At 67.4% G+C, this 113966-nt stretch carries 101 protein-coding genes and 9 tRNA genes (2 of these 110 running past the window's edge); 51 read left to right on the forward strand and 59 right to left on the reverse strand.

The features are described from left to right. From OSC30_RS00720 to OSC30_RS00730, 3 genes are all read right to left on the reverse strand, one after another. A protein-coding gene (locus OSC30_RS00720) for a sugar porter family MFS transporter (protein ID WP_267169917.1) crosses the window boundary here: on the reverse strand, window positions 1-591 show its 5' portion. 813 nt of this gene lie to the left of the window's left edge; the window shows 591 of its 1404 coding nt (coding positions 1-591); its start codon is at window positions 589-591; its stop codon lies beyond the left edge, outside the window. Beyond that, complete coding sequence (locus OSC30_RS00725; RefSeq protein WP_267169918.1) at window positions 588-3080, reverse strand: glycoside hydrolase family 3 protein; 2493 nt, start codon at window positions 3078-3080, stop codon at window positions 588-590. Before OSC30_RS00725 ends, OSC30_RS00720 begins: the two co-directional genes overlap by 4 nt. Window positions 3081-3464: 384 nt before the next feature. Next, on the reverse strand, window positions 3465-4478 hold the full coding sequence (locus OSC30_RS00730) for a LacI family DNA-binding transcriptional regulator (RefSeq protein ID WP_267169919.1): 1014 nt from the start codon (window positions 4476-4478) through the stop codon (window positions 3465-3467). 297 nt (window positions 4479-4775) lie between these two features. Here OSC30_RS00730 and OSC30_RS00735 point away from each other — a divergent pair, with 297 nt between their 5' ends. From OSC30_RS00735 to OSC30_RS00750, 4 genes are all read left to right on the forward strand, one after another. Then, on the forward strand, window positions 4776-6935 hold the full coding sequence (locus tag OSC30_RS00735) for an alpha-L-rhamnosidase-related protein (RefSeq protein WP_425474721.1): 2160 nt from the start codon (window positions 4776-4778) through the stop codon (window positions 6933-6935). After that, window positions 6932-8425: an MFS transporter gene (locus tag OSC30_RS00740; protein WP_267169920.1), complete on the forward strand. Its 1494-nt coding sequence runs from the start codon at window positions 6932-6934 to the stop codon at window positions 8423-8425. The genes OSC30_RS00735 and OSC30_RS00740 overlap by 4 nt, the downstream gene beginning before the upstream one ends. 89 nt (window positions 8426-8514) lie before the next feature. Next, on the forward strand, window positions 8515-10197 hold the full coding sequence (locus OSC30_RS00745) for an alpha-amylase family glycosyl hydrolase (RefSeq protein ID WP_267169921.1): 1683 nt from the start codon (window positions 8515-8517) through the stop codon (window positions 10195-10197). 136 nt (window positions 10198-10333) lie between these two features. Next, a complete protein-coding gene (locus OSC30_RS00750; RefSeq protein ID WP_267169922.1) occupies window positions 10334-11203 on the forward strand; it encodes an alpha/beta hydrolase in 870 nt (289 codons plus the stop codon). 147 nt (window positions 11204-11350) lie between these two features. Here the strand turns inward: OSC30_RS00750 and OSC30_RS00755 are convergent, their stop codons facing one another. From OSC30_RS00755 to OSC30_RS00765, 3 genes are all read right to left on the reverse strand, one after another. Next, the gene (locus tag OSC30_RS00755) at window positions 11351-12382 is read right to left on the reverse strand and encodes a LacI family DNA-binding transcriptional regulator (RefSeq protein WP_267169923.1); all 1032 of its coding nucleotides are present in this window, start codon (window positions 12380-12382) and stop codon (window positions 11351-11353) included. Window positions 12383-12528: 146 nt separating this feature from the next. Beyond that, window positions 12529-15021 carry a membrane-bound PQQ-dependent dehydrogenase, glucose/quinate/shikimate family gene (locus OSC30_RS00760; protein WP_267169924.1) on the reverse strand — a complete coding sequence of 831 codons (2493 nt, stop codon included), beginning with the start codon at window positions 15019-15021 and terminating at the stop codon, window positions 12529-12531. Between the two features lie 270 nt (window positions 15022-15291). After that, window positions 15292-15368 (reverse strand) — tRNA-Arg (locus OSC30_RS00765). 262 nt (window positions 15369-15630) lie between these two features. Between OSC30_RS00765 and amaB the strand changes: the two genes are divergently transcribed. The 5 genes from amaB to murB all read left to right on the forward strand — a co-directional run bounded on the left by amaB (window position 15631) and on the right by murB (window position 20541). Continuing rightward, window positions 15631-17166, forward strand: coding sequence for an L-piperidine-6-carboxylate dehydrogenase (gene amaB, locus OSC30_RS00770; RefSeq protein ID WP_267169925.1), 1536 nt, complete (start codon window positions 15631-15633; stop codon window positions 17164-17166). Window positions 17167-17401: 235 nt separating this feature from the next. Then, complete coding sequence (locus tag OSC30_RS00775) at window positions 17402-17704, forward strand: DUF4190 domain-containing protein (protein WP_267169926.1); 303 nt, start codon at window positions 17402-17404, stop codon at window positions 17702-17704. A gap of 1 nt (window position 17705) precedes the next feature. Continuing rightward, window positions 17706-18470, forward strand: coding sequence for an SDR family NAD(P)-dependent oxidoreductase (locus OSC30_RS00780; protein ID WP_267169927.1), 765 nt, complete (start codon window positions 17706-17708; stop codon window positions 18468-18470). Between the two features lie 3 nt (window positions 18471-18473). Continuing rightward, a complete protein-coding gene (locus OSC30_RS00785) occupies window positions 18474-19511 on the forward strand; it encodes a quinone-dependent dihydroorotate dehydrogenase (protein WP_267169928.1) in 1038 nt (345 codons plus the stop codon). A gap of 10 nt (window positions 19512-19521) precedes the next feature. Then, window positions 19522-20541 carry a UDP-N-acetylmuramate dehydrogenase gene (gene murB / locus OSC30_RS00790; RefSeq protein WP_267170133.1) on the forward strand — a complete coding sequence of 340 codons (1020 nt, stop codon included), beginning with the start codon at window positions 19522-19524 and terminating at the stop codon, window positions 20539-20541. A 118-nt stretch (window positions 20542-20659) separates the two neighbouring features. On the opposite strand, the gene OSC30_RS00795 is transcribed toward murB, so the two are convergent. From OSC30_RS00795 to OSC30_RS00805, 3 genes are all read right to left on the reverse strand, one after another. Then, a complete protein-coding gene (locus OSC30_RS00795; RefSeq protein ID WP_267169929.1) occupies window positions 20660-21415 on the reverse strand; it encodes a Bax inhibitor-1/YccA family protein in 756 nt (251 codons plus the stop codon). 49 nt (window positions 21416-21464) lie between these two features. Further along, window positions 21465-22700: an MFS transporter gene (locus tag OSC30_RS00800; protein ID WP_267169930.1), complete on the reverse strand. Its 1236-nt coding sequence runs from the start codon at window positions 22698-22700 to the stop codon at window positions 21465-21467. Window positions 22701-22849: 149 nt separating this feature from the next. Beyond that, window positions 22850-23152, reverse strand: a complete 303-nt coding sequence (locus tag OSC30_RS00805; RefSeq protein ID WP_267169931.1) for a hypothetical protein — start codon at window positions 23150-23152, stop codon at window positions 22850-22852. A 150-nt stretch (window positions 23153-23302) separates the two neighbouring features. Between OSC30_RS00805 and OSC30_RS00810 the strand changes: the two genes are divergently transcribed. The 3 genes from OSC30_RS00810 to OSC30_RS00820 are packed head-to-tail and all read left to right on the forward strand — an operon-like array spanning window position 23303 to window position 27009. Next, the gene (locus tag OSC30_RS00810; protein WP_267169932.1) at window positions 23303-25690 is read left to right on the forward strand and encodes a DUF3772 domain-containing protein; all 2388 of its coding nucleotides are present in this window, start codon (window positions 23303-23305) and stop codon (window positions 25688-25690) included. 16 nt (window positions 25691-25706) lie between these two features. Next, window positions 25707-26522 (forward strand): helix-turn-helix domain-containing protein, encoded by an 816-nt coding sequence (locus tag OSC30_RS00815; protein WP_267169933.1) that lies wholly within the window; start codon window positions 25707-25709, stop codon window positions 26520-26522. A 46-nt stretch (window positions 26523-26568) separates the two neighbouring features. Continuing rightward, window positions 26569-27009, forward strand: a complete 441-nt coding sequence (locus OSC30_RS00820) for a VOC family protein (RefSeq protein WP_267169934.1) — start codon at window positions 26569-26571, stop codon at window positions 27007-27009. A gap of 182 nt (window positions 27010-27191) precedes the next feature. Here the strand turns inward: OSC30_RS00820 and OSC30_RS00825 are convergent, their stop codons facing one another. Together OSC30_RS00825 and OSC30_RS00830 are read right to left on the reverse strand one after the other, a co-directional pair. Beyond that, entirely contained in the window at window positions 27192-28823 is a 1632-nt protein-coding gene (locus OSC30_RS00825) for an alpha/beta hydrolase (protein ID WP_267169935.1), read from the reverse strand. Between the two features lie 131 nt (window positions 28824-28954). Beyond that, a complete protein-coding gene (locus OSC30_RS00830) occupies window positions 28955-30628 on the reverse strand; it encodes a serine hydrolase (RefSeq protein WP_267169936.1) in 1674 nt (557 codons plus the stop codon). A 381-nt stretch (window positions 30629-31009) separates the two neighbouring features. Here OSC30_RS00830 and OSC30_RS00835 point away from each other — a divergent pair, with 381 nt between their 5' ends. From OSC30_RS00835 to OSC30_RS00865, 7 genes are all read left to right on the forward strand, one after another. Continuing rightward, complete coding sequence (locus OSC30_RS00835) at window positions 31010-31855, forward strand: DUF72 domain-containing protein (RefSeq protein ID WP_267169937.1); 846 nt, start codon at window positions 31010-31012, stop codon at window positions 31853-31855. 101 nt (window positions 31856-31956) lie between these two features. Beyond that, window positions 31957-32343: a PRC-barrel domain-containing protein gene (locus OSC30_RS00840; RefSeq protein ID WP_267169938.1), complete on the forward strand. Its 387-nt coding sequence runs from the start codon at window positions 31957-31959 to the stop codon at window positions 32341-32343. 100 nt (window positions 32344-32443) lie between these two features. Further along, a complete protein-coding gene (locus tag OSC30_RS00845) occupies window positions 32444-32656 on the forward strand; it encodes an RNA-binding S4 domain-containing protein (protein ID WP_267169939.1) in 213 nt (70 codons plus the stop codon). A 153-nt stretch (window positions 32657-32809) separates the two neighbouring features. After that, window positions 32810-33508: a peptide-methionine (S)-S-oxide reductase MsrA gene (gene msrA, locus OSC30_RS00850; protein ID WP_267169940.1), complete on the forward strand. Its 699-nt coding sequence runs from the start codon at window positions 32810-32812 to the stop codon at window positions 33506-33508. A 174-nt stretch (window positions 33509-33682) separates the two neighbouring features. Then, a complete protein-coding gene (locus OSC30_RS00855) occupies window positions 33683-34030 on the forward strand; it encodes a PadR family transcriptional regulator (protein WP_267169941.1) in 348 nt (115 codons plus the stop codon). After that, entirely contained in the window at window positions 34027-34938 is a 912-nt protein-coding gene (locus OSC30_RS00860; RefSeq protein ID WP_267169942.1) for a hypothetical protein, read from the forward strand. Before OSC30_RS00855 ends, OSC30_RS00860 begins: the two co-directional genes overlap by 4 nt. A gap of 54 nt (window positions 34939-34992) precedes the next feature. After that, window positions 34993-35949: an alpha/beta fold hydrolase gene (locus tag OSC30_RS00865; RefSeq protein WP_267169943.1), complete on the forward strand. Its 957-nt coding sequence runs from the start codon at window positions 34993-34995 to the stop codon at window positions 35947-35949. 87 nt (window positions 35950-36036) lie between these two features. Here the strand turns inward: OSC30_RS00865 and OSC30_RS00870 are convergent, their stop codons facing one another. The 3 genes from OSC30_RS00870 to OSC30_RS00880 all read right to left on the reverse strand — a co-directional run bounded on the left by OSC30_RS00870 (window position 36037) and on the right by OSC30_RS00880 (window position 41458). Beyond that, window positions 36037-38784, reverse strand: coding sequence for a putative bifunctional diguanylate cyclase/phosphodiesterase (locus tag OSC30_RS00870; RefSeq protein WP_267169944.1), 2748 nt, complete (start codon window positions 38782-38784; stop codon window positions 36037-36039). 65 nt (window positions 38785-38849) lie between these two features. Beyond that, on the reverse strand, window positions 38850-39626 hold the full coding sequence (locus tag OSC30_RS00875; protein ID WP_267169945.1) for an iron-containing redox enzyme family protein: 777 nt from the start codon (window positions 39624-39626) through the stop codon (window positions 38850-38852). Between the two features lie 269 nt (window positions 39627-39895). Then, window positions 39896-41458 carry an MFS transporter gene (locus tag OSC30_RS00880; protein ID WP_267169946.1) on the reverse strand — a complete coding sequence of 521 codons (1563 nt, stop codon included), beginning with the start codon at window positions 41456-41458 and terminating at the stop codon, window positions 39896-39898. A 110-nt stretch (window positions 41459-41568) separates the two neighbouring features. Between OSC30_RS00880 and OSC30_RS00885 the strand changes: the two genes are divergently transcribed. Continuing rightward, window positions 41569-42855 carry a multidrug effflux MFS transporter gene (locus tag OSC30_RS00885; protein ID WP_267169947.1) on the forward strand — a complete coding sequence of 429 codons (1287 nt, stop codon included), beginning with the start codon at window positions 41569-41571 and terminating at the stop codon, window positions 42853-42855. Here the strand turns inward: OSC30_RS00885 and OSC30_RS00890 are convergent. Next, a complete protein-coding gene (locus tag OSC30_RS00890; RefSeq protein WP_267169948.1) occupies window positions 42852-43280 on the reverse strand; it encodes a VOC family protein in 429 nt (142 codons plus the stop codon). The genes OSC30_RS00885 and OSC30_RS00890 overlap by 4 nt on opposite strands. A 114-nt stretch (window positions 43281-43394) precedes the next feature. Next, a complete protein-coding gene (locus OSC30_RS00895) occupies window positions 43395-44201 on the reverse strand; it encodes an N-acetylmuramoyl-L-alanine amidase (RefSeq protein ID WP_425474722.1) in 807 nt (268 codons plus the stop codon). 101 nt (window positions 44202-44302) lie between these two features. On the opposite strand from OSC30_RS00895, the gene dbpA reads away from it, so the two are divergent. The 4 genes from dbpA to OSC30_RS00915 all read left to right on the forward strand — a co-directional run bounded on the left by dbpA (window position 44303) and on the right by OSC30_RS00915 (window position 49888). Beyond that, window positions 44303-45682 carry an ATP-dependent RNA helicase DbpA gene (gene dbpA, locus OSC30_RS00900; protein WP_267169949.1) on the forward strand — a complete coding sequence of 460 codons (1380 nt, stop codon included), beginning with the start codon at window positions 44303-44305 and terminating at the stop codon, window positions 45680-45682. A gap of 322 nt (window positions 45683-46004) precedes the next feature. Continuing rightward, complete coding sequence (locus OSC30_RS00905) at window positions 46005-48182, forward strand: penicillin acylase family protein (protein ID WP_267170135.1); 2178 nt, start codon at window positions 46005-46007, stop codon at window positions 48180-48182. Window positions 48183-48314: 132 nt separating this feature from the next. Further along, the gene (locus OSC30_RS00910) at window positions 48315-48974 is read left to right on the forward strand and encodes a DsbA family oxidoreductase (RefSeq protein WP_267169950.1); all 660 of its coding nucleotides are present in this window, start codon (window positions 48315-48317) and stop codon (window positions 48972-48974) included. 140 nt (window positions 48975-49114) lie between these two features. After that, on the forward strand, window positions 49115-49888 hold the full coding sequence (locus tag OSC30_RS00915) for an alpha/beta hydrolase (protein ID WP_267169951.1): 774 nt from the start codon (window positions 49115-49117) through the stop codon (window positions 49886-49888). Between the two features lie 3 nt (window positions 49889-49891). On the opposite strand, the gene OSC30_RS00920 is transcribed toward OSC30_RS00915, so the two are convergent. Beyond that, window positions 49892-50596, reverse strand: coding sequence for a glutathione S-transferase N-terminal domain-containing protein (locus OSC30_RS00920; protein WP_267169952.1), 705 nt, complete (start codon window positions 50594-50596; stop codon window positions 49892-49894). A 120-nt stretch (window positions 50597-50716) separates the two neighbouring features. Between OSC30_RS00920 and OSC30_RS00925 the strand changes: the two genes are divergently transcribed. Further along, on the forward strand, window positions 50717-51088 hold the full coding sequence (locus tag OSC30_RS00925; RefSeq protein WP_267169953.1) for a VOC family protein: 372 nt from the start codon (window positions 50717-50719) through the stop codon (window positions 51086-51088). 55 nt (window positions 51089-51143) lie between these two features. Here the strand turns inward: OSC30_RS00925 and OSC30_RS00930 are convergent, their stop codons facing one another. From OSC30_RS00930 to OSC30_RS00940, 3 genes are all read right to left on the reverse strand, one after another. After that, window positions 51144-52094 (reverse strand): PLP-dependent cysteine synthase family protein, encoded by a 951-nt coding sequence (locus OSC30_RS00930; protein ID WP_267169954.1) that lies wholly within the window; start codon window positions 52092-52094, stop codon window positions 51144-51146. A gap of 11 nt (window positions 52095-52105) precedes the next feature. Further along, window positions 52106-52456, reverse strand: a complete 351-nt coding sequence (locus OSC30_RS00935) for a carboxymuconolactone decarboxylase family protein (RefSeq protein WP_267169955.1) — start codon at window positions 52454-52456, stop codon at window positions 52106-52108. Window positions 52457-52819: 363 nt separating this feature from the next. Further along, window positions 52820-53536 (reverse strand): hypothetical protein, encoded by a 717-nt coding sequence (locus tag OSC30_RS00940; RefSeq protein WP_267169956.1) that lies wholly within the window; start codon window positions 53534-53536, stop codon window positions 52820-52822. A gap of 219 nt (window positions 53537-53755) precedes the next feature. Between OSC30_RS00940 and OSC30_RS00945 the strand changes: the two genes are divergently transcribed. Next, a complete protein-coding gene (locus OSC30_RS00945; RefSeq protein WP_267169957.1) occupies window positions 53756-54538 on the forward strand; it encodes an enoyl-ACP reductase FabI in 783 nt (260 codons plus the stop codon). 424 nt (window positions 54539-54962) lie between these two features. Here OSC30_RS00945 and OSC30_RS00950 read toward each other — a convergent pair whose 3' ends face one another. The 16 genes from OSC30_RS00950 to rlmE form a co-directional block, all read right to left on the reverse strand. Further along, complete coding sequence (locus OSC30_RS00950; protein WP_267169958.1) at window positions 54963-56873, reverse strand: SurA N-terminal domain-containing protein; 1911 nt, start codon at window positions 56871-56873, stop codon at window positions 54963-54965. An 81-nt stretch (window positions 56874-56954) separates the two neighbouring features. After that, window positions 56955-57031: transfer RNA gene (locus tag OSC30_RS00955), tRNA-Asp, on the reverse strand. 7 nt (window positions 57032-57038) lie between these two features. Next, window positions 57039-57113: transfer RNA gene (locus OSC30_RS00960), tRNA-Val, on the reverse strand. Window positions 57114-57134: 21 nt separating this feature from the next. Next, on the reverse strand, window positions 57135-57407 hold the full coding sequence (locus OSC30_RS00965; protein ID WP_091336270.1) for an HU family DNA-binding protein: 273 nt from the start codon (window positions 57405-57407) through the stop codon (window positions 57135-57137). A 334-nt stretch (window positions 57408-57741) separates the two neighbouring features. Then, window positions 57742-60261 (reverse strand): endopeptidase La, encoded by a 2520-nt coding sequence (gene lon, locus OSC30_RS00970; protein WP_267169959.1) that lies wholly within the window; start codon window positions 60259-60261, stop codon window positions 57742-57744. Between the two features lie 295 nt (window positions 60262-60556). Then, window positions 60557-61852, reverse strand: a complete 1296-nt coding sequence (gene clpX, locus OSC30_RS00975) for an ATP-dependent Clp protease ATP-binding subunit ClpX (RefSeq protein ID WP_267169960.1) — start codon at window positions 61850-61852, stop codon at window positions 60557-60559. 135 nt (window positions 61853-61987) lie between these two features. Further along, window positions 61988-62617 carry an ATP-dependent Clp endopeptidase proteolytic subunit ClpP gene (gene clpP, locus OSC30_RS00980; protein WP_267169961.1) on the reverse strand — a complete coding sequence of 210 codons (630 nt, stop codon included), beginning with the start codon at window positions 62615-62617 and terminating at the stop codon, window positions 61988-61990. A 67-nt stretch (window positions 62618-62684) separates the two neighbouring features. Further along, on the reverse strand, window positions 62685-63977 hold the full coding sequence (tig, locus tag OSC30_RS00985; RefSeq protein ID WP_267169962.1) for a trigger factor: 1293 nt from the start codon (window positions 63975-63977) through the stop codon (window positions 62685-62687). 70 nt (window positions 63978-64047) lie between these two features. Next, window positions 64048-64133, reverse strand: a tRNA-Leu gene (locus OSC30_RS00990). A gap of 358 nt (window positions 64134-64491) precedes the next feature. Continuing rightward, a tRNA-Lys gene (locus OSC30_RS00995) sits at window positions 64492-64567 on the reverse strand. Between the two features lie 15 nt (window positions 64568-64582). Then, a tRNA-His gene (locus OSC30_RS01000) sits at window positions 64583-64659 on the reverse strand. A 16-nt stretch (window positions 64660-64675) separates the two neighbouring features. Then, a tRNA-Arg gene (locus OSC30_RS01005) sits at window positions 64676-64752 on the reverse strand. Window positions 64753-64774: 22 nt separating this feature from the next. Continuing rightward, window positions 64775-64851, reverse strand: a tRNA-Pro gene (locus OSC30_RS01010). Between the two features lie 168 nt (window positions 64852-65019). Then, a tRNA-Arg gene (locus tag OSC30_RS01015) sits at window positions 65020-65096 on the reverse strand. A gap of 240 nt (window positions 65097-65336) precedes the next feature. Beyond that, window positions 65337-67280: an ATP-dependent zinc metalloprotease FtsH gene (ftsH, locus tag OSC30_RS01020; RefSeq protein WP_267169963.1), complete on the reverse strand. Its 1944-nt coding sequence runs from the start codon at window positions 67278-67280 to the stop codon at window positions 65337-65339. Then, a complete protein-coding gene (gene rlmE / locus OSC30_RS01025; RefSeq protein ID WP_267169964.1) occupies window positions 67277-67927 on the reverse strand; it encodes a 23S rRNA (uridine(2552)-2'-O)-methyltransferase RlmE in 651 nt (216 codons plus the stop codon). The genes ftsH and rlmE overlap by 4 nt, the downstream gene beginning before the upstream one ends. Window positions 67928-68009: 82 nt before the next feature. On the opposite strand from rlmE, the gene yhbY reads away from it, so the two are divergent. Both yhbY and OSC30_RS01035 read left to right on the forward strand, forming a co-directional pair. Next, window positions 68010-68306 carry a ribosome assembly RNA-binding protein YhbY gene (gene yhbY, locus OSC30_RS01030; protein WP_267169965.1) on the forward strand — a complete coding sequence of 99 codons (297 nt, stop codon included), beginning with the start codon at window positions 68010-68012 and terminating at the stop codon, window positions 68304-68306. Beyond that, a complete protein-coding gene (locus OSC30_RS01035; protein WP_267169966.1) occupies window positions 68306-68695 on the forward strand; it encodes an Mth938-like domain-containing protein in 390 nt (129 codons plus the stop codon). Before yhbY ends, OSC30_RS01035 begins: the two co-directional genes overlap by 1 nt. 38 nt (window positions 68696-68733) lie before the next feature. On the opposite strand, the gene OSC30_RS01040 is transcribed toward OSC30_RS01035, so the two are convergent. The 4 genes from OSC30_RS01040 to surE all read right to left on the reverse strand — a co-directional run bounded on the left by OSC30_RS01040 (window position 68734) and on the right by surE (window position 71767). Continuing rightward, window positions 68734-69585, reverse strand: coding sequence for a peptidoglycan DD-metalloendopeptidase family protein (locus tag OSC30_RS01040; protein ID WP_267169967.1), 852 nt, complete (start codon window positions 69583-69585; stop codon window positions 68734-68736). Window positions 69586-69647: 62 nt separating this feature from the next. Continuing rightward, the gene (locus OSC30_RS01045) at window positions 69648-70256 is read right to left on the reverse strand and encodes a YqaA family protein (RefSeq protein ID WP_267169968.1); all 609 of its coding nucleotides are present in this window, start codon (window positions 70254-70256) and stop codon (window positions 69648-69650) included. A 32-nt stretch (window positions 70257-70288) separates the two neighbouring features. Beyond that, entirely contained in the window at window positions 70289-70978 is a 690-nt protein-coding gene (locus tag OSC30_RS01050) for a protein-L-isoaspartate(D-aspartate) O-methyltransferase (protein ID WP_267170136.1), read from the reverse strand. A gap of 9 nt (window positions 70979-70987) precedes the next feature. Next, the gene (gene surE, locus OSC30_RS01055) at window positions 70988-71767 is read right to left on the reverse strand and encodes a 5'/3'-nucleotidase SurE (protein ID WP_267169969.1); all 780 of its coding nucleotides are present in this window, start codon (window positions 71765-71767) and stop codon (window positions 70988-70990) included. Window positions 71768-71962: 195 nt separating this feature from the next. Between surE and OSC30_RS01060 the strand changes: the two genes are divergently transcribed. Beyond that, window positions 71963-72514, forward strand: a complete 552-nt coding sequence (locus OSC30_RS01060; RefSeq protein ID WP_267169970.1) for a Smr/MutS family protein — start codon at window positions 71963-71965, stop codon at window positions 72512-72514. Window positions 72515-72548: 34 nt separating this feature from the next. Here OSC30_RS01060 and truD read toward each other — a convergent pair whose 3' ends face one another. From truD to pyrG, 8 genes are all read right to left on the reverse strand, one after another. Continuing rightward, on the reverse strand, window positions 72549-73556 hold the full coding sequence (gene truD, locus OSC30_RS01065; RefSeq protein ID WP_267169971.1) for a tRNA pseudouridine(13) synthase TruD: 1008 nt from the start codon (window positions 73554-73556) through the stop codon (window positions 72549-72551). A gap of 105 nt (window positions 73557-73661) precedes the next feature. Further along, complete coding sequence (gene mgtE / locus OSC30_RS01070) at window positions 73662-75047, reverse strand: magnesium transporter (protein WP_267169972.1); 1386 nt, start codon at window positions 75045-75047, stop codon at window positions 73662-73664. Next, the gene (gene ispF / locus OSC30_RS01075; protein ID WP_267169973.1) at window positions 75044-75517 is read right to left on the reverse strand and encodes a 2-C-methyl-D-erythritol 2,4-cyclodiphosphate synthase; all 474 of its coding nucleotides are present in this window, start codon (window positions 75515-75517) and stop codon (window positions 75044-75046) included. The genes mgtE and ispF overlap by 4 nt, the downstream gene beginning before the upstream one ends. An 88-nt stretch (window positions 75518-75605) precedes the next feature. Beyond that, window positions 75606-76295 (reverse strand): 2-C-methyl-D-erythritol 4-phosphate cytidylyltransferase, encoded by a 690-nt coding sequence (gene ispD / locus OSC30_RS01080; RefSeq protein ID WP_267169974.1) that lies wholly within the window; start codon window positions 76293-76295, stop codon window positions 75606-75608. Window position 76296: 1 nt separating this feature from the next. After that, window positions 76297-76620: a cell division protein FtsB gene (gene ftsB / locus OSC30_RS01085; RefSeq protein WP_267169975.1), complete on the reverse strand. Its 324-nt coding sequence runs from the start codon at window positions 76618-76620 to the stop codon at window positions 76297-76299. Window positions 76621-76641: 21 nt separating this feature from the next. Next, window positions 76642-77940 carry a phosphopyruvate hydratase gene (gene eno / locus OSC30_RS01090; RefSeq protein WP_267169976.1) on the reverse strand — a complete coding sequence of 433 codons (1299 nt, stop codon included), beginning with the start codon at window positions 77938-77940 and terminating at the stop codon, window positions 76642-76644. Between the two features lie 116 nt (window positions 77941-78056). After that, on the reverse strand, window positions 78057-78890 hold the full coding sequence (gene kdsA, locus OSC30_RS01095; protein ID WP_267169977.1) for a 3-deoxy-8-phosphooctulonate synthase: 834 nt from the start codon (window positions 78888-78890) through the stop codon (window positions 78057-78059). Window positions 78891-79080: 190 nt separating this feature from the next. Further along, window positions 79081-80754, reverse strand: a complete 1674-nt coding sequence (gene pyrG, locus OSC30_RS01100) for a CTP synthase (RefSeq protein ID WP_267169978.1) — start codon at window positions 80752-80754, stop codon at window positions 79081-79083. Between the two features lie 370 nt (window positions 80755-81124). On the opposite strand from pyrG, the gene OSC30_RS01105 reads away from it, so the two are divergent. The 3 genes from OSC30_RS01105 to OSC30_RS01115 all read left to right on the forward strand — a co-directional run bounded on the left by OSC30_RS01105 (window position 81125) and on the right by OSC30_RS01115 (window position 85562). Then, complete coding sequence (locus OSC30_RS01105; protein WP_267169979.1) at window positions 81125-82924, forward strand: aminopeptidase P family protein; 1800 nt, start codon at window positions 81125-81127, stop codon at window positions 82922-82924. A gap of 97 nt (window positions 82925-83021) precedes the next feature. After that, the gene (gene parE / locus OSC30_RS01110; RefSeq protein ID WP_267169980.1) at window positions 83022-84911 is read left to right on the forward strand and encodes a DNA topoisomerase IV subunit B; all 1890 of its coding nucleotides are present in this window, start codon (window positions 83022-83024) and stop codon (window positions 84909-84911) included. A gap of 120 nt (window positions 84912-85031) precedes the next feature. Then, a complete protein-coding gene (locus OSC30_RS01115; RefSeq protein WP_267169981.1) occupies window positions 85032-85562 on the forward strand; it encodes a 3-hydroxyanthranilate 3,4-dioxygenase in 531 nt (176 codons plus the stop codon). 57 nt (window positions 85563-85619) lie between these two features. On the opposite strand, the gene OSC30_RS01120 is transcribed toward OSC30_RS01115, so the two are convergent. Next, the gene (locus OSC30_RS01120) at window positions 85620-86174 is read right to left on the reverse strand and encodes an NUDIX hydrolase (RefSeq protein ID WP_267169982.1); all 555 of its coding nucleotides are present in this window, start codon (window positions 86172-86174) and stop codon (window positions 85620-85622) included. Window positions 86175-86345: 171 nt separating this feature from the next. Here OSC30_RS01120 and OSC30_RS01125 point away from each other — a divergent pair, with 171 nt between their 5' ends. Together OSC30_RS01125 and OSC30_RS01130 are read left to right on the forward strand one after the other, a co-directional pair. Next, entirely contained in the window at window positions 86346-87857 is a 1512-nt protein-coding gene (locus OSC30_RS01125; RefSeq protein ID WP_267169983.1) for an amino acid permease, read from the forward strand. 75 nt (window positions 87858-87932) lie between these two features. Beyond that, the gene (locus OSC30_RS01130) at window positions 87933-89375 is read left to right on the forward strand and encodes an amino acid permease (RefSeq protein ID WP_267169984.1); all 1443 of its coding nucleotides are present in this window, start codon (window positions 87933-87935) and stop codon (window positions 89373-89375) included. A gap of 472 nt (window positions 89376-89847) precedes the next feature. Here the strand turns inward: OSC30_RS01130 and OSC30_RS01135 are convergent, their stop codons facing one another. Then, complete coding sequence (locus OSC30_RS01135) at window positions 89848-90183, reverse strand: high-potential iron-sulfur protein (protein ID WP_267169985.1); 336 nt, start codon at window positions 90181-90183, stop codon at window positions 89848-89850. 164 nt (window positions 90184-90347) lie between these two features. Between OSC30_RS01135 and OSC30_RS01140 the strand changes: the two genes are divergently transcribed. From OSC30_RS01140 to OSC30_RS01155, 4 genes are all read left to right on the forward strand, one after another. After that, window positions 90348-90992, forward strand: coding sequence for a methylthioribulose 1-phosphate dehydratase (locus OSC30_RS01140; protein WP_267169986.1), 645 nt, complete (start codon window positions 90348-90350; stop codon window positions 90990-90992). Beyond that, on the forward strand, window positions 90989-91546 hold the full coding sequence (locus OSC30_RS01145) for a 1,2-dihydroxy-3-keto-5-methylthiopentene dioxygenase (RefSeq protein ID WP_267169987.1): 558 nt from the start codon (window positions 90989-90991) through the stop codon (window positions 91544-91546). The genes OSC30_RS01140 and OSC30_RS01145 overlap by 4 nt, the downstream gene beginning before the upstream one ends. A gap of 101 nt (window positions 91547-91647) precedes the next feature. Further along, a complete protein-coding gene (gene mtnC / locus OSC30_RS01150) occupies window positions 91648-92334 on the forward strand; it encodes an acireductone synthase (RefSeq protein ID WP_267169988.1) in 687 nt (228 codons plus the stop codon). Window positions 92335-92341: 7 nt separating this feature from the next. Next, window positions 92342-93358 (forward strand): C13 family peptidase, encoded by a 1017-nt coding sequence (locus OSC30_RS01155; RefSeq protein WP_267169989.1) that lies wholly within the window; start codon window positions 92342-92344, stop codon window positions 93356-93358. A 92-nt stretch (window positions 93359-93450) separates the two neighbouring features. On the opposite strand, the gene hisIE is transcribed toward OSC30_RS01155, so the two are convergent. From hisIE to OSC30_RS01200, 9 genes are all read right to left on the reverse strand, one after another. Further along, window positions 93451-94062, reverse strand: coding sequence for a bifunctional phosphoribosyl-AMP cyclohydrolase/phosphoribosyl-ATP diphosphatase HisIE (gene hisIE, locus OSC30_RS01160; RefSeq protein ID WP_267169990.1), 612 nt, complete (start codon window positions 94060-94062; stop codon window positions 93451-93453). Beyond that, window positions 94059-94859, reverse strand: coding sequence for an imidazole glycerol phosphate synthase subunit HisF (hisF, locus tag OSC30_RS01165; protein ID WP_267169991.1), 801 nt, complete (start codon window positions 94857-94859; stop codon window positions 94059-94061). The genes hisIE and hisF overlap by 4 nt, the downstream gene beginning before the upstream one ends. Further along, window positions 94853-95581: a 1-(5-phosphoribosyl)-5-[(5-phosphoribosylamino)methylideneamino]imidazole-4-carboxamide isomerase gene (hisA, locus tag OSC30_RS01170; RefSeq protein WP_267169992.1), complete on the reverse strand. Its 729-nt coding sequence runs from the start codon at window positions 95579-95581 to the stop codon at window positions 94853-94855. Before hisA ends, hisF begins: the two co-directional genes overlap by 7 nt. Continuing rightward, window positions 95578-96222 carry an imidazole glycerol phosphate synthase subunit HisH gene (gene hisH, locus OSC30_RS01175; RefSeq protein ID WP_267169993.1) on the reverse strand — a complete coding sequence of 215 codons (645 nt, stop codon included), beginning with the start codon at window positions 96220-96222 and terminating at the stop codon, window positions 95578-95580. Before hisH ends, hisA begins: the two co-directional genes overlap by 4 nt. Before the next feature lie 2 nt (window positions 96223-96224). Continuing rightward, window positions 96225-97289 (reverse strand): bifunctional histidinol-phosphatase/imidazoleglycerol-phosphate dehydratase HisB, encoded by a 1065-nt coding sequence (gene hisB, locus OSC30_RS01180; RefSeq protein ID WP_267169994.1) that lies wholly within the window; start codon window positions 97287-97289, stop codon window positions 96225-96227. Between the two features lie 103 nt (window positions 97290-97392). After that, entirely contained in the window at window positions 97393-98451 is a 1059-nt protein-coding gene (gene hisC / locus OSC30_RS01185; RefSeq protein ID WP_267169995.1) for a histidinol-phosphate transaminase, read from the reverse strand. Further along, a complete protein-coding gene (hisD, locus tag OSC30_RS01190; RefSeq protein WP_267169996.1) occupies window positions 98448-99770 on the reverse strand; it encodes a histidinol dehydrogenase in 1323 nt (440 codons plus the stop codon). The genes hisC and hisD overlap by 4 nt, the downstream gene beginning before the upstream one ends. Further along, window positions 99767-100663: an ATP phosphoribosyltransferase gene (gene hisG, locus OSC30_RS01195; protein ID WP_267169997.1), complete on the reverse strand. Its 897-nt coding sequence runs from the start codon at window positions 100661-100663 to the stop codon at window positions 99767-99769. Before hisG ends, hisD begins: the two co-directional genes overlap by 4 nt. Next, entirely contained in the window at window positions 100660-100992 is a 333-nt protein-coding gene (locus OSC30_RS01200; RefSeq protein WP_267169998.1) for a YerC/YecD family TrpR-related protein, read from the reverse strand. Before OSC30_RS01200 ends, hisG begins: the two co-directional genes overlap by 4 nt. A 594-nt stretch (window positions 100993-101586) precedes the next feature. On the opposite strand from OSC30_RS01200, the gene OSC30_RS01205 reads away from it, so the two are divergent. From OSC30_RS01205 to OSC30_RS01265, 13 genes are all read left to right on the forward strand, one after another. Further along, a complete protein-coding gene (locus OSC30_RS01205) occupies window positions 101587-102087 on the forward strand; it encodes a TcpQ domain-containing protein (protein ID WP_267169999.1) in 501 nt (166 codons plus the stop codon). After that, entirely contained in the window at window positions 102087-102947 is an 861-nt protein-coding gene (locus tag OSC30_RS01210) for a VirB8 family type IV secretion system protein (protein ID WP_267170000.1), read from the forward strand. The genes OSC30_RS01205 and OSC30_RS01210 overlap by 1 nt, the downstream gene beginning before the upstream one ends. A 26-nt stretch (window positions 102948-102973) precedes the next feature. After that, complete coding sequence (locus tag OSC30_RS01215) at window positions 102974-103711, forward strand: TrbG/VirB9 family P-type conjugative transfer protein (RefSeq protein WP_267170137.1); 738 nt, start codon at window positions 102974-102976, stop codon at window positions 103709-103711. Further along, entirely contained in the window at window positions 103708-104898 is a 1191-nt protein-coding gene (locus tag OSC30_RS01220) for a TrbI/VirB10 family protein (RefSeq protein WP_267170001.1), read from the forward strand. The genes OSC30_RS01215 and OSC30_RS01220 overlap by 4 nt, the downstream gene beginning before the upstream one ends. Window positions 104899-104906: 8 nt before the next feature. Continuing rightward, window positions 104907-105956 (forward strand): P-type DNA transfer ATPase VirB11, encoded by a 1050-nt coding sequence (gene virB11 / locus OSC30_RS01225; RefSeq protein ID WP_267170002.1) that lies wholly within the window; start codon window positions 104907-104909, stop codon window positions 105954-105956. 18 nt (window positions 105957-105974) lie between these two features. Beyond that, complete coding sequence (locus OSC30_RS01230) at window positions 105975-106787, forward strand: lytic transglycosylase domain-containing protein (protein ID WP_267170003.1); 813 nt, start codon at window positions 105975-105977, stop codon at window positions 106785-106787. Window positions 106788-106908: 121 nt separating this feature from the next. Further along, complete coding sequence (locus OSC30_RS01235) at window positions 106909-107316, forward strand: TrbC/VirB2 family protein (protein ID WP_267170004.1); 408 nt, start codon at window positions 106909-106911, stop codon at window positions 107314-107316. Beyond that, complete coding sequence (locus OSC30_RS01240) at window positions 107309-107617, forward strand: VirB3 family type IV secretion system protein (RefSeq protein WP_267170005.1); 309 nt, start codon at window positions 107309-107311, stop codon at window positions 107615-107617. The genes OSC30_RS01235 and OSC30_RS01240 overlap by 8 nt, the downstream gene beginning before the upstream one ends. A 50-nt stretch (window positions 107618-107667) precedes the next feature. Then, window positions 107668-110148: a VirB4 family type IV secretion/conjugal transfer ATPase gene (locus tag OSC30_RS01245; RefSeq protein WP_267170006.1), complete on the forward strand. Its 2481-nt coding sequence runs from the start codon at window positions 107668-107670 to the stop codon at window positions 110146-110148. Window positions 110149-110180: 32 nt separating this feature from the next. Beyond that, on the forward strand, window positions 110181-110954 hold the full coding sequence (locus OSC30_RS01250; protein WP_267170007.1) for a hypothetical protein: 774 nt from the start codon (window positions 110181-110183) through the stop codon (window positions 110952-110954). 67 nt (window positions 110955-111021) lie between these two features. After that, complete coding sequence (locus tag OSC30_RS01255) at window positions 111022-112146, forward strand: TrbL/VirB6 family protein (protein ID WP_267170008.1); 1125 nt, start codon at window positions 111022-111024, stop codon at window positions 112144-112146. A 52-nt stretch (window positions 112147-112198) separates the two neighbouring features. Continuing rightward, window positions 112199-112525, forward strand: a complete 327-nt coding sequence (locus OSC30_RS01260; RefSeq protein WP_267170009.1) for a hypothetical protein — start codon at window positions 112199-112201, stop codon at window positions 112523-112525. A 39-nt stretch (window positions 112526-112564) separates the two neighbouring features. Beyond that, window positions 112565-113966 carry the 5' portion of a type IV secretory system conjugative DNA transfer family protein gene (locus OSC30_RS01265; RefSeq protein WP_267170010.1) on the forward strand. 323 nt of this gene lie beyond the right edge of the window, so the window shows 1402 of its 1725 coding nt (coding positions 1-1402); the start codon lies at window positions 112565-112567; the stop codon falls past the right edge of the window.

Consider the following 113966-nt stretch of genomic DNA (forward strand, 5'->3'; position numbering starts at 1 on the left):
CGGGCTCTCCGGCAGCACCAGCATGCCCAGCAGGAACAGCGCGCCGGGAATCGCGATGATGCCGAGCATCCAGCGCCAGGCGCCGGTGTAGCTGAAGGCCAGGTCGGACAGGAAGGCGACGAAGATGCCGAGGGTGATCATCAGCTGGTAGGTGCCGATCATCGCGCCGCGGATGTGCTCCGGCGCCACTTCGGCCAGGTACATCGGCGCGGTGAACGTGGCCACGCCGATGGCCAGGCCCAGCGCCAGCCGCGCGCCGACCAGCGCGGCCGGCGACCAGGCCAGGCCGCACAGCAGCGAACCGGCCACGAACAACGCGGCGCTCAGCACCAGCGAGCGTTTGCGGCCCAGCGCCGCCGACAGCCAGCCGGCACCGGCCGCGCCCAGCGCCGCGCCCAGCATCATGGCGCTGACGATCCACTCGATGGTGCGGTCGTCGATGGCGAATTCGGCCTGGACGAAGGCGGTGGCACCGGAGATCACGCCGATGTCCAGCCCGAACATCAGTCCGGCCAGTGCGGCCAGCGCGCAGGTCAGCAGGGTGGTCGCACGTGCGCGGGCGGCGGCGGGCGCAAGGGCGATCGCGTTCATGGCGTGGTCTCCGGGCCGTCGCAGGTGAGCGTCTGGTCCGCCACCGTGCCGAGCGAGACTTCGGTGATGTCGATCCGCTCACCGGGGTGGCCGGTCCACACGAACGGGCGGTCCAGCCGCGCCATGTCGGCGCCGGCATCGCGGAAGCATTTCAGCGGGACGCCCACGCGCAGCCACTGGTCGTGCGGCAGCGCCGACAACTGCTCGCCCACCGGCACGTCCGCACCGCAGCGCTCGCCACAGGTGACGCCGATCGCCGCGCCCTGCGGCGGCAACGCGTCGATGCGCAGCGTGGTCACCAGCAACACGTCGCCGTTGGTCTGGCGTTCCAGGTCCAGCGGCCCGGGCGCGACCAGCGCCGCGCGCGCGCTGCCGTGGCCGGCCCAGTCGAGCCGGCGCGCGTCTTCCTGCGCCCGGCGGTCGAACGCGCTGACGCGCAGGCTGCCGTCGGCGGTGGCGGCCGGCGTGGCGGTGACGTCCGCGGCCGCGCCGTCGGCGCCGGTCAGGCGCAGCGTGAAACCGTGGGCTGGCTTGCCATGGCTGAAATAGATGCCGGCGCGGGCGCGGCTCAGGTCCACGCCGGCGACCTCGGGCAGCGGGGCGGATACGTCGTGGTCGGCGTAGGTCAGGCCGAAGCCGTACGGGTACTGCGGCGCCTCGCCACGCGCAGCGGCGGCCACGGGAATCCGCGCCGCCGTGCGTGGCCAGGCGTAGGCCAGCTTGCCGTGGAAGTCGTGGGCGATACGCCCGTCCGCGGTGCGCAGCAGTACGTCGGCGACGCCCTCCCCTTCACTGCCCGGCAGCCAGGCCACCACGAAGGCGTCGGACGCATTGATCTCCCGGTTCATCCATAGCGGCCGGCCGGTGAGGAACACCGCCACCACCGGCACGCCCTGCCCGCGCAGGCGGCGCAGCAGTTCCAGGTCGTGGTCGTCGCCGGGGCGGTAGGCCAGGTTGGGCAGGTCGCCCTGGAACTCGGCGTAGGGATCCTCGCCGAACACCACGATGGCGACGTCCGGCTTGTGTTCGTAGTGGCCGTCGACCGCCAGCTCGGCGCTGCCGCCGGCGGCCTGCACCTGCTGGCGGATGCCCTGCCAGATCGAGGTGGCGCCGGGGAAATCGGCGTTGGTCAGGCCCGTGCCCTGCCAGGTCAGCGTCCAGCCGCCGTTCTGTTTGGAAATGTCGTCGGCGCCGTCGCCGGTGACCAGCACGCGCTTGAGCGGATCGATCGGCAGCACGCCGCCCTGGTTCTTCAGCAGCACCAGCGATTCGCGCACCGCGCGACGCGCCAGTTCGCGGTGCGCGGGGTTGCCGATCACCGTGGCCGAGCGCGCCACCAGCGGATTGGCCGAGGGTGGGCCGGCCTCGAACATGCCCAGCCGCAGCTTCACCCGCAGGATGCGGCGGACGGCGTCGTCCACGCGGGCCATCGGGATTACCCCCGCCTTCACCTCGGCCAAGGTGTTGACGTACAGACCCTTCCAGGAATCGGGCGCCTCCAGCATGTCCAGCCCGGCGTTGTAGGCCACCGGGCAGTCCTCGTTGGTGCAGCCGGGCACCTGGCCGTGCGCGTTCCAGTCGCCGAGCACGATGCCGTCGAAGCCCATGCGCCCCTTCAGCACGTCGATGACCAGGCCCTTGTTGCCGGCCATCTTGACGCCGTTCCAGCTGGAGAAGGAAATCATCACCACCTGCACGCCCGCCTCGATCGCCGGCGGATAGCCGGCGGCGTGGACGTCGCGCAGCACGGTCTCGGGCACCTGCGCGTCGCCCTGGTCCTTGCCGCCCTGCGTGCCGCCGTCGCCGACGAAGTGCTTGGCGGTGGCGATCACGTGGCTGGCATCGAGGAACTGCGGCGTGCCGGGGCGGCCTTCGAGCCCCGCCACCACCGCGCCGGCGTAGCGGGCGACCAACGCCGGGTCCTGCGAATAGCCCTCGTAGGCGCGGCCCCAGCGCTCGTCCTGCGGCACCGTGAGGGTGGGCGCGAAGGTCCAGTTGATGCCGCTGGCGCGCAGTTCCAGCGCGGTGACCTTGCCGATCTCGTGGATCAGCTGCGGGTCGCGCGTGGCGCCCAGGCCCACGTTCTGCGGAAACAGCGTGCTGCCGACCAGGTTGTTGTGCCCGTGCACCGCATCGATGCCGAACAGCACCGGGATCGCCAGGCGCCCGCCGGTGGTGTCCATCGAAGCCTCGTAGAACGCGTCGGCCAGCTTCTGCCACTGCGCCGCGGTGCCGTACTGGCCGCCGTCCGGGCCGGAATTGCCACCGGCCAGGATCGAGCCAAGGCGGTAGGTGCGCACGTCCTCCGGCGTCACGTGTTTGATATCGGCCTGGATCATCTGGCCGACCTTGTCCTCCACCGACATCTTCGCCATCAGCGCGTCGATGCGGGCCTCGAGCGCGGGGTCCGGCGGCAGCGGCGAGCGCACCCGGGGCCAGATCTCGGGATGGATGGTGGCGTCGGCCGCCAGCACGGGAGCAAGGGTCATGGGCAGCACGCCAAGGAGTGGGACGGCCAGCAGGAGGCGATGCAGAAACGATGGTGGAGGCGGCGAAGGCACGGCGGGGAAGCTCCCGGGCGGGCGTGTCGTGGCACGCGTGACAAACCGCATAGTGACAGGAATGACAGCGCTGTCAATTCGCTGTGCAGCAGATTGGCTGGCGCCGGGTCAACCTGATAAAGGCCGGGCGTTGGGGGGGAGCAGCGGTGCGGCGGTCGCAGGCATGCCGGTGGCGATGACGCCGGAGTCGTTTAGGAGTGCACCTGTGCGCGCCGGTATGGCCTCGACATGGCATGGCGGTCGCGCACAAGTGCGCTCCTGCAATGGAGCCGTTGTGGCGGTCTCGCGATTGCGCGATGCGATCGACGTTGCTCAGGGCGCCGCGGCAGTCGACTCGCGGATCTGCAGCGCGAACGGAATCTGCACCAGCCGCCCGCCGCCCTGCCCGCGCAGCACGTTCAGCAGTTGCTGTGCGGCGATCTTGCCCATTTCGCGGCTGGGCTGGCGCACGGTGGTCAGCGCCGGCCACAGCTGGCACGCCAGCGGCGAATCGTCGAAGCCGCAGACGGACAGATCGTGCGGGACCTTCATGCCGTATTCGCCGGCGGCCCACATCACGCCGGTAGCCATGTCGTCGTTGGCGGCGAACACCGCCGTGGGCCGCTCCTTCAGCGCGAACAGCTCGTGCGCGGCGGCCACCCCGGAACTGAAGGTGAAGGCGCCCTGCACCACCAGTGCCGGATCTTCCCCGATACCGGCGTCAGCGATCGCCTCGCGGTAGCCGGCAAGGCGCCAGCGGCTGGCGCCGTGGTCGGCGATGCCGACCACGTGGGCGATGCGCCGGTGCCCCAACTGCAGCAGGTGCCCGACGATCGCCCGCGCCGCCTCCTGCTCGTCCATGGCTACGCCGATCGCCCCGTCGTGCTGCAGCGGCGACACGCTCGCGTAGGGCAGGTTGCGCTCCTTCAGGCGACGCAGCAGCGGTTCGTAGTCGGTGATCGGCGGGGTGAGCACCACGCCTTCCGGGTGGTGGTCGGAGATCAGCGCGTCCAGGCGGCGCACGAACTCGTCGCCGCGCATGCGCAACGGTCGCACCATCATGCTGTAGCGGTGCTCGTCGCAGGCCTCGAGCACGCCGTCCTGGATCTCGGCCAGGTAGGTCGAGGCGGGGTTGTCGTTGTTGTCGTAGAGCATCGCCACGACGAACGAGCGATTGCCGGCCAGGCTGCGCGCCGAGGGCAGCGGGCGATAGTCCATCGCCTCCATTGCCGCGCGCACGCGCTGGCGCGTGGATTCGCTGACGTTCGCCTCGTCGTTGAGCACGCGGGAAACCGTCTTGGGCGATACCCCCGCCTTACGCGCCACATCTTCAAGGCGGACCCGCATGGAAGCTCCCGCTGCCGTTGTCCAACGTCGATCGACTATGCCGCCATCGCCCCGCGCTTTACAAGGCGCGGCGCCTTCCGCGCGGGCGCATGAATACGTATGCAACCACTGGTCGCCGCCGCGCGGGGCTGCCTACCATGCCCGGAGCCTTCGGCCGCGCGGCCGCGGGCATGTTGCGACCGCAGCATGCGCAATGCGCCGGGGCGTGACATAACAGCCGCATCCTGGGGATCCCAAGCCTATGACCCGCGTCCCTTCCCGTCCGGCCCGCCCGTGCTGAGCCTGCTGCTCGTGGCGATGGCCGCCACCACCCCGCCCGCCTGGCACGACGGCCTGCGCTGGCACGGCACCGACGTCGCCATGCAGCGCGGCGCGCAGGGCAGCTACACCCTGGCGTGGCCCACCGGGCAGCGCACGATCACGGCGCAGCCGTTGCGCAGCGACACCGCCAGCGCCCTGTTCGACGGGCTCTTTGCGATGGCGCAGGACGACCTTGCGCAGGACTCGGTCGAACAGATCCGCGACGGCGCGTTTGCCCACGGCCAGCCCATCCCCTGCCACTGTTTCGAGACCGGCCTGAAGTGGCCCTACGTGTGGACGCGCGACCTGTCCTACGCGGTCGACCTGGGCCTGTGGCGATTGGATCCGGCGCGTTCGCGCAACGGGCTCCAGTTCAAGCTTTCGGACACGCGCATGGCCGGCGTGCCGCCGGGCCCGTACCCGATGGAGGACACCGGTTCGGGCGGCAGCTGGCCGGTCAGCACCGACCGCGTGGTGTGGTTCCTAGCCGCGCGCCACCTGCTCGACGACAAGGCGTTCGCCGGCCGGGTCTACGCGGCGCTGCGCGCCACCCTGGCGCAGGACCGGCAATACGCCTTTGACGCGGACTTCGGGCTGTACCGCGGCGAGACCTCGTTCCTGGACTGGCGCGAGCAGACCTACCCGGCCTGGACCGCGCAGCGGGTGACCTTCATCGCGCAGTCCTTCGCGCTGTCGACCAACGTGCTGCATTACCAGGTGCTGCAACTGGCCGCGCAGCTGGCCGACGAGCGCCGCGACACCGATGCCGCGGACGGCTACCGCGCCGGAGCGCAGGCTTTGAAGGCGGCGATCAACGCCCGCTTCTGGCGTGCCGACCGCGGCCTGTACATGAGCTACCTCGGCGGCGACGGCGCGCCGTTCGACACTTACGACCTGCTCGGCACCGCGCTGGCGATCGAGAGCGGCGTGGCCGAGGGCGAGCGCGCCCGCCAGGCGCTGGCCAACTACCCCACCTGGCCGGCCGGCAGCCCGGTGATCTGGCCGGAGCGCTCCGACCAGCCGGTCTATCACAACCGCGCGATCTGGCCGTTCGTCAGCGCCTATGCGCTGCGCGCCGCGCGCACGACCCGCCTGCCGGCGCACATCGCGCACGAGATCGCATCGGTGATGCGCGGCGCCGCGCTGCACGGTTCGAACATGGAAAACTACGAGCTGCTCACCCAGGCCGAGCACGTCGACGAAGGCCCGCTCAGCGGGCCGGTGGTCAACTCGCCGCGCCAGTTGTGGTCGGTGGCCGGCTACCTGGCGATGGTGACCGAAGGCGTGTTCGGGCTTACCGGCGACGGCCGCGTCGAGCCGCTGCTGCCCACGTCGCTGGTGCCGATGCTGTTCGGCGAGCGGCACGCGATCTCGTTGCAGCTGAAGGATCGCCGCGTCACGCTGGAACGTCCCGCGACGATCGAGGGCAACCTGCTCGTCGCCGACCGCACGACCACGCAGGGCGCGACCACCACGGTGACGCTCAAGGCCGTGCAGGTCGCCGATCCGCCGTTGCGCATGGATGCCCCGCTGTACGCGCCAGTCGCCCCGCCGGCGCCGCGCGTGGAGGCTTCCGGCGACGGCTGGCGGATCGAGGTGGACAGCCGCCAGCGGCTCTACATCGACGGTCGGCTGCACGGCGACATCGACGGCACCGCGCAGTTGCCGCGCCAGCCCGGCCGGGTCTGCCTTACCACCACGCGCGTCGGTGCCGCCGGACTCGAATCGCTGCATTCGCCCACCGCTTGCGTGGGCGACCTGGCCAGGGTTTCCGGCGACTGGCCGCGCGCCTGGACGGCGCCGGCCACCGGCAGCTATCGCGTGGCGCTCGACTACGCCAACGGCCACGGCCCGATCAACACCGGCATCACCGCGGCGGTGAAGACGCTGGTGGTCCGTTGCGAGGGGGCGGCCGACCAGCGCCTGCCGCTGGTGATGCCGCACAGCACCGGCGTGCAGTCTTCCACCTGGGGCCGCCTCGACGCCCGCGCCGGCGCCCGCTGCCGCTTCAGCCTGGAGGACGGCTTCAACATGAGCTATCTGGCGCACTTCGCGCAGTACACCGGTGGCAGCGGCGGCAGCGCCGGGCCGTTGAACGAAGCGACACTGCATGATCTGCTGATCGCCCCGCTCGCCACCGGCCACGGCGCCCCATGAAGGACGAACGTCCCGCGATCAGCAAGCCGGCGCTGTCGTTCTGGCAGATCTGGAACATGTGCTTCGGCTTCCTCGGCCTGCAGTTCGGCTTCGCCCTGCAGAACGCCAACGTCAGCCGCATCTTCCAGACGCTGGGCGCCGACGTGAACGACATCCCTGCGCTGTGGATCGCCGCGCCGCTGACCGGGCTGATCGTGCAGCCGATCATCGGCCATTTCTCCGATCGCACCTGGAACCGGCTGGGGCGGCGGCGGCCGTACTTCCTGATCGGTGCGGTGTTCGCTTCGCTGGCGCTGCTGTGGATGCCCAATGCGCCGGCGCTGTGGATCGCGGCCGGGTTGCTGTGGATCCTGGACGCTTCGATCAATGTGTCGATGGAGCCCTTCCGCGCCTTCGTCGGCGACCAGTTGCCGACGCAGCAACGCCCGGCCGGCTACGCGATGCAGAGCTTCTTCATCGGCGTGGGCGCGGTGATCGCCTCGATGCTGCCGTGGGCGCTGGCGCACCTGGGCGTGGCCAACGTGGCGCCGGACGGCGGTATCCCCGACACGGTCCGTTACGCCTTCTACGCCGGCGGCGCGGTGCTGCTGGGCGCGGTGCTGTGGACGATCCTGAGCACGCGCGAATACCCGCCCGAGCAGTTGCGCGCGTTCGCCGACAACGTGGCACCGGACACGCGCACGGACACCTCGCGCGCCTGGCGGCCGGGCCTGGTGCTGTTGCTGGTCGGCGTCGGGGTGCTCTACGCGATCGGCCACTTCGCGCTGGAAAAGGAAGTCTACCTGCTGGGCGGCGGGCTGATCGTCGCAGGCCTGCTGTTCGTGTGGCTGAGCGCCACCCGCAGCGACGGCATGCTGCGTGAGGTGATGGGCGATCTCTACGGCATGCCGGTGTCGATGCGGCGGCTGGCGTGGGTGCAGCTGTTCTCCTGGTTCGCGCTGTTCGCCATGTGGATCTACACCACCGCCGGCGTCACCCAGACCATCTACGGCACCACCGACGTCGGTTCGGCGCTCTACAACGAGGGTGCCAACTGGGTCGGCCTGTTGTTTGCCGCGTACAACGGCTTCGCCGCGCTGGCCGCCGTGGTGATCCCGCTGATGGTGCGCCGCCTCGGCCTGCGCATCAGCCATCTGGTCAACCTGTGCCTGGGCGGCGCGGGGCTGCTCTCGTTCCTGCTGATCCGCGACCCGCGCTGGCTGCTGGCCTCGATGGTGGGCGTGGGATTCGCCTGGGCCTCGATCCTGTCGCTGCCCTACGCGCTGCTGTCGGACCATCTGCCGGCAGCGAAGATGGGCGTGTACATGGGCATCTTCAACTTCTTCATCGTGATCCCGCAGCTGCTCGCCGCCAGCGTGCTGGGGCTGCTGCTGCGCCTGTGCTTCGGCAACCAGCCGATCTGGGCGCTGGCGCTGGGCGGCGCCTGCCTGCTGGTGGCCGGGCTGTTCACGCTGCGCGTGCACGAGCCCGCCCCGGCCGCCGCGGCGTAGGAAGCGGCCGGTCCCCGCGCCGTCATCCCGCAGAACTGCGAAACACGGCCGGCGGGGCCGGCTCTCCCATATCGTTCCAAGGACGCAACATGAAGCTCAAGATCGGCACCCTGTGCCTGACATGTACGCTCGGCCTGGGCACCGCCCACGCGGACACAGCGCCCCGCGAGTTCTACGGCACCACCGCGCCGTTCGCCGCCAACGCCATCTATTTCGTGATGACCGATCGCTTCGTCAACGGCGATCCTTCCAACGACCACCGCGACCAGGGCGGCGCGCATCCCACGTTCGACATTCCGGTGCCGGGTGCGCCCAAGGGCGAGAGCGCGAACATCGGCTACCTGGGTGGCGACTTCAGGGGCGTGCTGGACAATGCCGGCTACATCCGCGGCATGGGCTTCGGCGCCGTATGGATCACGCCCATCGTGGACAACCCCGACCAGGCGTTCACCGGCGGCGACCCGGTGTACTGGGGCTCGAAGTTCTCCGACCGCGGCAAGACCGGCTTCCACGGCTACTGGGGCATCAACTTCTACAAGCTGGACGAACACCTGCCGAGCAAGGGCCTGGACTTCGCGCAGTTCACCGCCGGCATGCACGAGGCGGGACTGAAAGTGGTGCAGGACATCGTGCTCAACCACGGCTCGCCCGCGTTCACCATGCCGGTGCGCCAGCCGCAGTTCGGACAGATCTTCGATGCGCACGGCAAGCTCGTCGCCGACCAGCAGAACCTGCCGCCATGGCAGCTCGATCCCCGGCACAACCCGCTGCACCGCTTCTACCACGCCTACGAGGACCTGGCGCAGCTGTCCAACAACGACGAGGCCAACCCGGCCGTGCTGGACTACTTCACCGGCGCGTACCTGCAATGGATCGGCCAGGGCGCGGACGGCTTCCGGATCGACACCATCAGCCACCTGTCCACTGCGTTCTGGCGCCAGTTCTCCGCGCGCATTCGCGCGAAGCACCCGGGCTTCTTCATGTACGGCGAGGCGTTCGACTACAGCCCGGACAACATCGGCAAATTCACCTGGCCGAAGAACGGCGGCATCAGCCTGCTCGACTTTCCCCAGCAGGGCGCGATCAAGGCGGTGTTCGAGCACCCGGGCAGCGACTACGCGCAGCTTCAGTCGAAGCTCTACCTGACCAACGGGCCGTACGAGAACCCGTACGAGCTGGTCACCTTCTACGACAACCACGACATGGCGCGCATGGACGCCAGCGACAGCGGTTTCATCGACGCCAACAACTGGCTGTTCACCACGCGCGGCATCCCGGCGGTCTACTACGGCTCGGAAACCGGCTTCGAACGCGGCCGCGCGGAGCATCAGGGCAACCGCAACTATTACGGCCAGGCGCGCATCGATGCGGCAGGCAATAGCCCGATCTATCGCCAGCTCAAGCGCATCGCCAACCTGCGTACCAGAACACCCGCACTGCAGCGCGGGCTGATGCTCGTCGAGCACATGGGCGGCGACCAGGCCGCGTTCTATCGCGTGTACCAGAAAGGCGGCGCGCACCAGATCGCACTGGTGCTGCTCAACAAGGGTGACAAGGCCGCCCGGTTCCATGTGACGAAGTACCTGCAACCGGGCCACTGGCAGGCTGCGCTGGGCGGCAAGGACGTCGACGTGGCGGAGGGTGGTGCGCTGGAAGCCGGCGTGGGACCGCACGACGTGGCGGTGTACCTGCTCGACGCGCCGGCCACCCGCACCGACCTGGTGACCGAACTTACCCGGCTGATGCGCGACAAGAGCCACCCGGATGACTGACCGCTTTGCAGGGTGGGCTTCAGCCCACCGCCCGTCGCCGTGCCGTGCATGGTGGGCTGAAGCCCACCCTGCGCGGCTCCTGGCCGGTTGGTGGTTCGCCCTGCTCGTGCTGCTTCCCTGCCCGGCTCGCGCGCAGGTGCAGAAACTCGACCTCGATGCCCCCGTCTTCGCGCCCGAGCGCATCCACGTCACGGTCTACCTCCCGCCCGGGTACGCGGATTCGACTGCCCACTACCCGGTGCTGTATGCCAACGACGGCCAGGACATGCTGGCGGTCGGCCTGCAGGCGACGCTGGCCCATCTGTCTGGCGAGCAGGTCATCGAGCCCATCATCGTGGTCGCCATCGACATGCTGCACGACCGCGCCAGCGGCTACGGGCTTTCCGATCGCAAGCGCGGGCAGAGCGTGGTCGGCGGCTCGAGGATCGGCGCCATCGGCCTGCGGGCCGCGGACTACTCGGCCTGGGTGGCCACGACCCTGGTGCCTTACATCGATGCGCACTACCGCACCCGAGCCGATGCCCGCGAGTGCGCGGTAATGGGCTGGTCCCTGGGCGCGCTCAACGCGTTCAACCTGGGCTGGCAGTACCCGGACGTGTTCGGCAAGGTCGGCGCCCTGTCACCCTCGTTCTGGCTGGCGGGCGACCGCAGCACGGCGGACTCGGTGCAGCGCAGCCGGCTGGCACAGTCGCTGGTCGATCGGGGACCGAAACGCGAAGGGCTGAAGTTCTGGTTCGCCGGCGGCACCGATGAGGAAACCAACGACCGTGACCACGACGGCGTGATCGACGTGATCGACGACCTGCAAGACCTAGTGGGCGGTTACCGCGGCGGCGACGTGCAGCGTCGGGGCCTGCGCCAGCTTGGTTACACGACCCTCGGCAGCAACCCGGACGTGACCGTGTTTCTGCTCCCTGGCGGGCATCACCAGCAGGCGTCGTGGGCGCAGATGCTGCCGGTGTTCCTGCGCTGGGCGTTTCCGCCACGACCGTCACCTTCCCTGTAGGAGACCTCGAATCGCCTGCTCGGCTCTTGTAGGGCCCACTACGAATGCGTCGCGCGAGAAAAGGTGTTCGAGAATTTGTAGGAGCGCACTTGGGCGCGACCGGAATGTCCAAGTCGCGCCCAAGGGCACTACCTACGGGAATGCGTGCTACCGGGACCGCGCGCTCGACTGTCGCACCATCAGCTTCACCGGCAGCATCTGGCTCTGTGCCGGCTCGCCGCGGATCATCTTCAGCAGGTTGTCCACCAGTACCTCGCCGGCGCTGCGGGTGTCCTGCAGCACGGTGGTGAGTGGCGGATGGGCGAAGCGCGCCATGGGAATATCGTCGAAGCCGGCGACGGGCACGTCCGTAGGCACCTTGTAGCCCTGCTCGGCCAGCGCGCGCATGGCGCCGATGGCGATCAGGTCGCTGGCGGCGAATACGGCATCGAAGGCGACGCCGCGGGCAATCAGTTCGGACATCGCCTGGTCGCCACTCATCTGCGTGCTCTCGGCGTCCACCTGCAGCGCCTCGTCGACATCGAGGCCGGCCTGTCGCAGCGCTTCGGCATAGCCGCGGTAGCGTTCGAAGAATTCGGGATAGTGGCTGGACGCGTCACCGAGGAAGGCGATCCGCCGGCAGCCCTGTTCGATGAAGTGCCGCGCCACCGCCTGGCCGCCGCTGAAGTTGTCGCAGCCGACCGACACACCGGGCTGGCCTGGCTGCACCGCGCCCCAACGCACGAAGCGGGTGCCGATGGCCACCAGTTGCTCCAGCCGCGCACGGTAGGCGTGGTAGTCGCCGTAGCCGAGCAGGATGATGCCGTCGGCCTTCTTGCTGTCGGCGTAGTCGGCGTGCCAGTCGGTGGAGAACTGCTGGAACGACACCAGCAGGTCGAACCCCTGCTGCGCGCAGGCGCGGGTGATCGAGCCCAGCATCGACAGGAAGAACGGGTTGATGTTGGAGCCGTCGGTGGTCGGATCCTCGAACAGCAGCAGCGCCAGCGTGCCCGAATGCTGCAGGCGCAGGTTGGAGGCGTTCTTGTCGACCTTGTAGCGCAGCTGCTCGGCGGCGGCGCGGATGCGTTCGCGGGTTTCCTCGCTGACCAGCGGGCTGCCGCGCAGGGCGCGCGAAACCGTCGCCTGGGAAACCCCCGCCAGGTGGGCGATGTCGATCGACGTCGCTTTGGCCTTGCTCACTGCTGCGGAAACCTCTGGTACGCCGGCTGGACAACCTTACCATCGGCCGACGGCGGTGTGCCGATGGCGGCAAGGGCCGGGAAGCGCTGAGCTGAAGCCCAGCCTGCGGACCGTAGGGTGGGCTTCAGCCCCCCGCCCTCCTCCCTCTACTTGGCGGATGGTTTCGGCAGCGCATAGGCGATCAGCGCATCGCCGATCTTCGTGCCCAGCGACCGGTGTCCGCCGGCCATCACCACCACGTACTGCCGGCCGGTCCGTTCGGAGACGTACGTCATCGGCGTCGCCTGCCCACCGGCCGGCAAGCGCGCCTGCCACAGCTTGTCGCCGGTACGCATGTCGTAGGCGCGCAGGTAGGCATCCAGCGTGCCGCTCAGGAACGCCACGCCACCGGCGGTGACCATCGGCCCGCCCAGGCTGGGTACGCCCAGCGGGAGCGGGATGCCGAACGGCGCCTGGTCCTCGATGGTGCCGTTCTTGTACATCCACACCTTCTGCATGGTGGTCAGGTCCACTGCCGCCAGGTAGCCCCACGGCGGCGCCTGGCATGGCACGCCGAAGGGCGACAACAAGGGACTGAGGTCGACCGCGAACGGCGTGCCCTTCATCGGCTGCAGCCCGTGCTCGCTACCGTCGCCCTTCATGTCCCTGGCCTCCTCGCGCGGATACAACCTCGACACGAAGGCCATGTAACTGGGATTGAGGATCGCCACCTGGCGCACCGGGTCGATCGCGATGCCGCCCCAGTCGAAAATGCCGTAGTCGCCCGGGTAGACCAGCGAGCCCTGCACCGAGGGCGGCGTGAAAATGCCCTGGTAGCGCAGCCGCTTGAACGCAATGCGGCAGACCAGTTGGTCGTAGGGCGTGGTGCCCCACATGTCGGCCTCGCGCAGCGCTCGTTCGGGCGCGAAGCTGAGCGCGGAGAACGGCTGGGTCGGCGAAACGTGATCGCCCCTGGCGGCGCCCTGCGGCACCGGCCGTTCGGGTGCGGGCACCAGCAGGTGGCCATCGCGCCGGTCCAGCACGTAGATGTCGCCGCGCTTGGTCGAGGTGACCAGCGCCGGCACCCTGCCCTGCGGCATGTCGAGGTCGACCAGCGTCGGCTGGCCGCCGATATCCATGTCCCACAGGTCGTGGTGCACGGTCTGGTAGACCCAGCGCACCTGGCCGGTGGCGATGTCCAGCGCCACGATCGCGCTGCTGTATTGCTCGCCCTGCGGGTCGCGCCGACCACCCCAGATGTCGGGCGTCTGGTTGCCCATCGGCAGGTAGACCAGGCCCAGCTTCTCGTCGACGCTGAACACGCTCCAGGCGTTGGGCGAATTGCGGATGTAGGTCTGCCCCGGCGGCAGCGGCCGGGTCTGGTCAGGCTCGGAGGGATCCCAGTTCCACCGCAGCCGGCCGGTGTCGATGTCATAGCCGCGGATCACGCCGGAGGGCTCGTCGGTGGAGGCGTTGTCGGTAACGCTGGCTCCCACGATCAGCACGTGGCGGGTGACCGTCGGCGGCGAGGTCGGGTTGAGGTAGCCCGGCTTCTTCATCGGCTGGTCGTGGTACAGCCCGATACTGCCGTTGTCGCCGAAGTCGCGGCAGGGTTGTCCGTTGTCGGCATTGATCGCCACGATGGTGGCATCGGCGGTGGGCGCGAAGATGCGTCGCGGGCAGGTGTCGACCTTGATCGCCGTGGGCGCGACCGCGCCCGCCGGCGTGGGCGCCGAGGCCGCGGCGGCCAGCGCGCGATCGGCCGGGAGCCCCATGGCCGCGGCCTGAGCGGCGTAGGCGCCGGAGTCATAATAGGCCACGCCGCGGCAGATCATGTGCTGATAGCCCTTGGCATCGCGATTGATGCGCGGGTCGAAGCGCCAGATCTCGCGACCCGTGTCCGGATTCAACGCGATCACGATGTTGTGCGGCGTGCACAGGTACAGCATGCCGTTGGCCTTGAGCGGCGTGACCTCGTTGGCGATCTCCCTGGGGTCGGCCGGGCCTGGCAAGTCGCCGGTGTGGAAGGTCCAGGCCACTGTTAACTTATCGACGTTCTGCGGCGTGATCTGGCGGGCGGGCGAATAACGGTCGCCGTAACCGGAATGGCCGTAGGCGGTCCAGTCCCCTGGCCGGGTCAATGGCGCCGCCGTCTCGCCGGTGGCGTTCATCCGCGCATCGGAGACCTGGCCCGGACGATCGTGCGGCGAGCGTACCAGCGAGACCAGCCCGACCAGCAATGCGATCGCCACGGTGATCCCGATCGCCCAGCGCCCGCCACGCAACGAACCATCCGGTACGGCGCGGTGCGCAGCGTCGACCGCGCCCAGCCGGCGGTTGACGAACGGCAGCCACAGCCACAGCGCCAGCACGAACCACACATCCAGCCGCGGCAGCAGTTGCCACCAGTCCAGCCGGACCTCGTAAAGCGCCCACCCCGTGCTGCCCAGCAGCACCAGCGCATACAGCCACAACGCCAGCGTGCGTCCTGATCCCAGCAGCACGCCCGTGGCCACCAGGCCCAGCCCCGCGATCAGGTAGTACCCGGAGCCGCCCAACGCCAGCAGCCAGATGCCGCCGATAAGGAGAGCAAGGCCGAGCAGCACGAAGACGATGCCGGTAATGAACAGCAACGGGCCGGAACGCGACAGGCGGGCCAAGGCTTTTCTCCCGGTAGCGCGGCGGGGCCGCAACGGAAGCGCCGGTATAGCACCGGCTCCGCCCAGGCTGTGTTGATTGGGGTCGGTCGGGCGGAGATCAGCGAGAGGGCTTATCGGGCGGAATGTTGCAGGAGCCCACTTGTGGGCGATGCACTTTTGGTGGCACCAGAGCCAGGCATCGCCCACAAGTGGGCTCTACAGGGTCTCGGCGCGGCCGGTATGGCTCGTACCGGACACGATAAAAAAAGGCCGGCGATGCCGGCCTTCGAATGGTGCCCCCGATACGATTCGAACGTACGACCTGCCCCTTAGGAGGGGGCCGCTCTATCCAACTGAGCTACGGGGGCGCGGCGCGGATTCTGGCATGGATGGGCGCCCGGCGCGATTCCTGCCGGCGCGGAACCCTTGCGGGAGTGCCTTCGGGCGCGACCGGGCATGGTGGCCGCGTCCCCCTGCAGGAGCGCACCTGTGCGTTACCGGGATGCATGGCGGTGCGCACAGCTGCGCTCCTGCAGGGAGCCACGGGGAAGCAGCCGGAACCACCCTGCTAGAATGGCCGTTTCGCAATAGTCCGGCACGTCCAATGTGCCCGATCCAAAGGAGTCACGCATGTCCCACGATATTCTCAAGGCGCTCGGCCTGGGCGATACGCAGTCCGGCACCTATCTCGGCAACGGCGAGTGGTCCAAGACCACCGACGCCGGCACGCTCAAGCCGGTGAACCCGGCCACGGGCGAGGTGATCGCCACCGTGCACGCCTCCAGCGCGGCCGACTACGAGACCATCGTCAAGCGCGCGCAGGAAGCCTTCAAGGTCTGGCGCACCACCCCGGCGCCGCAGCGTGGCGAAGCCGTGCGCCTGTGCGGCGAAGCGCTGCGCAAGCACAAGGACGCGCTGGGCTCGCTGGTCGCGCTGGAGATGGGCAAGATCAAGCCCGAGGGCGACGGCGAAGTGCAGGAGATGATCGACATCGCCGATTTCGCGGTCGGCCAGAGCCGCATGCTGCACGGTTACACCATGCATTCGGAGCGCCCCGGCCACCGCATGTACGAGCAGTACCAGCCGCTGGGTCTGGTCGGCATCATCAGCGCGTTCAACTTCCCGGTCGCCGTGTGGGCCTGGAACGCGATGCTGGCCGCCGCCTGCGGCGACATCTGCATCTGGAAGCCCTCGCCCAAGGCCTCGCTGTCGGCGATCGCCACCATGAAGATCTGCAACGAGGCCCTCAAGGATGCCGGCTTCCCGGACATCTTCTTCCTGTTCAACGATGCCGGCACGGAGCTGTCGCAGGCGTTCGTCGACGACAAGCGCATCCCGCTGATCAGCTTCACCGGTTCGACCAAGGTCGGCCGCATGGTCGGCGAGCGGGTGGCGCGCCGTCTGGGCCGTTCGCTGCTCGAGCTGGGCGGCAACAACGCGATCATCCTGGACGACACGGCGGACCTGAAGCTCGCCATCCCCGGCATCGTGTTCGGCTCCGTCGGCACCGCCGGCCAGCGTTGCACCAGCACGCGCCGGCTGTTCATCCATGAATCGATCTTCGACAACGTGCTCGACACGCTGGTGCAGGCCTACAAGCAGGTCGAAGGCAAGATCGGCGACCCGACCCAGGCCACCACGCTGATGGGCCCGCTCAACAGCCCCGAGGCCGTGCAGGGTTACCTGGCCGCCATCGAAAAGGCCAAGGCCGCCGGCGGCACCGTGCGCACCGGCGGTGCGGCGCTGACCGACCGCAAGGGCAACTTCGTGCTGCCGACCATCATCACCGGGGTGAAGAATTCCGACGACGTGGTGCAGACCGAGACGTTCGCGCCGATCCTGTACGTGATGCCGTTCAAGACGCTCGATGAGGCCATCGAGATGCAGAACGACGTGCCGCAGGGCCTGTCCTCGGCCATCTTCACCAACAACCTGCGCGCGGGCGAGCAGTTCCTTTCGTCGGCCGGTTCGGACTGCGGCATCGCCAACGTCAACATCGGCACTTCCGGCGCCGAGATCGGCGGCGCCTTCGGCGGCGAGAAGGAAACCGGCGGCGGCCGCGAGTCGGGCTCCGACGCGTGGAAGGCGTACATGCGCCGCCAGACCAACACCATCAACTACTCCGACGCGCTGCCGCTGGCGCAGGGCATCAAGTTCACGGTGTAAAAGCGCGCTCTCCCCCGGCCTGCCGGGGGAGAGCGTTTCAGGGACAGGGGGAGACCCTTCGTCCCGCAGGCATGACCCCTCTGCCCCTGCGGCGGCCCGTCCGAAGGAGCGGTCACCCTCCATCGTGCGCGCGCTGGTGCCAGAATCAGCATCGGTTCCCGCTTTTTTTCGGGAATTCCGTCCAGGCAGTTTCGTCTTTCCCGGCAGCAGGCAGATCCTCGCGAGGACCGACGCCATGAACGCAACGCCTCCCGTCCATCGCACCACCAGCGCCATGGCCGTGGTCAGCCTGGTTTTCGGCATTGCCACCTGGAGCATCATTCCAGTGGTCGGCGCCATCGTGGCAATTGTTTGCGGCCATATCGCACGCGGTGAGATCCGCCGCTCGCAAGGCCAGCAGGAAGGCGACGGTCTGGCAGTCGCGGGCCTGGTGCTGGGCTACGTGCAGCTCGCCTTCGGGTTGATCGCGTTGCTGTTCGTCATCGCCGCCATCGTGCTGGGCCTGTCGATCGGCTTCGGCTCTTCGTTCTTCCACTGACATGCCCGGTAACGCCTTCGACTTCAGCGGCTACCGCGTGCTGGTCGCCGGCGGCAGCAAGGGCATCGGCCGCAGCATCGCGCTGGCCTTCGCTCAGGCCGGCGCCGCGGTTTCGATCTGCGCCCGCGGCGAAGAGGCGCTGGAAGCCACGCGGCAGGAACTGGCCGCCTTCGGCCATCCGGTGCACGCGGCCCGCTGCGACCTGGCCGACCCGCAAGCCATCACGACATACGTCGCCAGTGCCGTCGACGCGCTGAATGGCCTCGATGTGCTGGTCAACAATGCCAGCGGCTACGGCTTCAGCGACGACGACGAAGGCTGGACCCGCGGGTTCGAGGTGGACCTGATGGCCGCCGTGCGCGCCTCACGCGCCGCCCTGCCTTATCTCAAGACCTCGCCGCATGCGTCCATCCTGCACACCAGTTCCATCGCGGCCCTCCATCCCCGCCGCCACGGTGCGCCCTACGCGGCAGTGAAGGCCGCTCTCAGCCAATACACCACCTCGCAGGCGCTGGCCCTTGCCGAAGACCGCATCCGCGTCAACGCCATCGCACCCGGCTCCATCGAATTCCCCGACGGCCTGTGGGACCGCCGTAGCCGCGAGGCGCCGACGCTCTACCAGGCCACGCTGGCCAGGATTCCGTTCGGCCGCTTCGGTGCGCCGGAGGAAATCGCCCACGCCGCCCTGTTCCTCGCCTCGCCTTACGCCGCCTGGATCACCGGGCAGACGCTGTGCGTCGACGGTGGACAGAGCCTCAACGGATAAGCCATGTACGACCGCCTCCGCCCACTGCTGTTCGCCCTCGACGCCGAGGCCGCGCACCGGCTCACCCTGTATGCGCTGGGCGTGGCCCATCGCAGCCACCTCGGCCGCTTCGTCGCCACGCCGCCGCAGGACCTGCCGGTCACGGCCTTCGGCATCCGCTTTCCCAATCCGGTCGGCCTGGCCGCCGGGCTGGACAAGAACGCCGCGCACATCGACGAGCTCGGCGCGCTGGGCTTCGGCTACATCGAGGTGGGCACAGTGACGCCGCGCCCGCAGCCGGGCAACCCCAGGCCGCGTATGTTCCGCCTGCGCGACCACGAGGCGATCATCAACCGGCTGGGCTTCAACAACGAGGGCGTCGACGCGCTGGTTCGCAACGTCGAGGCGTCGAGCTATCGCGGCGTGCTCGGCATCAACATCGGCAAGAACAAGGACACGCCCAACGAACGCGCGGTCGACGACTACCTGTTCTGCCTGGAGCGCGTCTACCGCCACGCCAGCTACGTCACGGTCAACATCTCCTCGCCCAACACCCAGGGCCTGCGCGACCTGCAGCAGGAGGCCACGTTGCGGCGCTTCATCGACACGCTGCGCGAGGCGCAGGAGCGGCTGGGCTGCCAGGCCGGCGCGCGCAAGCCGATGCTGCTGAAGATCGCGCCGGACCTGGCCGAGGCCGAGCTCGACGGCATCGCCGAGGTGCTGCGCAGCACCGGCATCGATGGCGTGATCTGTACCAATACCACGATCGACCACCGTGCCGTGACCAGCGATCCGCACGGCCATGAGGCCGGCGGGCTTTCCGGCAAGCCGCTGTTCGCACGCTCCACCGAAGTGCTTCGCGGCATGCGCGCGCGGCTGGGACCGCAGGTGCCGATCATCGGCGTGGGCGGCATCCTCGACGGCAGCGATGCGATGGAGAAACTGGGCGCCGGCGCCGACCTGCTGCAACTCTACTCCGGCCTGATCTATCGCGGGCCTGCGCTTGTCGCCGAGTGCGTCAACGAGATCCGCCGCCAGCATGGAGCGACCGATGCAGCCTGAGCGCATCGACATGGGCGGCTACACGTTGATCGAGAACGCACCGCTGGCCGCCCGCAATACCCTGCGCGTGGCCGCCCGCGCCAGTCTGCTGGCCGAGATCCGCGAGGCCGCCAAGCTGCCGGAGCTGCTCGACTTCCCCGCCGTGCGCGATCGTCCGCTGCTGGTGCTGGGCGAAGGCAGCAACCTGCTGCTCACCGGCGATTTCGACGGCACGGTGGTGGCGATGGCCACCCGCGGCGTGCAGGTCGAGCAGGATGGCGACATCGCGCGCATCGCCGTGGCCGCCGGCGAGCGCTGGGACGATTTCGTGCGCTGGACGCTGGGCCAGGGCTTCGCCGGCCTGGAAAACCTGATCCTGATTCCGGGCACCGTGGGCGCCGCGCCGATCCAGAACATCGGTGCCTACGGCACGGAAGTGGCCGAGTTCGTCGAAAGCGTGGAAGCCTGGGACCGGCTCGAGCGCCGCGTGGTCTCGCTCGACAACGCCGCCTGCGCGTTCGCCTACCGCTATTCGCTGTTCAAGCGCGAGCCGGGCCGCTACGTCGTCACCGCCGTGCGCTTCGCCCTGCCCCGCCAGCGCGAACTGCGCACCGGCTATGCCGGCATCGCCGAGGAACTGGCACGCATGGGCGTGGACAAGCCCGCGCCGTTCCACGTCGCCGAGGCGGTGGTGCACCTGCGCACCCGCAAGCTTCCGGATCCGGCGGTGATCGGCAACGCCGGCAGCTTCTTCAAGAACCCGATCGTCGCGGCGGCGCTCGGCGAATCGCTCAGGCGCGAGCATCCGCAACTGGTTGCCTGGCCGGGCAGCGACGGCCGCTGGAAACTCTCGGCCGCCTGGCTGATCGAAGCGGCGGGCTTCAAGGGCCATCGCGAGGGCGACGCCGGCATGTCCAATCGCCACGCCCTGGTGCTGGTCAACCACGGCCATGCCAGCGGCGCCGAACTGTGGGCGCTGGCGCAGAAAGTCATCGCGGGGGTCGAGGCGAAATTCGGCGTGCGGCTGGAGCCGGAGCCGGTCGTCGTCTGAGCGGCATGCGCCTTCGCAGGCGTGCGAGATTTGCGCAGGCGACGTAGGGTGGGCTTCAGCCCACCACCGATCTTGCCGGCAACACCCACGGTGGACTGAAGCCCGCCCTACAGGTCGCTCAGCGGCGAGCTTTCGACAGCAGCCGCAGGATCTCCATATACAGCCACACCAGCGTGACCATCAGCGCGAATGCGCCGTACCACTCCATGTACTTCGGCGCACCGGCCTGCGTGCCGCGCTCGATCAGGTCGAAGTCCAGCGCCAGGTTGAGCGCCGCCAGGCCGACCACCAGCAGGCTGAAGCCGATGCCCAGCAGGCCGGACTCGTGGATGAAGGGCACCTGGATGCTGGTGAACGCGCGCAGCCCGATGTCCACCAGGTAAAGCAGCATGATCGCGCCCGTGGCGGCAACCACGCCGGTGCGGAACTTGTCGGTGACCTTGATCACCCGCGTGCGATAGAGCACCAGCATGATCGCCAGCACGCCGGCGGTAAGCATGATCGCCTGCAGCACGATGCCGTGGTAGCGCAGTTCCATGAAGGCCGAAATGCCGCCCAGCGCAAAGCCTTCGGCGATCGCATACAACGGCGCCGTGATGCCCGACCACTGGCGCAGGAAGGCGCTGGCCAGCGCCAGCACGAAGCCCACGATCAGGCCGCCCCACATGAAGGGGGAGATGGCGGCGAAGGCGCCCGCCACGTCGCCGGCGGCCACCAGCGTGTCGAAGCGGTGCCAGGTCCAGCCGCCGGTGACCACAGCCAGCAGGAGCAGCAGGCCGGTCTTGGCCACGGTGCCGTTCACCGTCATCCGGTCGCCTTCGGCGAACAGGCCCTGGAAAGTGTTCTCGCGCAGTACCGGGTTGCTCGAACGCATGGATTCCCTCTTTGGTGTCGTGCCGCGCCACGCGCGGATCAAGGCCATGCTAGCGCGTTGGCAGGCTCGCGGCGGATCGCGGCCGATCCAGTTCGGGCAGGAACACGGTGATCAGCCCCATCAGCGGCAGGTACGCGCACAAGCGGTAGACATATTCGATCCCGTGCACGTCGGCGAGCTGGCCGAGCACCGCCGCGCCGATGCCGCCCATGCCGAAGGCAAAGCCGAAGAACAGCCCCGAGACCATGCCCACGCGCCCGGGCAGCAGCTCCTGTGCGTAGACCAGGATGGCCGAGAACGCCGAGGACAGCACCAGGCCGATCACCACGCTCAGCGCGCCGGTCCAGAACAGGCTGGCGTGCGGCAGCAGCAGCGCGAACGGCGCCACGCCCAGGATGGAAATCCAGATCACCAGCTTGCGCCCGATCCGGTCGCCCACCGGCCCGCCGATCAGCGAGCCTGCGGCTACCGCGGCCAGGAACACGAACAGGTGCGTCTGCGCGCTCTGCACGGACACGCCGAACCGGTCGATCAGATAGAACGTGTAATAGCTGGAAAGGCTCGCCAGATAGAAATACTTGGAGAAGATCAGCAGGCCCAGGATCAGCAGCGAGAGCAGCACGCGGTTGCGCGTCAGCGTCACCTGCGCGTGGTGCCGTCGGACCGCGCCACGGCTGGCGTGGTGAGCGCGGTACCAGCCGCTCACGCGCAGCAGCACGACGATCGCCAGCAACGCCGCCAGCGAGAACCAGGCCACGCTGCCGCGCCCGTGCGGCACGATGACCCAGGCCGCCAGCAGCGGCCCCAGCGAAGAGCCCGTGTTGCCGCCGACCTGGAACAGCGATTGCGCCAGGCCGTGCCGGCCGCCGGATGCCATCCGCGCCACCCGCGAAGACTCCGGATGGAACACCGACGAGCCCGTGCCGACCAGCGCCGCGGCGACCAGCAGCACCGGGAAGTTCGGCGCCACCGCCAGCAGCAGCAGGCCGCACAGGGTGAAACCCATGCCCACCGGCAGCGAGTACGGCATCGGTCGCCGGTCGGTCGCCACGCCCACCAGCGGCTGTAACAGCGAGGCGGTGAGCTGGTAGGTCAGGGTGATCAGGCCGACCTGGGCGAAGCTCAACGCGAAGCCGCTCTTGAGCAGCGGATAGATCGCCACGATCAGCGACTGGATCATGTCGTTGAGCAGGTGCGAGAAGCTGATCGCACCGAGCACGGCAAAGGCGGTGCGCGGCTCCGCGGGCAACGCGGGGGCAGCGACGGGTTCGACGCGGGTTTGCATGGGGCGGTGATCCGGGGGACGGGCGCGGCCTGCAGGTCGCGGTGCGCACTCTAGAGCCTGAACGGCTCCGGCGAAACCTCCCTCCCCCCCGTGGATGCCATGGACACGATCCCGGATCGACCATGCAGGGCCGCCCGCACAAGCGGTTCCTATCGGCGCAACCCGAACTCCTCCGCTGCGCGGCAGGCGCGCAGGCGTGCCGCGCGGATCGCGGCGGCCATGCGTCCTCCCAGGCTCGGTGCGCGCCGGCCGCGCTTGGCCTTGCGCCGGGCCGGCTCCCTGCCCTCCACGCGCGCCGCGTTGCGCCTGGCCGAGGCACGCATCGTCGGCAACGCACCGCCGGCACGCCGCTCGCCTGTCCGGCCGTTCGCCACCCGCGGCGCACCTATCGTGTCGTTGGCGGCAACCCGCACCGGGTTGCCTGCGCGCCTGGAAACCGCCTTTGCCGACATGCGTTCGCCCCCTTCTCCGGATGGATCGACATGCTGCTCAGGGCGGCGTGAAACGGCGGGCAAGGCATCGTTCGGCAACCATTCGCCATTCGCCTGAACCGTTCAGGCGCGGCGATTGACCGTCCGCGGGCTCGCCCGGATGATGCCCGGATGCCCATCCTGCGACGCCTTCTGCTGTGCCTGCTGCTGGCCGCCATTCCCGTGCTGCACGCGCAGGACGTGCCGGCCGGCTCCGCCCCACCCAAGGTTTCGCCCGCGCACGTGCTGGACGATTTGCGCGACCAGCTGGACACGATCAAGCGCGAGCTCAAGGACAAGCCGGACGACCGCACGCTGGCCGGCCTGCGCACCACCGCGCAGGCGGTGCAGGACCAGGCCGAGCAGCTCGCCGCCACGCTGGCGCCGCAGATGGAAAGCCTGGATGCGCGCCTGGCGGTGCTGGGCCCGGCCCCGGCCGAAAGCGCCCCGCCGGAGGCGGCGGAAGTGGCGGCGCAGCGCCGGCAACTGGACAAGGCCAAGGCCGGCCTCGATGCACAGATCAAGCAGGCGCAACTGCTTGGCGAGGAAGGCATGCAACTGGCCGCGCAGGTCTATGCCACCCGCCGCGACCAGTTCCAGACCCAACTGGCCTCGCGCACGGCGTCGCCGCTCGGCGGGTCGTTCTGGACCGAACCGGCGCGCGCGCTGCCCGACGATCTGGCCCGGTTGAAGCGGCTCCGGGCGCGTGGCGCCGACGCCTGGCACGATGCCTGGCAGCCGCCCAACCGCCTGCCGCTGCTGCTCTGCCTGGGGACTGCGCTGCTGGCGTTGGTCGCCGGGCGCCTGTTGCTGGAACGCGCGCTGCTGTTCTTCGCCACCCGCGTGATGCCGGACAACCACCTGCGCCGCAGCACCATGGCAGTGGGCGTGGCCCTGGGCGCCGTGGTCGTGTTCGGCACTGCCGCCCAGCTCGTGCGCCTGGGACTGGACTGGCACGACACGCTCGAGCCGGGCCTGGACGAACTGGCCGGCTCGCTGGTGCGCAGGGTGTGTTTCGCGGCATTCGTGGTCGGGCTTGGCCGGGCGCTGCTTTCGGTAGCGCATCCGTCGTGGCGCCTGCCCACCCTCTCCAATGCCGCAGCGCGGCGCCTGCACCTGTTCCCGGGCCTGCTGGCGGTCGCCACCTTGCTGCTGGGCGTGGTCGAGCGGGTCAACAGCACCATCGGCGCCAGCCTGCCGGCCACGGTCGCCACGCGCGGATTGATCGCGCTGGTGATCAGCGGCCTGATAGGCGCGGCCCTGCTGCGCCTGGGCCAGGCACGGCGCGCCCTGCTCGCCGCAGGCCGCGAGCCGGCGCAGCGGCCACTGTGGGTCGGGTTGCTGGCCGGGGCGGCGGCGCTGGGCGTGGTGCTGAGCTTGCTCGCCGTGGCGCTGGGCTACATTGCGCTGGCGTTCTTCATCGCCAGCCGCATGCTGTGGATCGGCGTGCTGGTCGGCGCGCTCTATCTGCTGCTGCACCTGGTGCACGACCTGATCGCCACCCTGCTCGCACCCAACGGCCGCAGCGGGCAACGACTGCAGACAGCGTTCGCGCTGCCGCCGCGCACGCTGGAGCAGGCCGCCACCGTACTCTCGGGCATCAGTCGCGTGCTGATCCTGCTGCTGGCGGTCGCGGCGCTGGCCGCGCCCTTCGGCACCGACCCGCGGGAGCTCGTCGCGCGGATGGGCCAGCTGTTCGGCAATCTCACGCTGGGCCAGCTCACCATCAATCCGGGCACGGTGTTCGACGCCATCGTGGTGTTCGTGCTGGGCCTGATCGCCGTGCGCGTGCTCAAGCGCTGGCTGGGCGAACAGTTGTTGCCCAGGACCACGCTCGAACCGGGTATGCAGAGCTCGGTGGTCACGCTGCTCGGCTACGTCGGCGGCGTGCTGGTGTTCGCGCTGGCGCTGGCCGCGCTCAACGTGAGCCTGCAGAGCATCGCCTGGATCGCCAGCGCGCTGTCGGTGGGCATCGGCTTCGGCCTGCAGGCGATCGTGCAGAACTTCATCTCGGGCCTGATCCTGCTGGCCGAGCGGCCGGTGAAGGTCGGCGACTGGGTGAGCCTGGCGGATGTCGAGGGCGATATCCGCCGCATCAACGTACGCGCCACCGAGATCCAGCTCTGGGACCGTTCCACGGTGATCGTGCCGAACTCGCACCTGATCACGCAAAACGTGCGCAACGTGACCCTCGCCAATGCGCAGGGCCGCGTCCAGATCAAGCTGCCGATGCCGCTGGATACCGATGCCGGACGCGCGCGCCAGATCATCCTGGAGGCGTACATGGACCATCCACAAGTACAGGAGATGCCCGAGCCGAACGTGCAACTGGAGCATGTCGACACGCTCGGCATCCACTTCGTCGGTACCGGCTACGTACCCAGCCCGCGCGAGGTCGGCGGCGTGCGCAGCGACCTGTTGCTGGCGATCCTGGCGCGGTTGCGCAGCGAGGGCCTGTCGCTGATCCGTCCGCAGGACATGCGCATCCACCGCCTGCCCGATCCGGGCGAGACCAGCTGAGCGGACGGCGGCTGCCGTGGCTTTCCATCAACGCCGGCCCGCCCCGCCGCTGGATGCCCTGGTCGAAACGCTGTGGGACTGGGACATGCCGCCGGCCCCGCAGCAGTACGAGCGCGTGCTGCCGCAGCCCGGCGCGCAACTCATCATCAACCTGTACGAGGATCAGACGCGCACCTACACCGACGACGCCGAGCGTCGCTGCCTGCGCGCCTCCGGCAGCGTGCTGGGCGGGCCGCAACGGTGCAGCCAGATCATCGATACCGCCGAGCAGATCCGCGTGATGGGTGCGGTATTCCGGCCCGGCGGCGCGGGCGCGTTGACTGGCGAGGACATGGGGGCACTGGATGGCCGCGACGTGGACCTGGCCGGGTTGTTCGGCCATCACGCCACCGAATTGCGCCAGCGCCTGCTGGAGACGCCGCGGCCGGGCCACCGGCTGGCACTGCTGGAACGCTGGCTGCAGGCACGCGTGCGCCTGCCTCGGCTCGAACCATGCGTGGCCCACGCGCTGGCCTGGCTGGAGCGGTCACCGCAGGCGGTACGCATCGGCTGGCTCGTGCGCGAGACGGGCGTCTCCGAGCGCAGGCTGGGACGGTTGTTCCGCCGGCAGGTTGGCTACGGTCCCAAGCCATACGCGCGGTTGCTACGCTTCCGCGCCGTGGTCGCCCAGGCGCACGGCCGGCCGCAAGTGGACTGGGCGGGCCTGGCGGCAGACGGAGGCTACTGCGACCAGGCGCACCTGGCTCATGAGTTCCGTCGCTTCGCCGGCATCACGCCCGGCACATTCATGACGCAGCAGGGCCCCCACCTGAACCACCTGGCGCTCGACTGACCGACGGAAATCTACAAGACCACGCTCCGCCCGCTGCCGTAGATTCATGGCTCCCGACCAGGAGAACGCGATGAACCGTGGACCCAGCACCATCATCCCCTGCCTGCGCTACCGCGATGCCCACGCCATGATTGGTTGGCTGTGTGGCGCATTCGGCTTCGAGAAGCAGGCTGTCTACGACGACGACCAGGGCGGCGTGGCACATGCCCAGCTGGTGTACGGAGGCGGCATGCTGATGCTCGGCAGCGTGCGCGAGGACGGTTTCGGACGCTTGCTGGGACAGCCTGATGCGTTCGATGGGCGCGAGACGCAGTGTGCCTGCGTGACGGTGCGCGATTGCCGGGCGCATTACGAGCGGGCGAAGGCGGCCGGGGCGGAGATCGTCGATGAATATGCGGAAAAGGAATACGGCGGAGCTGGCTACGGCTGTCGCGACCCGGAGGGGCACCTGTGGTGGTTTGGCAGCTATGACCCCTGGGCCGGATGAGCCTGCTCCCTCTCCCCGGAGGGGAGAGGATTGCGGTGAGGGGCCGGGGCTCGCCGGAAGCTCTCACCTGGCCCTACCGGCAGGCAAAGTGACAAGCGATCACCCGCACGCCCGCACCTTCGTGCAAGCCTTGCCCCCTCACCCCAGCCCTCTCCCCGGAGGGGAGAGGGAGCAAAAGCTTGCTAAGGCGTTACTGCGATGCGCTTGAGCTGCGACTGAGGCCGCGCCACCGCGTACATCTCCCACGCCATCTGCTTGAACAAGCCCTGGCGGTCCTCGCCTTGCACATACAGGTCGCCATGCGTGCGGTCGGGCAGGAAGCGGAAATCCGACTTCGCGCCCAGGCCGTCAAGCACCGCCTTCAGCTTGTGCGCCGCACCGTCCAGGTAGAACGTGTCCGCCGTGCCCACCACCAGGTGGATCTTGCCGTCCAGGTCCGGCTTCAGTTCCGGCCAGTGTCGTTGCAGGCGATGGGCGATATCGTAGTGCTCGCGCCAGTACGCGATCACCGCCGGATCGACCTCGCCGGTATCGCGGTCGAACATCGGCAGCGGGCGGCCATCGGTGCCGCGCGGCGAGAACACCCATTCGAACGAGGCCATCTGTCCGCCGTAGGGGCCGAGCACGCGCTCCATCCGCGCGAAGTCCTCGAACGTGGCGATGACCTTGCCCTTGGCGCGCACCAGCGGGTACGGCGTGCCATCGGCGCGGTGGTAGACGTTGGCGCCAGGCGCGTACAGGTCCACGCCGGTGAAGTCGTGGAAATCGCTCGGGTCGGGCGAGGTCGACCAGGTGCCGCCGAACACCTTCGGATAGCGCGTCTGCAACCACAACGTGGCCCAGCCGCCGGAGGAATGGCCAGTGAGGAAGCGGCCGGACGGGCGCGCATCCATGCGGTATTGGCGTTCCAGCGCGGGGATCAGCTCGGTGGTGAGCGCCCTGCCCCACGGCCCGTTGTTCACCGAGTCGGCAAACTCGTGGGTGCCGGTGGGGCTGGACTCGTCCAGCACCACCCAGATCATCGGCGGCAACTGCTTCTCGGCCATCGCGCCGAAGACCATCGCCGCGGTGCCCACTTGCGTGGACAGGTCGCCGCCGTAACCGTGGGTCTGGAACACGGTGGGATAGGTCGTGTCGCCGTGCGGGTCGTAACCCGGCGGCAGCACCACCCAGCCGCGCATGTGGATGGGGCGTCCCCAGAAGGCGCTCAATGCGGGGCTGACGACATCGATCGGCTGCACCTGCTCGCGCGCCTGCGCGACATGCTTGCGGGTGGTCTGGCTCATGTAGCGCGTGGGGATGTCCCACAGCTTGCGCTCGGGCAACGTCCGGGTCAGCGCCAGCGACGGCGCCGCGTCGCCTGGCAGGTGCACCGCGACCACTTCGCTGACCAGGTCGCCACCGTTGCGGCCGTGGTAGTTGTAGTCGTGCTGGGGATCGAGCACCGCCTGCACCAGGTAGTCGCCCGGCGGCAGCCGGGAGAAGGCGGTCGGGAAGGCCAGGTCGTCGGCATCCAGCAACAGTTTGTGTCCAGGTGCCAGTCGTGCCACCTCGCGTGCGGCCACCGCGGTCTGCTTCGGCGCGAAGGGGCTGCTGTCCACTTCGGCGACCTTGCCGTCCCCGGCAGCGGCCTTCGCCGCCTTCGCCTCCGTGGCGAACACCAGCAGCCGCCCGGCGGCCGGCGCGTCAGCCGATGCCGGCAGGCTGACCTGAAAGAGCTGATGCGCGGTCGATGCCGCCTCGCGCGCGCAGGCGCCGGAGGCAAGCAGGCCGGTGAAAAGCAGCGCCAACGCGCCGCGAGTGGGTTTCAACATGGCAAGCGCTCCTGAAAAAAATCGGTACTCGCAAGTCGGCGAAAAAACAGGTATCCCGCCGCGCCATCAACCAGGTTCCGCGTCGACCCACCGCGAACCGGAAGGGGCCGGTCGCCCGGCCCCTGTGAGGATCAGTCGGCCGACTCGTCCGTCTTCACCGGCGCCAGCCGCAGGTCCTGGAAATCGAAGCTGAAGTCGGTCAGCGGCGAGATCGGCTCCATGCGCGCCTCGCGCACGTGGCCGTCCTCGTCCAGGGCGAACGTGACGAAGGCATCGGCGTTGAGCGTGCGGTCGTCCCAGCGCACGGTGAAGGTGTCGTGCTGCCACGGCGTCATGGTGCCGACCAGTTGCGGCGTGTGGCTGAAGCGCAGGCGCAGCTTGCCGCCTTCGCGGCTGACGATGACGTTGCCGTACCACGGGTCGCGGTAGGTACCGGCGTAGCCTTCCAGCGGCAGCGAAGGCTTGCTGTCCTTGTCACGCGCGGCCTCGTGCGTGGCCATGCTGTCGTCGGCCTTGGCCTGGGCGTGCTTGACGGCCTTGTCGTATACGGCGACCCAGTCGGTTTTCTTGCCCGGGTTGAGGTAGGCGTCGAGCGCGCGATAGGTGATCGCGTTGAAGGCCGCGCCCGACTCGGCGTTGGTCAGCACCACCACGCCCAGCTTGAGCTCCGGCACCAGGGTCACGCGCGACACCATGCCCGGCCAGCCTCCGGTATGCCACACCAGCTTCTTGCCGCGGTAGTCGGACAGGAACCAGCTTTCGCCGTAGCCGAAGAAGTCGGGGGTCAGTGGCGCCAGTTCCGGCACCTGCGGCTTGTTGATGCCGATGGGCGTGAGCATCGACCACATCTCGTGCTGGCTCTTTTCCGAGAACAACCGCCTGGCCTTGCCATCGGCGCCGGTGGCCGGCAGCTTGCCGCCGGCCAGCTGGACGTTCATCCACTTGGCCATGTCGTGCACGCTGGAATAGATGCCGCCGGCGCCCGGATCGTTGAGCCAGGCCATCGGCGGCACGGGCCGCAGATCCTTGAAGTCGGCCTTGGCATGGCCGGTGGCCACGTCCATGCCGCCCTTCAGGTAGGTCTTGTCGATCAACGACTCGTCCATGCCGACCGGCTCGAAAATGTGCGTGCGCACGTAATCGGCGTAGCTCTGGCCGGAGGCCTGTTCGATCACCAGCGTCGCCACCGCGAACAGGATGTTGTCGTAGGCGTAGCCGGCGCGGAAGCTGTTCTTGATCGGCACCTTCGCCAGGCGCTCGACCACGTCCTTCGTGGTGTAGTCGGTCGGCGGCCAGTACAGCAGGTCGCCAGCGCCCAGCGACAGGCCGCTGCGGTGCGCCAGCAGGTCGCGGATGCGCATCTCGTGGGTCACGTACGCGTCGGACATGCGGAACCACGGCAGGTGATCGATCACCCGGTCGTCCATGTCCAGCTTGCCCTGCTCCTGCAGCTGTTGCAGCGCGGCGGCGGTAAAGGCCTTGGTATTGGAGGCGATCGCGAACAGCGTGCCTGCATCGACCTTGTCCTTCTTGCCCAGCTCGCGCAGGCCCCAGCCCTGCTCCATCACCACGCGGCCGTCCTTGACGATGGCCACGGCGATGCCGGGCACGTCGAAGGTCTTGCGCGCGCTGTCGACGTAGGCGCCGAAGTCGGCCAGTTGCGCCGGCAGCGGCCGGGCGGTGTCGCCGGTGGATACCGGCGGCGGCAATGGCCGCTGCGCGGGCGTCTGCGCCAGCGCGCCGGTGGTGGCGAACAACAGGGCGCAGGCGGCGGCCAGGCGCATGGAAAAGACTGGCTGGGTCATGAACGGAACTCCCACTGATGAGAACGGCCCACTATCGCGTCAAACGGACAGCAAGGCCAGAGGCCGGCCGGCACGCGCGCGTCGACAGGGAGCATCAAAGGCCGATTGATCGCGACCACGACCGGGTGCCGGGAACCCTGCAAGCTGGAGCGCAAGCCGCACAGCGACTTGCAGTTCGCGAGGATCGCGCCGTTGCCAAGCTGGTTCGCGGCCCGCGGCGCCCACTGGCGTCGATGCTTTATCGAAGTACGGCGAAGAGCATCGCCCACCAGTGAGCTCCTACAGGGACCTCGAGAGCGTGCAGCGCCGGCAAAATGCAGCTGTTCGAGGTCCCCGCTCGACGGTGGCAAGATGGGATCTTCCCTCCCCCGGAGCGATCCCATGGCTGGCACGCCCGATCTTTTCGCCACCCCGGCCGCAAGTCCCATCCGCGTCGGCATCGGCGGCTGGACCTTCGCGCCCTGGCGCAAGAACTTCTACCCGGCCGGCCTGGTGCAGCGGCGCGAGCTCGAATACGCGAGCCGGCAACTGCGCGCGATCGAGATCAACGGCACCTTCTACGGCGCACAGAAGCCGGCCACCTACGGCAAATGGGCCGGCGAAACGCCGGAGGGTTTCGTGTTCGCGCTGAAGGCGCCGCGCTACGTGGTCGAAAGCAAGCGCCTGGCGGGCGCCGGCAAGGGCATCGATGCGTTCGTGTTCGGCGGGCTGGAGGAAATGGGCGACCGGCTGGGGCCGATCAACTGGCAACTCGCTCCTTCGCGACCGTTCGACGCGGACGACATCGCCGGCTTCCTCGATGCGCTTCCGCGCGAATTGAACGGACGGCCGCTGCGCCACGTGCTGGAAGTGCGCCACCCGAGCTTCGCCAGCGAACGCTACGTCGAGCTGGCTCGCAACCACGGCGTGCCTACGGTGTTCACCGACGCCGACCGCTATCCGTCCTTCGCCGATGCCACCGGCGACTTCGTCTACGCGCGGTTGATGCGCAGCGCCGCCGACCAGCCGGACGGCTATCCGGCGGACGCGCTGGACACGTGGGCCGAACACGCACGGGGCTGGGCGCAGGGCAAGGATCCGGCCCCGCTCCCGCACGTCGCCAGCCTGCAACCGGAGGCGGCACCACGCGACGTGTTCATCTTTTTCATCAGCAGCGCGAAGGAGCGCAATCCCGCCGCAGCCATGGCTTTGCAGGCGCGCATCGACGGGCGCAAGGCGGGGGGCTAAAGGCTTGTTTACGACCGTTTGCCCCTCGCGTCACGGCGCTTGCGGCAGAGTGGAAACCGTCGCACCCACGACGACTCCCCTCACTGCCCAGGAGCATCGCCATGACCATTCAATCGACCGGTTACAACGCCAGCCATCCCAACCGTGCGGGTTTGGGCACGGGCACCGTGCTGGCTTCGAGCACGCTCAACGGCGAGAACGTCCGCAACGCCTCGGGCGATGATCTCGGCGAGATCAAGGACCTGATGATCGACACTGCCAGCGGCACGATCCAGTACGCCGTGCTGTCCTTCGGCGGCGTGCTCGGCATGGGCGACAAACTGTTCGCCGTGCCGTGGAACGCCATGCGCCTGGACACCGAGAACCACTGCCTGGTGCTCGACGTATCGAAGGACCGTTTGAAAGACGCGCCGGGGTTCGACAAGGACAACTGGCCGGATTTTGCCGATACCACCTTCACCGACCGGATCAGCAATTACTACCACTGACGGATCGTTGAACTGATCCCACGAGGGCGACGCAACTGCGGCGCCCTCGTCTCTTGTGCAGCCGATACACTGGCGCACCCCGCCGGACGCCTGCCCCGCCATGCAGCAACTCACTTTCCAGCTTGAACGCGACCACGTCGAACTGAACCAGCTGCTCAAGCTGAGCGGCCTGTGCGACAGCGGCGGCGCCGGCAAGGCGCTGGTCGCCAGCGGTGAAGTGCACGTCGATGGACAACGCGAGCTGCGCAAGACCTGCAAGATCCACGCGGGACAGACCGTGCAACTGGGCGACGTGGAAATCCGCGTGCTCTGATGCTTTCCCGGCAAGCGCGCCCCCCGGGTCCCTCTCGGAGGGGACAAGCACCGTGAGGTAACCGGGAAGCGCCGCCGGGCGAATACCTTGCGAGCGCGTCGCACCCGATCCCGTCATGCGTCCGTAGCTCACTGTGCTCAGCGAGGTATGCCCATGATCCGTCGATGGTTCGCCCTGATCCCACTGGCCGGCGCACTGGCCGGTTGCGGTGTTTCCGGCCCAGCCACGGCCGACGACATCAGTCGTTTGCCCGACCCCAGGCTCGATCCCCCGTCCGCCCAGGCGGGCGAACAGGTCGCGGTGTTCGCCGGCGGCTGCTTCTGGGGCGTGGAAGCGGTGTTCGACCATGTCCGCGGCGTGCGCCAAGCCTGGTCCGGCTACGCCGGCGGCAGTGCCGACACCGCCACCTACGAGCGCGTCAGCGACGGCGATACCGGACATGCCGAGTCAGTCAAAGTGGCCTACGACCCCCGCCAGGTCAGCTACGGCCAACTGCTGAAAGTGTTCTTCTCGGCCGCCCACGATCCCACCGAGCTCAACCGGCAGGGGCCGGACGTCGGCAGCCAGTACCGCTCGGTGGTCTTCTACGCCACGCCGCAACAGGAGCGGGTCGCCAAGGCCTACATCGCCCAGCTCACCGCCGCCCACGCGTTCGACGCCCCGATCGTCACCCAGGTCGTGCCGCTGCAGGATTTCTACGCGGCCGAGGCCTATCACCAGAACTTCGCCGCGCAGCATCCGCACAACGCCTACATCGTCTACAACGACGCCCCCAAGGTGGCGCACCTGAAGCAGTGGCTGCCGGCGCTCTATCGTTCGGCGACCCAGGTGGTCGAGGTACAACTTCACTAACTGGGTGGCCGACGCTCACCTTGCCCGCGCCGCGCTTCCCGCGGCGCAGGCTGTGGCTTGTGTCGCGCCACGCGGGCAGCCACCCCTTGCAGCGCCTCGCCCCCTCTGATGCCGCACCCTGTTGACGTACTGTGCGACACAAGGTAGTGTGCATCGCACTATACGAGGTGCAGCATGGCGGAATCCCGCGAAAACCCGACGGCCAAGCTGGAACTCGAACTTCGCCGCGGCGCGCTGGTGCTGGCAGTACTCAGCCAGCTGCGCGAACCGCAGTACGGATACTCGCTGCGCCAGGCCCTGGCCCAGCGCGGCATGCCGATCGAGGAAGGGACGCTCTATCCCCTGCTCCGCCGACTGGACGGTCAGGGCGTGCTGGCGTCCGCGTGGCGGATCGAGGACGGGCCGCCGCGCCGCTATTACCACCTGAACGACGCTGGCGAGGCGCTGCTCGCCGAACTGACGGCTACCTGGGGCGCCCTGGTCGGGACCATGGCCGGCTTGCTGGAGGGGAGCGGGACATGAATGCGAACGACGTGATCGAATCCTATGTGGTCGACGTGATGCGCCGGCTGCCGGGCAAGGACCGCAACGGAATCGGCCTGGAACTGCGCGGCCTGCTGACCGAGATGCTCGACGACCGGGCGCAGCGCGAAGGCCGGGCGGCGGATGACGCCATGGTGCTGGGGTTGCTGCACGACTTCGGTACCCCTGCCGGGATCGCCGCTCGCTATCGTCCCCCGGGCCTGGTAATCATCCCGGCCGAACAGACCCGCTCGTTCGCACTGCTGTCCCTCGGCGGCATCGGCCTGCAATGGGCCCTGACGCTGCCGCGCGTATTCCAGGGGCAGCCGGCGTCGGCCTGGTGGTTCAGTTGGGGCCTGGGTTCCCTTTGGTGGCCCGGCTTCCTGGTCATGATGGCCCTGGTCGCGGTCGGCGTGCGCGAACTGGGCCTGGCCAGGCCGGCCTGGCGCCCCCGTGGCGTCGACCCCGACCGCATCGATCGCAAGACCTTCGGGATAGGTTTCGCCTGGTTCGTGATCGGCGCCGTGTTCATGACCTGCCTGCCATGGATCATCGGCCAGTTGCCCGATCCGCTGCCGCGGGTGTTCGCCTTCGACCCGGCGTTCCTGCGCTGGCGGGCGCCGCCGGTCGTGCTGCTGTGGTTGCTGGCGTTCGTCAACCTGGGCGTGGTCTACCGCCAAGGGCGCTGGTCGCCGCCGACGCGATGGCTGGAGATCGGCATCCACCTGGCCTTCCTCGCGCTGCTGGCGTGGTGGCTGGCGGACGGCGCCCTTTTCCTGGCCAGGTCGACCAACGACGGCGCGCGCGGCGGCATCGCCCTGGCGGCACTGTTTATTGCGCTGGACCTCGTGCTCAAGCTGTACCGGCGGCGTACGCGGATTCACCCGCCGAAGATCGCCACCGGCTGAACGCAGATCCCGGCGCCGACCGACGATCCCGCCAACCTGCCAAGGAGTCATCCCATGCTTCGTGCGTGTGTGGTTTCGCTCGCCCTGATGTCGGCCACGATGGCCGCGCCGGCATCGTTCCCCTCGCCCCGGGCTGCCCCGGCTTCACCTGCCGTTGTCTACGCCAAGCCGGCACCACCCGGCCGGCTGGTCGACATCGGCGGGCGCCGCCTGCACATTCAGTGCAAGGGCACGCCCGAGGGGCCGGTAGTGATCTTCGAGGGCGGCCTGTCGCAGTACACGGCCTACTCCACTTACGGCAAGGCGCAAGACCTGATCGCGCCGTTCGCCCAGGTGTGCATCTATGACCGCGCGGGCCTGGGCTGGAGCGATCCGGTAACCGGTCCGCGCACCCGGCAGGACATGGTCGAGGACCTGCACAAGCTCGTCCTCGCCGAACGCTTCGGGCGTCCGCTGGTGCTGGTCGGGCACTCCGCAGGTGGGCTGCTGGCACGCTTCTACGCGCGGAAATACCCGGGCGAGGTGGCCGGCGTGGTGCTGGTGGATGCCACGCCCGAAAGCATCGTGTTCGCGCCTGGTGCCGCCAAGGCACGCCAGGCCATCATCGCCCAGATCAACGGCGCCCTGGATGGCGCCAGGGAAGGCGCGCCGGTGACCGCCTTGCCACCCGGCACGCCGGCCGAGGTCCAGATGGCGTTCACTCCTGCCATCCTGCGCACGCTGAAGCAGGAGTACGAGGCCATCGACCGTGTCCCTGCCGCCATGCGCAAGCCCGGCGGCTACGGCACGCTGGGCGACACGCCGCTGGCCATCATCCGCCGCGGCAAGACCTCGCTCCCACCGAACGCCGAGGACGAGCAGTGGCGCCAGGCGCAGGAAGCGATGACGTCGCTGTCCACGCGCAGCTTCCTGCTCGTCGCCGAACACTCCGGACACGTGATTCCCTACGAGCAGCCGCAGGTCGTCGCCGCTGCCGTGCAGCGCGTCCTGACCGAGATCCGCGACCACTGACGTCGTGTTTGCAGGGTGGCTTCAGCCCGCCAGCACGGGTGCGAAAGAGCGGTGGGCTGAAGCCCACCCTACGGTTCGCGACGGCCGTTAGCGCCGGGCCGGCGGCACCAGCCGCAGGCGGGCGCTGCCGGGCCGCTGCCCGGGGCGGAGCATGCGTTCGATCTCCGGCACTTCCAGCGCCCGGGCGTAGAGATAGCCCTGGCCTTCGGTGCAACCGGCGCGCAGCAGGAATTCGTGTTGCGCCTCGGTCTCGATGCCCTCGGCGATGGCGCACAGGCCCAACCGCTTGGACAGGGCCAGCATCGCCTCGACTATGGCCGCATCGTGCGAACTGGAGGGCAAGCCCGCGACGAAGCTCTGGTCGATCTTGAGGAAGGCGATCGCCGGCAGCTTGAGATAGGCCATGGACGAATAGCCGGTGCCGAAGTCGTCGATGGCCACGCCCACGCCCAGCGAGTGCAGCGCATTCATGGTGCGCTCCATCTCGTCGCCCAGGCGCAGGATCGCCCCCTCGGTGATTTCCAGCAGCAGGCGCTGCGGCGCGACCCGCTCGGTCACCAGCCAGCGGCGCACGTCTTCGACGAAATGCGGCGCGCCGTAGGACCCGGCCGAGATGTTCACGGCCACGCGGATCGGCGGCATGCCCTCCTCGTCCCACTGGCGCATCTGCCGGGCGACGGCCTGCAGCACCCAATCGTCGACGTGGCGGATCAGGCCGAGCTTCTCGGCCATCGGGATGAATTCGCCCGGCGACACCTCGCCACGTGCCGGATGGCGCCAGCGCAACAGGGCCTCGACCGCCACCACCTTGCCGTTGCGCATGTCCACGCTGGGCTGGTAAACCAGCCGGAACTCGTCGCGCGCAAGCGCCTGGCGCAGCTCCGCCGCCAGCGCCAGGCGCTTGCGCGCGTCGGCCTGCATCATCGGCGAGTAGAAGCGATACGTGTTGCGCTCCTGCGTCTTGGCCGCGTACATGGCGGCATCAGCGTTCGCGATCAACGTGACCGGATCGCTGCCGTCGAGCGGGTAGCCGGCAATGCCGATGCTGGCGCTCAGCGCGACCTCGTAGTCGCCCACCTTCATCGGCTCGCCCAGCACCACCAGCAGGCGCTGCGCCAGCGTGCTGGCCTGCTCGCGCGAAACCAGCTTGCCGATCAGCACCGTGAATTCGTCGCCGCCGATGCGCCCGGCCACGTCGTGCTCGCCCAGGTCGCGACTGATGCGCTCGGCCACGTGCACCAGCAAGCGGTCGCCGATGGCGTGGCTGTAGCTGTCGTTGACCACCTTGAAGGCGTCCAGGTCGATGAACAGCACCGCCACCGCGCCGTGCTCGCGGTCGGCGGTGTTGATCGCCTGCGTGCACTGGCGTTCGAACTCCGCGCGGTTGGCCAGCCCGGTCAGCGGGTCGTGCGTGGCCAGGTGTTCCAGCCTGCGCTGGTTGGCCTTGGTCGTGCTGATGTTGGTGAACACCGCCACGTAATGCTGCACGCGCTCTTCCGCATCGCGGATCACGCTGATGCTCAGCAATTCCGGATAGACGCTGCCGTCGGCACGCTGGCTGTGCACTTCGCCCAACCAGTTGCCGCCGGCGTCCAGCGCACCCCAGACCGAAGGCGGCAGCGGCGTATCGTCGGCCAGGCAGCGGGTTTCGTCGAAGCGACGTCCCTGCACGTCCTGCAGCGACAGGCCGGTGATGGCCAGGTGCGCGGCGTTGACCGAGATCACCCGGCGTTCGGCATCGGCGATGATCACGCCTTCGGCGATGCTGGCCAGCGCTTCGGCGGCGATGCGCCGCTCCTGCTCCAGGTTCAACCGCTCGGAAATGTCGCGCACGATCGCCTGGCGCACGGCGCGCTCGCCCCAGCGCACCAGGCTGCTTTGCGTTTCCACCGGGCGGGATTGCCCGCCGCGCTCGCGCAACGCACCCTGGGTCATGCCCTCCCCGCGCGGCTGGCCGCGCTCGAACAGCGCGGCGAACGGCGTGCCGACGAGCTCCTGCGCACCACGGCCGGTCCATTCGACCGCCTTGCGGTTGGCGTCCAGGATCTGTCCGTCGTGCTCGTCGACCATGACGATCGCATCGGCGGCCCGGTCGAACAGCAGCCGGTAGCGCTCTTCGCTGCCGCGCATGCCGGCCAGCACGCGCCGCGCCATCCACAGCCACAGCATCGTGGCCAGGCAGGTGGCGCCGAAGATGGTCGAATAAAGCACCCGTCCCATCCAGACCGCACCGTGCGCCACCTCCTGCGAGAACACCTTGGCGCGTGGCTCGATGAAATCGTTCAGTGCACGTATGCGCGCCCGCTGGCGCGCGATGGCGGCCGCATCCATCGCGCCGCTCGCGTGGGCCGCCTCCACTTCATGGGCAACGGTGTCCAGTTCGGCGACCTGGCGGTCGACCGACCGCCATGCCGCCAGCGCCTCCTTCATGTAGGGCGCCGTGGCGAAATGATCGAGCATGAAGATCACGCCCGGCACCGCCGACTGCATGGTGTTGACGCGTAACAGCGCCTGGCCCACCGCGTCGCGGTCGTAGTCGCCGGCGGCCACCACGTCGCGGGTCCATCGATCGATGCGCAGGATGTCGTAGTTGCGCCGGTAGGCGGCCAAGTCGGCCGGCGCGCCGCTGGCGGCGTAGTTGTCCAGGTCGATGACCGCCTGCTTCTGGGCCTTGGACCAGATGCTCTCGCCGTTGAGAAAACCGGCGAGAGCGACCTGGATCTGCAACGCGCCCCAGGTGAATACCAGGATCAAGCCAATGACGGCCGCAAGCCCCCATGCCAGCGGCACCAGGCGCCGCGGCAACGAGGGCAAGCTAGGCACGGCGGCAGGCATTCAATCCCCTATCCTGTGGCTGACCCGCGCAATTCTACGGGTGATTGTTCATCTTTTACGCCCTATCAAGCCGCCACCTCGTTCACGGTTCCGTAAACGCGGGCACCTGCGACGCAGCGATCGGCCAGGATGCGCATGCCGATGTAGCTGCGCCTGACGCACTCGGCGAGGTGGTCCACTTCATCGGCAGCCGGAGCGGTTCCCTTGAGGGTACAGACGATCTCCAGCGCCTCCCAGGGGTGGGTGTCGTCGTAGGCAGCGTGCAATTGCAGCCAGCGCAGGCTCTGGATGCGCTTGTCCTCCGGCAGGCTCTGCGCGTAGCTGGCGCTGTCGTAGATCAATTGCGACCACTCGCCGGTGGCGCCCTCCACCGCGTAGTTGGTGGCCACGATGCCGGCGGCCAGGCTGTCGGACTGGCTGACCTCCTCGCACCAGTCGGCCAGCACCTGGGTGCCCTGGGCGCGTTCGCCGTAAAGCACGTCCCAGCGCGGCACGCCGGCGCCCTCGGCCCAGTTGAGCCAGTAGTCGGCGTGGTTCTGTTCGACCCGGATGTTGCGTACCAGCCAGCGGCGGGCCATGTTGTCGCCGGGGCTGCGGCCGTACTGGGTCTTGAGCAGGTTGCGCGCCATGTAGGCGGGGAAGCGCTCGATCACCGGCCAGATGCCCGCCATGAAATCGCGGGTGCCCTGCCGGTCGAGCCGGTTCTCGCGCATCAGGTTCCACAGTTCGTGGCGGATCACGCTCTGCTTGGCCTCCTCGCAGGCGCCGACCATGTCCTGGGCCCATTGCGGGTAGCTGGTCAGCTCGGTCAACGGGCCAGTGCGTTCGAAACGATTGCTCATTGCGATGTTCTCCTCGGGATTCGCTGCGGACATTCGATGTCCGGACGTCCCTGTTGGGGCGTCCGCTTCTCCGGCCGCAGCGCCGGAGAAAGTCCATGGTTCCAATGGGCTGTCTCACGTATGGCGAATGCGTGCGTCCCCGGGTGGCTTGTTCACGCCCGGGAAGGATTCGACGTGGGCATGGCCCATCTTGGCGCCGAAGGCGAGCGCTTGCGTCAAGCGGGCGTTCGAGCGAACCGCGTCGATGGCGGGCCGGTCCATGTTCCGCGCTAGCCGCGCTCGCGCGTCCGCCGCTCGGCGGCAAGCGCCGATGCCACGTCGCGGGCATACGTGCGGGTGGTGCGCACCAGCAGCAGCACGCCCGCAAGCGCCAGCGGCGCGAGCATCACCAGGAAAGCGTCTCCCAGCCCCGCCGCGCCCACGCGCGCCGTGGCCGCACTACCGGCCGCGGCACCCGCGGCGGCGCTGCCCGCGCCCGCATGGCCGGCGAAGCGGGCAGCGACGTAGCCGAACAACGGCGGCGCGATCGCCTCCAGCGCGAAGCGGAAGGTCGCCCGCACGCCCTCGGCACGGCCCCATAGGGCCGAGGGCATCACGTCCAGGCGCGCGGCATCCACGGCCGGGTTGGCGCCACCGATACCCGCGGCGGCGAGGAAAAAGAACGGCCCGGCCAGCCACAACGTGCCGATCGAAAGGCCGGGCAGGAACGCCGCCGTCGCCAGCAGGTAGGCCATTGCCGCCACCACTACGCGGCCGGTGAGCCGGCCGCGATCGATCAGCCGGTCGCCCAGGCGGCCAGCCAGCAACACGCCCACGATCGCGCCCAATCCGATCAGCACGGCCAGCGTGCTGCCCGTGGCCTGGTCCAGCCCAAAGCGTCCGCGCATGAACACGATGGCGTAGGTGCGCAGTCCGGTGAAATAGAAATAACCCAGCGCAGAGGCGACGATCAGGGTTCGGTAGGTCGGCACCGAAAGCACGTAGCGCACCGCGCGCCAAAGCGACGCGGTGGCCGGATTCATGGTCATCAGCGCGTGGCGCGGACGCACGCCGCGCCAGCGGATCACCCGCCGCAGCGAGCCGCTGCGCGCCGCGCTTCCTGCCGGCGCACAGGCGGGCTCGCCCTCGGCAGGCACGCGGCGCGCACCGGGCGGAATCCGGCCCTGCCCTCCGCGCGCGGGCTCGGGCAGGTACCGCCACAGCACCAGCGCCAGCGCGAAGCCCAGCACCGCCAGCACCCGGAACGAGACACGCCAGGACAGCCACGCCGCCACATTGCCGCAAATCAGGAAACCGAACGCCACGCCCAGCAGTTCGCCGGCCAGCACATAACCGAAGATGCGCCCGCGTTCGTCCGGTCGGAAGAAATCGCCGGTCAGCGAGGTAACCGCCGGAGACGCGGCCGAGGCGACCACCCCCAGCGCCAGGCGACTGAGCAGCAACATCGGATAGGACACGGCCAGTCCGCTGGCCACCATGGTGGCCGACCACACCAGCAGCGCGATCACCAGCAGCCGCACCCGCCGCACGCGGTCGACCAGCGCGCCAAAGGGCAAGGTCATTACCGCGGCCACCGCGGTGGAGGCGGTCACCAGCCAGCCGATCTGCAGGTTGCCCACGTGAAGGGCGTTCTTGATCGGCGTCGCCACCACCCCGACGGTAGCCTTGTCGGCCGCGTCCAGCGACAGCACGCAGGCCAGCAACACGAGCACCTTCAACCGCGCGCGGCCGCCGGCCAGCGCCTCCAGCGGCCGCTCGACGTCCTGCCGAAGCCAGCGGCGCAAACCGCCTGCCGGGCCGGCCGCGCGAGCGTCGCGGTGGGATGGGGCCATGCCTGTCCGGATCCTTTGCTTGCGGAACGGCGCTGCCGCCAGCGCGCCTCACGGAACATTCTCGGGCGAGCGCCAATGGTGACAGGCCTGACCGGGCGCAAGGCCACCGCATGTCCTGCCGATCCGCCGATTCCGGCACCGATGCCGCCAACGGCGCGTCAACGACGCGGCGCGGCCCGGCGCGGATGCCGCAACCGGCGCTGGCGCTGCTGGCCTTCATGATGGCGCTGGCGCCCTTCGGCGACACCGAGTACACGCCGGCGATGCCGGCCATCGCGCACGCGCTGGCCGCCGACTACGGCCTGGTGCAGCTGACCATGACGTTCTATCTGGCCGGGTCGGCGATCAGCCAGCTCGGGCTCGGACCGCTGGCCGACCGTTACGGCCGGCGACCGGTGATGCTCGGCGGCACCGCCGTGCTCACCGTGGGCTTCCTGCTCAGCCTGGCCAGCGTCTCGATCTGGCCCTTGCTGGGCAGCCGGCTGGTGCAGGGGCTGGGCGCCAGCGCCGGCAGCGTGGTGGCTGACGCGGCGGTGCGCGATGCGTTCCCGGCCGAGCGGCGCCAGCGCGTCTACGCTAAGTTGAACGCCGCCTTCGCGCTGGCGCCGGCGGTCGGTCCGGTCGCCGGCGTCTGGCTGGCGCGGGCGTTCGGCTGGCGCGCGAATTTCGCGGTGCTGGCCGCGCTGGGCATGTTGCTGTGGTTTGCGGTGTGGCGCTGGCTACCGGAAACTCGCCCCTGCCCCGACCACCGCGCGCTGCGCCCGCGCCGACTGTGGCGCACCTGGCGACGCATCCTGGGCACCCCGCGGTTCGTCGTCTTCGCCCTGCTCGGTGGCTGCGCGGTAGGCGTGGTCTACACCGCGCTGATCGGAGCGCCGGACCTGGTCATCAACGTGCTAAACGAAGGCAGCGGCGCGATCGTGATCGTCGCTGCGTCGATCCTGGTGGCCTTCGTGGCCGGTGCCGGCCTGTGCATTTGGCTGACGCCGAGATCGGCCTACCTGCGGATCCTGGCCGCCGGCCTGGCCATTCTGCTGGCCGGCTCGCTGGCGTTGCTGGCGGTTGCGCTGCTGCTCGGCGCCGAGGGCAGCCTGGCCGCCTTCCTGATACCCATCAGCGTGTGCTTCTGCGGCGTCGGCCTGGTGGTGCCGGTAGCCACCGCCAAGGCGATGGCGCCGTTCCGGCGCACAGCCGGCCATGCCGCCTCGCTGCTGGGCTTCGTGCGGATGGGCGTGGCGGCACTGGGCACGGTCGCCATGAGCGTGCTGCACGAAGGTTCGGTGCTGGACATCCCGATCGTGTTCCTCGCGCTCAGCGGTGCCACCGCGGCGGTGTTCGCCATCCACGTGGCGCGGGAGCGGCGCCAACCGGGCGTCGCTTCCCGCTTTGCCGGCTAATCCTGCCCCGGCGTCCCCGCCACCACCATCCACGACACGCCGAAGCGGTCGGCCACCATGCCGAAGCTGGAGGCGAAGAAGCTCGGGCCGAGCGGCTGCTGAACCTGTCCGCCCTCGGCGAGCGCGTCGAACAGCCGCCGCGCCTGCGCATCGTCGTCGGCGGTGATGGAAAGGGAGACGCCCTTGAATTCCGGATGCCCCTTGGCGAAGCCGTCCGACGCCATCACCTGCGTCTGGCCGATCTGCAGGCAGGCATGCATAACCTTGTCCGCCGGCGGCGGCGAACCGCCCGGGCAATCGGCATTGCCCTGCGGCGCGTCGCTGTAGTGCATCAGCGCGATCACCTGCGCGCCGAGCGCGTCACGATAGAACGCAACGGCCTCTTCGCAGCGGCCGTCGAAGAAAAGGTAAGGCTGGATCTGCATGGCACTTCCTCGTCGATGGATCGAAGGTATGGAGCCCCGCAAAGGGCTTCCATGCTTCCGACGAACGGGATGGCGGCGAATCGACAGCTCGCCAAGCCTGGTGATGCCGCGCGGTTACTGGCCGGGCGCGACCAGTACGGGGCCCGGCAGCGGCGTACCTGTCAGTTGACGCGAGAGCGCATACAGCACGCGCAGGTCCTGTGCATCGAGCGTGTCGCCCTCCGTGCCGCGGAAGTGGTGATGAAAGGAGCGCACCGCGGCGGGGCGGTCGTCCAGCGGGTAGCCGACCAGCGCCAGCGCCATCCACGGATCGAAGCCCGGCGGCGGTTCCACCAGCGGGCCGCGCGGCCACAGGCCATAGCCGGCGTCGGCCAGCCGCTGCCAGGGGAACAGCGGGCCGGGGTCGTTCTTGCGGCCGGGAGCCAGGTCTTCGTGGCCGATGACCTGCGTGGGCAGGATGTGCAGGCGCGTGGTGAGGTCGGCAAGCAGGCGCAGCAGGCTGTCGATCTGCGCGGGCGCAAAGGGCGAGTGGCCGTCGTTGTCCAGCTCGATGCCGATGGACGACGAATTGAGATCGGTGATCGTGCCCCAGCGTCCCGGTCCGGCCTGCCAGGCGCGCTTGCTGTCGGCTACCAGCTGGTAGATCCCGCCGTCGCTGCCGACCAGGTAATGCGCGCTCACCGGCCCGCCGCTGTTGGCGGTGCGCAGGGTGTGCAGGCTCTCCTGCACCGAATCCTGGTCGGTGAAATGGATGACGATCGCCACCGGGCGACGCTGGTCGTAGTTGGGCGACGGAACCCAGTGCGCCATCGGATTGCGCACCGGGCCGCAGCCCGCCAGGCCCGCCAGCAGCACCAGCAGCACCAGCGGCAGCAGCCATCGACGTGCGCGATGCCGGGTCGCGCGCCCGGAAAGGGACAGGGGCAAGAGGGGTCGCTTCACCGTGTCGGGGACCTCGAAACCTGCCGCAGCGGCGCCGGCTCGTCAAGCCGGCATGCCGCTTGCGCATGCGACAATGACGGATGACCACTTTCGACTCGCTCCCGCTGCAACCCGCCCTGCTCGCCAGCGTGCAGACGCTCGGCTACGAACAGATGACGCCCGTGCAGGCCCAAAGCCTGCCGCCGATGCTGCAGGAGCGCGACGTGATCGCCCAGGCGCAGACCGGCAGCGGCAAGACCGCCGCGTTCGGGCTGGCCCTGCTGCAATCGCTGGAGGCCAGCACGATCCGCCTGCAGGCGCTGGTGCTCTGCCCCACCCGCGAACTGGCCGACCAGGTCAGCAAGGCGATCCGCCGGCTGGCCGCCAACATTCCCAACGTCAAGCTGTTGACCCTGTGCGGCGGCATGCCGCTGGGGCCGCAACTGGCCTCGCTCACGCATGATCCGCACATCGTCGTCGGCACGCCCGGGCGCGTGCAGGAACACCTCAAGCGCGGCAGCCTGCACGGCGGCGGCATTCGCACGCTGGTGCTGGACGAAGCCGACCGCATGCTGGACATGGGCTTCAGCGAGGCGATCGACGACATCGTCAAGCGCATCGCCAGGCATCACCAGACGCTGTTGTTCTCCGCCACCTGGCCCGAGGCCATTCGCGCCGTGAGCCAGCGGCTGCAGCACGACCCGGTGGAGGTGACGGTGGAAGCCGCGCCCGAGGCCCGCCCGTCGATCGAGCAGCGTTTCATCGACGTCGAACCGGCGCGCAAGCCCGAGGCGTTGGCCCAGCTGCTCGCCACCGAACGCGACCAGCACGCGCTGGTGTTCTGCAACATGCGCCGCGACGTCGATGCGGTGGCGCAGGAGCTCGATCGCCGCGGCTTCTCCGCGCTGGCGCTGCACGGCGACATGGAACAACGCGACCGCGACGAGGTGCTGGTGCGCTTCGCCAACCGCAGCTGCAACGTGCTGGTGGCCACCGACGTGGCCGCGCGCGGGCTGGACATCGCGGCGCTGCCACTGGTGATCAGCTACGACATGGCGCACGACCCTGACACCCATACCCACCGCATCGGCCGCACCGGCCGCGCCGGGCAGGCGGGCCTGGCGATCGCGCTTTGCACGCCGCGCGAAAAGCCCAAGGCAGAAAACCTCGAGCAGGTGCTCGGCACGCCGCTGTCCTGGCAGGCGCTCAAGCTCGCACCGCCGCGCGGCAAGACCTTGCATCTGGCACCGATGAAGACCCTGGTGATCGATGCCGGCCGCCAGGACAAACTGCGTCCGGGCGACATTCTCGGCGCGCTTACCGGCGAGGCCGGGCTCGGTGCCGACGACGTCGGCAAGATCGACGTCTTCGCCACCCGCGCCTACGTGGCGGTGACCCGTTCGCTCGCGAACAAGGCGCTGGAACGGTTGCGCGCCGGTCGGATCAAGGGACGCAACTTCCGCGTGCGGCCGCTGGGTTGAGCGCGCTGCCCACGCGGGGCTGAGGCAATAGCGTCCCCGTTCGCGGCAAGCAGCCCAGGGACCTCGAGCCTTTCTTATCTCAAGGGGAAGCTGCCGACGGGCGATTGGAGGCAAGCTGCCGCGGCACGCCTTTGCTGCCCTTCACCCGACACACGCTGCTAAGGTTGCCGGCATGTCCGCAGGGCGCTGGCGACACGCCCGGCCCCGGCGCGAGCTATTCCATGGAGGCCAAGCCATGATCGATCCGGTCAACACGCCATCGGCTGCGGTCAAGCCGCTCCGCCGCCACCTGTTCTCCACCATCGCGCTGCTCGCGCTTGGCATGGGCAGCGCCCACGCTTCCACGACAGCCTCCGACGCCGCCCGCTGGCAGCAGCAAGCCCAGGCGGTGACGATCACCCGCGACGACTGGGGCATTGCCCACGTGCACGGCAAGACCGACGCCGACGCGGTGTTCGGCATGGTCTATGCGCAGGCCGAGGACGATTTCAACCGCGTCGAGACCAATTACCTCAACGCGCTGGGCCGGCTGGCCGAGGCCGAGGGCGAAAAGGCGATCTGGTCGGACCTGCGCCAGAAGCTGTTCATCGATCCGGTCGAGCTGAAGACGCTCTATGCGCAGAGCCCCGGCTGGCTGAAGTCGCTGATGAATGCGTGGGCCGACGGACTCAACTATTACCTCGCCACCCATCCGCACGTGCATCCACGCGTCATCACGCACTACGAGCCGTGGATGGCGCTGAGTTTCAGCGAAGGCAGCATCGGCGGCGACATCGAACGGGTATCGCTCAAGCAGTTGCAGGCGTTCTACGGCAGGGACGGTGACGCACCGGTTCCCCTGGCGATGGCCGGAGCACACCCGAGCTGGGTGGAACCAACCGGCTCCAATGGCATCGCCATCGCGCCCAGGCTCACCGCCGACGGCCACGCGCTGCTGCTGATCAACCCGCACACCTCGTTCTTCTTCCGCTCCGAACTGCAGATGACCTCCGACGCCGGGCTGGACGCCTACGGCGCGGTGACCTGGGGCCAGTTCTTCGTCTACCAGGGTTTCAACCACCACATCGGATGGATGCACACCTCCACCGGCGCCGACGTGGTGGACGAGTTCGCCGAGACGATCGTGCGCAAGGACGGCAAGCTTTACTACCGCTATGGCAAGGAACTGCGGCCGGTAACCGAGCGGCGCATCACCGTGCCCTACCGCACGAAGGATGGCTCGAAGGCCGAGCGCACGTTCACCGCCTATTTCACCCACCACGGCCCAATCGTGCGCGCGGCCGATGATGGCAAGGGCGACGGCAAGTGGATCGCCATGGCACTGATGAACCGGCCGGTTCCGGCGCTGGAGCAGAGCTGGCTGCGCACCAAGGCGCATGACTACGCCAGCTACATGAAGGTGGCCGAGCTGAAGGCCAACTCGTCCAACAACACCCTGTTCGCCGACGACAAGGGCGAGGTCGCCTACCTGCACCCGCAGTTCATCCCCAGGCGCGACGACCGCTTCGACTACACCCAGCCGGTCGATGGCTCCAACCCCGCCACCGACTGGCAGGGCCTCACGCCGCTGGACCAGGCGCCGCACGTGGTCAACCCGCCCAACGGCTGGGTGTTCAACACCAACAACTGGCCCTACTCCGCCGCCGGCAAGTACAGCCCGAAGAAAGAAGACTTCCCGCGCTACATGGATACCTTCGGCGAGAACCCGCGCGGCCTGCACGCCATCCGAGTGCTGGACGGCAAGGACCAGTTCACCCGCGCCTCGCTGATCACCGCCGCGTTCGACTCTTACCTGCCGGCCTTCGCGCGGCAGATCCCGATCCTGGTGGCCGATTACGACGCGCTGCCGGTACACGATCCGCTGAGGCAGAAGCTGGCCGGTCCGATCGCCATGCTGCGCCAATGGGACTACCGCTGGGGCATTGCCTCGATGCCGACGTCGCTGGCGGTGTTCTGGGGCGACACGCTGTGGGACGAAGTGCGCCGCGTCGACACCGCCGAGGGCCTGTCGATCTACGACGCCATGGCCGAGAAGGCCGGCCCGAAGGCCCGGCTGGGCGCGCTGTCCGAAGCGGTCGACCGGCTGGAGAAGGATTTCGGCCATTGGGGCGTGGCCTGGGGCGAGATCAACCGGTTCCAGCGCCTCACCGGCGACCTGGTGCAGCCCTTCGACGACAGCAAGCCGAGCATCCCGGTGCCCTTCACCTCCTCGCGCTGGGGCTCGCTGGCCTCCTTCGGCGCGCACCGCTGGCCGGGCACCAGGCGCTACTACGGCACCAGCGGCAACAGCTTCGTCGCGGTGGTGGAGTTCGGCCCCAAAGTCAGCGCCCGCGCGATCACCGCCGGCGGCGAGAGCGGGCATCCACAATCGCCGCACTTCAACGACGAAGCCGAGCGCTACACCACCGGCAACCTGCGCGAGGTGTACTACTGGCCGGAGCAGTTGAAGGGCCACACCGAGCAGGTCTACCACCCGGGCAAAGGCAAGAACGTCCTCTGAGCACCGCTCACCTGTAGGAGCGCACCTGTGCGCGAGCGCCAGGCAACGGTGAGGTCCGCACCTGCGACCAGCGGCGATTGACATGGCGGTGGGTAGGCTCCATCTAAAGTCGGGACAACTGCTGGAACCGCCATGACCGCCCCCACCCCGCTTCGCATCGACTTCGTTTCGGACGTCTCCTGCCCCTGGTGCGCCATCGGCCTTGCGGCCCTGGAGCAGGCGCTCGAGCGCCTCGACGGCACCGTGCAGGCACAGATCCACCTGCAGCCGTTCGAACTCAACCCGCAGTTGGCGGCCGAAGGCGAGGATGCGACCGAGCATCTGATGCATAAGTACGGCATCGACATGGCGCAGGTCGATGCCAACCGCGCAGTGATCCGCGAGCGTGCCGCGGCGCTGGGTTTGACGTTCAACAAGGGCGTCGGCAGCCGCGTCTACAACACCTTCGACGCGCACCGGCTGCTGCATTGGGCCGAGCTCCACGGGCGCCACCTGGCGCTGAAGAAAGCGCTGTTGCGTGCCTATTTCACCGACGGCGAGGACGTCGCCTCGCATGACGTGCTGGCGCGCCTGGCCGGCGAGGCCGGGCTGGATCAAGCCGAGGCGCGCCATGTGCTGGAAGGCGGCATCCACGCCGACGACGTACGCGCGCAGGAGCGCTTCTTCCAGCAGCGCGGCATCCGGTCGGTACCGGCGACGATCGTCAACGGCACGCACCTGATCCCGGGTGGCCAGCCGCCGGAAGTGTTCGAACAGGCCTTGCGCGAGATTGCCGCGGCGACCGGCGCCTGACGCCGCCGGCCATTCGCGCGAGGGCCTGCCTTATCGCCGGTAGCGCGCGAGCGGGTCCGATGGCATCCGGGATCGAGAGAGCGCGGTCTTCATCCGGACCGACGCATGCTTGCCGCCACTTATCCCTGCCAGGGCCCTCGATGCGCCGGCGTCAGTCTTCCCTGCTCGGGCTGCTCACCGTCCTCTTGCTGGCCGCGTGCGCTGCGGGGGGCGATGTCACCCGCCCTGTTCCGCAGCGGTTCGTGCCTGCACCGCAGCCCGCGCACCGGCTCGTGGTGATGCTGCCCGGACGCGGCGACGATCGCGATTCGCTGGCCCGGCGCGGCATCGCGCAGCTCATCCAGCGGCAATGGCCGGATGCGGACGTGATCCTGACGGGCCTGACCATGCCATTCTATCGGCAGGGCCATGCGGTCCGGCGCCTGCGGGATGAAGTCATCGTGCCGGCACGCGCGCGCCGCTACGAGCAGGTCTGGCTGGCCGGCATCTCGCTCGGCGGCATGGGCGCGCTGATGTACGACCGGGCCTATCCCGGCGAAATCGACGGCTTGCTGCTGATCTCGCCTTATCTGGGCGACAAATCGATCTATCGCGAGATCCAGGCCGCCGGCGGCCTTTCCCGCTGGCAGCCGGGGCCGGTGCAGGCGTTCACGCCCGAAACCTACCAGCGCGAGTTGTGGCGCTACCTCCAGGATTGGTCCGGCCAGCCCGACCGCACCCGGTCGGTGTGGCTGGCCTACGGCAACCGGGAACGCTTCCGCGACCGCATCGCGCTGCTGGCCGGGCAACTGCCACCCGGCCACGCATTCGAACTGGCCGGCCTCCACGACTGGACACTGTGGAAGCCGGCCGCGCGCATCTTGCTGCAACATGCGGCCGCCGCGTCGACCACGCCAGCGGAGGGCGCTCGGTAACCGCTAGTCGCGCCCCGGCACCTGCAATCCGCGTTCCACCGCCGGCCGCGCCAACCCTCGCTCCAGCCAGGCGGGTACGTTCGCCAGCGTGTCGAAATGCACCAGGTCGCGTGCCTCGTAGAAACCGACCAGGTTGCGCACCCAGCCGAGCGTGGCGATGTCGGCGATGCTGTAGTCCTCGCCCATCAGCCACGGCCGCCCGTCCAGGCGCGACTCAAGCACGTCGAGCAATCGCCGGGATTCATCGACGTAGCGCGTGAGCGGCCGCTTGTCCGCGTATTCGCGACCGGCGAATTTATGGAAGAAACCCACCTGCCCGAACATCGGTCCGATCGAGGCCATCTGGAAGAACACCCACTGGATGGTTTCCCAGCGCACGACGGGATCGGCCGACAGGAACATGCCGGTCTTGTCCGCCAGGTAGAGCAGGATCGCGCCGGACTCGAACAGGCCGATCGGCTCGCCGCCGGGGCCGTCCGGGTCGATGATCGCGGGAATCTTGCCGTTGGGGTTGAGCGAGAGGAACTCCGGCGTCTTGCTCTCGTCGCGCATGATGTCGACCAGGTGCGGCTCGTACGCCAGGCCGGTTTCCTCCAGCATGATCGACACTTTCACGCCGTTGGGCGTGTTGAGCGAATAGAGCTGGATGCGCTCTGGATGCTGCGCCGGCCAGCGCGCGGTGATCGGGAAGGCGGACAGGTCGGCCACGGCAATTCCTCGGTTCGGTATCCAGCCCCGCAATGTGGGGGCGCCGGCGCGCAGCGCAACGCTTTGCGCCGAAATCACGCCATACGGGTAGGCTCGCCGGAGTCCCAGCGGGAGTCCGCCATGCTCCATCATGTTTCCCTTGGCACCAATGACATGGCGAGGGCGCGCGCCTTCTACGACCCGGTGCTGGCGGTCGTCGGGCTGCGCTTTCTCGATACGCAGCAGAGCCTCAACTACGGCGTGGGCAGTTTCATGGTCAGCCTGACCCGGCCGGTGAACGGCGAGCGCGCCTCACCGGGCAACGGCGTGCACGTGGCCTTCTATGCCGGCACCCGGGCCATGGTGGACGCCTTCCATCGCATTGCGCTCGCCCACGGCGGCAGCAGCGATGGCGAACCTGGCCTGCGCCCCCACTACGATCCGAACTACTACGCCGCCTTCGTGCTCGATCCGGACGGCAACAAGCTCGAGGCGTTCACCTACGCTGCCTGAGGACCCACGCGCGCGGGAAGACGCCCGGGGCACCGCGCCCGCAACAACGAATGGCTCACTTGAACTGCGGAGGTATGGATGCCGCTTCCTGCCCCGGCATGAAGTACTCGTGCAGGTATTTCTCGCCCTCGTCACAGAACGCGGTCACCACCGTCTTGAGCTCCGGAAAGCGCTCGCGCACGCGCCTGGCCGCGAGCAGGTGCGCGCCGGAACTTGGCCCGCACAACAATCCGTAATGGCGCGCCAGGTGGCGCATGGCGGTAACGGCGTCCTCGCTGGACACGGCCAGCACCTCGTTCACCAGCTTGGCGTGGCGCTGGAAGATGCCGGGGATGAAGCCGTCGGAGATGCCCTCGATCATGTGCGATGCGATCTCGCCGCACAGGATCGTGCGCGATTCGCTCGGCTCCATGGCGAACAGGCGCACGTCCGGGTTGGCTTCGCGGAACGCCTGGCCGACGCCCACCAGCGTGCCGCCGGTGCCCACGCCCAGCACGAGCGCGTCGGGCAGCCGGCCTTGCGGCAATTGGGCGAGGATCTCCGGACCGAGGATGGTGCGGTTCTCCTCGACGTTCCATTCGGACTCGAACTGGCCAGGAAAGAAGAATCCCGGCTGACGTCCCAGTTCGCGGGCGCGTTCCAGCGCCTGGTCGACATGGAAATTGCCGCAGAACAGCACGTCGGCGCCGTACGCGCGGGATATCGCCACGCGCTCGCTCGACAAGCCCTCGGGCATGACCACCAGCATGCGGTAGCCCTTGACCGCGGCGACCATCGACAACGCGTTGCCGGTGTTGCCGCTGGTCGCTTCCACGATGGTGTCGCCCGGTTCAATCAGGCCTTCCTGCTCGGCGCGCTCGATCATGTACTTGGCGATGCGGGCCTTGATCGAACCGGACGGGTTGAGGAACTCGAGCTTGGCGTAGATGCCCTCGATCTCCAGCAGCGGCGTGTCGCCGACTGCCTCGAGGATGTTGCCCGACACGCCCTGGAAACGCATGGCCATGATCGTGTTCGTCAACCGGCCGGGCTGGTGTGGACGTGCCGCTGCATGACATCCAGCGCCAGCGCCGAGTGTGCATAGGCGCCGCCGGCACGCATTTCGGCGGCCACCCAGATCGCTTCCGTGACCTGCTTCTCGCTGGCGCCCTGCTTGAGCGCCTCGGCGATGTACCCCTTGATGCAGTAGGAGCACCGGGTGACGTGCGCCACCGCCACGGCGATCAACTGCTTGGTCTGCGCCGGCCGCGCGCCCCCGGCGAACACCGCGGCGGTGAATGCCTTGAATGCCTGCAGTGCATCGGGCGCCAGTTCGCTGCGCTTGCGCGCGAGCGCGGCCGTGGATTCGGGATACATCGGTTCGCTCATGAAGCCCTCCTGGCGGGTGGCACGGGCTCGTGGCCCTCGGGTGCAGCGGTACCCAGCGTCCAGCCCGGTGGGTCGCTGGCCGGGAAGCTCTGCATCAGTTCGTCGTCGATACGCCGTTCGGCGGCCCGGCGGAGGACGGCGTCCTCGGATTCGTGGAAAGGCGGACGGCAAACGTCATGGCTCATGGCAGTACCTCCTCGGCGCGGAGCCGGCATGCCAGGGTCGGCCTTCGAAGGCCCTCGTCGCACATGTTGCCCGGACCGACGTCAGCGGCCCGGCAACGGTCTCAGGATGCGCGCCACCGGGCGGTCGCGCCTTGATGCAGATCAGCAGACCGTCGACGCACGCAGGTCGCAGGGCGGATCAGCCCGCGCCGACGCGTCGCCTGGCCTCGGGTACTACGTCCACTGCGGTGTCGCCCTTGCGTTCCAGCGACGCCACGGCGCGCGCCCGCCATTGCAGGCTTTCCCAGCGGATCCAGCCGGCGGCCAATGCCATGCCGCCGAACGTCAACGGACCGCCGGGCCACGAATGGGATTTGAATATGTTGATACCGAAACTGGCGATGGCCAGCAGCAACACCGGCAGCCAGCCGTGCCCCGCCCGCTTGAGCGAGATCGCCCCGGCCACCGCGCCGAACGACAGCGACAGTCGGCCGATCAGCCCCATCAATGGCGCATCGGTGAAGCCCCTGCCGCCCAGCACGGGGTCGAACCACAGCGCGTCGATCATGTCGCGCCACGACTCCGGGTCGCCGGAGGCGATCGCCCCCTTGACCAGCAAGCCGATCGAAAGGCCCGCCGCCGTGTCGAAGGACGTGAAGGCCACCGCGAACACGAACAGGCCCGCCTTGCACAGCCACGCGGCCCAGTCGGTACGGTCGCGCACCAGCATGGCCGTCGACAGAGCTGCCAGCGGAAACAACGGGATCTGCGCGTAATGCACGAACATCCACCTTCCCACGTCCAGGTCGAAAAGGTCGCGTGGATGGGGATGGAACACTTCGACGATCGCCAGCACCAGCGGCGCGACGACGACCATGGCGATGGAGCACCAGGGTCGGCAAGTGGAGTGGCTCATACGCGTCCTTGGGGTGACGGCTGGGCGGCAGGCATGGGCGGCCAACCTATCCGGCGACGGGTCTACGCCGCGTAGCGAGACCGCCAGAAGCCGGGCGAACCGTCGCGCCCGGTGGGGCGTTGACGCGCCGCACAGGTCGCAGCGGTTATGACAGGCGGCGCGCCTGCTAAAATCACCCGGCTGCGCCACCTGGCGCGCCATCAACCTTTTGGAGGACGCATGGGATTCCTGCACGGCAAGCGTGCCCTGATCGTCGGCATCGCCAGCCAGCGCTCGATCGCCTGGGGCATTGCCAACGCGATGCATCGCGAAGGCGCGCAACTGGCCTTCACCTATCAGAACGAGCGGCTGAAAGACCGCGTCGACGAAGCGGCCAATGCGTTCGGCTCGAATATCGTGCTTCCCTGCGATGTGGCGCAGGACGGCCAGATCGAGCAGATGTACGCCGAGCTGGGCAAGCACTGGGACGGCTTCGACATCCTGGTGCACTCGGTCGGCTTCGCGCCGCGCGAGGCGCTGCAGGGGCAGTACCTGGACAACCTCACCCGCGAGAACTTCACCATCGCGCACGACATCTCCAGCTACAGCCTGGCAGCGCTGGCGAAGGCCGGGCGGCCGATGATGGCCGGCCGCGGTGGCGCCATCCTCACGCTGACCTACCTGGGCGCCGAGCGTGCGCTCAACAACTACAACGTGATGGGCCTGGCCAAGGCCAGCCTGGAAGCGAACGTGCGCTACCTGGCCTTCAACCTGGGCCCGGAAGGCACCCGCGTGAACGCGATCTCGGCCGGCCCGATCAAGACCCTGGCCGCCGCGGGCATCGCCAACTTCCGCAAGATGCTCGACCACGTCGATGAGAACGCCCCGCTGCGTCGCAGCGTGACCACCGACGAAGTCGGCAACGTGGGCGCTTTCCTGTGCTCGGATCTGGCCTCGGGCGTGACCGGCGAAATCACCTACGTGGATGCCGGCTACAACATCCTGGGCATGACCGGGATCTGAGACAGGCGAAACCAGGGACCAGAAAGGCGGCCCTCGTGGCCGCCTTTTTTGTGGTTTCTCTCGGAGTGCGGGAAAGAGCCTGCAGGCCGGCCCCCGCCACGCCACGGCCGTGCAAGAGCGCACTTGTGCGCGACCGTGCGGCTACGATCCGACATGACGGTCGCGCACAGGTGCGCCCCTACCGAGCCCGAAGATCCATGACTGTCGGCCCGGCCGAACTACAACCTGACCCCATTCACCGTGGCCAGACTCGTGCAGGTACGCCCATGGCGGCCGCGATTCGATACCGACGCCGCCCGGTAGCGCCCAGGCGCGTTCCTGCTGCATCGACTGTCTGGCGCGGTCAAGCCGTCGCGGGCTCGCGAAGCACCAAAACAGGAAGGCGGCCCAAGGCCGCCTTCCTGTTTCCATGGAACGGCAGATCCTACAGTCGCTCTTTGGCGATCTTGATCTCGGTCTTGGCTTTCAGCGCGTCGATGAATCCGTCGGTGGCCACGTTGCCGTAGGCTGCGATCATGCTCTGGCGCAGCATCGTGCGCTGCTCCGGCGTGACCTTCGACAGATCTCCGTCCTGCACCTTGTCCACCGCGATCAGCGCGTAGGCACCCTCGGGCAACGCCACGGCGGCGAACTGCGGCTTGCCGTCCTTGCCCGGATGCGGTTGAAGGAAGGCTTCGTCGCGCAGCTGCTCGGGCAGGCCCTGCTGTACGCGCAACGCATCCTTCACGCTTTGCACCGGGGCACCGACGGTGGCCGCCACCGCGTCCATCGACTCGCCCTTCTCCAGGCGCGCCAGCATGGCATCGGCGCGCTTTTTGGCCGCTTCGGCGACACGACCGTCGAGAATGTCCTTTTCGATGGTGTCGCGCACTTCCGCCAGCGGACGCACCGCCGCAGGCACGTGCTTGTCGACGTGGATCACTACCGAGTGGTCGTTGCCCAGGTCGATCAGCCCGGAGTTGTTGCCTTGCACCAGCACGTCATCGGAGAACGCCGCCTTGACCACCTTGGGATCGGCGGCGATACCGCTCTTGTCGCCCTCGTGGGTGAACAGGTCCGTGCTCTTGACCGGCAGGTCCAGCGCTTGCGCTGCGGGCTCGAGCGAGGACGGGGTCTGGTAGGTCTTGTCCGCCAGCTTGCCGGCAATCTCGTTGTACTTGTGCTCGCGCCCGGCCGTGGCGACTTCCTGTACCAGCTGGTCGCGCACTTCCTCGAACGGCTTGGCCTGGCCGCTGCGTACATCGCGCAGCCAGAGGATGTGGTAGCCCTCGTCGGACAGCACCGGCTTGGATATCTGGCCTTTCTGCAGCGAGAACAGGGCGTCGTCGAAGGCCTTGTTGGTCACGCCCTGCTCCAGCCAGCCCAGGTCGCCGCCCTGGCGCCTGGAACCCAGGTCGGCCGAGTCCTTGCTGGCAAGCTTGGCGAAGTTCCCGGGCGAGGCTTCGGCGGCGATCTTCTGCGCCTTGGTCAGGGCAGCCTTCTGCTGCTCGGGCGAAGCGTTCTTGGGCACGTCGATCAGGATGTGCGAAACCAGCCGCTGTTCCGGCTGCACGAAGCGCTGCTTCTCGTCGGCATAACGCTTGCGCAGCTCTTCATCGGTCGGCGCAGCATCCGGCTGGAGATCGGCAGCGTCGACTTCCACGTAGTGGATGGCCACCTGCTCGGGTGCCATGAACTCGTCCTGGTGCTGCTTGTAGTACGCCTGGACCTGCGCATCGGTGACCTTGCTGTCGGTCAGCGCCGGGCGCGGCAGCACCGCGTAACGCAGGTCGCGGCGCTGCAGGCGCAGCGCGAGAAAGCGGTCGACTTCCTCGTCGGTGATGACCGTGCTGGCGGCCAGCGCATCGGGAATCAGGCTGATCGCCATCGACGAGCGGACCTCGTCCTCGAACATCGCCGGCGTCTTGCGTTGCCCGGCCAGCATCGCGCGGTAGCTGGTTGCGTCGAACTGGCCATTGACCTGGAACGCCGGAATGGAGGCGATCGTCCCGCGCACGGCGGCATCGGAAACGCGCAGGCCCAGGTCGTCGTTGGCCTTGAGCAGCAGTTGCTGGTCGATCATCGCGCCGAGCACGCGCTCCTTCATCTCGGGCTTTTCGTACACGCTCGGGTCGAACTGGTCACCAAGCTGTGCGCTGGCCTGCTGACGCAGGTCATTCATGCGGTTCTGGAAATCCTGCTGACTGATTTCCCGCTTGCCGACCTTGGCCACGAAGGTCTCGGTCTGGGCAGTGAAATAGCCCTCGATGCCGAAGAAGGACATGGCGAACACCGCCACACCCAGCACGACGATGGACGGCCAGCCGTGCATCTTGTCTCTCAACGACTGCAGCATATGTGGATTCCCGCTTGTTCCTGCCTTGCAAGACGCAAAGCATAAATGACAAGGGCGCCACGCGGGCGCCCTTGGAACTACTGGCGGAGTGGACGGGACTCGAACCCGCGACCTCCGGCGTGACAGGCCAGCATTCTAACCGACTGAACTACCACTCCGCGATTCTGGTGGGTGCTGTAGGGATCGAACCTACGACCCTCGCCTTGTAAGGGCGACGCTCTACCGCTGAGCTAAGCACCCGAAACCGAGCGAACTAGCCGCTCAGTTTAGGGCATCCTTGAGCGTCTTGCCAGCCTTGAACGCCGGCACCTTGGAAGCCTTGATCTTGATCGTCTCGTTGGTGCGCGGGTTGCGACCGGTACGAGCCGCGCGCTTGCGCACGGTGAAGGTGCCAAAGCCGACGACCGACACGTCGTCGCCCTTCTTCAGGGCCTTCTGCACGGTCTCGAAGAAGGCTTCAATCGCCCGGCCGGCGTCGGCCTTGGTGAGCTCGGCCTTCTCGGCAATGGCATTGATCAGATCGGTTTTATTCATTGAGACACTCCCTTAAACGGTTTGCTGCCCGCGTGATCGGTCTGGGACGAGAAAACGCCGCCAGCCATGAATGGCATGACCGGCATCCCCCCGCAACCCCGCATCGCTACGCCGAATGCACGACGCTTTGACTGCGGTGTCGTCTTTATACCAGTGCCTCACGGCGGTCCGCAATACAAGCAATACCAACGGTTCCGGCCGTTCATCACCGACTGGAACCACTTGCAAACCGGGCCCGCAACGGCTACGGCGAAAGCTCGCGCAGGAGCACCTGCGTGAATACGCAAAAGGCCGCCCGCGACGCGGACGGCCCTGAGGAAAAACCCCTTGCGTATCAGTGTGCGCGGGTACGGTTCTCAGCCGCTTCCTCGGTTACTGCCTCCGCCGGGGCACGCTCTTCGCCGGCGGTCTCGACCGCAGCCCTGGCCGGGCGCAACGGTTGCTCGAGCGCAATGTCGAGTACTTCGTCGATCCAGCGCACGGCATGGATGTCCAGCGAGGAGGTGACGTTCGCCGGGATGTCGGCCAGGTCCTTCTTGTTTTCTTCCGGGATGATCACCGTGGTGATGCCACCGCGATGCGCCGCCAGCAGCTTCTCCTTCAGGCCACCGATCGGCAGCACGCGGCCGCGCAGGGTGATCTCACCGGTCATCGCCACTTCCGAACGCACGGGCACCTTGGTCAACACCGACACCAGCGCCGTGCACATGGCGATGCCCGCGCTGGGGCCATCCTTGGGGGTGGCGCCTTCGGGCACGTGGATGTGCACGTCCAGGTTCTGGTAGAAGTCCGGGTCGATGCCGAGCTGGCCCACGCGCGCGCGCACCACCGACATGGCCGCCTGAATCGACTCCTTCATGACATCGCCCAGCTGGCCGGTGTGCACCATGCGACCCTTGCCCGGCACCACCGAGGCCTCGATGCTCAGCAGGTCGCCGCCGACCGAGGTCCAGGCCAGGCCGGTCACCAGGCCCACTTCGTTCTCCTGCTCGGCACGGCCGAAATCGAACCGTCGTACGCCCAGGTAATGCTCGATGTTGTCATCGGTGACGGTGATCTGCGCGGGAGCGGCCTTTTTCTTCGTCTTGCTGGCCACCTTCGCCGCCGGCTTGGCCTTGGCGGACTTGGCCTTGGCCTGCTTGACTTCGCCCAGGGTGAGCTCCTTGACCACCTTGCGGCAGATCTTGGATATCTCGCGTTCGAGATTGCGCACCCCCGACTCGCGCGTGTAGTAGCGCACGATGTCGCGGACCGCATCGGACGCTATGGCCAGCTCCTCGGGCTTGAGGCCGTTGGCCTTCAGCTGCTTGGGCAACAGGTAGCGCTGCGCGATCGCCAGCTTCTCGTCCTCCGTATAGCCGGGCACGCGGATGACTTCCATGCGGTCCAGCAGCGGACCGGGAATGTTGAGCGAGTTGGCAGTGGCGATCCACATCACCTCGGAGAGATCCAAATCGACTTCCAGGTAGTGGTCGTTGAACGCGTGGTTCTGTTCCGGATCGAGCACCTCCAGCAGCGCCGAGGACGGATCGCCGCGGAAGTCCATCGACATCTTGTCGATCTCGTCGAGCACGAACAGCGGGTTGCGCGTACCGATCTTGTTGAGGTTCTGCACGATGCGCCCGGGCATCGAGCCGATGTAGGTGCGTCGATGGCCGCGGATCTCCGCCTCGTCACGCACGCCGCCCAGGCTCATGCGGACGAACTTGCGGTTGGTCGCCTTGGCGATCGACTGGCCGAGCGAGGTCTTGCCCACGCCGGGCGGACCGACCAGGCACAGAATCGGGCCGCGCATGTTGTTCACGCGCTGGTGCACGGCGAGGTATTCCAGGATGCGGTCCTTGACCTTCTCCAGGCCGAAGTGGTCGGCGTCGAGCACTTCCTGCGCCACGGCCAGGTCCTTGCGCACCTTGGTCTTCTTCTTCCAGGGCACGCCGATCAGCCAGTCGAGGTAGTTGCGCACGACGGTGGCCTCGGCCGACATCGGCGACATCTGCTTGAGCTTGGAGAACTCCTGCCTGGCCTTGGCCAGCACGGGCTTGGGCATGCCCGCGTCGTCGATCTTCCGTTGCAGCTCCTCGATCTCGTTGACGCCATCCTCCCCTTCGCCCAGTTCCTTCTGGATCGCCTTCATCTGCTCGTTGAGGTAGTACTCGCGCTGGCTCTTCTCCATCTGCGACTTGACGCGGCCGCGGATGCGCTTTTCCACCTGTTGCAGATCCATCTCGCCGTCGACCAGGCCGATCAGCAGCTCCAGCCGCTGGCCGACGTCGGCGGTCTCGAGCACCTTCTGCTTCTCGGACATGCGCACGGTCAGGTGCGCGGCGATCGAATCGGCCAGCCGCGAGGGATCATCGATGCCCGACAGCGTGGCCAACACTTCCGGCGGCAGCTTGCGGCTCTGCTTGACCAGTTGCTCGAACAGCGAAACCAGCGTACGCGAGATGACGTCGAGCTCGCGCTCCTTGGCGTTGTAGACCGGCTCGATGACGCGCGAGCGCGCCATCAGCATGCCGCCCTCGTCGCGGTATTCCTCGATGGCTACCCGCGACTGCCCTTCGACCAGCACTTTGACCGTGCCGTCAGGCAGCTTGAGAAGCTGCAATACGCCGGCCAGGGTGCCGACCTCGTGCAAGTCCTCGGCAGCGGGATCGTCGATGTCGGGACTCTTCTGCGCCACCAGCAGGATCTGCCGCTCGCCTTCCATCGCGTGCTCCAGCGCACGCATCGACTTGTCGCGCCCCACGAATAGTGGAATGACCATGTGGGGGTAAACCACCACGTCGCGCAGCGGCAGCACCGGAAGTGCGTCGAGCGTGGCGCCAGTGGCGGAAACGGAGGCGTGTTTTGCCATCGAAAAAGGTCCCCGAGGATTTGTAAGGTTTACCCCGACACTGCGCCGAGGCCTCCGGTAGGTCAAGTGGAGTCGACCCTCGCCGCCATCAAGTCGCATGCGACCCGTCGAACCGGCTTGATCGGCTGCTTGCAGTTTTCAAGCCAAGGCCCGCCGGGCGCACATGGCGCCCTTCGAAGCGCCATGCGGCATGCCTCGCAGCCCGGACAGAAGACTGGCGCCTGTGTGCCTGCCGCCAAAAAACAAACGGCCCCGGCAACTGCCGGGGCCGCTTGTTTTTGACGCTGGACGTCGCTCAGGCGGCGCCGCCGCCCTCGCCCGCTACACGCTGCTGCTGCAGGTTGCCGCGGTAGATCAGATAGGGCTCGGCCTGACCTTCGATCACGGCATCGTCGACCACGACCTTGCTTACGTGCTCCAGCGAGGGCAGCTCGTACATGGTGTCAAGCAACACCTGCTCCAGGATGGTACGCAGGCCGCGCGCGCCGGTCTTGCGCTTGAGCGCCTTCTTGGCGATCGCCTGCAGCGCCTCGGGGCGGAACTCCAGTTCCACGCCTTCCATTTCGAACAGGCGCTTGAACTGCTTGGTCACCGCGTTCTTCGGCTCGGTGAGGATCTTCACCAGCGCGCCTTCATCAAGCTCGTCCAAGGTCGCCACGACCGGCAGGCGGCCGACGAACTCCGGGATCAGACCGAACTTGACCAGGTCGGACGGCTCGACTTCGGCCAGCACCTTGCCCAGGTTCTCGGTGCGCTCCTTGGAACGCACTTCGGCCGAGAAGCCGATGCCGGTGGTTTCCGAACGCTGCTGGATGAGTTTCTCCAGCCCCGCGAACGCACCGCCACAAATGAACAGGATGTTCTTGGTGTCCACCTGCAGGAATTCCTGCTGCGGATGCTTGCGCCCGCCCTGGGGCGGCACGGAGGCCAGCGTGCCCTCGATCAGCTTGAGCAGCGCCTGCTGCACGCCCTCGCCCGACACGTCGCGGGTGATCGATGGGTTCTCGCTCTTGCGCGAGATCTTGTCAATCTCGTCGATGTAGACAATGCCCGACTGCGCCTTGTCGACGTCGTAGTCGCACTTCTGCAGCAGCTTCTGGATGATGTTTTCCACATCCTCGCCCACGTAGCCCGCTTCGGTCAGCGTGGTGGCGTCGGCGATGGTGAACGGCACGTTGAGCAGGCGCGCCAGCGTTTCGGCCAGCAGCGTCTTGCCCGAACCGGTCGGGCCGATCAGCAGGATGTTGGACTTGCCAAGCTCGACTTCATCGCTCTTCTGGCGCGATTCCATGCGCTTGTAGTGGTTGTATACCGCTACTGCGAGCGACTTCTTGGCACGGGTCTGCCCGACCACGTACTGGTCGAGGGTTTCCATGATCTCGCGGGGCTTGGGCAGGTGGCTGCGCCCGGAGGCGGCCTTCTCCTCCAGCTCCTCGCGGATGATGTCGTTGCAAAGCTCCACGCACTCGTCGCAGATGAACACGGAGGGACCCGCGATCAGCTTGCGCACTTCATGCTGGCTCTTGCCGCAGAAGGAGCAGTAGAGAATCTTGCCGCTGTCGTTGGAACGGCCTTGCCGCTCGTCGCTCATATCAGGTCCTGCTGTGTTTCGGTTGCAGCGCCAGAATAGCACAGGGCTCCGCGCCTGCTTGTGCCGGCGCGGGGCGTGTTTTCCGGCGATATGGGACGGCCGGGAACGGGCCGTCCGGGATCGGGCCGACCAGGGTCAGGCCGACTTGACGGTGTCGACACCGCGGCGGTCAAGCACCTGGTCGATCAGGCCGTAATCCCTGGCTTCGACCGGGTTCATGAAGCGGTCGCGCTCCATGTCGCGCTCGACCTTCTCCAGCGGCTGGCCGGTGTGGTCGACGTAGAGCTGGTTCAGGCGCTGGCGGATGTAGAGGATCTCGCGCGCCTGGATCTCGATGTCGGTGGCCTGGCCTTGGGCACCGCCGGAAGGCTGGTGGATCATGATGCGCGAATTGGGCAGCGAGAAACGCTTGCCCTTGGCGCCTGCCATCAACAGCAGCGAGCCGGCGCTGCACGCCTGGCCGATGCACATGGTGCTGACGTCGGGCTTGATGAATTGCATGGTGTCGTAGATCGCCAGGCCCGCGGTGACCGCGCCGCCGGGGCTGTTGATATACAGGTGGATGTCCTTGTCGGGGTTTTCCGACTCCAGGAACAGCATCTGCGCGATCAACACGTTGGCGACCTGGTCGTTGACCTCGCCCACCAGGAAGATCACCCGCTCCTTCAGCAGGCGCGAGTAGATGTCATAGGAGCGCTCGCCGCGAGCGGTCTGCTCGACGACGATCGGCACCAGGTTGAGGTTCTGGATCGGGGGCATGGCCATGCGTGCGGTTCTCTCCGGATGAGGCCCGCCGCCTAGCGGGCCTGATGATGGTGCCTGGCAGTGTCGCTCAGGCGCCGGCCGGGCGCATCACCTCGTCGAAAGCCAGCTTCTGCTCGGTGGTCTTGGCGTGATCGGCCACCCACTCTGCGACCTGGTCTTCCATCACGCGGTTCTGCAACCCAGACATCATCTGGGGGTCGCCGTTATAGAGTTCAACGACCTTCTCCGGCTCCTCGTAGGTCGAGGCGATCGCGGCCAGCTGTTCGGCTACGCGCGAGCGGTCGATCTTGAGCTCCTGCTTGCGCGCGATCTCGCCCATCAGCAGACCGGCGATTACGCGCTTGCGCGCCATCGGCACAGCCGCTTCGATGAGCTGCGCAGGCGGCTGCTGGCCGCGCGGCACACTGCCGGCCGCGAGATTGCGCGCTTCGGCCTGCACCATCATGTTGGGCACGTCCAGCTCGCCGTGAGCCTCGGACAGCTTCTCGGCGACATGGCCCTTGAGGCGACCCATCAGCGTGGCCTTGAGCTCGCGCTCGAGGTTGGCGCGCACTTCCTTGCGGAACGTGTCCAGATTGCCGTCGGCGATACCGAACAGCTTGGCGAACTCCTCGTTCACTTCCGGCAGCTGCGGCGCCTGCACCTTGATGATCTTGAAGTCGACCTGGGCGGTCTTGCCGGCCAGCTGCGCGTTGCCGAAGTCGGCCGGGAAGGCGATTTCGGTATCGAACTCGTCATCCGCCTTGCGCCCGGTCAGCGCCTCGTCCAACGCCTTGAACAGCGTGCCCGAGCCGAGCACGCTGCCGGCGCGCTCCAGGCCTTCGGTCGGGAAGCGGTAGTCGTCGGCGGTGGCGGCGTACTCGAACATCACGAAATCGCCCTCGGCCGAGGCGCGCTCGACCGGGTCGAAGCTGCGGCGCTGCAGGCGCAGGGTCTCGATCATCTTCTCGATGTCGGCATCGGTCACTTCGGAAACCGGGCGGGTGATCTCGAGCGCCGCCACGTCGACCTCAGGGAACTCGGGCATCACCTCGAACGTGGCCGTGTAGGCGATCTCGCCGTTTTCGGCCGCGCCGGTCGTATCGATCGACGGATTGGCGACCGGACGCAGGTTTTCCTTCTCGAACGCCTCGCGCAGCGTGCTGCCGATGAGGTCGGACAGGACTTCGCCACGCACCTGCGAGCCGAAGCGCTGCTGGATCACGGTGGCCGGCACCTTGCCCGGGCGAAAGCCCTTCAGGCGCACCGTGCGGCCCATCTCGGCGATGCGCGCGCTGACCTGCGACTCCAACCGATCCGCCGGAAACCGCACCGTGAGCTTGCGCTCGAGCTTGCCGACGTTCTCAACCGAAAACTGCATGACGACTCCTGGTGACTCTCGTGATGGGCCGGCGTGCGGGCCGGCCTTTGCAAAAAAAATTCAAAGGGAATGGTGCGAAAGGAGGGACTCGAACCCTCACGGGGGTTACCCGCCAGAACCTAAATCTGGTGCGTCTACCAGTTCCGCCACTCTCGCTCGCGCCTGCGGACGGGAAGCGGCGGATCCCATACGGAATTCGGCCAAGCGCCCTGCCCCGCTAAGTCGATGATTCCCTTGCGCCAAAGCAGGGCATTTTACGGTTGCCCGGCCGGACAGCACAAGCCGCCCGCTTTCAATGATGAAGCACTCCGCCAGGGCGGCGTTCGCCGCTCTCTACCTTTGGGGGGAGGGTTGGTGTGAGGGGCCAAGGCTAGCCGGGAGCGCCATCGAAGTGGGACCCGGAAGGGAGTTTCCCGCGAGCCCCTGTTCCTCAGCCTGACCCTTTCCCGGGAGATGGGACAACGCAGAGCTGAAAAGAAAACAGGCGCCCGGTTTCCCGAGCGCCTGTCTTTATTGGTGGGCCGTGTAGGATTCGAACCTACGACCAATTGATTAAGAGTCAACTGCTCTACCAGCTGAGCTAACGGCCCTTGAAACTTACAAATTGGGGTGAGCGATGGGATTCGAACCCACGACATCCGGAATCACAATCCGGGACTCTAACCAACTGAGCTACGCCCACCATAAAACAATGAATCTGGCGCGCCCGACAGGAATCGAACCTGCAACCGTCGGCTTAGAAGGCCGATGCTCTATCCGGTTGAGCTACAGGCGCATGTCCGAAGCATAACGCCTGCTGGTCGGGGCAGAGGGATTCGAACCCCCGACATCCAGCTCCCAAAGCTGGCGCTCTACCAGACTGAGCTATACCCCGTAGCAAACCTGCGTGGAACGCATTTCGCGTACCGAAGCCCTCGAATGCTACGGGCGACGCATCACCTCGTCAATCCGTATCCAGCGCACCGGAAATCCATTCCGGCCCCATCGGGCCGCGGCGCCGATGGACAAGTCATGGTGCGAACATCATGCCTTGCAGTTGTAATGGTGCGCCCGGAGAGATTCGAACTCCCGACCACCAAGTTCGTAGCCTGGTACTCTATCCAACTGAGCTACGGGCGCATGGTAAAACTCGTCTGCCTTGGCGCCACCGCCGAAGTGGTGGGTGCCGAAGCAAGAAGCGGAATTATTCAGATTGGACGCGGGTTCGTCAACACCTTTTTCAAGAAATCTTCGCTTTCGATACCGCGAGAAACTCAATTTCGCCCGCAAGCATTCCCGTTTGGACGTCCAAACCAGGGACCTTTCGCGCAACGGAATGACGCTCTCCCCTGCATCGCAGGGAAGAGCGCAGACGGAGCCTCAGCCGTGCGGCTGCGTGGCAGGGTCGCCCAGCTTGGGGGAACCCGCATCGCCGCGCGGCGGCAGGTTCGGCGGCACCGAGCCGCCAGAGGATGGCTTGGACCAGTCCGCCGGCTCGCCCGGTTCGCGCCCGGCCATGATGTCGTCGATCTGGCGCGCATCGATGGTTTCGTACTGCAGCAACGCGTCGGCCATTACGTGCAGCTTGTCCATGTTGTCGGTCAACAGTTGCTTGCTGCGCGCGTAGGCACGGTCGAGGATCTCGCGGATCACCTCGTCGATCCGGCGCGCGGTCTCGTTGGAGACATTCTTGTGCTGGGTCACCGACCGGCCCAGGAAAACCTCGTCCTCGTCCTCGCCGTAGGTCACCGGGCCCAGCTCGTCGGACAGGCCCCATTTTGTCACCATGTTGCGCGCCATCTTGGTGGCCCGCTCGATGTCGTTGGAGGCGCCCGTGGTGACCTTGTCGGCGCCGAAAATCAGTTCCTCGGCCACGCGTCCGCCATACAGCGAACAGAGCTGCGATTCGATCGCCACGCGATTGATCGAGTATTTGTCGCCCTCGGGCAAGTACATGGTCACGCCCAGCGCGCGACCGCGCGGGATGATCGTGACCTTGTAGACCGGGTCGTGTTCGGGCACCAGGCGGCCGATGATGGCATGGCCGGCCTCGTGGAAAGCGGTGAGCTTCTTCTCGTCCTCGCTCATCGCCATCGAGCGGCGTTCGGTGCCCATCAGGATCTTGTCGCGCGCCTTGTCCAGGTGGCCCATGCGCACCTCGCGCGCGTTCTCGCGCGCGGCGAACAGGGCTGCCTCGTTGACCAGGTTGGCCAGGTCCGCGCCGGAGAACCCCGGCGTGCCGCGCGCGATCACCATGGGATTGACGTCGCTGGCGGTGGGCACCTTGCGCAGGTGTACCTTCAGGATCTGCTCACGCCCCTTCACGTCCGGCAACCCGACCACCACCTGGCGGTCGAAGCGGCCCGGGCGCAGCAGCGCCGGATCGAGCACGTCGGGACGGTTCGTCGCGGCGATGACGATGATGCCCTCGGTGCCCTCGAAGCCGTCCATCTCCACCAGCAACTGGTTGAGGGTCTGCTCGCGCTCGTCATGCCCACCGCCGAGGCCAGCGCCGCGATGGCGACCGACCGCGTCGATCTCGTCGATGAAGATGATGCAGGGCGCATGCTTCTTGGCCTGCTCGAACATATCGCGCACGCGGCTTGCGCCCACGCCCACGAACATCTCCACGAAATCCGAGCCGGAAATCGAGAAGAACGGCACCTTGGCCTCGCCCGCGATGGCCTTGGCCAGCAGCGTCTTGCCGGTGCCCGGTGGGCCGACCATCAACACGCCGCGCGGAATCTTGCCGCCCAGCTTCTGGAACTTGCCCGGATCGCGCAGGAATTCGACCAGTTCGCCGACCTCCTCCTTGGCCTCGTCGCAGCCGGCCACGTCGCTGAAGTTGACCTTGACCTGGTCCTCGCCCTGCAACTTGGCGCGCGAGCGGCCGAAGCTCATCGCCCCGCGCCCGCCGGCGCCGGCCTGCATCTGGCGCATGAACCAGATGAACACGCCCACGATCAGGATGATCGGCAGCCAGTTGATCAACAGGCCCAACAGCGAGAAGCCGTTGTTGGAAGGCTCCTGGCTCACCACCACGTTCTTGTCCTGCATCTGCTTGACCACCCCGTTGGTGGAAAAGCCGAGCACGGGCGCAACGGTGCGGAAGGCGCTGCCGTCCTTCAGTTTGCCGGTGATCGTGGCCGGGTTGTCGGCACTGATCGTGGCGCTGGCGACGTTGCCGCTGTCCACGCTCTGCACGAAGCTCGAGTAAGGCAGGTCGGACGAGGAGCCGCCATGCGGATTGAAGCTCTGGAACACGGTCAGCAGGACCACCGCGATGATCAGCCAGAGCAACAGGTTTTTCGCCATTTCGTTCATGCGCGGGTCTCGTCCGTTGGCCCACCGCCGGGTTTCCGTCCCGTGGCGAGCGCGTACACCTCGCGCGAACGTGCGCGCGAGGCCTTGGGTTTACGCATGGTTACGCGCGCAAACTGCGCGCGCAAGTTGCGCAGATAGTCATCGAATCCAGCGCCCTGGAACAGCTTGATCAGGAATGCGCCGCCCGGCTTGAGCCATTGCCGGGAGAAATCCAGCGCCAACTCGGCCAGATCCATCGCCCGGATCTGGTCGGCCAGCGCCACACCACTCATATTGGGGGCCATGTCCGACAGTACAAGATCGACCGCCTGGCCGCCCAGGTGCTGCTCCAGCTGGCGCAGGACGGCCTCCTCGCGGAAGTCGCCCTCGATGAAATCCACGCCCGCGATGCCCTGCATCGGCAGGATATCCAGTGCTATCACCGTGCCGCTGTCGCCGATGCGCTGGCGCACGAGCTGGGACCAGCCCCCCGGCGCCGCGCCCAGGTCGACCACGCGCATGCCTGGCTTGAGCAGTCGATCGCGCTCGATCAGCTCCTCCAGTTTGAACACGGCGCGCGAGCGCAACCCCTCGGCCTGCGCTCTCTTCACGTAGACGTCGTCGAAGTGCTCCCGAAGCCATCGGGAGCTGCTTTTGCTGCGGGCCATGCGGCAGGGGCCACCGAAGGGAGGGATGGCCCGCATGATACCCTTTACGCCCCCCCGACCGCGAATTGTGGACCCTCCCCGCATGCCGATCTCCCCCTCCCAGCAGCGCTATCTGCGCAGCCTTGCCCACGACCTGCACCCGGTGATCATGCTCGGCGCCAAAGGCGCGACGCCCGCCGTGCTCAAGGAACTGGACCTGGCGCTCAGCCATCACGAGCTGGTCAAGGTGAAGCTTTCCGGCGGGGACAAGGACGAGCGCGAGACGCAGATCGCCTATCTCGCCGACGGCACCGGCGCCGATACCGTGCAGCAGATCGGCCACACCGTCACCCTGTTCCGCCGCAACGAAGACGAGCCCAAGCTCGCCCTGCCCCGCTGATGGATCTTTCGCTCGAACGCCCCGAGGGCTACCTGTTCATCCGTCGCGTGGGCGAGCGGTCGATCACGGTGGTCGACCGGGAGCTTCGGGCGAGTTTCCTGCTGGCACCGGACCGGCTGGTCGAAAGCTGGCCGGTCGACGATGTGGCGGCGCTGGACGAAGGCGCAGGCGAGAGCGTGCGCGTACTGGAGCCCGAACTGGTGCTGCTCGGTACCGGCGTTCGCCAGCGGTTCCCGTCGGCGGCGTTCATGGCCGGCTTCCTGCGCAAGGGCGTCGGCATCGAAGTGATGGACAACGCGGCCGCCGCGCGGACCTACGACCTGCTCGCCGGCGAGGGGCGCCGCGTGGTGGCGGCCTTCATTCTCCCGCCCGCCGAACCGGCGGGCTGAAGCCGACGACCTGTGGCGCGCGTTTGCCCGGAACGCGCTTACCGCGCAGGCAGATAATCCAGTGGATCGACTGGATTGCCGTTGCGCCGGATCTGGAACTGCAATTCGTTCCGCGGTGCTCCGGTCGACCCCATCTCGGCGATGAGCTGTCCGGCGCTGACCCGCTGCCCTTCCTTTACCAGGCGCTTGCGGTTGTGGCCGTACGCGGAAAGAAAGTCGTCGTTGTGCTTGATGATGATCAATTCGCCGTAACCAACTAGGCCATTGCCGCTGTAGACCACCACGCCGCCGGCGGCCGCACGCACGGGGTCGCCGGCCTCGCCGGCCAGCTCGATACCCGGAATCGCATCGCCACTCTGGAATTTCTTGATCAGCGTGCCGTCCGCCGGCCAGCGCCAGGTCACGCCGCCTGCCGTATGCGTGGCGCCTTTCGGCGGCCGAACCACGGGCGTGGCGGCCGGTGTGACCGGCTTGGCCACCGTGGCCGCGCCAGCCACCACCACTGCCTGACGCGAAGGAGCCGGGGCGACGGGCTTGAATACCGGCGTCGAGCCGGCGCTCGCCCGCGGCGCGGTCTTCACCGGCGACCGCTTGCTGACCGCCTGGCTCCGCCCGCGCGACAGGCGCAGGACCTGCCCGGGCCAGATCGTGTAGGGGGAATCGATGCCATTCCAGGCGGCGAGGTCACGAAAATCGAGTCCGTTGCGGAAGGCAATCGAATAGAGCGTGTCTCCGCGCACCACGCGATAGCTTCCCGTCGCAGGCCGCACGACCTTGGCCGCGCGCGATGGCGCGGAACGCCCATTGGGCTGGACCACCACCGACCGGCCGCAAGCCGCCAGGAGAAGCGCGGCCAGGCACGCCGCCGCGAAACGCATCCATTTCTTCATGCCGGGCAGCATACCCAGCCGCCACGCCGATTTCACGGAACGCCCAATGGACCGCTCGCCACTCAACGCGCCAGGATCCACCAGGCCAGCAACAACACCAGCAGGACGATCGCCGCCCAACCGATGCGCTCGATGTGCTTGTGCAACAGCCGCTCGGCACGTTCGCCGAACCAGCGAATCAACAGCGCCAGCAGCCACACGCGCTTGCCGCGCCCGACCGCCATGCACAGCAAAAACGGGATCACCGGCACGCCGACGATGCCCGAGGCCCAGGTGACGAACTTCATTGGCACCACCGGCTGCAGTGCGGCCAGCGCCAGCACTAGCAGCAGGCCCAGCCAGTGCTGGTCCATCTGCGCACGCAGGCTCGCCACGCCCTGCTCGATCGGCTCGAGCAGGTGCAGCGATGCCAGCAACGGCTGCAGCGCCTGGAACGCCCAGTGCCCCAGCGCGTAGCCGACCAGCGAGCCGAGCAGCGAGAACAGCAGGCTGACGTTGGCGTAGAAGAAGGCCTTCTGCCGCTTGCCCAGCATCATCGGCGCCAGCATCACTTCCGGCATGATCGGAAAGATGAAGGCCTCGACGAAGCTCAGTCCGCACAGGTAGTAGACAGCCCTTGGATCGCGCGCCCAGGTGAGTGCGCGCGAGTAAAGCGCTCCGAACAGGCGCATCTAGCGGATTCCTTCTCGCGGGTGGGGCGTCATCAACCGATGCCGCCGAGCAGCGGCACGAAACTCACGGGCCCGAGTTCTTCCTGGATGAAATCGCCCTGCCCGTCCCCGCGGATGCGCAGCAGCATCTGGTTGCTGGGTGAGCCAACCGGAGCCACCAGCACGCCATCCGGAGAAAGCTGGTCGAGCACCTGGTTGGGGATCGCATCGCCCGCGGCGGTCAGGATGATCGCATCGAAGGGCGCCTGGTCGGGCCAGCCCAGCTTGCCGTCGTCGTGGCGCGAGCGCACGTTGTCCAGCCCGAGCTGGCGAAAGCGCCGGCGCGCCTGGCGCAGCAGCTCCTCGATGCGCTCGACCGTGAACACCTGCCCCACCAGCGCCGCCAGCACCACCGCCTGGTAGCCCGAGCCGGTGCCGATTTCCAGCACCTTCTGTGGCACGCCACCATTGAAATGTTCCAGCAGCGCCTCGGTCATGCGTGCGACCACCCACGGCTGCGAGATCGTCTGGCCGTGGCCGATCGGCAGCGCGGTGTTTTCGTAGGCGCGAGAGTGCAGCGCCTGGTCGATGAAGTGATGGCGAGGCGTGGTGCGGATCACCTCGATCACGCGCGGGTCGCGAATGCCGCTTTCCTTGAGCGTCGCGCCCAGGCGGTCGCGTGCGCGCTGCGAGGTCATCCCCTCGCCCTTGAAGGCCGACGGCGGCAGCGGATGGATGTTCATCGTCATCGCTCAGGCCGCCTTTTCGTCCATCGCATCGGTCATCGCCTGCATCCAGCCGCTGATTTTCTCCAGCGCCTGGTAGCGGGTGAGATCGACATGGATCGGCGTGACCGAGACGTAGCCGCGGCGCACTGCGTCGAAATCGGTACCCGGGCCGTCGTCCTCGACCTTGCCCGAAGGCCCGATCCACCAGATCGGCTTGCCCCGTGGGTCGGTCTGCGCGATGCAAGGCGCGGAACGGTGCCGCTTGCCCAGTCGGGTGACCTCGAAACCCTGGATCTCGTTCCAGGGACGATCGGGCACGTTGACGTTGAGAATGGTGTCGGCCGGCAGCGGATCGACCAGCAGCCGCCGCATCAGGATCAGCACCGCCTGCGCGGCCGATTCGTAATGCTCGCCCTTGTGGTCGCGGCTGGCCAGCGACACGGCGATCGCCGGCAGGCCCAGGAAGCGCCCCTCCATCGCCGCCGATACCGTGCCCGAATAGATCACGTCGTCGCCCAGGTTGGCCGAGTTGTTGATGCCCGACACCACGATGTCCGGCTCGTGATCGAGCAGCCCGGCCAGCGCCAGATGCACGCAATCCGTCGGCGTGCCAGCCACGCGGTAGCGGCCATCGTCCATCTTCAGCGCGCGGATCGGCGCGTCCAGGGTCAGCGAATTGCTGGCGCCGGAACGGTCGCGATCGGGCGCCACCACCGTCACCTGCCCTACCGCGGCCAGACAGTCGGCCAGCACGCGGATGCCGGGGGCATCCACGCCATCATCGTTGCTTACCAGGACTCGCATGATGTTCCGTCAAGAAGTGCACGAACGCGCACCCGTCGAGGCCGCGCTCCGAATCCCTGCGAGTCTACCGGAGCGGGCCAACCGTTTCACGGTCTCGCCGGTCTCGAAAGCCGCTTGCCGTCCCGGTATAGCGTCGGTGTGAGAGACCAGGCTCGCGGGAAGCTTCCATAAAGGTCCCTTGCTAGCATGCCTTCCATGAAGAAGCGCCGCGCCCCGACCTTGCCCGACGAGGAGGACATTCGCCTGTTCCGCGATGCCATCGGCCCGGTGCGCGAAATGCGTGCGGACGCAACGCCGCCGCCCGCACCTCGCCCGGAACCGCGTGCGCACATGTTCGAAGCCGACGAGGCCGCCGTTCCCGGCGAGTTGCTCGAGCTGGCCTTCGATCCGGCGGTCATGGAAATCGGCGAGGAACTGAGCTACCTGCGCGATGGGTACCCCCCACGCCTGCTGCGCCAGCTCAAGCGCGGCCAGTTCAGCATCCAGGACGAGCTGGATCTGCACCACATGAACGCCGCCGCCGCGCAGTCCAGCATCGCCAGCTTCCTGGCCGAGGCCCGTCAGCATGGCCTGCGCTGCGTGCGCATCGTGCACGGCAAGGGCCTGCGCTCGAAGGCCGCCGGCCCAGTATTGAAAGCGCTCACCGACCGACTGCTGCGCCGCCGCGACGATGTGGTCGCGTTTGCCTCGGCCAAGCCCGCGCAAGGCGGTACCGGCGCGGTCGTCGTTCTCCTGAAGAATCAATGATCCCGCAGCAGCGCTCTCCTACAGAGGGAGTTGTTCAGACCTGCGCCAACTCACGCGCCACCACGGTCGCGTAGGCCCCGGCAGGCAACTCGAAAGCCAGTTCCAGCGCTTCATCATCCAGCCAGCGCCAGCTAAGCTGGCGGGGCAGCATGCGCAACGGACGGCGTTCCTGATCCATGCGCGCGGCAGCCAGGCCCTCGGCCAGATCACTGCCGCGCGCAGCCACTTCGCGCTCCAGCATGCCCGCCGCAGCCGTCGTCGGCGGCTCGCCCTCGCCCCAGAGCGGGCCGGAGGGGTGGATGTCGCCTTTTGCCAGGCGCTCGGCCAGCGTGGCATCGAAGGGTTCCGGCCCGAACCACGAGCGTGAGCCGGCCAGCGACCATATTTCGCCTTCCAGTGGCGTGTCCCACGCGCCCTGCTCCACGCGGGCGGCGAGCACGCCGTTGAAGATATGCGAGCGGGCCGCCGAAAGCAGAAAGCTGCGCGTGTTGCGGTCCACCCGGCGGCCGGCGAACATCGAGCGCGCCTGGGCCACGTTGCCGCCTTCGCGGCCGAAGCGTTGCTCGCCGAAATAGTTGGGCACGCCGCGTGCGGCGATCTCGCCCAGCACCCGCTCGGCCGCCGCGCGGTCACCCTGCACGTCGCGCAATACCAGCACGAAGCGGTTGCCGCGCAGCGCGCCGCGCTTGAGCTTGCGCTTGTGCCGGGTCGCCGCCAGCACCTTCACTTCCGGATGCGGAAAGGCCGACCAGTCCGGGTCGGGCTTGCCCGCCAATTGCACCGAAAAAGTCTGCCGGGTGACTGCATGGCGGTCCTTGGAGCCGGCATAGCCCACGCCTACTGGCGAAACGTCGGCGAATCGCGCCAGTTCCCGCGCCACCCAATCACTGTTCTGGCCGCGCTTTTCCACCCAGAGCAGCGCGTGCTCGCCCTCGCCGTCGGCGTCGTAGCCGAGGATTTCCTCGACCAGGAAGTCCTCGGGCGTGCTGCGCAGGCGCGCGGTGAGCGGTGGGTTGCCGTGGGCGTAAGGGAGTTCTTGCACTTCGATCCTTTGTCGATGGCCTGGCCCGCCTCCTTGTAGGAGCCCACTTGTGGGAGATGCTTTTTCCGGTGACGTCCCAAATGAGCATCGCCCACAAGTGGGCTCCTACATGAGGAAAAGCGAGGCAAGCCCGAGGAAAATGAAAAAGCCGCCGCTGTCGGTCATCGCGGTGATCAGCACGCTGGAACCGAGCGCCGGATCGCGGCCGAACTTCGTCATCAGCATCGGGATGCCGACGCCGCAGAAGGCCGCCAGCAACAGGTTGAGCGTCATGGCCGCGGTCATCACCACGCCCAGCGCGAGGTTGTCGTAAAGCAGCCAGGCCACCACGCCGATCACGCCACCCCAGATCAGGCCGTTGAACAGCGAGACGACCAGCTCCTTGCGCCACAACCGCTTGGCGCTGTCAGGGGTAATCTGGTTGAGCGCCAGCGCGCGCACGATCATGGTGATGGTCTGGTTGCCGGAGTTGCCGCCGATGCCGGCGACGATCGGCATCAGCGCGGCCAGCGCCACGAGCTTCTCGATCGCGCCTTCGAACAGCCCGATCACGCGCGAGGCGATGAAGGCGGTGACCAGGTTGATCGCCAGCCACGACCAGCGGTTGCGCAAGCTGGCCCATACCGACGCGAAGATGTCCTCTTCCTCGCGCAAGCCGACGCGGTTGAGGGCCTCGCTTTCGCTCTCCTCGCGAATGACGTCGACCATCGAGTCGACCGTGATGCGGCCGATTAGCCGGCCGGCGTCGTCGACCACCGGTGCGGTCACCAGGTCGTAGCGTTCGAACGCCTGGGCCACTTCGTAGGCATCGTCGGCCGGGTGGAAGGTGTTGACGTCCGGCGCCATCACCTCGCTGACCATGGTCTCGGGCGGATTGACCAACAGCCAGTGCAGCGGCAGCACGCCGGTGAGGGCATTGTCCTGGTTGATCACGAACAGCTTGTCCGTCTGCGCGGGCAGTTCCTCGAAGCGGCGCAGGTAGCGCAGCACCACTTCCAGGCTCACGTCCTCGCGGATCGTGACCATCTCGAAGTCCATCAGCGAGCCGATCTGGTCTTCTTCCCAGGACAGCGCCGATTGCACCCGCTCGCGCTGCTGCGCATCGAGGCTGGCCATCAGCTCGGGCAGCACTTCGGTCGGCAGGTCTTCGACCAGGTCGGCCAGTTCGTCCGCGTCCAGTGGCTCGACCGCGGCCAGGATCTCGCGCTGGTCCATGTCCGCGATCAGCGACTCGCGCACCGCGTCGGAGACTTCCAGCAGGATTTCGCCGTCGCGGTCGGCCTTCACGCGCTGCCAGACGGCCAGGCGGTCTTCGAGCGGCAACGATTCCAGTACGAAGGCGATGTCGGCAGGGTGCAGTTCGTCCAGCAGCAGCTGCAGCTCGGCCTGGTCCTCGGGCGTAGCCGCCTCGGCCAGCCGATCCAGCAATGCGGTGATGGCGTCGAGCTGCTCGTGCAGCCGGTTTGCGCCGCGGGTCTCGGCTTCGCTCACGCGCGCTCCAGCAGCACGCAGGCCTGCGCCGCGATGCCTTCGCCCCGGCCGGTGAAGCCGAGCTTTTCGGTCGTGGTGGCCTTGATGCTGATACGGCCGGTTTCGCAGGCGAGATCCCCGGCGAGATTCGCGCGCATCGCCTCGGCGTGCGGGCCGACCCTGGGTGCTTCGCCAATCACGGTGATGTCCGCGTTGCCCAGCGTGTAGTTGTGCTGCGACATCAGAAGCGCCGCGTGGCGCAGGAACTGGCGGCTGTCGGCGTCGCGCCAGCGCTCGTCCGAGGGCGGGAAATGCTTGCCGATGTCGCCCAGCGCCAGCGCCCCGAAAATGGCGTCGCACAGGGCGTGGATCACTACGTCGCCGTCCGAATGCGCGAGCACGCCGCGGTGGTGCGGGACGCGCACGCCGCCGAGCACGACAAAGTCACCTTCGCCGAAAGCATGTACATCGAAACCCTGGCCTATCCGCATGTGTGCTGCCTGATCGTCCAACCCGCCTGGCGTCATTCCCGCGAAAGCGGGAGCGACGAACAAAAAAACAAGCGCCCGTTCCGGCCCGCTATGTCGTCCTCGGCAGCAGGTACTCCGCCAACGCGAAGTCTGCCGCCGTGGTCACCTTGATGTTGTCCTCCGCGCCCTCGACCAGCAACGGCGCAAAACCTGCCCGCTCCATCGCCATCGCCTCGTCGCTCACCGCCACGCCTTCGCGGCCGGCCGCCTCCAGCGCCGCTACAAGCTGCCCGCGGCGGAACATCTGTGGCGTGAAGGCGCGCCAGCGCTGCTCGCGCGGCTCGGTGACGAGACTGTGGCCGCGCTCGTCGGCGCGCTTCAACGTATCGCGCAACGGCGCGCCGAGCAGTCCACCCACGCCTGCGGACGCGGCCTCGACCAGCCGATCGATGTCGGCCGCGCGCACGCAAGGGCGGGCCGCGTCATGCACCAGCACGAAATCGTCCCCGTCGACCTCGGCCGGCAATGCGCGCAAGCCAGCCAGCACCGAATCGGCGCGTTCGCCGCCGCCGACCGTGGTGCGCACCGGTTTGCCGCCCAGGCGACCGATGCCCGGCCAGTGCGCGTCATCAGCCGCCAGCGCCACCAGCAGGCCGGCGATGCGAGGGTGCGCCGCCAGCCGTTCCATCGTATGCAGGATCAAGGCATGCCCGGCCAGCGGCAGGTACTGCTTGGGACAGTCGCCGCCGACCCGGGTGCCGCGCCCGGCGGCCGGTATCACGCACCACAGCGGGCCCACGTCAGTGCCCGCCGCCGTCGCTGGCCGGCGGCGTGCTCGTGCTGCCGGCCGGTCGTTCGACCACCTGGTAGAAGGTCTCCCCCGGTTTGATCAGGCCCAACTCCGCGCGCGCACGCGCCTCGACCGCCTGCTCGCCATGCTTGAGGTCGCTGACGTCGGCCGCCAGCGCCTGGTTGCGCTGGATCAGCCGCTCGTTGTCCGCGCTCTGTTTCTTCACCGCGGCGCGCAGGGTATGTACTTCATGCATGCCGCCGCTGCCGGTCCACAGCTTGAACTGCAGACCGATCAGGATCACGAGCAGGACCAGGGCGATCCAACGCAGCATGGGCGGTGCGGCCTGTCAGCGTCAGCCCGGCAGGCGGGCAAGGTTGGGGAACGCGTCGCGGCCGGCGTAGCGGGCGGCACTGCCCAGTTGCTCCTCGATGCGCAGCAACTGGTTGTACTTGGCCACGCGGTCGGTGCGGCTGAGCGAACCGGTCTTGATCTGGGTCGCAGTAGTGGCCACGGCGATGTCCGAGATGGTGGTGTCCTCGGTCTCGCCCGAGCGGTGCGAGACCACCGCCGCGTACCTGGCCGCGTCGGCCATGGCGATGGCCTCCAGCGTCTCGGACAGCGTGCCGATCTGGTTGACCTTGATCAGGATGGCGTTGGCGATGTGCTTGTCGATGCCCTCGCGGAAGATCGACGGGTTGGTGACGAACAGGTCGTCGCCAACCAGCTGCACGTCCTTGCCGATACGGTCGGTGAGCAGCTTCCAGCCGTCCCAGTCTCCCTCGGCCATGCCGTCCTCGATGGTGACGATCGGGTACTGCTTCGCCCAGCCGGCGAGCAGGTCGACGAACTGCTCCGGCGCGTAGACCTTGCCCTCGCCTTCCAGGTCGTACTTGCCGTCCTTGAAGAACTCGGAACTGGCCACGTCGAGACCGAGCAGAATCTCGCTGCCGACCTTGTAGCCGGCCTTGCCGACAGCCTCCATGATGGTGTCCAGCGCCTCGAGGTTGGAGCGCAGGTCCGGCGCGAAGCCGCCTTCGTCGCCCACCGCGGTGTTGAGTCCCTTGCCCTTGAGCACGCTCTTGAGCGCGTGGAAGATCTCCGCGCCGGCGCGCAGCGCTTCGGCGAAGTTCGGCACCCCGACCGGCAGGATCATGAACTCCTGCACGTCGACATTGTTGTCGGCATGCGCGCCGCCGTTGATGATGTTCATCATCGGCACCGGCAGGCTGCCCGGCTTGCCCTGCGACAGATATTTCCACAGCGGTTCGCCACGCGACGCAGCCACCGCATGCGCCGCGGCCATCGACACGCCCAGCAGCGCGTTGGCGCCGAGCTGGCCCTTGTTGGGGGTACCGTCCAGCGCGATCAGCTTGTTGTCCACGCCCTTCTGGTCGGCCGCGTCGAAGCCTTTCAGGGCATCGGCTATGGTGCCGTTGACGTTGGCGACCGCCTTGGTCACGCCCTTGCCGCCGTAACGCGCCTTGTCGCCATCGCGCAGTTCGACCGCCTCGCGCGAACCGGTCGAGGCGCCGCTGGGCACGGCGGCCCGGCCGAATGCGCCGCCGTCCAGGGTGACTTCGGCTTCCAGCGTGGGGTTGCCGCGCGAGTCGAGGATTTCACGGGCGTGGATGCGGGTGATCGTCGTGGTCATGGTGGTCCGTCATCAAGGGTGAAAAGGGTTTCCGTAGGAGCCCACTTGTGGGCGATGCTCTGGGCCTGGTGCACGGATGGAAGAGCATCGCCCACACGTGGGCTCCTACGAAGGTCTCAAACTGCCTGTTCGAGGTAGCCGTGGCGCTTGGTTACGGCGTCCAGCTCCATCAGCGTCTCCAGCAGCGCCTCCATCTTGTCCAGCGGCCAGGCGTTGGGGCCATCGGAGAGCGCCTTGCTCGGGTCCGGGTGCGTCTCGGCGAACAGGCCGGCGATGCCGACCGCCACCGCCGCGCGCGCCAGCACCGGCACGAACTCGCGCTGGCCGCCGGAGCTGGCGCCCTGTCCGCCCGGAAGCTGCACCGAGTGCGTCGCGTCGAACACCACCGGGCAGCCGGTCTCGCGCATCACGCTCAGGGAACGCATGTCCGACACCAGGTTGTTGTAGCCGAAACTCGCGCCACGCTCGCACACCATGATGTCGTCATTGCCCACGGCCTTGGCCTTGGCGACCACGTGCTTCATGTCCCATGGCGCCAGGAACTGGCCCTTCTTGATGTTCACCGGCTTGCCGGCGCGCGCCACGTTCTGGATGAAGTCGGTCTGGCGGCACAGGAAGGCCGGCGTCTGCAGCACGTCGACCACCGCGGCCACTTCGTTCATCGGCGTGTACTCGTGCACGTCGGTGAGCAGCGGCACGCCGAGCTGGCGCTTGACCTCCGAGAGCACGCGCAGTCCTTCTTCCAGGCCGGGGCCGCGGAAGCTCTGGCCCGACGAGCGGTTGGCCTTGTCGAAGCTGGACTTGAAGATGAAGTTCACGCCCAGACGAGCGGTGACTTCCTTCAGCTTGCCGGCGGTGTCCACCTGGAGCTGTTCCGACTCGACCACGCAGGGGCCGGCGATCAGGAATAGGGGCTGGTTGAGGCCGATTTCGAAACCGCAGAGCTTCATGAGTCTTTCCCGTCGATGCCCGCCCGTGAGGCAAGCTGCCAACCCTTCGAGGCGCTCCCGCGCATGCGGGAATCCATCGTCAAAGGGCGGCCAAAGGCAAAATGGATCCCCGCTTCCGCGGGAATGGCGCCCCCGAGGCCGCGGCGCGCCACATTATGGAGGACGCGCCGGGCGCGCCGGACGCCACTTTTCAGGCCCTCGCCTGCGCCCCCGCCAATTTCTCCCCTTCGCGCATGGCCTTGTACTCCCGCGCCGCCTCGACGAAACCGATGAACAGCGGATGCCCGTCGCGCGGCGTGGAAGTGAACTCCGGGTGCGCCTGGCAGGCCAGGAACCACGGATGCTTCTGCCGCGGCAGCTCGACGATCTCCACCAGTAGGTCATCCATCGACTTGCCGGAGACCACCAGGCCCAGATCCTCGAAATCCTGCCGATAGCGGTTGTTGAACTCGTAGCGATGGCGATGGCGCTCACGCACCACTTCCTGCCCGTAGGTTTCGCGCGCCAGCGTGCCGGTCTTCAGGCGCGCCTCCTGCGAACCCAGGCGCATGGTGCCGCCCAGGTCCGAGTGCTCACTGCGCTGCTCGGTCTCGCCAGCAGAGGTGGTCCATTCGGTGATCAGCGCGATTACCGGGTTGGCGGTGTTGCGCTCGTTCTCGCTGGAATCGGCGTCCTTCAGTCCGGCCACGCTGCGGGCGAAGTCCACCACCGCCGCGTGCATGCCGTAGCAGATGCCGAAATACGGCACGCCGTTCTCGCGGGCGTACCGGGCTGCCAGCACCTTGCCTTCGAAACCGCGCTTGCCGAAACCGCCTGGCACCAGGATCGCGTCCGCCCGGCCCAGCACCTCCACGGCGCCCCTGGATTCGACCTCTTCCGAATCGATCCAGTCCAGGTTGACCCGCGTCTGCTGCTTGATGCCGCCGTGGCGCAGTGCTTCGCCCAACGACTTGTAGGCGTCCTTGTGTTCGACGTACTTGCCGACGATCGCGACGGTCACCTCGTCCTTCGGGTGTTCGACCGCCTCGACGGTGCGGCGCCAGCTGGACAGGTCCGCCGGTTTGGCGTCCAAACCCAGGCGGCGGACCACGATGTCGTCCAGGCCCTGGCCGTGCAACCACAGCGGCGTCTTGTAGATCACGTCGACATCGACCGCGCTGATCACCGCGTTTTCCGGCACATTGGTGAACAGCGCGATCTTGCGCCTCTCGGCCTCGGGCAACGGCTCCTCGCAACGGCACAGCAGGATGTCCGGCTGGATGCCGATCGAGCGCAGCTCCTTGACCGAATGCTGGGTCGGCTTGGTCTTGATCTCGCCGGCGGCCTTGATGAAGGGCACCAGGGTGAGGTGCATGAACAGGCACTTCTCCGGCCCGTGCTCGATGCGCAACTGGCGGATCGCCTCCAGGAACGGCAGCGATTCGATGTCGCCCACGGTGCCGCCGATCTCCACCAGCGCCACGTCGAAGCCGCGGGTGGCCTCGTGCACGCAATGCTTGATCTCGTCGGTGATGTGCGGGATCACCTGCACGGTGGCGCCCAGATAGTCGCCGCGGCGCTCCTTGCGGATCACCGACTCGTAGATCTTGCCGGTCGTGATCGAGTTCTTTCCGGTCAGCCGGGTATGGACGTAGCGCTCGTAATGCCCCAGGTCCAGGTCGGTCTCGGCGCCGTCGTCGGTCACGTAGACCTCGCCGTGCTGGAAGGGACTCATGGTGCCCGGATCCACATTGATATACGGATCGAGCTTCATCAGGGTGACCGAGAGCCCGCGCGCTTCGAGGATGGACGCAAGCGACGCCGCCGCGATGCCCTTGCCGAGCGAGGACACCACACCGCCGGTGACGAAAATCAGGGGGGTCATGGAATGCAGCCGTGCTGGAAATTCGGCATTTTAGCGGGTGACGGCCCCCGCGGCGAGAGATTCCGTCCGAGCGGTTCACGCTTGAGCCCCTCTGCGCTCGGGAGATAAGCCGGGGAGGTGGTTTGGGAGAGGGTCCGGTAGCGCCGGATATCGCGCTCCGCCCGAACCCTCATCTGCCCTTCGGGCGGCCCGCCCGAAGGGAAAGGCAACCGGAGCACTGGCGCCCTGCTCCACACCGTTCGCCCTGAGCGTAGGCGCAAAGCGCCGAAGTCGAAGGGTCTCCCCAAGGTCTTCGGCAGCGCTTCGGCTCCGGCGCTTCGCGCCTGCGCTCAGCGTGAACGGTTCTCGTGGAAGGCGCTAGCATGGACGGATGACCACCCCCATTCCCTCCCGCCTGGCCGCCCTGCGCCAGGCCATGCAACGCCACGGTGTCGCCGCCTGCCTGGTGCCCAGCGCCGATCCGCATCTGTCCGAATACCTGCCCGCCCACTGGGCCGCGCGCGAATGGCTGTCCGGCTTCACCGGCTCGGCCGGCACGCTGGTGATCACCGCGGACGCGGCCGATCTGTGGACCGACTCGCGCTATTTCGCCCAGGCCGAGCAGCAACTGGCCGGCAGCGGCGCGGCGCTGAAGAAGCAGAAGATTTCGCACGCTCCCGAGCACCTGCAGTGGCTGCAGCAGCATTTGAACGAAGGCGAGGTGCTGGCGGTGGCCGGCGACAGCCTGTCGCTCGCCGCGCGCAGGCAGATCGAACGCCTGCTGGGCGAATCCGGCGCCCGCGTGCGCACCGACCTGGACCTGCCGGGCGAAGTCTGGACCGATCGCGCGCGGCTTCCCACGGCGACGGTCTTCGAACATCCGGCCGGCTACCCGGGCGCCACCCGCACGGAAAAACTGGAGCGCCTGCGCGCGAGCCTGCGCCGCCAGCAGGCTACGCACCATCTGGTGTCCAGCCTCGACGATATCGCCTGGTTGACCAACCTGCGCGGCAGCGACGTGGAGTGCAACCCGGTGTTCCTCGCCCACCTGCTGGTCGAGACCGACGGGCCTGCCACCTTGTTCGTCGACCGCAACAAGCTTTCCGACGCGCTGGTCGCCAAGCTCAAGGCCGATCGCATCCACATCGCCGATTACGCCACCGTGACCGACGCGCTGGGGGAACTGGGCAAGGACGCGCGCCTGCTGCTCGATCCGGCACGCGTGGTCTGCGCGGTCGCCGACGCCATCGGCAGCGAGGCCGCCCGTATCGAGGCGGCCAATCCCTCCACCGCCTTCAAGGGCCGCAAGACCGAGTCCGAGCTGGAGCACATCCGCGAGGTGATGCGCCGCGACGGCACCGCGCTGGTGCGCGCCTTCCGCCGGCTGGAAGAGCGCCTGGCCGCCGACATGACCCAGACCGAGCTCGACGTCGACGCGCTGCTGCGCGAGGAGCGCTCGGCGCAGCCGGATTTCATCGGCGAGAGCTTCGCCACCATCGCCGGCTACCAGGCCAACGGCGCCCTGCCGCACTACCGCGCCACGCCCGAGGCGCACAGCACGTTGCAGCGCAAGGGCCTGCTGCTGGTCGACTCGGGCGGCCAGTACCTGGGCGGCACCACCGACATCACCCGCGTGCTGGCGCTGGGCGAGACCACCGCCGAGCAGCGCCGCGACGCCACGCTGGTGATGAAGGGGCTGATCGCGCTGTCGCGCGCGCGCTTTCCCAAGGGGGCCAGCGGCCCGCAGCTCGATGCGCTGGCCCGTGCGCCGCTGTGGGCGAGCGGGCTGGATTACGGCCACGGCACCGGCCACGGTGTGGGTTATTTCCTCAATGTGCACGAGGGTCCGCATGGGATCCGCCCGCCCGCATCCAACGGCGCGCTGGTGCCGCTGGAGCCGGGCATGATCACCTCGATCGAGCCGGGCCTGTACAAGCCCGCGCGCCACGGCATCCGGCATGAGAATCTGGCGGTAGTGGTGCAGGCGGACCAGACCGAGTTCGGCGAGTTCCACGCCTTCGAAACCCTGACGCTGTGCCCGTTCGACCGCCGCGCGCTGGAGCCGGGCCTGCTCAACCCGGAGGAGCGCGCCTGGCTGGACGACTACCACGCCGGCGTGCGCGGGGCGCTGGCGCCCTTGCTGGAGGATGCGGACCTCGCCTGGCTGGAGCGGCATTGCGCGCCACTCTGACTCCCATCTCCCGAGGGGGAGAGCGGCTTCAATGCTTGACCGCCCCGCCCGCCTCTCGCCATCCTGCAACGTTCCCGTTTCCTGACCGACCCCACGCATGAGCAGTCGCTACAACGCCGCCGACATCGAAGTCCTCTCCGGCCTCGACCCCGTCAAACGCCGCCCGGGCATGTACACCGACACCTCGCGCCCGAACCACCTGGCGCAGGAAGTCATCGACAACTCGGTCGACGAGGCGCTGGCCGGTCACGCGAAGTCGATCGAGGTGATCCTGCGCAACGACGGCTCGGTGGAAGTGAGCGACGACGGCCGCGGCATGCCAGTGGACATCCATCCCGAGGAAGGCGTGCCGGGCGTCGAGCTGATCCTTACCCGCCTGCATGCGGGCGGCAAGTTCAACGGCAAGAACTACAACTTCTCCGGCGGCCTGCATGGCGTGGGCGTATCGGTGGTCAACGCGCTGTCGCAACGCGTCGAGGTGACCATCCGCCGCGACGGCAACGAATACCGCATGGCGTTCGAACACGGCGACCGCGTCAGCGAGCTGGAAGTCATCGGCTCGGTGCCGAAGCGCAAAACCGGTACCACCGTGCGCTTCTGGGCAGACCCGAAGTACTTCGACTCGCCGAAGATCTCGATTCCCAGGCTCAAGCACCTGCTGCGCGCCAAGGCCGTGCTCTGCGCGGGGCTCAACGTGAAGCTGCTCGACGAGGCCAGCGGCGAGACCACCGAGTGGTACTACGAGGATGGCTTGCGCGACTATCTGCGCGGCGAGCTGGATGGCGCCGAGGCGATCCCCGCCGACCTGTTCGTGCATCATGTCGCGCGCGACACCGAAGGCCTGGACCTCGCCCTCACCTGGCTGCCCGAGGGCGAACTGGTGCAGGAGAGCTACGTCAACCTGATCCCCACCGCCCAGGGCGGCACCCACGTCAACGGTTTGCGCACAGGCCTGACCAACGCCATCCGCGAGTTCTGCGACATCCGCAACCTGTTGCCGCGCGGCGTCAAACTGGCGCCGGAAGACGTGTGGGAGCGCCTGGCGTTCGTACTCAGCGCCAAGTTGCTCGATCCGCAATTCGCCGGCCAGACCAAGGAGCGCCTGTCCTCGCGGCAGGCCGCCGCGCTGGTCGAGGGCGTGGTGCACGATGCCTTCAGCCTGTGGCTCAACCAGCACGTCGATCTGGGTGAACGCATCGCCCAGCTCGCCATCGAACGCGCCAGCGCGCGCCTGAAAGCCGCCAAGCAGGTGGTGCGCAAGAAGATCACCCAGGGCCCCGCCCTGCCCGGCAAGCTGGCCGACTGCACCGCCACCGACCTCACCCGCACCGAGTTGTTCCTGGTCGAGGGCGATTCGGCCGGCGGCAGCGCCAAGCAGGCGCGCGACAAGGATTTCCAGGCGATCCTGCCGCTGCGCGGCAAGATCCTCAACACCTGGGAGGTCGAATCGACCTCGGTGCTAGCCTCCGAAGAAGTGCACAACCTGGCGGTGGCCATCGGTTGCGATCCGGGCAAGGACGACCTGTCCGGCCTGCGCTACGGCAAGGTCATCATCCTGGCCGACGCTGACTCCGACGGCCTGCACATCGCCACCCTGCTCTCGGCGCTGTTCCTGCGGCATTTCCCTTCCCTGGTGCGCGAGGGACACGTATTCGTGGCGATGCCGCCGCTGTTCCGCGTGGACGTCGGCAAGCAGGTGTTCTACTGCCTGGACGAGGTCGAAAAGCTGGCGATGCTGCAGAAGATCGAACGCGAGAAGATGAAGGGCGCCGTCAGCACCACCCGCTTCAAGGGCCTGGGCGAAATGAACCCGGGGCAGCTGCGCGAGTCGACCATCCATCCCGATACCCGCCGCCTGGTCCAGCTGACCGTCGACGACAGCGAGGGCACGGCGAAGCTGATGGACATGCTGCTGGCCAAGAAGCGTGCCGGCGACCGCAAGAGCTGGCTCGAGGAAAAGGGCGACCTGGCCACGCTCGAGGTCTGATCACTCGCAGGAGCGCACCTGTACGCGACCGTGATGCATGGCGGTCGCGCACAGGTGCGCTCCTGCAGGCCAGCAGCCCAACGCGCTAAGGTAGCGGCCTCCAAGACGCCGAGCGCAGCCATGGCCCTGCCCCCGCCCATCAACCTGCAACGCTGGATCGACGAGCACCGCCACCTGCTCAAGCCGCCGGTGGGCAACAAATGCATCGTCGACGGCGACTTCATCGTGATGATCGTCGGCGGCCCCAATGCGCGTACCGACTACCACTACGACGAAGGTCCGGAGTTCTTCTACCAGCTCGAGGGCGAGATGGTGCTCAAAGTGCAGGATGAGGGCGTCGCGCGCGACATCCCGATCCGCGCCGGCGAGATGTTCTACCTGCCAGCGCGCGTGCCGCATTCGCCCCAGCGCCTGCCCGAATCGGTGGGGCTGGTGATCGAACGCCGGCGGCTGTCCGGCGAACAGGACGGCTTGCTGTGGTTCTGCGAGCGTTGCAACCACAAGCTGTACGAGGAGTACTTCATCCTGCAGAACATCGAACAGGACTTCCCGCCCGTGTTCGACCGCTTCTACCGCTCGCGCGAGGCACGCACCTGCGATGCCTGCGGGCACGTGAACCCGGCACCGGCACGCTACGAATCGACCCCGTAGGGTGGTCTTCAGCCCACCCCTCCGATATCCCTCCCGAACAGACGGACCAAAGCCCGTCTACGGGCGATCGCGCGCCAGCCAGCGCTGCGCCATGCGCCGCAATGACTCGTCGGCACCAGCGTCCCGCGCGATCTCGCCGATCGACCGCCAGGCCAGCTCCAGGGATTCCTCGCTGACCGCGAACGCCTCGCTGCCAGTCGCGCGCACCACGTAGCGCACGTCGTAGTGCCAGTGCGCCGGCTCGTCGCCGCGCGCGGGAATCAGGTGGCGGTCCAGATCGAAGATCGCCGGTTCGACGACCAGATCGCAAAGCCCGGATTCCTCCTCCGCTTCGCGCAACGCCACGCGCGCCAGATCGCTGTCGCCATCAGCATGCCCGCCCAGTTGCAACCAGCGTGCAAGCTTGCGGTGATGGGTCAACAGTACGCGCTCGCCATCGCCGCTCACCAGCCAAGCCGAGCCGGTGAAATGGCCGGGCGCGTGGCTGCGCTCGAACGCTTCCGGCGCACTGGCGAGGAACTCCAGAAACAGGCCGGCGGAAGGGTCCTTCGGACGGGCCCGCGCGTGCTGCCGCAAGGCCTCGTCGAGGTCGTGGAATGGAGCTGGTGTCATTGTCCGTGGGGGGATCGGCAAACGGGCATTCTAGCGACGGCCACGCGTGCCTTGTGGCGCTTGTACCCCTAGTCACGCTCGGCTAAGGTTGCCCGTCACATCGGCTCGACGGGTTGGTAACGTCAAGGGTCGGGAGCAAGCAGTCCGTCTGTTCTACGGGGAACCCATTACATGCTCTTCAAGCGCGTCAAGCCGCTCGACCAGATTCTTGCCACCGCCGAAAAGAAAAGCCTGGTTCGCCAGCTCGGACCGGTCCAGCTCACCCTGATGGGCGTGGGCGCCATCATCGGCACCGGCATCTTCGTGCTGACCGCCGAGGCCGGCCAGAAAGCCGGGCCGGGCATGATGATTGCGTTCGTGATCGCCGCGGTGGTTTGCGGGCTGGCTGCGCTGGCCTACGCCGAACTCGCTTCGATGGTGCCCGTATCCGGTTCGGCCTATACCTACACCTACGGCGTGCTCGGCGAGGGGCTGGCATGGGTCGTCGGCTGGGCGCTGGTGCTCGAGTACGCGATCGCCGCGGGTACCGTCGCGGTCGGCTGGTCGGGCTACATGAACGGTTTGCTCCTGCATACCAATCTGTTCGGACTGGTTTCGCCCGGCGCCCTGGCCCTGCCGGAGGCGCTGCGCAGTGGCCCGTATGCCGGCGGCAGCTTCAACCTGCTGGCCTTCCTGATTTCGCTGGTGATCACCTGGCTGCTGGTGATGGGCACGTCCAAGTCGGCCAAGGTCAACGCCGTGCTGGTCGCGATCAAGATCATGGCGTTGACTGCATTCATCATCATCGCCGTGCCGGCGGTGCAGGACGCCAATTTCGAGCCGTTCCTGCCCAATGGCTGGGGCAGCCCGCTCGGCGGCATCGGCGTACTGGGCGCGGCCGCTTCGATCTTCTTCGCCTACGTCGGCTTCGATGCTGTTTCCACCGCGGCCGAGGAAACCAAGAATCCCAATCGCAACATTCCGATCGGCCTTATCGGTTCGCTGGCGATCTGCACCATCTTCTACCTGCTGGTGGGCTACGGTGCCGTCGGTTCGGTCGGCTCGCAGCCGATGCTCGGTCCCGACGGCCTGGCGCTGCATCCAGGCACGCCGGAGATGGCCGCCGCCTGCCAGGCCACCGACGCACTGGTCTGCAGCAAGGAGCCGCTGGCCCACGTGATGCGCCTGCTGGGCTTCAACAAGCTCGGCAACCTGATCGGCCTGGCCGCGGTGCTGGCGCTGCCGTCGGTGATTCTGGTGATGATCTACGGCCAGACCCGCATCTTCTTCACGATGTCGCGCGACGGCCTGCTGCCGCCGAGCCTGTCCAAGCTGCACCCGCGCTACCACACGCCGCACGTGCTGACCATCATCACCGGCATCGCCGTGTCGCTGTTCGCCGCCACCTTCCCGGTCGGCGTGCTGGCCGACATCACCAATTCCGGCACGCTGTTCGCCTTCATGATGGTGTCGGTGGGCGTGATGGTGCTGCGCGTGCGCCAGCCCGAGCGTCCGCGCCCGTTCCGTACGCCGTTCGTGTGGTTCATCTGCCCGTTGGCGGTACTCGGCTGCCTGCTGCTGTTCTTCAACCTGGGCCTGTACACGCTGCTGCTGTTCTTCAGCTGGGCGATCGTTGGTCTGGTGGTGTACTACCTTTACGGCTATCGCAAGAGCTACCTGGCCAACGGCAACGAGCCGGGCTGAAGTTTGCGTCGTTACGTCCAATGAAAACCCAGCCGGCACGGTGAAAACCGTGCCGGTTTCATTTCCGGAATGCCCATGCTGAAACAGCTGCTTGCCTGCAAGACCGACTTCTCCGACGCCGACGACGCGAAAGGCATCGGCCTGCGCCGCACGCTGGGGCCCTGGGGGTTGACTGCGCTGGGCATCGGCGCGGTGATCGGCGGCGGCATCTTCGTGATCACCGGTCAGGCGGCGGCCGAACACGCGGGGCCGGCGGTCATCCTGGCCTTCGTGATCGCGGCGATCTGCTGCAGTTTCACGGCGCTGTGCTATGCCGAATTCGCCACGCTGATCCCGATGTCGGGCAGTTCCTACTCCTACGCCTACGCCACGCTGGGTGAACTGGTGGCCTGGTTCATCGGCTGGAACATGGTGCTGGAGTACGGCGTGTCGGCCTCGGCGGTGGCGGTGAGCTGGACCGGCTACTTCGTCAGCCTGCTCGACCATCTGGGCGTGCACCTGCCGGCGGCCCTGACCCACGCCCCCCTGGCATACGAGAACGGCCACCTGATCACCACCGGCGCACTGTTCAACCTGCCGGCGGTGGCGATCGTGCTGGCGCTCACCTGGCTGTGCTACGTCGGCATCCGCGAATCCAGCGGCGCCAACATTGCCATGGTGCTGCTCAAGGTCGGCCTGATCGTGGTGGTAATCGTCGCCGGCTGGCGCTACGTGAACCCGGACCTGTGGCATCCGTTCATCCCCGCCAGTGAGGGACCCGAGAAGTACGGCTGGTCGGGCATCATGCGCGCATCCACCCTGGTGTTTTTTGCCTACATCGGCTTCGAGGCCACCTCGACCGCGGCACAGGAGGCGAAGAATCCCCAACGCGACCTGCCCATCGCCACGCTGGCCTCGCTGGCCATCTGCACGGTGCTTTACGTCGGCATGGCGGCGGTCATCACCGGGCTGCTGCCGTTCAACCTGCTGGGGACCGCCGAACCGGTGGTCACCGCGGTCAAGGCGCATGCGGAACTGGAATGGCTGCGCTGGCTGGTTGAAGTCGGCGCGCTGATCGGCCTGTCCTCGGTGGTGCTGGTGATGATCATCGCGCAGCCGCGCATCTTCATGATCATGGGGCGCGACGGCCTGTTGCCGCCGGTGTTCGCCAAGATCCATCCGCGCTACCGCACGCCGCACATCAATACGGTGATCACCGGCCTGGGCATTGCCGCGCTGGCGGCCGTGTTCCCGCTCGACATCCTGGGCGACCTGGTGTCGATGGGCACGCTGATCGCCTTCGTCGCCGTCTGCGCCGGCGTACTGATCCTGCGCCACACCCAGCCGCAGCTGCCGCGTACCTTCCGCGTGCCCTGGGCGCCGGTGACCTGTTCGCTCGGCGTGCTGAGCTGCCTGATGCTGCTGTATTGGGAAAACTGGTACCAGTGGCTGATGCTGGGTATCTGGACCCTGATCGGCATGGCGATCTATTTCGGCTACGGACGCCGGCACAGCCAGCTGCGCAAAGCTTCGGCATAAACCGGAGCACATCAGGCGGGCTTCGGCCCGTCCGCCTCGGGATAGGCTGGAGTCCGCTCTTCATCCGTTCACAGGCACTGGTTGGATGCCGAACGTTGGCCGACGTTCGCAGGCGGACGCGACACTTAACAAGTTTTTCATATACAGCCAGCCTGAGCCCGCAAACAATTTTGATTTCCAAGTCGTTGAATCAAAAAGATTTAACGGAACTTTTCCGAGAAAAATCCTGGCGCCGGTCGCCCTAACGACCCATCACGGGAGTATCATCCGGACTCCGAGGGTTGATCACTTGGCAGTGGGCCCCGGATCGCCGCCCGGCGCGTCAGGCGGGTCAGCTCCTCAGCCTGACGCGTCTGGGCAGCACTTTTCAGATAGGCCGTTCGGCCCGCTTACACCCATTGCATCCCCCCGCACGACGCACTCATGAGGGCGAGCGAACGCGCGCCTTCGCGTCGAGCCGGGGTTAGCTTGCTCAGGCCTTCCTGGGCGTATGCGAGACACACCAGCCCTGGGCATGCACCGATTTGCCCGGGAACAACTGGCACGGTCCGTAGGGCTTGGCGCCGGCGTCGGTGTAGAACTGGCAGTTGGCGCAAACGTCGCCCGCCTTGTGTTTCGGATTCTTCGACTTGGCGGCGTCTTCGACGTAGTCGAGCGCCTTGGCGGTCGGGTCGGATTCGGACACGTGCGGCAGGTCTGCCGCGCGCGCAAATCGCGGCAAGCCACCGACGACCGCAGCGGCGGCGGCGGTACCGGCCGCCACCTTGAGGAAGCGGCGACGCGCTTCGAGGTCTTTTTCTTGCGACATGGAATGAACCTCCGTTGTTTCTGCCACCGCGGAAGCGGAGGCCTCCGGCGATGGTACGCTCGCCGCGTCAATGAAACCTGACTTGCGAGAACGACTCGCATTTGCCGTCGGGCGAACGGACCGGCGTGTTATAGTCGCGCACCATTTAGACGTCCAAACCGACCATGCAGGAACTACCCTCCTCCGTCGATCCCGCCCGCTTCGCGCTCTGCGCCGACGCTATCGCCGAGGCCGCCCGCGAGCTGGCATCGCTGGGCTGGACGCCGGCCACGAGCAGTAACTTCTCGATGCGCGTGAACGAGGAGCTCGCGGCGGTCACCATCTCCGGCCGCGACAAGGGCCGGCTCGGCCGCGAGGACATCATGCTGGTGGACATGGCCGGCCACGCCGTCGGCACGCGCGCGCGGCCCAGCGCCGAGACCGAACTGCATACCCAGGCCTATCGCCGCCTGCCACACGCGCAGGTGGTATTGCATACCCATTCGCGCACGCAAAGCGTGGCTTCGCGGCTGTTCGCGCGCGAGGGCGTCGTGCGGTTGCAGGGCTGGGAGCTGCAAAAGGCCATCACCGGCTACACCACGCACGATAGCGTGCTGGAAATCCCGGTGTTTCCCAATACCCAGCACATGCCCGAGCTGGTCGAGCGCATCGACGCGTGGCTGGACGCCGACAAGCCGCTGCACGCCTATCTCATCGACGGCCATGGCATCTACGCCTGGGGCGCCGACATGGCCGAGGCGCGGCGCCACCTCGAAGCGCTCGAATTCCTGCTCGGCTGCGAGCTCGATCTGAGGAGACTGTCCGCATGAGCCGCCTGCGTATCTACGACGAAACCCTGCCCGCCACGCCGGCGGCGGTACTCACCGCGCCGACCGACATCGCCCGTGAACTGGGCAAGGTCGGCGTGCGTTTCGAACAATGGGAGGCCAGTGCGCCAATCGCGCCCGGTGCCAGCCAGGATGAGGTGATCGCCGCCTACCGTGGCGACATCGACCGGCTGATGCGCGATGGAGGCTACCAGTCGGTCGACGTGATCAGCCTCGCTCCTGATCACCCCGACCGCGCCGCGCTGCGCAGCAAGTTCCTCGGCGAACATACCCACAGCGAAGACGAGGTCCGATTCTTCGTTGCCGGCAGCGGCCAGTTCACCCTGCACATCGGCGACAAGATCTATGACGTGCTGTGCGAGGCGGGCGACCTGATCGGGGTACCCGACGGCACGCCGCACTGGTTCGACATGAGTGAATCGCCCAATTTCGTCGCCATCCGCCTGTTTACCAACAAGGAAGGCTGGGTCGCCAACTTCACCGGCGCCGACATCGCCGAGCGCTTTCCGCGCATGGAGCCCGCCACGCGTTCGTAGGGCGGGCTTCAGCCCACCGGCAACGCGCGGCAACGGTGGGCTGAAGCCCACCTTACGGCGCCTCGGCTATGCTTGCCCGCCTACCTGGACACGTGCCGCCCATGACCACCATCCGCGCCATCGTCACCGACATCGAGGGCACCACCAGCTCGATCGACTTCGTCAAGGACGTGCTGTTCCCCTACGCGCGCAAGCGCCTGCCGGCCTTCGTCGAGACGCACGCCGACCAGCCCGAGGTGCAGCACTGGCTGCATGAGGCGGCCAGGGAAGCCGGCTTCATCGAAGCCAGCCGCCAGGAAATCATCGAACTGCTGCTGGGCTGGATCGACCAGGACCGCAAATCCACCGCGCTGAAGGCGCTTCAGGGCATGATCTGGAAGGAAGGCTACGAGGCGCGCGAATACCGCGCGCACGTCTATCCGGAGGTGGCCGCGCGCCTGCATGCCTGGCGTGCCGACGGCCTGCACCTGTACGTCTATTCCTCCGGCTCGGTGCCTGCGCAGCGCCTGTTCTTCGGCTACAGCGACGCCGGCGACCTGACGCCGCTGTTCGCCGGCTATTTCGATACCGAAACCGGCCCGAAGCGCGAGGCGGACTCCTACACGAAGATCGCCGAGGCGATCGGCGAGCGCCCCGAACACATCCTGTTCCTGTCGGACATCGTCGAGGAGCTGGACGCGGCCCGCACCGCCGGCCTGCAGACCGGCTGGTTGCTGCGTCCGCCGCAGGCAATGCCCGCCGATCCGCGCCATCGCGCCTACGTGGACTTCGACGCCATCGAGCCCTGAGGCCGCGATGCGCGCCAGCCTGATCGCTCTGCTCGCGTTCGCCGCCGGTATCCTTGCGATGCAGGTGTTGCAGAGCTGGCCACCGCGCGAGCCTGCGGCCCAGGCGCTGCGTGCCCCGCCTGTCGTCCCGTCTACCGTCCTTCCACCGATGGACGACGCCGAAGCCCCGGCGCTACCCGTGGACGATTGGCCGGACCAGGCGCCCACGCCCGAGCAGGTGCTCTACGCCCAGCCGCGGTTGGTCGATGACGCCCTCCACGAGCTAAGCCCTCGCATTCCCGGCAAGACGAACCTGTACCTGCTCGCCTTCGCCGCCGACGGCAGCGAGGACGTGTTCCGCAACGAGGCCGAGTATGCGGCGCGCCTGTTCACCGGACGCTTCGGCCCGACCGCCCACGCGCTGGTGCTGGAAAACCATGCCGGCACGCTCGCCCGCCGGCCGCTGGCGACCTGGACCAACCTGGAAGATGCACTCGACGGGCTCGCCCGCGCCATGGATCCGCAACAGGACATCCTGCTGCTTTATCTCACCACCCACGGTAGCGAGGACCACACCCTGCTGGTGGACATGGACCCGCTGCCGCTGGATCAGATCGGCGCGCAGGAACTGGGCGCCATCCTCGCGGCACGCCCGTTCAAATGGAAAGTCGTGGTGGTCAACGCCTGCTACTCCGGCGGCTTCATCCCGCCGCTGCAGGGCGACGGCACGCTGGTGCTCACTGCCGCGCGCAGCGACCGCAGCTCGTTCGGTTGCGGCAACGATTCGGCCGCCACCTATTTCGGTCGCGCGTGGCTGATCGATGCGCTGAACCGCACACCGGATGTCATCGCCGCCTTCGCCCAGGCCAGGGACGAAATCGCGCGGTGGGAACAGCGAGACCAGCTCACGCCCTCCGAACCGCAGATGGCCGTCGGCAAAGGCATCGCGGAGAAACTGGCGCGCTGGCGCCAGGGCCTCGAGCCCGGCCCGGCAGTGCCATTTCGTCCCGCCACGCAGGATCGGGCGCCGTTGGCCCATCCCTGAGCGGCGCCGAGCGCGCCCGTGCAAGACCGCATGCCGTGGCCGCTACGGTCGCGTACCGGTCTGGGCAGAAATGGCTTCTCTGGCGGCCCCGGTCAGCCTTTGGACCGTTGCGCATGCCGATCGGCAAGCAACGTGGCGACATCGGCAAGCCCGAGCCCACGCGCACGCAGCGCCACCGTCAGGTGGAACAGCAGGTCGGCGGCTTCGCCAAGCAGTTCCGCATCCCCCTGCGCCACCGCGGCGAGCGCCGTCTCGACGCCTTCCTCGCCGACCTTCTGTGCGATGCGGCGAATGCCGCCCTCGAATAGTCCAGTGGTATAGCTGCCGGCGGGTCGCTCGGCGGCGCGACGGGCAACCAGTGCATCGAGTTCGGCAAGAAAACCCAGTGGCGGCCGCGCCTCGCCAAAGCAACTGGCGGTCCCGCGATGGCAGGTGGGCCCGGCCGGCTCGGCCAATACCAGCAACGCATCCGCATCGCAGTCGACGTGCAGGCCCTTTAGCCGTAGCACGTGCCCGGAATGCTCGCCCTTGGTCCACAAGCGGGCCTTGCTGCGGCTATGGAAGGTCACCAGACCGCTGGCGCGCGTGACCGCCAGCGCCTCGGCGTCCATGTAGCCGAGCATCAGCACTGCACCGGTCAACCAGTGCTGCACGATCGCCGGCACCAGACCACCGCCCTTGCCGAAGTCGAGATCTTCAGTCATGAACCCACCTGCATGCGTTGCCGCGTTGGAACACGCACCGCCATGCCCTGCCCGGCGAGCCAGTGCTTCAACGCGTTGATGTCGACCGCGCCGGTATGGAACACGCTCGCCGCCAGCGCTCCGTCCACGTCGGCCCGGACGAATACGTCGCGGAAATGCTCTGGCGTACCGGCGCCGCCGGAGGCGATCAGCGGCACCGCGCAGACCGCTCGCACCTGCGCCAGTTGCGCCACGTCGTAGCCGGCGCGCACGCCATCGCTGCCCATGCAATTGAGTACGATCTCGCCCGCACCCAGGCGCTGGGCTTCGACCACCCAGTCCAGGGTGCGCCACGGCAGCGCCTGTGCGCGCGAGGGATCGCCGGTGTACTGACGCACGCGCCACTGGCCGTCGCCATCGCGCAGCGAATCGACGCCGACCACCACGCATTGCACGCCGAACGCATCGGCCAGTTCGGTAATCAGCGCCGGCCGTTCCAGCGCCGGCGAGTTGATCGATACCTTGTCGGCCCCGGCATGCAGCACCGCGCGCGCCTCATCGACGCTGCGGATGCCACCGGCCACGCAAAACGGAATATCTATCTCTCGCGCCACCCGTTCGACCCATGCGCGGTCGACCGCGCGCCGCTCGGGGCTGGCGGTGATGTCGTAGAACACCAGTTCGTCCGCGCCGGCGTCGCGATAGCGCAGCGCCAGCTCGACGATACCACCCACCACCGCGTGATCGCGGAAGCGCACGCCCTTGACCACCTGCCCATCGCGTACGTCCAGGCAGGGGATGATGCGGCGGCTCAACATGCCAGCGCCTCGCCCAACGTGAAGCGGCCTTCGAGCAACGCTCGGCCGAGGATCACGCCACGCGCGCCAGCGCCCCGCACGGCGCGGATGTCCGCCATCGAACGCACGCCGCCGGACGCCTGCACGGACAACGCCGGTGCGAGCTCCGCCAAGTGTCGATACAGCGCCAGGTTGAAACCGGCGAGCATGCCGTCGCGGTCGATATCGGTACACAGCAGGTGGCGCGCACCATGCGCCGCGTACCAGGGCGCCAGTTCGTCGAGCGTGCGCGCCTCGGCCCTTGTCCAGCCCGCGCTCGGCAGCATCCAGCGGTCGTCCGTCCAGCGGGTGTCCAGCGCGATGGTGAAGCGCTCGCCGCCATGACGGTCCAGCCAGTTCGCGACCCGTTGCGGATCGCGGATCGCCACGCTGCCCACGACCACGCGCTCGACGCCCACATCGAACAAGCGGTGCACGTCGGCGATGCCGCGCACGCCGCCGCCCGCCTGCACGCGCAAGCCGGTGCGCGCGAGCGCTTCGATGACCGGCAGGTTGGCCAGGCCACCCGATTGCGCGCCATCCAGGTCGACCACGTGCAGCCACCGCGCACCGGCCGCGGCATAACTTTCGGCCAGCGCGACCGGATCGTCGGAGTACGTGGTCTGGCGCGCGTAGTCGCCCTGGGCCAGGCGTACGACCTGGCCTGCGCGCAGGTCGATGGCGGGGATGATGTCGTGTTTCATAGCGCAAGGAAGTTGTGCAGCAGGCGGGCGCCCACCGCAGCGGAGCGTTCCGGATGAAATTGCATGCCCTGGAAGTTGCCGCGGGCGATCACCGCCGAGAACGCCGATCCGTGTTCGGCCACCGCAAGCGTGGCATCGCCCACCGGCACCGCGTAGCTGTGCACGAAGTAGGCCTGGGCGTCGTCGTCCAGCCCTTCGAGCAAGGGATGGGCAGCGCAGGCGCGCAGCCGGTTCCATCCCATGTGCGGCACCCGCAGGCCCGGCGCGGGTTGCAGCCGGCGCACGCAGGCGGGAATCACGCCCAGGCAATCCACCCCGCCTTCTTCGGAATGCGCGCACAGCAGTTGCATGCCCAGGCAGACCCCAAGCACCGGCTGGGTGAGTCCACGCAGCAGCTCGACCAGGCCCGATGCCCGCAGGCGGGCCATGGCCGGGGCGGCTGCGCCGACGCCCGGCAGGATGACCTTGCCCGCGCTGCGGATCGTCTCCGGGTCGGAGGTCAACGGTGCCTGGACGCCCAGGCGCTGCAACGCATAGCGCATGGAGCCGATGTTGGTACCGCCAGCATCCACGAGCACGACCGAAGGCGAGGGTTGCCGATCATCCGCCGACCGCGTCGTGGCGAAAGTTGCAAGCGGCATGGTCATAGCGTCCCCTTGGTGCTGGGCAGCGCGGTACCTTCGCGGCGCAGCGCCTGGCGCAGCGCGCGGGCAACGGCCTTGAAGCACGCTTCGACCATGTGGTGCGCATTCTCGCCGCGCACCGACAAATGCAGGTTGGCACCCAGCGTTTCGCACAGCGAGCGGAAGAAGTGCCCGACCAGCTCGGTCGGCAACTCGCCCACCCGCTCGCGCGGGAAGCGGCCTTCGAACACGAAGTACGGCCGGCCCGAGATATCCAGCGCCGCGCTGGCAAGAGCCTCGTCCATCGGCAGGGTAAAGCCATAGCGGCCGATGCCACGCTTGTCGCCCAGCGCCTGGCGCAATGCCTGGCCCAGTGCGAGGCCGCAGTCCTCCACGGTGTGGTGTTCGTCCACCTCCGTGTCGCCCGTGCAGGCAAGCGTGAGCGCGAAGCCGCCGTGCTTGCCCAACTGCTCCAGCATGTGGTCGAAAAAGCCCAGCCCGGTGCGGATCTGCGGATCGGCGCAACGATCCAGATCGACATCCACCTCGATGGCGGTCTCGCGCGTACACCGGGTCACGGCCCCGACGCGCGGAGCATCCAGTAACTGGTGCGCGACCCCTTCCCAGCTCCCGCCCTGCGGGCCGACCCGAAAGCCGCGCACGCCAAGGTTGGCCGCCAGTTGCATGTCGCTCGCGCGGTCGCCGATCACCGCTGACGCGGCCCGGCTCCATCCGTCGTCGGACAAGTAATGCCGCAGCAGGCCGGTACCGGGCTTACGCGTATCCATGCCTTCATGCTCGAAACTGCGATCCACCAGGACCTCGCGAAATGCGATGCCTTGCGAGGCAAGGATGCGCAGCAACAATTCCTGCGGCCCGCGAAACGCCTCCTCGGGAAAGCTCCCGGTCCCCAGCCCGTCCTGGTTGGTCACCATCACCAGCTCGTAGCCAGCCGCCACGCAGCGTTGCAACGCGGCGATCACACCCGGCATCAGGTCGAGTTTGGCAAAGCTGTCGATCTGCTCGTCCGGCGGCTCGACGATCAGGCAGCCATCGCGATCGACAAAGAGGATCTTGTGCCTCATGCCGCAGCTCTCCCGTTGCCGGAATGCCGCTTGTGCGCGACCGCCATGCGCTGGCCGGCAAAAAGCGGCGCGCAGCGTGTGCCCTCACCATCGCGGGCAAGGCTCATGTTTTTTCGCCAAACACGGCGAGTACACGATCGTTCTCCTGCACAGTCCCGAGCGTAATGCGCAAGGCATCGCCCAGGCCCGGATAGCGGCGCACATCGCGCACCACGATGCCTGACTCGATCAGCCGCCGATATGCATCTGCCGCATCGTCGAAACGTACCGCCAGAAAATTCGCCTGCGACGGAAGCACTGCGCGTACGCCCGGCATCGCGCGCAGCGCCATGGCCATCCGCGTTCGCTCTGCGCGCACCAACTCGATGTGATCCCGCACAGCCGCCTGTCCCGCCGGCGACAGCGCTTCCAGCGCGGCAGCCACGCACGGTCGCGGCAACGGATACGGCGGCAAGATTCGCTGCAGCAACGCCACCACCTCCGGATGCGCGAGCAGGCAACCGATGCGGGCACCAGCCAATGCATAAGCCTTGGACAGCGTGCGCAACACGGCCAGGTGTTCGTAACGATCGAGCAACGCCGTGGCGCTGGCGCCGCCGGCAAACTCCACGTACGCCTCGTCCACGACCAGCAGGGCGCTTCCGTCCAGCCGCTGCGCCAGACGTTCGATCGCTTCCATCGGCACGCCGGCACCGCTCGGATTGTTCGGCGCGCAGACGAACACCAGCTTCACCGCCGGCGTCAGCGCCGCCAGCACCGCATCGACGTCGAGCGAGAAATCCGGCGCCAGCGGTACCTCGATCACCGCCGCGTGTTGCACGCGGGCGCACAACGCATACATGCCGAAGGTCGGCGGCTGCACCAGGATTGCGTCCTCGCCGGCACGGCAGAAAGCACGCACCAGCAGGTCGATCGCCTCGTCGCTGCCGCGGCCGACCAGCACCTGCCCGCTTCGCACGCCGTACAACTTGGCGAGCCGCTCGACCAGTGCGGCAGGTTGCGGTTCGGGGTAGCGATGGCAACCCAGCCCGGCATCGCCGAAGGGCGCCCAGGCCGATTCATTGGCGTTGAGCAGCACCTCTCCGCCCGTCGCTTCCATGCGCGCGGAGGAATACGGCACCAGCGCGCGGATCTCCGCGCGCGCAAGCTCCAGCACGCTCATGCGACCGGCACCTCCGCGCGTTCGTCCAGCGCGGCCAGCCGCAAGGTGACCGCGCGACGATGCGCCTCCAACTGTTCGGCCGCGGCCAGGATTGCCGTGCACGGACCGATCTCGCGCAGGCCATCGCAGGTCAGTTCCTGCACGCTGATCTGCTTCAGGAAGCTGGCCACCGACACGCCGCTGTAGCTGCGCGCGTAACCATAGGTGGGCAACACATGGTTGCTGCCGCTGGCATAGTCGCCCACCGACTCGGGCGTCCAGGCCCCCAGGAACACCGAACCGGCGTTCTCTACGCGATCCAGCCACGCGCGCGGCGCGGCCAGCTGCAGAATCAGGTGTTCCGGCGCATAGCAGTTGCTAACCTCGAGCGCCTGCTCCAGCGAATCGACCAGGATAAGCCGGCTGTGCGCCAGCGCCTCGCGCGCGATCGCCGCCCGCGGCAGGGTTTCGCATTGGCGCCGGACCTCGGCCGCGACGGCATCGAGCACGCCAGCCGACGGACTGACCAGCAAGACCTGCGAATCGGGCCCGTGTTCGGCCTGCGAAAGCAGGTCCGCGGCCACGAACGCGGGCTCGGCCTGTGCATCGGCGACGACCAGCACCTCCGACGGCCCCGCCGGCATGTCGATGGCCGCCCCGTCCGGGCCATTGGACACCTGCAGCTTGGCCTCGGTGACCCAGGCGTTGCCCGGCCCGAACACCTTGTCGCAGCGAGGCACGCTGGCGGTGCCATAAGCCATCGCTGCAATCGCCTGCGCGCCGCCGAGCTTGAACACCCGGTGCACGCCGAGCACGCGGGCGACGTACAACACCGCCGGATCGCAGCGGCCATCCGGCCGTGCGGGCGAGCACATCACGATCTGGCGGCAGCCCGCGATGCTCGCCGGCGCGGCCAGCATCAGCGCCGTCGACGGCAAGGGAGCGCTTCCGGCCGGCACGTAAAGGCCTACCCGCGCGATCGGCCGCAGCACGCGCTCGACCCGTACGCCCGGCGCAGTATCGATCGATACGGGGGCGGGCGCGGTGGCCCGATGGAATGCCTCGATGCGCCCGGCTGCGTCGCGGATCGCCGCCTTCAGCGACGGGTCGAGGGCCGCCTCGGCGGCGTCGAATTCAGCCACCGCGACTTCGAGCCGATCGAGCGTGCAACCATCATAGGCACGGGTGAAGTCGACAAGCGCATCGTCGCCACGCGCACGCACCTGCGCGATGATCTGCCCCACGCCTTCGCACAATGCCTCGCCACGCGCCAGCGCCGGCCGCGCAAGCGCCTGGAGGCGCCCCTGCTCATCCAGCTCGTTCCACACCAGCCGTTTCATGCCAGCATCCTCTCCACCGGCAATACGAACATCTCGCGCGCGCCGGCCTTCTTGATCTCCTCCAACTGGCGCCAGCTAACCTCGCCAGCGCACAGCGCCTGCAGCATCACCTGGTCCGGCTGCCCGGACAGCGGCAGCAGTGTCGGTTGCGGCCCACCGGGCAAGAGGCGGGTGATCGCGTCCAGCGAGCCGCGCGACGCCTGCAACAGCAACAGGCGCGACTCGCGCACCTGGATTACCCCGTCGATGCGCTTGAGCAGCAGCTCGACCAGGTCGCCGCGCTCGTCGGCCGGCAACACCTGCGGGCCGACCAGCAGCGCCTCGCTTTCCAGCACCACCTCCGCTTCGCGCAACTGGTTGGCCATCAGCGTGCCGCCGCTCTGCACCAGATCGCAGATGGCATCGGCCGTACCCAGCCGCGGCGCAATCTCCACGGAACCGGCCAGCGTCAGCACGCCGGCATCGATGCCGTGCTTGCGCAACCAGCGCCCGAGCAGGCCCGGATAGGACGTGGCGATGCGCCGGCCGGCCAGGTCGGCGGCGCCGGCGTAAGCCAGTTCCTGTGGCACCGCCAGCGACAGCCGGCAGCGGCCGAAGCCCAGCGGCCGCCATTCCGCCAGCGCGACGGCATCGGCCTGTCCGGCGGTCAGTTCGTACTCGTTGAGCACGTTGCGCCCGACGATGCCCAGGTCGCAGACGCCCTGCGCGATCAACCCGGGAATGTCGTCATCGCGCACCAGCAGCAGGTCTACCGGCTCGCCCTCGCCGAAGCAGAACAACTTGTCGCGGCTCTGCCGGAACGTGAGACCGCAACGGGTCAACAGATCCCGTGCCGGCTCGGTCAGCCGGCCCGACTTCTGCATCGCGATGCGCAACCGATCGCGCGGCCTCATGCCCGTGCCTTGGCGGTCTTGCGCTTGCGTGCCGCGCGCGCCGCCGCCGCGAGATAGCCGCCGTTGCCCTGGTTGAGGTACCGCGCCACCCGCCCGATGGTGGTGATGCTCACCCCCGTGCGCTCGTGGATCTCCCGGTAGGACAACTCCTCCAGCAGGTACGGCACCACCCGCCAGCGATCCACCATCGCCTCCAGCTCCGCCGGCGTGCACAGGTCATGCAGGAACGCCTGCATCTCGTCCACCTCGCGCAACGCCAGCAGCGCCTCGCATAGGCTTCGCTCCACCGACTCGTTCGGGGTCTCGGGGTCGATCGCTCGTCGCTTCATAATGTACTAACGCGTTAATACAACAGGCGGCAAATGTAGACGATGATGGGGCGCGACGCAAGTTCTAGGAGGTCCAGTCGAAGTCTCCGATTCTGACGATCTTTCGCCGCGGCTGAGTCGCGCTGAAAGCCATCCGCCCATCCGGTGGTAAGGCTTTTCCGACGACACGAATGTCCTGCGGATTACGTTACAAACTGAAGCGTCAGGCTTGTCGTGGACATCGGCGGCGGCTGTAATGATCCCGCGTTCAATTGATGTGAACGCTTGCTGCCAACGGGCCGCTCCCCTCGCACCGGAGCGATCTGCTTGAAGATGGATTGGACAGGGGAGTCTGAATGGAAGCGCTATCTCGTGCCGTGCGGAAGCTGAGGCTTTCCGCCGCCCTCGCGACGAAATTGGCAAGCATGGACGATCGTTTCGCTTGCGCATGTGCCCGCCGATGCGACCGCCTGCCATCGCTGCTGCCGATCGCCTGCTCCAGCTTTTCCTGATGCGCCCGGCCTGGGCCTAGGCGCGGTTCTGCCGCGTCCGTGCCGGCGCGCGCCGACGTCATTCGCCACGCGGCTGACAGCCGCCTTCACTTGCGAGTACCACGTGAACAAGGTTTCTCCGAACCGAATCCTGGGAACCCTGCTGCCGGCCCTCCTGCTGGCAGGCTGCGGAACACCTGCCGCCAAGGACTTCGGCGGTCACTGGAAACCGGTCAACCGTTTCCAGTCGTCCACCACCGAGATTCCGTTGAACCGCCCCTACACCTACTACGCCTCGCCGATGGACGAGACGCTGCGAACCATGCTGATCCGATGGACCAGCGATACCGGCATGACGCTGGTCTATCGCATGCCATCCGACTACACCCTGTTCGCGCCGGTCACCAAGGTCCGCACCGGCGACATCCGCCAGGCAGCCAGCAAACTCAGCGCGATCTACGCGGCCCAGGGCGTGTCCATTACCGTCGCGGACGGACGCCTGCAGGTCGATCGCGCCAGGACGCTGGGTTCCCGGACCAAGCCACGCGATCCGGTTGCACCGTCGCAGGCAGCAACTGAGCGCACGACGACCGCCTCTCCCGAAACCAGCGGCGGAGCCCGCTGATGCGCGCCCGCAAGACCGGTCCCGGCAGGGTCGGGGAAGCCGTCTCCAGGGCGGTCAACTACGAACTCACAATCGCCGACATCGCCCGCCGCAGCGAGCGCCGGGCGTGGTGGGTGGCTTTTTCTGGCCTGGGCATGTCGCTGATCCTCGCCGGCGGCTACTTCTACATGTTGCCGCTCAAGCAAAAAGTGCCCTACCTGGTGATGGCCGATGCCTACACCGGTACCAGCACCGTGGCGCGGTTGACCGGGGACTTCAGCCATCGCCGGATCAGCACCAGCGAGGCGATCAACCGCAGCAACGTCGCCCATTTCGTGATGGCCCGTGAGTCCTACGACCTGGCCCTGCTCAACCTGGGCGACTGGACTACGGTGCAGACCATGGCCTCGCCGGGCGTCAAAGCGGCCTATACCCGGCTCTATTCGTCGATGAACCCGGACAGTCCCTACAAGACCTACGGGAAGGACAAGGCCATCCGCGTCAAGCTACTCAGCATCGTGCTCATCGGCGCCGGCAAGGGCCGCACGCCCACCGGCGCCACCGTTCGTTTCCAGCGCAGCCTCTACGACAAGCAGAGCGGCGCCAGGCAACCGCTGGACAGCAAGATCGCCACGATGGAATTCACCTACAAGGCGAATCTGGAAATGGACGACCGCAACCGGATCGAGAACCCGCTCGGGTTCTGGGTCACCAGCTACCGCGTCGACAACGATTACGCCACGCCTGCGCCCGCCGAGATCCCCGCCGTTTCCGCGGCGCCGGCGACACCACAGGCCTTTGCCGCCTCGCAGTCTTCGCCCGCCTCCGGCCCTCTCCTGGCGCCGACGCCGGCTACCGCCGCCAACGGAGTGATCCAATGATCCGGCATCCCCTTGCCGTGGCGGCCATGCTGCTCTGCGTAACCGGTATCGCCGTTCCGATGCACGTCCAAGCACAAGTCGTACAGCAGTACGAATACCAGCCGGACCATATCTATCCGGTACGCACCGGCCTCGGCATCACCACCCAGATCGAGCTCAGCCCGAACGAGCAGATCCTCGACTACAGCACCGGGTTCAGCAGCGGCTGGGAACTCACCCGCCGCGACAATGTGTTCTACCTGAAACCGAAAAACGTGGACGTCGACACCAACATGATGGTGCGCACCGCCACCCATTCCTACATCTTCGAGCTGAAAGTGGTGGCGACCGACTGGAAGGTGCTGGACCAGGCCAGGCGCGAAGGCGTGCAGTACAAGATCACCTTCGCCTACCCGGCCGACACCAGCTTCTCCAAGGAGAAGAAAAAGGCCGCCGCGGCACCGCCGCTCGACACCCACCTCGTCCCCGGGCGCAGCTACAACTTCGATTACGACTACGCCACGCGCAGCAAACGCGCGCCATGGCTGGTGCCCGCGCACGTCTATGACGATGGACGCTTCACCTATATCCGGATGAGCGACCTCAAACGCTTCCCCACCGGCAACTTTCCGGCGGTCTTCATGCGCGAGACGGCGCACGGCGAGGACTCCCTCGTCAACACCACCGTCGAAGGCAACACCATCGTCGTCCACGGAACTTATCCCTACCTCGTCATCCGCCACGGCGACAACGTCGTCGGCCTGCGAAGGAACGCCGCCGAGTGAGCACGCAGATCCCCTATGAGGCCGCCGAGGGCGCAAACGCCGGTCATGGCGAAGCGCTGGCGGACAATCCCTATTCCACGCACTACCAGCAGCCGGCCCCGCCGGACCTGGATGCGGGCGCGCCGCGACTGAGGTCGAACGAACTGCGGCGGATGAACCGGCGGGCGCTGCTGATGCTCGGTTCGGCCGTGGCGCTGCTGTTGTTCGTCTCGTACTGGATGATCAGCAGCGCCACCTCGCGCCACGAACCGCGCAAGATCAGGGACGAGAAGGTCACCGTGGCCGATGCACCATCGGCCCTGGCCCTCCCGCCCGCGCGCAAGCCCGAAACCCGACCGATTCCGCTGGCCCGTCAGGCGGCGCTGCCGCCCCTGACGCTTCCGCCCCAACCGCGGTCTACCGATTCGCTCATACAGGCGCCGCCGGCCTATGCGGCGCACGAACCCTCGCTGGTCGAGCGGCGGATCGCCGGCACATCAGACCCCGTGGCCAACCTGTCGTCCACGCCGCCGGGCGCGCCACCCCAGGCGGCCGCAAGCCCCCTGCTGTCCAGCCGCGTGACCGCGACCAAGGCCAAGCCGCTGGAGCACGCCGACGCGCTGATGCAGCGCGGCACCTACATCCGTTGCGTGCTGGAAACCCGGATCGTCACCAACGTGCCCGGCTATACCTCCTGCCTCGTCACCGAACCGGTGTACTCGTTCAACGGGCGCAAGCTGCTGCTGCCCAAGGGCTCCAAGGTACTCGGCGCCTATTCAAGCGGCCCCAAGGGCCGCCGCGTCGCGGTCGTGTGGGACCGCATCATCACGCCGACCGGCGTGGACGTAGACATGAGCAGCAAGCCTAGCCCCGGCATCGACAACCTGGGCGGCGCCGGCCTGCCGGGCCACTACGACGCGCACTGGGGAAGCCGCATCAGCGCCGCGCTGCTCATCAGCATGCTCAGCGACGCCTTCAAGTACGAGGCGGCCAAGCATGGTCCCACCACGTCCTCGATTGCCACCGGCGGCGTAGTCGTGCAGGAGCCGTTCGAGAGCAACACCGCGCGCACCGTCCAGAACCTTGCGGACATGGCCGTACGCGAAGCCGCCAACCGGCCGCCCACGGTGACCATCAACCAGGGCACCGTGATCTACGTCTACGTCGCCCGCGACGTCGACTTCAGCGACGTCGTCGCGCGCTTCTGAACAGGCTCATGGAAGACACCCTCGCCCTCGTTTCCAACGAATTCCTCGACTACCAGTACGAGGTGCTGGGCGTGCGCGAGTTCATGGCCTCGCCCGAGGTCACCGAGATCTGTATCAACCGGCCCGGCGAGCTTTACCTGGAAAGCCGTGGCGGCTGGCGGCGGGTGGACGTGCCCTCGTTGACCTTCGAGCGGGCGCGCCAGTTCTGCACCGCCGTAATCAACGAAAGCAACACCGGTCAGCGCATCACCGACGTCGACCCGGTGGTGTCGCTGACCTTTCCCACCGGCCAGCGCGCCCAGTTCGTCATCCCGCCCGCCTGCGAGGCGGGCAAGGTGTCGATCACCATCCGCCTGCCCTCGAAGCAGGCCCGCACGCTGGACCAGTACCAGGCGGACGGCTTCTTCGACCAGATCCTGGAGGATGCGCGCGAGCTCGGCGAGGAAGACCGCGAGCTGCTGGACCTGCGTGCCCAGCGCCGCTACGCCGAATTCTTCAAGGCCGCCGTGCGCAGCAAGAAGAACATCGTGGTGTCCGGCGCGACCGGCAGCGGCAAGACCACCTTCATGAAATCGCTGGTCCACCACATCCCCGCTGCCGAGCGCCTGGTGAGCATCGAGGATGCCCGCGAGCTTTTCATCAGCCAGCCCAACGTGGTCCACCTGCTCTATTCCAAGGGCGGACAGAGCACCAGCAACGTGACCGCGAAAAGCTGCATGGAAACCTGCCTGCGCATGAAGCCCGACCGCATCATCCTGGCCGAGCTGCGCGGCGACGAGGCGTTCTATTTCATCCGCAACTGCGCGTCGGGCCACCCCGGCTCGATCACCAGCTGCCACGCAGGCAGCACCGAGCAGACCTGGGACCAGCTGGCCCTGATGGTCAAGGCCTCCACCGAGGGCGCCGGCCTGGAGTTCGCAACCATCAAGCGGCTACTCCGGCTGACGATCGACATCGTTGTGCACATCAAGGCGCATGCCGGGCAGCGACACATCACCGGCATCGACTTCGACCCTGCGCGCGGCTTCCTGCAAGACGCACCGCCACCAGCGTGCTGACCGACGAGGAACCAAGGGATGGTCCCCGCACTCAATCCGATGTCCTGCCCCGACCTGGCGGTTCCGGCCGAGGTCATGCAACACGTCGTCCAGGTCGAGTCCGGCGGCAACCCGTTCGCCATCGGCGTCGTTGGCGGCCGGCTCGAGCGCCAGCCACGCAAGCTCGAGGAGGCCATCGCCACCGCACGCATGCTCGAGTCGAAGGGATACGATTATTCGCTCGGCATCGCCCAGATCAATCGCGGCAACCTTTCACGCTATGGGCTCGAATCCTTCGAGAAGGCCTTCGACGCCTGCACCAACGTCGCCGTGGGGGCACGCATCCTGGCCGAGTGCTACAGCCGGTCCGACAGCGACTGGGGCAAGGCCTTCAGTTGCTATTACTCGGGCAACTTCACCGCCGGCTACCGCGATGGCTACGTGCAGCGGGTCTTCGCGTCGCTCGGAGGCGGCGTGCCCGACAGCTCGGCGCCGATAACCGTCCACCCGCAGGCGACGGAACACCCTTCCGGCCACAGAACCCCGGCCGCGCGCGCCGGGAAGCCCGGCAGTGCCGCCTATCGCGTCTCGATCCGTTCGGTGGCCATCGACCCGACTGGCGGCGCGCTGGTGTCCGCCCCCACGGGAACGACCGCTCCTGCGCAAAGTCCCGCGCCCGACACGATTCCATTACCCGCGATTCCCAAGGCCACCGACACCATCGCCTCGGCATTCGTACCCCGCGTGAGCGGCCCCGGCGATCGACCCAATGAACCTCTCGTTCCTGCGGCACCCACGGGAGCGCCGCCTCCACCGGATCAGGAGATAGCCGATGCCGCGTTCGTCTTCTGACCCGTGTGCCCGAACACGCATGCCCTTGTCCCGAATCCGGCTGCCCGATGGGAAGCCATCCATGAAGCGCCCATGGCCCGATGGCCGCTGTTGCCAACCCGTCCCACGAGGAAAAATCAAGATGGCCAAGAACCTGCCTGCCAACCCGAACGCCCGCCACCCGATCCGCAGCGGAGCTGCCCTGTTCATCGCCCTGGCGATGTGCCTGGCGTTGGCGCTGCCCGGCATCGCGCTCGGCCAGGACGTCACCGACACCATTGCCACCACCTGCGGTTTCGCCAGCAGCGTCAACAAGATCCTGAACGCGATCTCGATCATCGTCGTGACCATCGCGATCGTCTTCTCGGGCTACCAGATCGCCTTCGCCCACAAGCGCATCTCCGACATTTCTCCCGTGCTGATCGGTGCGGTGCTGATTGGCGCCGCGGGCCAGATCGCCAAGATGTTCCTTGCCGGCAGCACCAGCGCTTCGGGCGCCACCGCGTGCACGGCCAGCCTGGTCACCCACGTACTCAATTTCTATGCATAAGGATGCATTGTTTCGCGGCTGCACCCGCCCGCCCATGTTCATGGGCGTGCCCTACGTGCCGTTCTTCATGGCCGCGGGCGGGTGCATGTTGCTGGCGATGTATTTCAACCTGTTCTTCCTGCTGCTGATCCCGCCGGTGATCTTCGTGATGCGCCAGATGGCGCGGCGCGACGAGATGATTTTTCGCCTGCTCGGGCTGCGCCTGCAGTTCCGCACCCGGGTCAAGAACCTCGGGGAGAACGACGGCATGTGGGTGTTCACGCCCAACATCCACCGCGGCCAGTCGAAGGCCAATCCGTAACGTCACCGCCGCCCTGGTTTGCCGACCAGGGCGGCCACCGGAACCTGCACATGTCCAAGCCCGCCTTCCTGCCCGATACCCCCATCAGCGAGCTCTTGCCGCTGTCCACCCACGTGTCGCCCACGGTGCTCAAGACCACCGGCGGCGACTTTCTGATGGTCTGGCGGCTGGGTGGCTTGCCCTTCGTGGGGCGCGAGGAATGGGACCTGGAGCATCGCCATGCCACCTTCAACCGCATGTTGCAGACCCTGCGCGCGCCCGATTTCGTCAACGTCGCGTTCTGGATTCACGATGTGCGCCGCCGCCGGCGCATCGCCGACCGGGGCCGTTTCGTCCAGCCGTTCAACCAGGCCCTGTCGGAGGCCTATTACGAAGCGCTGTCGAGCCAGAAGCTCATGCAGAACGAGCTCTACCTCACGATGCTCTACCGGCCCGTGGTCAGCGGGAAAAAATTGGCCGAGAAGCCGAGCGACGTTAGCCGGCTCGAGGCCGAACAGCAGCAGGCCGTGGTCACCATCCTGGAGCTGGCGGGCAACGTCGAGGCCGTACTCAAGGACTACGCGCCCCACCGCCTGGGCATGTACGAAGCCGCCAACGGCGTGGTGTTCTCCGAAGCGCTGGAATTCTACGGCTACCTGCTCAACCGGCTGGACGAGCCCGTGCCAGTGCTGCCCGCACCGGTCTACAACTACCTGCCGGTAAGCAAGCAGCGATTCTCCGCCAAGACCGGCGATTTCGTGGTAACCACGCCGCAGGGCGTCAATCACTTCGGCGCCATCCTCAACATCAAGGAATACACCGACGGCACCTACCCCGGCATCCTCAACGGCTTGAAGTACCTGGGCTTCGAATACGTCATCACGCACTCCTTCAGTCCCATGGGCCGCCAGGATGCCCTCAAGGCGCTGGACCGCACCAAGGGCATGATGGTGTCCTCCGGCGACAAGGCGTTCAGCCAGATCGCCGAGCTGGACCTGGCGATGGACCAGCTGGCGTCGGGCAATTTCGTGCTGGGCGAGTACCACTTCACCATCGCCATCTACGCGCCGAGCCAGGAAGCGCTGTCGCAGCAGATCGCCGCGACCCGCGCGGAGCTGTCCAACGCCGGCTTCGTCTCGGTCAAGGAGGACCTCGCCGTCACCGCCGCCTTCTACGCGCAGCTGCCAGGCAACTGGAAGTACCGCACCCGCCTGGCCAACGTCAGCTCACTGAACTTCCTGGGCCTGAGCCCGCTGCACAACTTCGCCATGGGCAAGCGGGAGAACAACCCCTGGGGGGACTGCGTCACCACCCTTCAGAGCACCAACGGGCAGCCTTATTACTTCAACTTCCACGCCACCCATCCGGCCGAGAATTCGCTGGGCGAGAAGGCCATCGCCAACACGATGGTGATCGGCAAATCCGGCACCGGCAAGACCGCGTTGATCAACTTCCTGCTGAGCCAGGTGCAGAAGTTCGAGCCGGCCCCGACCATCTTCTTCTTCGACAAGGACCGCGGCGCGGAGATCTTCGTGCGCGCCTGCGGTGGCAATTACCTTGCGCTGGAAAACGGCAAGCCCACCGGCTTCAACCCGTTCCATTGCGACCGGACCGAGGCCAACGTCCAGTTTCTGGCCGACCTGGTCAAGGTGCTGGCAGGCAAGAGCGTTTACAGCTCGCGCGAGGAGGAGGACATCTTCCGCGCCGTCGAGAGCATGCTCGACACACCCATGCGCCTTCGCAGCATGACCAACTTCCAGAAGAGCCTGCCGAACCTCGGCGACGACGGCCTGTTCATCCGCATGCGCAAATGGACGGCCGGCAATTCGCTGGGCTGGGTGTTCGACAACCCGGTCGACACGATCGACCTGGAGAAGGCCAGCATCATCGGCTTCGACTACACCGAAATCATCGACAACCCGGAAGTGCGCGCGCCGGTCATCAACTACTTGCTGCACCGCCTGGAGGCGCTGATCGACGGCCGACCGCTGATCTACGTGATGGACGAATTCTGGAAAATCCTCGATGGCAAGGGGGGCCTGAAGGAGTTCGCCAAGAACAAGCAGAAGACCATCCGTAAGCAGAACGGTCTGGGGATCTTCGCCACGCAGAGCCCCGAGGACGCGCTGGCCAGCGACATCGCCGCAGCCCTGGTCGAGCAGACGGCCACGATGATCCTGTTGCCCAACCCCAATGCCAGCCGCGAGGACTACATCAACGGCCTGAAGCTGACCGAAGCCGAATACCAGGTGGTTGTCAGCCTGGACGAGCGATCCCGTTGTTTCCTGGTCAAGCAGGGCCACGCCAGCGCTGTCTGCCAGCTCAACCTGCGCGGCATGGACGACGCCCTGGCGGTGATCTCCGCCTCCACCGACAACATCGACATCATGCATCGGGTCCTGCACGAATGCGCCACCGCCAAGGGCGTGCCGGCCGATGCCTTGCGTCCCGAGCAATGGCTCGAACTGTTCTATGCAAGTCGCAAGGGCAGCGGCAAGGGCCGGTCCCATGCATCGCCTGCGGCCGGCGCAGCTTTCGCAACGGCCCATTGATTGATCCACCGTCATTACGAGAGGAAAGCGCCATGACCCACGTGCTCCCCCACCCGATGCGGCCGCGCCTGTGGGGCCAGGTCGCCCTGATCGTGGCCATACTCGGCGTTTCCATCGACGCGCCCCGGGCTCAGGTGCTGGTTACCGACCCCACCGCCATCGCGGCGAACGAGGAGGGCTTCAAGTCGCAGCTGGTCCAGAGCATGGCCGGGTACACCAGGCAAGGCCTGCAATTTGCGAAGCAGGTGGAGCAGCTCCAGCAATTGCTCATGACCGTAAAGGGCCTCGGCACCAATATTTCCTTTTTCTCGGCCAAGCTCGAACCGATCACCGACCCGACTGAACTCATTGACCAGAATTGTCCAAGTGCCTCCGGTGGTTCCGTAATCGGCAGCCTGCTGACGTCCGCCGCGTCAGCTATCAGTGATCAAACGCCTATCACGGTAGCCCAGCAGCAGATTTGCGCGAACATCACGGTGCTTCAAATCGACCAGTACAACCGCACGGTCAACATCGTCAATCAATTGGACCAATACAGCGGGACGTTGCAAAAGCTCAACAAACTGGCCAATCAAGTGAACACGCTCGGAACAACAAGCGGCGCGACTACCCAGGCTGCCACTCTCGACGCGACAACGTCCTATGCCACGCAGCATTGGCAAACGGCGATTGCGGGAGACCAGGCCATTATCGATGGTCTCAACAAGCAACAATCGATCCTGGCAAAGACGGCGTTAAGGGGACAAAACGTCTTGGGGACCGTGGTGCAGGCGGCCGCCCTGAAATCAGCGCTCTCCATCGATTGATAGACACGGGCAAATCCACGCGCGTGTGGAATGAGCGGCCCGGCGCAAAAGAAAGGAATCAGGCGCAATGCCAACAAACCTCGCCGACTTTGTTTACTTCAGGCTGGTTTATGACTACCTGACTAAACAGATCAACAATTTCGGAATGAATCTCATGGCGTCCTTCATGACGTGGGCGAGTGCATTGGCACTGCTCATGGTGACGCTATGGATCATGATCCAGGGCTACCGCCTCATCACCGGACAGTCGCGCGAATCGCTGATGGCCATGGTGATGAACATGACGCGTGTCGTCATCATCGTCACCGCCGCCACCACCATGTCGGTCTTCGGCTCCAATCTGCATCGGCTGTTCACCACGGACCTGAGTACCGGCATCAACCAGCTTTTCACCGGTAGCGACGAGACCGCTGCGGAAACCATCGACAAGAACCTTGCCTGGACCCAGCTTGCGCTGGGCGCGATCGACGCGGTGCAGGTTGCGCCCGGTGATTTTGAGACAACCAAGCGCAAGGCTCACGCCATGCTCATTGCTGGATTGGGCACCGCCAGTCCGCCGATGGCAGCCGGGGCGATGTTGCTGCTCTACCAGACCACCATTGCCCTGTTCATCGGCTTGGGGCCGCTGTTCATCCTTTGCCTCATCTTCGACCAGACCAAAGATCTCTTCCGCAAATGGCTGCTGTACGGCATTGGAACGATCTTCTCCATGGCCGCCCTGGGTTTCATCAGTTCGCTGGTGCTGCAACTGACCTTGCGCGTGGCGGCCGCATTCTGGTCGGCGAACCTGATCAACCAGTTGACCGGCTTAAGTAAGGAAGGGCTGTCCAGCCAGGCGCTGCAACAAGGCGGGATTGGACTGTTGATGACCGTGCTGATCATCAGCGTACCGCCACTGGCCGCGGCATTCTTCCAGGGGACCGTGGGCAGCTTCATGCATTACTCCGCCTTTGGCGGTGGCCCCGGCAGCCGTCCCGGGCCGCAGGGACAACCGCCGGGTTCCTATGTCGGATATGTCATGTCGCATGCACAACACCCCATCCATGCGGGACAGCCGGGCGTTCGCCCGCAAGCCGCCTCCGGCCTGCACGGCAGGCCCTCGCCGGTTTCCGGCGCACGCGTGACAACCATGTCGCCTGTCATCCACGACGAGGCCATTCCCGTTCGCCCACATCCGCAATACCGGGTTTGACCATGAGCATCACCCTAGCGAAATCTGTCTCAACAAGCGCCGGAGGAACGCCTTGAAACTACGCATCCGCTCCATTCTCCTGGTGGTCGGCACCGCCGCTACTGGCCTTACCACGGCTTCCGTCCGCGCCCAGAGCGTGGATCCTTGCAATGTCTACACGTGCATGGCCGGCATCTCCGGCGCAGGTACAACCGGCGGCCCCGGCTGTGTACCGGCGACGACGTATTTTTTCAGTCTCGTCGTATTCGATCCGTTCTTCGATGCCGCGGCGACCTCGCAGTTGCGCAGGACGTACCTCATGACCTGCCCGGGTGCCAACGTCGCCACCAATGCCGCGTTGCTGAACGCCATCATCGCCGAATGGGGCGCAGTGCCTTAGGCGGCGAAGCAGACCTCTTCCCATGGACAAGCTGAGCTCATGATCTTGCGCAACAAGGCCATCGTCGCCTCCTTGGCTCTGGCGCTCGCTGTAGTTGCCGGGCTCTACGCATCCGGCTGGCTGGTCGTGGCGCTTCTGGATGTGCGCGTGCCACTCGATGCAGCCACCTACGGCCATTACCTTGTGGCGATCGGCAGGCCCGAAGTCGAACCCTACGCAGATCGCATCAAGCTCGCCGGTGGAGTGGGCTTCGGCCTGCCTCTGGCGGCCTGGGCGGTAATGCTCTACTTCATGTTCAGGCCGCGAGCACGCTCCACCCATGGCGATGCCCGGTTCGCCGCCCGAGGAGATCTGGCCCGGCTCGGCCTGCTCAACCAGGATCCGACCGGTATCATCGTGGGCAGGTTCGGCCGTCAGTTCCTGCGCATTCCCGGCACGCGCCACGCCCTGCTGGCGGCGCCGACGCGCAGTGGCAAGGGTGTCGGCGCGGTAATCCCGAACCTGCTCAGTTACCACGGTTCGATGGTCGTGCTGGACATCAAGCAGGAGGCCTTCGACATCACCTCCCAGTGGCGTTCGAAGCTCGGCCCCACGTTCTTGTTCAATCCGTTTGCCGAAGACCTGCGCAGTCATCGGTGGAATCCGTTCGCTTATGTGCGTCCCGGCGCGGTCTACCGCACCTCGGACCTGCAGGCCATTGCCGATTGCCTTTACAAGGACCCGCCCAACCAGGACCCGTTCTGGGCAAACATGGCCCGCTCGACCTTCGTCGCGACGGCCAGCCTGTTGTTCGACTGCTGGGTGGACGGGGTCGACAAGGGATTCGACAAGAAAGACGGATACCCCACCCTGGGCGCCGTCTACCGCCTGCTCTCAGGTGATGGCAATGACTTGAAGGCACACCTGAAGACCGTGCTCGAACACCCGCATATCAGTCCGGGGACGCGCACCGCGTTTGCCAACATCACCGCCCTGGCCGATCAGACCTTCACTTCGGTGATCGCGAGCACGCAGGCGCCGCTGCTGATCCTGGCCAATCCGATCCTGGACAAGGCCACGTCCGGCAACGACTTCTGGCTACCAGACCTGCGCCGGAGGGTGCAGTCGATCTACGTCGGCATTTCGCCCAGCAAGCTTACCGAGGCGGCCGGGCTGCTCAACCTCTTCTTCAACCAGGCGATCAAACTCAACGTGGGCGTCACCCCGGACAAGGACCCCACGCTCAAGCACCAATGCCTGTTCATGCTGGACGAATTCACCGCACTCGGGCGGGTCGACGTCATGGTCGATGGCGTGGCCTATTTCGCCGGCTACAACGTGCGCGTGTTCTGCGTCATCCAGTCGTTGTCCCAGCTCGACGCGGTGTATGGCCCGGAAAAGGCCCGCAGCATGATCACCAACCTCGCCTGCCAGGTGATCTACACACCACGCGAGCAGCGCG

Origin of the sequence: Frateuria hangzhouensis, assembly GCF_026410505.1 — a bacterium.
In the GTDB taxonomy this organism is placed as follows: Bacteria; Pseudomonadota; Gammaproteobacteria; order Xanthomonadales; family Rhodanobacteraceae; genus Frateuria_A; species Frateuria_A hangzhouensis.

What these genes read in the sequence shown, in the direction of transcription:
- OSC30_RS00725 (WP_267169918.1), bottom strand. Translation starts at nt 3,080, where the DNA reads ATGACCCTTGCTCCCGTGCTGGCGGCCGACGCCACCATCCATCCCGAG.
- OSC30_RS00730 (WP_267169919.1), bottom strand. Translation starts at nt 4,478, where the DNA reads ATGCGGGTCCGCCTTGAAGATGTGGCGCGTAAGGCGGGGGTATCGCCC.
- OSC30_RS00735 (WP_425474721.1), top strand. Translation starts at nt 4,776, where the DNA reads ATGGCCGCCACCACCCCGCCCGCCTGGCACGACGGCCTGCGCTGGCAC.
- OSC30_RS00740 (WP_267169920.1), top strand. Translation starts at nt 6,932, where the DNA reads ATGAAGGACGAACGTCCCGCGATCAGCAAGCCGGCGCTGTCGTTCTGG.
- OSC30_RS00745 (WP_267169921.1), top strand. Translation starts at nt 8,515, where the DNA reads ATGAAGCTCAAGATCGGCACCCTGTGCCTGACATGTACGCTCGGCCTG.
- amaB (WP_267169925.1), top strand. Translation starts at nt 15,631, where the DNA reads ATGTCCCACGATATTCTCAAGGCGCTCGGCCTGGGCGATACGCAGTCC.
- OSC30_RS00775 (WP_267169926.1), top strand. Translation starts at nt 17,402, where the DNA reads ATGAACGCAACGCCTCCCGTCCATCGCACCACCAGCGCCATGGCCGTG.
- OSC30_RS00780 (WP_267169927.1), top strand. Translation starts at nt 17,706, where the DNA reads ATGCCCGGTAACGCCTTCGACTTCAGCGGCTACCGCGTGCTGGTCGCC.
- OSC30_RS00785 (WP_267169928.1), top strand. Translation starts at nt 18,474, where the DNA reads ATGTACGACCGCCTCCGCCCACTGCTGTTCGCCCTCGACGCCGAGGCC.
- murB (WP_267170133.1), top strand. Translation starts at nt 19,522, where the DNA reads ATGGGCGGCTACACGTTGATCGAGAACGCACCGCTGGCCGCCCGCAAT.
- OSC30_RS00795 (WP_267169929.1), bottom strand. Translation starts at nt 21,415, where the DNA reads ATGCGTTCGAGCAACCCGGTACTGCGCGAGAACACTTTCCAGGGCCTG.
- OSC30_RS00800 (WP_267169930.1), bottom strand. Translation starts at nt 22,700, where the DNA reads ATGCAAACCCGCGTCGAACCCGTCGCTGCCCCCGCGTTGCCCGCGGAG.
- OSC30_RS00805 (WP_267169931.1), bottom strand. Translation starts at nt 23,152, where the DNA reads ATGTCGGCAAAGGCGGTTTCCAGGCGCGCAGGCAACCCGGTGCGGGTT.
- OSC30_RS00810 (WP_267169932.1), top strand. Translation starts at nt 23,303, where the DNA reads ATGCCCATCCTGCGACGCCTTCTGCTGTGCCTGCTGCTGGCCGCCATT.
- OSC30_RS00820 (WP_267169934.1), top strand. Translation starts at nt 26,569, where the DNA reads ATGGCTCCCGACCAGGAGAACGCGATGAACCGTGGACCCAGCACCATC.
- OSC30_RS00825 (WP_267169935.1), bottom strand. Translation starts at nt 28,823, where the DNA reads ATGTTGAAACCCACTCGCGGCGCGTTGGCGCTGCTTTTCACCGGCCTG.
- OSC30_RS00830 (WP_267169936.1), bottom strand. Translation starts at nt 30,628, where the DNA reads ATGACCCAGCCAGTCTTTTCCATGCGCCTGGCCGCCGCCTGCGCCCTG.
- OSC30_RS00835 (WP_267169937.1), top strand. Translation starts at nt 31,010, where the DNA reads ATGGCTGGCACGCCCGATCTTTTCGCCACCCCGGCCGCAAGTCCCATC.
- OSC30_RS00840 (WP_267169938.1), top strand. Translation starts at nt 31,957, where the DNA reads ATGACCATTCAATCGACCGGTTACAACGCCAGCCATCCCAACCGTGCG.
- OSC30_RS00845 (WP_267169939.1), top strand. Translation starts at nt 32,444, where the DNA reads ATGCAGCAACTCACTTTCCAGCTTGAACGCGACCACGTCGAACTGAAC.
- msrA (WP_267169940.1), top strand. Translation starts at nt 32,810, where the DNA reads ATGATCCGTCGATGGTTCGCCCTGATCCCACTGGCCGGCGCACTGGCC.
- OSC30_RS00855 (WP_267169941.1), top strand. Translation starts at nt 33,683, where the DNA reads ATGGCGGAATCCCGCGAAAACCCGACGGCCAAGCTGGAACTCGAACTT.
- OSC30_RS00860 (WP_267169942.1), top strand. Translation starts at nt 34,027, where the DNA reads ATGAATGCGAACGACGTGATCGAATCCTATGTGGTCGACGTGATGCGC.
- OSC30_RS00865 (WP_267169943.1), top strand. Translation starts at nt 34,993, where the DNA reads ATGCTTCGTGCGTGTGTGGTTTCGCTCGCCCTGATGTCGGCCACGATG.
- OSC30_RS00870 (WP_267169944.1), bottom strand. Translation starts at nt 38,784, where the DNA reads ATGCCTGCCGCCGTGCCTAGCTTGCCCTCGTTGCCGCGGCGCCTGGTG.
- OSC30_RS00875 (WP_267169945.1), bottom strand. Translation starts at nt 39,626, where the DNA reads ATGAGCAATCGTTTCGAACGCACTGGCCCGTTGACCGAGCTGACCAGC.
- OSC30_RS00880 (WP_267169946.1), bottom strand. Translation starts at nt 41,458, where the DNA reads ATGGCCCCATCCCACCGCGACGCTCGCGCGGCCGGCCCGGCAGGCGGT.
- OSC30_RS00885 (WP_267169947.1), top strand. Translation starts at nt 41,569, where the DNA reads ATGTCCTGCCGATCCGCCGATTCCGGCACCGATGCCGCCAACGGCGCG.
- OSC30_RS00890 (WP_267169948.1), bottom strand. Translation starts at nt 43,280, where the DNA reads ATGCAGATCCAGCCTTACCTTTTCTTCGACGGCCGCTGCGAAGAGGCC.
- dbpA (WP_267169949.1), top strand. Translation starts at nt 44,303, where the DNA reads ATGACCACTTTCGACTCGCTCCCGCTGCAACCCGCCCTGCTCGCCAGC.
- OSC30_RS00905 (WP_267170135.1), top strand. Translation starts at nt 46,005, where the DNA reads ATGGGCAGCGCCCACGCTTCCACGACAGCCTCCGACGCCGCCCGCTGG.
- OSC30_RS00910 (WP_267169950.1), top strand. Translation starts at nt 48,315, where the DNA reads ATGACCGCCCCCACCCCGCTTCGCATCGACTTCGTTTCGGACGTCTCC.
- OSC30_RS00915 (WP_267169951.1), top strand. Translation starts at nt 49,115, where the DNA reads ATGCGCCGGCGTCAGTCTTCCCTGCTCGGGCTGCTCACCGTCCTCTTG.
- OSC30_RS00925 (WP_267169953.1), top strand. Translation starts at nt 50,717, where the DNA reads ATGCTCCATCATGTTTCCCTTGGCACCAATGACATGGCGAGGGCGCGC.
- OSC30_RS00930 (WP_267169954.1), bottom strand. Translation starts at nt 52,094, where the DNA reads ATGGCCATGCGTTTCCAGGGCGTGTCGGGCAACATCCTCGAGGCAGTC.
- OSC30_RS00935 (WP_267169955.1), bottom strand. Translation starts at nt 52,456, where the DNA reads ATGAGCGAACCGATGTATCCCGAATCCACGGCCGCGCTCGCGCGCAAG.
- OSC30_RS00940 (WP_267169956.1), bottom strand. Translation starts at nt 53,536, where the DNA reads ATGAGCCACTCCACTTGCCGACCCTGGTGCTCCATCGCCATGGTCGTC.
- OSC30_RS00945 (WP_267169957.1), top strand. Translation starts at nt 53,756, where the DNA reads ATGGGATTCCTGCACGGCAAGCGTGCCCTGATCGTCGGCATCGCCAGC.
- OSC30_RS00950 (WP_267169958.1), bottom strand. Translation starts at nt 56,873, where the DNA reads ATGCTGCAGTCGTTGAGAGACAAGATGCACGGCTGGCCGTCCATCGTC.
- OSC30_RS00965 (WP_091336270.1), bottom strand. Translation starts at nt 57,407, where the DNA reads ATGAATAAAACCGATCTGATCAATGCCATTGCCGAGAAGGCCGAGCTC.
- lon (WP_267169959.1), bottom strand. Translation starts at nt 60,261, where the DNA reads ATGGCAAAACACGCCTCCGTTTCCGCCACTGGCGCCACGCTCGACGCA.
- clpX (WP_267169960.1), bottom strand. Translation starts at nt 61,852, where the DNA reads ATGAGCGACGAGCGGCAAGGCCGTTCCAACGACAGCGGCAAGATTCTC.
- clpP (WP_267169961.1), bottom strand. Translation starts at nt 62,617, where the DNA reads ATGGCCATGCCCCCGATCCAGAACCTCAACCTGGTGCCGATCGTCGTC.
- tig (WP_267169962.1), bottom strand. Translation starts at nt 63,977, where the DNA reads ATGCAGTTTTCGGTTGAGAACGTCGGCAAGCTCGAGCGCAAGCTCACG.
- ftsH (WP_267169963.1), bottom strand. Translation starts at nt 67,280, where the DNA reads ATGAACGAAATGGCGAAAAACCTGTTGCTCTGGCTGATCATCGCGGTG.
- rlmE (WP_267169964.1), bottom strand. Translation starts at nt 67,927, where the DNA reads ATGGCCCGCAGCAAAAGCAGCTCCCGATGGCTTCGGGAGCACTTCGAC.
- yhbY (WP_267169965.1), top strand. Translation starts at nt 68,010, where the DNA reads ATGCCGATCTCCCCCTCCCAGCAGCGCTATCTGCGCAGCCTTGCCCAC.
- OSC30_RS01035 (WP_267169966.1), top strand. Translation starts at nt 68,306, where the DNA reads ATGGATCTTTCGCTCGAACGCCCCGAGGGCTACCTGTTCATCCGTCGC.
- OSC30_RS01040 (WP_267169967.1), bottom strand. Translation starts at nt 69,585, where the DNA reads ATGAAGAAATGGATGCGTTTCGCGGCGGCGTGCCTGGCCGCGCTTCTC.
- OSC30_RS01045 (WP_267169968.1), bottom strand. Translation starts at nt 70,256, where the DNA reads ATGCGCCTGTTCGGAGCGCTTTACTCGCGCGCACTCACCTGGGCGCGC.
- OSC30_RS01050 (WP_267170136.1), bottom strand. Translation starts at nt 70,978, where the DNA reads ATGAACATCCATCCGCTGCCGCCGTCGGCCTTCAAGGGCGAGGGGATG.
- surE (WP_267169969.1), bottom strand. Translation starts at nt 71,767, where the DNA reads ATGCGAGTCCTGGTAAGCAACGATGATGGCGTGGATGCCCCCGGCATC.
- OSC30_RS01060 (WP_267169970.1), top strand. Translation starts at nt 71,963, where the DNA reads ATGAAGAAGCGCCGCGCCCCGACCTTGCCCGACGAGGAGGACATTCGC.
- ispF (WP_267169973.1), bottom strand. Translation starts at nt 75,517, where the DNA reads ATGCGGATAGGCCAGGGTTTCGATGTACATGCTTTCGGCGAAGGTGAC.
- ftsB (WP_267169975.1), bottom strand. Translation starts at nt 76,620, where the DNA reads ATGCTGCGTTGGATCGCCCTGGTCCTGCTCGTGATCCTGATCGGTCTG.
- eno (WP_267169976.1), bottom strand. Translation starts at nt 77,940, where the DNA reads ATGACCACGACGATCACCCGCATCCACGCCCGTGAAATCCTCGACTCG.
- kdsA (WP_267169977.1), bottom strand. Translation starts at nt 78,890, where the DNA reads ATGAAGCTCTGCGGTTTCGAAATCGGCCTCAACCAGCCCCTATTCCTG.
- pyrG (WP_267169978.1), bottom strand. Translation starts at nt 80,754, where the DNA reads ATGACCCCCCTGATTTTCGTCACCGGCGGTGTGGTGTCCTCGCTCGGC.
- OSC30_RS01105 (WP_267169979.1), top strand. Translation starts at nt 81,125, where the DNA reads ATGACCACCCCCATTCCCTCCCGCCTGGCCGCCCTGCGCCAGGCCATG.
- parE (WP_267169980.1), top strand. Translation starts at nt 83,022, where the DNA reads ATGAGCAGTCGCTACAACGCCGCCGACATCGAAGTCCTCTCCGGCCTC.
- OSC30_RS01115 (WP_267169981.1), top strand. Translation starts at nt 85,032, where the DNA reads ATGGCCCTGCCCCCGCCCATCAACCTGCAACGCTGGATCGACGAGCAC.
- OSC30_RS01120 (WP_267169982.1), bottom strand. Translation starts at nt 86,174, where the DNA reads ATGACACCAGCTCCATTCCACGACCTCGACGAGGCCTTGCGGCAGCAC.
- OSC30_RS01125 (WP_267169983.1), top strand. Translation starts at nt 86,346, where the DNA reads ATGCTCTTCAAGCGCGTCAAGCCGCTCGACCAGATTCTTGCCACCGCC.
- OSC30_RS01130 (WP_267169984.1), top strand. Translation starts at nt 87,933, where the DNA reads ATGCTGAAACAGCTGCTTGCCTGCAAGACCGACTTCTCCGACGCCGAC.
- OSC30_RS01135 (WP_267169985.1), bottom strand. Translation starts at nt 90,183, where the DNA reads ATGTCGCAAGAAAAAGACCTCGAAGCGCGTCGCCGCTTCCTCAAGGTG.
- OSC30_RS01140 (WP_267169986.1), top strand. Translation starts at nt 90,348, where the DNA reads ATGCAGGAACTACCCTCCTCCGTCGATCCCGCCCGCTTCGCGCTCTGC.
- OSC30_RS01145 (WP_267169987.1), top strand. Translation starts at nt 90,989, where the DNA reads ATGAGCCGCCTGCGTATCTACGACGAAACCCTGCCCGCCACGCCGGCG.
- mtnC (WP_267169988.1), top strand. Translation starts at nt 91,648, where the DNA reads ATGACCACCATCCGCGCCATCGTCACCGACATCGAGGGCACCACCAGC.
- OSC30_RS01155 (WP_267169989.1), top strand. Translation starts at nt 92,342, where the DNA reads ATGCGCGCCAGCCTGATCGCTCTGCTCGCGTTCGCCGCCGGTATCCTT.
- hisIE (WP_267169990.1), bottom strand. Translation starts at nt 94,062, where the DNA reads ATGACTGAAGATCTCGACTTCGGCAAGGGCGGTGGTCTGGTGCCGGCG.
- hisF (WP_267169991.1), bottom strand. Translation starts at nt 94,859, where the DNA reads ATGTTGAGCCGCCGCATCATCCCCTGCCTGGACGTACGCGATGGGCAG.
- hisA (WP_267169992.1), bottom strand. Translation starts at nt 95,581, where the DNA reads ATGAAACACGACATCATCCCCGCCATCGACCTGCGCGCAGGCCAGGTC.
- hisH (WP_267169993.1), bottom strand. Translation starts at nt 96,222, where the DNA reads ATGCCGCTTGCAACTTTCGCCACGACGCGGTCGGCGGATGATCGGCAA.
- hisB (WP_267169994.1), bottom strand. Translation starts at nt 97,289, where the DNA reads ATGAGGCACAAGATCCTCTTTGTCGATCGCGATGGCTGCCTGATCGTC.
- hisC (WP_267169995.1), bottom strand. Translation starts at nt 98,451, where the DNA reads ATGAGCGTGCTGGAGCTTGCGCGCGCGGAGATCCGCGCGCTGGTGCCG.
- hisD (WP_267169996.1), bottom strand. Translation starts at nt 99,770, where the DNA reads ATGAAACGGCTGGTGTGGAACGAGCTGGATGAGCAGGGGCGCCTCCAG.
- hisG (WP_267169997.1), bottom strand. Translation starts at nt 100,663, where the DNA reads ATGAGGCCGCGCGATCGGTTGCGCATCGCGATGCAGAAGTCGGGCCGG.
- OSC30_RS01200 (WP_267169998.1), bottom strand. Translation starts at nt 100,992, where the DNA reads ATGAAGCGACGAGCGATCGACCCCGAGACCCCGAACGAGTCGGTGGAG.
- OSC30_RS01210 (WP_267170000.1), top strand. Translation starts at nt 102,087, where the DNA reads ATGCGCGCCCGCAAGACCGGTCCCGGCAGGGTCGGGGAAGCCGTCTCC.
- OSC30_RS01215 (WP_267170137.1), top strand. Translation starts at nt 102,974, where the DNA reads ATGCTGCTCTGCGTAACCGGTATCGCCGTTCCGATGCACGTCCAAGCA.
- virB11 (WP_267170002.1), top strand. Translation starts at nt 104,907, where the DNA reads ATGGAAGACACCCTCGCCCTCGTTTCCAACGAATTCCTCGACTACCAG.
- OSC30_RS01230 (WP_267170003.1), top strand. Translation starts at nt 105,975, where the DNA reads ATGGTCCCCGCACTCAATCCGATGTCCTGCCCCGACCTGGCGGTTCCG.
- OSC30_RS01235 (WP_267170004.1), top strand. Translation starts at nt 106,909, where the DNA reads ATGGCCAAGAACCTGCCTGCCAACCCGAACGCCCGCCACCCGATCCGC.
- OSC30_RS01240 (WP_267170005.1), top strand. Translation starts at nt 107,309, where the DNA reads ATGCATAAGGATGCATTGTTTCGCGGCTGCACCCGCCCGCCCATGTTC.
- OSC30_RS01245 (WP_267170006.1), top strand. Translation starts at nt 107,668, where the DNA reads ATGTCCAAGCCCGCCTTCCTGCCCGATACCCCCATCAGCGAGCTCTTG.
- OSC30_RS01250 (WP_267170007.1), top strand. Translation starts at nt 110,181, where the DNA reads ATGACCCACGTGCTCCCCCACCCGATGCGGCCGCGCCTGTGGGGCCAG.
- OSC30_RS01255 (WP_267170008.1), top strand. Translation starts at nt 111,022, where the DNA reads ATGCCAACAAACCTCGCCGACTTTGTTTACTTCAGGCTGGTTTATGAC.